Here is a 114,097-nt window from a genome sequence, read left to right on the forward strand (position 1 = left end):
GTCTTCAGCTTCTCGACCAGCGTCTTCACGTCCGGCACCTTCACACCGGCGGAGCGCCTGGGCGGCTCGGCGACTTTCAGCGTCTTCAGACGCGGCGTGACATCGACGCCGAGGTCTTCGGGCTTGACCGTTTCCAGCGGCTTTTTCTTCGCCTTCATGATGTTCGGCAGCGTCACGTAGCGCGGCTCGTTCAGGCGCAGATCGGTCGTGACCACGGCGGGCAGCGTCAGCGACAGCGTTTCCGCGCCGCCGTCCACTTCACGCGACACCGTCGCCTTGCCGTCCGCCACGACAAGCTTCGACGCGAACGTCGCCTGCGGCAGATTGGCAAGCGCGGCGAGCATCTGGCCGGTCTGGTTGGAGTCGTCGTCGATCGCCTGCTTGCCGAGGATCACCAGTTGCGGCTGCTCCTTGTCGATGAGCGCCTTGAGCAGCTTCGCGACGGCGAGCGGCTGCAGGTCTTCACCAGATTCGATCAGGATCGCGCGATCCGCGCCGATCGCGAGCGCGGTGCGCAGCGTTTCCTGCGCCTGCGCAACACCGGCCGACACGGCGATCACTTCGGTCGCGACGCCCGCTTCCTTCAGACGCACCGCTTCTTCAACCGCGATTTCGTCGAACGGGTTCATCGACATTTTCACGTTCGCGATATCGACGCCCGTACCGTCCGATTTCACGCGGACCTTCACGTTGTAGTCGACCACTCGCTTGACTGCTACAAGAACTCTCACGACACTCTCCTTCCCACACCGATAGGGCCGGGCCCTACCGCTTTGAATGACACATTACGTCCGTCGATCGATCAGAACTGGTCTTCGCGCAGCGCCAGCGCGCCTTCGCCATCGCGAGCACCGCGAACCGCCGCTTCGAGCGCGATTGCACGAGGCAGCACCTGCGTCGCGTAGCTATGCGCGGTCGCGATCTTCGCGTCATGGAAGGACGGATCTTCGTCGCGCTTGTCGGCCGCCAGCACGAGCGACCGTGCGACTTGCCAACCCGCGAGCACGATACCCGCGAGCATCAGATAGGACACACTGCCGGCGAACACCGCATTCGGATCGCTTTTGACGTTCTCGACCACGTAGCGCACCGCGCTGTACAACGCCTCGCGGCCGGCGGACAGATGACGATGCATCGCCTGAAAAGCCGCGCTCGAACCATACGAGGGGTGCGCTTGCACCGCGGCCAGGGTCGCGTCGATCTGCGCGAGCAGCATCCCGGCCACCTCGCCGTTGTCGCGCATGGTCTTGCGGCCGACGAGGTCGTTGGCCTGGATCGCCGTCGTGCCTTCGTAGATCGGCAGAATGCGCGCATCGCGGTAGTACTGCGCGGCGCCGGTTTCCTCGATGAAGCCCATGCCGCCGTGCACCTGCACGCCGAGACTCGTCACCTCCAGCGACATCTCCGTGCTCCAGCCCTTCACGATCGGCACCAGGTATTCGTAGATCGCCTGATGATTCGCGCGCGTCGCGCCGTCCGGATGACGATGCGCGAGATCGCAATGCGACGCCGACACATAGGCCAGAGCGCGTGCGCCTTCGGTCAGCGCGCGCATCGTCGAGAGCATGCGCCGCACGTCGGGATGCTGGATGATGGCGACCGACTGCTTCGCGGAGCCATCCACGGGACGGCTCTGCACGCGCTCCTTCGCATACGCGACGGCCTGCTGGTACGCGCGATCCGAGATCGCCACGCCCTGTACCCCCACGGCGAAGCGCGCGGCGTTCATCATGATGAACATGTACTCCAGACCGCGGTTCTCCTCGCCGACGAGCTGCCCGATCGCGCCGCCGTGATCGCCGAACTGCAGCACGGCGGTCGGGCTCGCCTTGATGCCGAGCTTGTGTTCGATCGATACGCAGTGAACGTCGTTGCGCTCGCCGAGCGAGCCGTCTTCGTTGACGAGGACCTTCGGCACGACGAACAGCGAAATGCCTCTCACGCCTTCAGGCGCGCCCGGCGTGCGTGCGAGCACCAGATGCACGATGTTTTCCGTCATGTCGTGCTCGCCCCAGGTGATGAAAATCTTCGTGCCGAAGATCCGGTACGAGCCGTCGCCCTGCGGCTCGGCGCGGCTGCGCACGAGCGAGAGGTCGGAGCCGGCTTGCGGCTCGGTCAGATTCATCGTGCCGGTCCAAACACCTGCGATCATCTTAGGCACGTAGCGCTGCTTCAGCTCCTCGCTACCTGCCGTCAGCAGCGCTTCGATCGCGCCGTCGGTCAGGAGCGGGCACAGCCCCAGCGACAGGTTGGCGGCGTTGAGCATTTCGATGCAGGGCGTCGACAGCAGCTTGGGCAGATCCTGACCGCCGTATTCAGTCGGATGTTGCAAACCCTGCCAGCCGCCTTCGCTGAACTGGCGAAACGCGTCCTTGAAACCGGCCGTGGCGGTCACCACGCCGTCCTTCCAGGTGCTCGGGCTGCGGTCGCCGTCGACGTTCAGCGGCGCGAGCACGCCTTCGTGCAGCCGCGCGGCCTCTTCGAGCACCGCGCGAGCGGTGTCGGCGGTTGCGTCCTCGCAGCCGGGCAAGCCCGCCAGTTGGTCGATTCCGGCCAGTTCCGTGAGTGCAAACAACATCTCTTTGAGAGGCGCGACGTAGCTCATTACCATTCTTCCGATCAGATAGTCCGTAGGGAAAGTCACCCGTCTGGCACCGATGCGGCCGGGGTAACGTATGGCTGAATCGTAGCGTCGGACAGGCCCTGCCCGGTTGTCCAAACCGGACGATCTATTGACATCTCTGGCCACGTCGGAGGGAGTAAGCGCCCCGTGGGAACTGCGTCGGCGGGTGTTGCCGACGCATCGATATGACGCGATCAGCCACCCCGGCGATAGGCCGCCGGGGTGCTGCCGGTCCAGTGACGGAACGCTCTGTGGAATGCGGTGGGGTCGCCGAAGCCGACGTCGCCCGCGATGATGGCGATGGGCTCGTGCGTGCCCGTCAGGCGCTGGATCGCGATGTCGCGGCGCAATTCGTCCTTGAGCACCTGGAACGCCGTGCCCTCGGCGGCAAGGTGACGGCACAGCGTTCTGACCGAGCAGTGCAGGGCTTCCGCCGCCTCTTCGATGGACGGGACGTCGGGCAACCGGGACGCGAGATGTTCCCGCACGCGATGACTGAACAGCTGCTCGTTGAACGAAACGAAGATCCAGTCTTCCGGCGCGCGAGCGAGAAACCTGCGCAGGTTCGCCTTGCGCTGACGCACGGGCAGGTCGAAATAGCTACTGCTGAACTGCATCGAGGTCTGATTGCAGTCGAACTTCGCCGGTCCGGGAAACAGATAAAGATACTCGAGCGCGTGAGCGGGACGGGGAAAGGCGAACTGCACCTGCAACAACGCAATCCGTTGACCGATCAGCCAGGACGCGATCCCATGCGCGAGCTTCAGCATCAGTTCCTGGCCCAGCATGCCGGGTAGCGCTCCCGTGCTTCCCGGACGCAGCGCCAGGCTCGTGACGAGGTCGCCGCGGCGCGACTCGAAGCGGAAGTCGTCCAGCACGAGATGGAAGAACTGGCCGAACCGGTGCATCGCGGATTCGAGATTCGGCGCATCCAGCAGGCTCAGGCAGAGAAACTTGAGCGCGCCGCTGCGCAGCGGGCGCGAGAAAACGCCGGGCATCTCATCGTCGAGTTCGATCGCGAGCGAGCGGTAGAGCGTGGAGAACTGTTCCTCGGTGACGCGCGCTCCAGGCTGGTCCAGAAGCGCGCGCGGAATGTTCGCGCCCGACAGATGCCGGTCGACGATATCCGGCCGCGTCCCGACGCTGCCGAGGAACCCGTTGACGAGCGAGATCGGTACGGTTGCGCCAGGAGCTTGCATGAGAAGGTTCCGCGAGGCGAAGAGGCATCAGCATAGCGCCTCCCGCCGCATCGTGGCGAGGGTTCAGCGAATCGCTCCGCGAGTGCCGCGTTCGGGGCCCGGTGGTTCCGGTAGCTTGCCGCCTATTGCGCCGATGCGTGCGAGCGCAGATATGGCACGTAGCCGTTCTGAATCTTCAGGATCTTCTCGGCGCACTCGTCATAGTCGTCGCCCTTCGCGTTGTCGGGCCCATACATGCCGCGGCACTGCGCGAACAGCGACAGCGTCGCGCCGCCCGTGCTCTTGTTCGCGCGGGTCGCTGAGAAAGCGGCTTTGCCCGAATCGTCGGGCACGTCGGTATCGATCGCGACCGCGTCCGCGCGGATCACGTGCGTGTCGGAATGCTGCTCGATATAGCGTTTCGTCGCCGCCCACGCGGCATCGCAATTCGCCGGTGTGCAGTCGATCACCGCGTCGCGTTGCGCGGCGCGAAGGTTCGGCTCGCTATGAAGGATCTCCTGCTGGGCGCGCTGCGCCTGCTTTTCCGGGGACGAGCAGGCGGCGAGTGCGCATGCGACGAGTGCGAAAGCAGCGATCTTTTTCATGAGTAGACTTCGGAGGCCATGGTCGAGCGCGATTATAGCGGTGCGGGGAAAGCGATTGCGTATTCACGACTCACATGCTGGGTTGGTAACTTCGGTTGGCGTCATCGCCCATAGGTGTTCGCCACCAGCAATTCCTCCGCATTGCCCGGCGGTCGCAGCCCATCCGTCCGAGCCGCGAAGTAGCGCTGCGTCAGATCGGCCGCGGACACGTGCCGCGCGTCGTCAAAGCCCGCTTCGCGCCCCATGGCGATCATCTGCTGCGGCATGAAGAAGCTGATGAACGGTGTACCGCTCGCACGCGCGCCCTTCTCTGCCATTTCGAGTCCGGGGCGCACGTCCGGGTCCGCCATCTCCAGCGGCAACAGGAACGTCATCGCGAACGTCGAGCCGCGCGCCAGCCCGGCCACTTCGCGCAGCGTCGCCGCATTCGCCTCTTTCGTCAGATACATGCTGACGCCGGTCGACACGACGACGGCCGGCCTGCTTTCGTCGAAGCCTTCGGCGACGAGACGCTGCCGCCAGCTATCGCCCGCTTCGAAGTCGACCGGCACGAAACGCAGCCAGTCCGGCAGGCCGAAACCAAGCTCGCCGAGCCGCTGACGCTTCCACGTTTGCGGTCCCGGCGGGTCGACCTCGAACACGGTGAGCCGCGACGCAATGTCGGGCCGGCGTTGCGCGAAGCTGTCGAGACCGGCGCCCAGAATCACGTATTGATCCACACCGCGCCCGGTCTGCTCGACGACCAGATCCTCGATAAAGCGTGCGCGCGCGACAATCGACGCGCGAAACGGCCGCGTGAACCGCGGATCCATATCGCCACGGCTGCGCCAGTCTTCGGCGGGTGCCAGCAACTGCAAGCCGACTTCGTCTTCGAGCACGTGCGGCGGCGCGTCGGCCTGCACGTGCAGCGCACGCCATAACGCGACGCGCGCGGCGGTACTGTCGGGTGCGATGTGTCGTGGATCGCTCATGGTATTTGCCCGCTTGGGTTGATGTGCCAATGCCACCGCTGCTCAATGGAAAAACGGCAGCGCGAGAAACAGTTTGATGACGATCGCGTTGACGATGTCCATGAAAAACGCGCCCGTCAAGGGCACGATCAGGAACGCGAGATGAGAATGGCCGAAGCGGTTCGTGATCGCCTGCATGTTCGCGATCGCGGTCGGCGTGGCGCCAAGTCCGAGGCCGCATTGCGCCGCGCACAACACGACCGCGTCGTAGTTGCGGCCCATCGCGGGGAACGTGATGAATACCACGTAGAGCGCCATCAGCAGCGTCTGTGCCGCGAGGATCGAGATGATCGGCACCGCGAGCGCGGCAAGCCCCCATAGGTCGAGCCGCATCAGCGCCATCGCGAGAAAGAGCGCGAGCGCGACGTTGCCGACAAGCGCGACCGCGTGCTGGTCGATCCGCACACGCGCGAGCGCGAGCACGTTGTTCAGGATCACGCCGATGAACAGCGTGCAGACGAACGTCGGCAATTCGAACGCGGTGTCCGCGATCCGGTCGGCAAACATTTCGCCGCCCGCGAGGCAGATCGAGATCAGCGCGAGCGTCGTGATGATCGCGGCGGGCGTGGTGGCCTGCTGCGCCTTCGGTTCTTCGAAGACCAGCGTTTCGTCCTCTAGCTGTTTGACGCGCAGCAACTCGTCGGCGCTGATCCGCCGCATCAGCAGCCGCGCGACCGGACCGCCGAGCACGCCGCCCATCACGAGTCCAAACGTCGCGCAGCCGATCGCGATCTCGGTCGCCGACTCCAGTCCGTGACGCTCGGTAAAGATCTGGCTCCACGCGGCGCCAGTACCGTGGCCGCCCGACAACGTGACCGAGCCGCCGAGAATCCCAAGCAGCGGATCGACGCCGAGGGCGAACGCGAGCAGCAAGCCGACCACGTTCTGCAGGATCAGCAGCCCGCAGACCAGCGCGAGAAAGCGGATCAACACCGGGCCGCCCGCCTTCAAACTTGATAGCTGCGCATTCAGACCGATCGTCGAGAAGAACGCGAGCATCAGCGGCGCCTGCATCGTCGAATCGAACCTGACCTGCACGTGGGTGGTGAGGCGCGTGATCAGCACGCAGATCGCGACGATGAGCCCGCCTGCCACCGGCGCCGGAATCGAATAGGTCCTTAGCACGCCGATCCACTGCACGAGCTTTTCGCCGAGCAGCAGCACGAGCGACGTCGCGACCAGCGTGGCATATACGCCAATAGTCATGAATGGCCTCCGAGCGGGAGCGTGACAACGTTTTCTGTTTTCCCGGCGCGACGCCGCGGCGCATCGGAATGCGGCAAGGCTTTGTCGTCATCCGGAGCGCGCGCGAACCTGCGACATCTTAGCCAATCCGTCCAGGCAAAGTATGATTTTCCTTGACGAAATGCAATCGGCCCATGACGTCGCGCCGCTGCCTGGCGACGAAGTCGTCGGTTTCCTAAAATTGTGGGATTTTTTGCCAAATCTCTGGATTTTTTTCGTCATGGGGACCCTACTCTCGAACCATTATGGAGTGGGACCGCGACGCAGACCTCTATCCACCGTATCTGCGTTCGCGAATCCGGCGTGGGTTGGGCGTGGGGTCGCGCACTGCATACAGACCTTGGCGTAACATTCAGAACGCCGTTGCGCTTCGACCTTAAAACCGCCATCAGCCCGAACAACAGGATTCCCGTCATCGTCGATCCACAGGGCCCGGACGGGCGGCCCATCAGCGTATTCGAGTCTGGCGCGGTCCTGCTCTATCTTGGAGAGAAGACCGGCAAATTCCTCCCGGCAAGCCTGCGCGACCGGGTGCCGGCGATTGAATGGCTGATGTGGCAGATGGGTGGATTCGGTCCGATGCCCGGGCAGGTGCATCACTTCGCCGCGCTCGCTTCAGAAGTCGACAAACGCTATGGACTGAAGCGCTTCTCCGATGAAACGCGCCGGCTCTATTCGGTGCTGGACAAAAGGCTCGCAAACCATGTGTACGTTGCCGGCGAGCTTTCTGTCGCGGACTTCGCGATCCTCGGCTGGGCGTGGCGACACGAGCGGCACAAAGTCGATCTTGCCGACTACCCGAACGTGAAGCGATGGTACGAGGCCTTGTTCGAGCGCCTCGCGGTGAGACGGGGCTTCGAGATCAAGCTTGACGGAAGTTGAGCTGTGAGCGCTGCATGAGTGCAGCGCCACCTGCAGTCTTGCCAGTTGTGTTCCTGGACCGCAGTCCGCTAACCGAATGTCCCTTTTGCCCCCTCTAACTCGCCACTCCCGCGCAATCTCAGACCGCCGTTACAGCATCTCCAGCGCGAGCGCGATACCCTGACCACCGCCGATGCATAGCGTGACGATGCCGCGCTTCAGGCCGTCGCGGCGCATCGAATGGACCAGACGCGTGGTCAGGACCGCGCCCGTTGCTCCGATCGGATGACCGTGCGCGATCGCGCCGCCTTCGACATTGACGATGTCGTGCGCGAGTCCGAGCTGCTGGGCAACCGCGAGTGGCACGGCGGCGAATGCCTCGTTGATCTCGATGCGTTCGACATCGGTGAGCTTCCAGCCCGCTCGCTCCAACGCCATATGCACGGCCGGCACGGGACCGAGACCGAACATGCCGGGCTCGACGGCGGCGATGCCGAAAGCCGCAAGACGCGCACTCGGTTCGATGCCCCTGGCGTCGGCATAACTGCGCTCGGCCACGACCATTGCCGCCGCACCGCTGTTCAGGCCGGGCGCATTGCCCGCCGTGATCGTGCCATCGGGACGGAACGCGGGACGCAGCTTTGCCAGCGTTTCCACGGTCGTTTCCGGACGCGGCTGCTCGTCGCGCGTGAACTGGATGCTGCCCTTGCGCCCTTCTATTTCGACGGCGACGAGTTCGGCATCGAATGCGCCGCGTTCCTGCGCAGCCGCGAACCGCTGCTGCGAACGCGCCGCCCACTCGTCCTGGGCGCGCCGCGTCAGGTCGGCTTTCGTCACCAGATCTTCCGTGTGCCAGCCCGAGTGCTCACCCGAGAATGCATCTACAAGACCATCGCGTAGCATGCTGTCGTGCATTTGCGCATTACCCATGCGGCTGCCCCACCGTGCCGTGTCCAGCAGATACGGCGCGCGCTCCATGCTTTCCATGCCGCCGGCAACCGCCACCTCACCGTAGCCAAGCGCGATTTCCTGAGCCGCCGAGACGATCGCCTGCGCGCCCGAGCCGCAGACACGGTTGACGGTGAGCGCGGGTACCGATACGGGCACGCCGCCGCCGATGGCGGCCTGTCGTGCCGGATTCATCCTGTTGCCGGCCTGGACGACGTTGCCCATTACAACGGACGACAGCGCTTTCGGATCGAGCGCGGCGCGCCGCAACGTTTCCCTCACAGCGAGCGCGCCGAGTGCAGTTGCGGGGACGTCCTTCAACGATCCGCCGAATGCGCCGATCGGCGTGCGAACGGCATGGGCAATGACAACTTCACGGGTATTCATCGCTATTCCTTTGAATGATGTGCTGCACGGATGTGCCTCCGTCGGAGGCAAGTGGAGTTTCGGTAGTCGAAATTCGCGGCGAGCCAGCCGACTCCGCCGCCGATGAGGAAGTCGTCGCGTCCTGTCGATTTCACGAGCACCGATCCACGATCAATGATCGACCGCCTTCATGGGCAAGAGACCCGTCTGGCCATAGAACTCCTGCATGGCGAAAGCTTCGCGCTCCCGCTGGGCGCCCGCGCCGCGATCCAGCATCGAGAAGATCCATATGCCCGCGAACGCAAGCGGCACTGAAATCACCGCCGGGTTGTCGAGCGGCACGAGCGCATGCGCCTGATGCAGCACGTCGACCCATACCGACCTGGAAAACAGCGTCAGAAACACCGCGGACACGAGTCCGAGGCCGCCGCCCACGACAGCACCGCGAGTCGTCATGCCGCGCCAGAAAATAGACCATACCAGCACCGGAAAATCCGCGCTGGCCGCGACCGCGGCGACCAGACCGACGAGAAACGCCACGTTGACATGCTCGAAGAGAATGCCGAATCCGATCGCGACGACGCTCAGCATCAACGTTGCCGCGCGCAAACGGCCGGCGATCGGGAAGTGCGCGCGGACGCGATCGCCATGGCCCTGAGGCGCGAGAAGATCGCCGTTTCGACCGCGCATCCGTTCGCCGCGTCGGCGCACGTACCGCACGCGATCCGGCTCGCGCTCGGCTCGGTCAGCTTGACGACGCTCGAGCAGTCGCTGCAAACGGTCGCGCGGGTCATTGCCGACCAGACCTACCGATCGAAGCCTGCGCTGGGCCGCCCCCATCATCCCGGCGCGGCCCAGCGCGCATTGCGACGTATCGCCTGTGGCGGTTGTCCAAACGATCGAGCGAACGCATCGCGCATGCGGCGCGGGTCGGAAAATCCGGCCTGCTCGGCGATCTGTTCAACCGTATGGCGGCTCCTTTCCAGCATGAGTCGCGCGGCTTCGAGACGCAGTCTCTCGACGGCCTTGGCGGGCGATTGCCCCGTCTCCGCCCGGAACGCGCGGCTGAACTGACGCGGGCTGAGCCGCGCCACTTCGGCCAGTTGTTCCACCAGCAGCGGTTGCGCGAGATTCTTCCGCGCGTACGTCAGCGCGGACTGAATGCGATCCGATTTCGCATCGAGTTCCAGCAACGCCGAATGCTGGGACTGACCACCGGCGCGTCGATGAGAAACGACGAGCGTTTGCGCGACCGATCTCGCAACGTCCACCCCCAGATCGGCCTCGACCAGCGCCAACGCGAGATCGATTCCCGCCGTCATGCCCGCCGACGTCCAGATCGAACCGTCGACCGCATAAATCCGGTCTTCCTCCACACGGATGCGCGGAAACTGCTTCCGCAGCGCGGACGCATAGACCCAGTGCGTGGTGGCGCGCTTGCCGTCGAGAAGGCCCGCTTCGGCCAGCACGAAGGCGCCCGTGCAAATAGCGGCGACGCGCCGGGCCGTCGCCGCGCTGTGACGTGCGTAGGCGAGCAGCTCATGGGACGGCCGCGCCGCGCCCGGATCGCCGCCCGTGAAAAGGACCGTGTCGAACGTTCGCTCTTCGAAGGGTTCGGTCATCACCGTGGGACCACCGATCGGTCTGACCGGCGCACCATGTTCCGACAGCGTGAGTACTTCGTAGAACGATTCACCGAATTTCTGATTGGCAAACGAAAACACCGGCTGCGCGGCGAGCGACATGGCGTGAAACCCGTCGAACACGACGAACGCGACTGACGGCACGGCGATTCCTTTGAGTGGTGTCCTGAAACCGTAGTTTCTACGTCCTTTGCGATCTCGGCGGCCGCCCATATAAATGCGCTATGGATGCGCGAATTTGATTGAACGCGAATAAGCGGCCCTCGACGATCCTTCCGCACCAGCGGTTCGTCCGCGACGATCCGCAACGCTCAGCAGTCGGTGCTCGCTGTCGACGTCATCGCGCTGACGGACGCGTTAAAGATCCAGCACGCGATTCTCGGCGGCTTCGACTGGGGAGCGCGCACGGCAAATATCGTCGCGGCGCTGTGGCCGCAACGGTGCACGGCGCTGGTGTCGGTGAGCGGGTATCTGATCGGCAGCCAGGGCGTCGGCACCCGGCCGTTGGCGCCGAAGGCGGAGCTCGCGTGGTGGTATCAGTTCTACTTCGCCACCGAGCGCGGCAGGAAGGGCTATGAAGCGAACCGGAATGACTTTGCGAAGCTGATCTGGCAACTCGCGTCGCCGAAATGGAGCTTCGACAATGCAACGTTCGAGCGCTCGGCGAGCGCGTTCGACAACCCGGACCACGTTGCCGTCGTGATCGACAATTACCGTTGGCGTCTAGGTCTGTCGAATGGGGAGCCCCAATACGAGGCGCTGGAGAAGCGTCTCGCGGCAGCGCCTGTCATCAATGTGCCGACGATCGCGCTGGAAGGCGACGCGAACGGCGCCCCTCATCCGGATCCCGCGTCGTATGCGAAGAAATTCGTCGGCAGATACACGCAACGTACGATCGGAAGCGGGATCGGTCACAATTTGCCGCAAGAAGCACCGCAGGCGTTTGCGGAGGCGATAATCGAAGTGGCGCGCTACTAGCGTCGAAGCCAATGTGCATGTTCGCGCACCTCAGTATGCGGCGCACGAACATGCACTCGATCGAACTCATTTTCCCAGGGACTTGCACCCGGCGACGCCGAGCGAGCATGAACAAGCAAAGCCCATTCGCCGCAAGGATGTCTACCGCCGGATAAAGCCGCAGCCACGCTCCATTTCGCCACCGCATGAAGCCAATGGCTCCCAGGGCGCGCTGCGTGGCGGGTGAGTCGTGCAGGGCAAGCAGATCTGCACCGCTTCCTGGTCGTTGTCGGCGTCAAGCGCGCGGGCCAATCCAACCGCAGCCCGCATGATTTTCGCCCGCCTCCTTTCGAAGTGCCGACATGCCTGATATGCACTAAATCAGTTGAGCGGCGAGTCGCACGACCCGATGGAACTGCATTCCGACGCGCCGCTAACCGCCTTCTTGCACGTTACGGCTGGCCACAGCCCGGCTTGGCGGGTGCCGGCATTCCTTTTTCAGTGAGGAGTTGACCATGGCAAAGCAGACGATCGCTGAATATCTGGCAAAAACGCTCGAGGCCGCAGGGGTCGAGCGCATCTGGGGCGTGACGGGCGACAGTCTGAATGGACTGGCGTTTAGCCTGAGCCGACTCGGCTCGATCCGCTGGATGCACACACGTCATGAGGAGAGTGCCGCTTTTGCGGCCGGTGCCGATGCTGCATCGACAGGGCGGCTCGCCGTGTGCGCGGGCAGCTGCGGTCCGGGCAATCTTCACCTGATTAATGGACTGTTCGACTGTCATCGCAATCACCAGCCCGTGCTCGCGATTGCAGCGCATATTCCGTCGACGGAAATCGGCCTCGGCTACTTTCAGGAGACACATCCTCAGGAGTTGTTCAGGGAATGCAGCTATTTCGCCGAGTTGGTGTCGAACGCGCAGCAGTTTCCTCGCGTCCTCGCGCGCGCAATGCACACTGCCGTCGAGCAGCGCGGAGTCGCCGTCATCGTGTTACCGGGCGACGTAGCGTTGAGCGATGGGCCCGTGGAAACCGCGAGTTGGACCGAATCGGCTCCGCCGTCCATCGTTCCGGCAGATAACGACCTCGACCGACTGGCGGATCTTCTCAACACGTCCGCGGCTGTGACGTTGCTCTGCGGCAGCGGCACGCAAGGCGCCCATGACGAAGTCGTAGCATTGGCGGACACGCTGGCTGCGCCCGTGGTTCACGCTTTGCGCGGCAAGCAGTTTGTCGAATGGGACAATCCTTTCGACGTGGGCATGACGGGCCTGATTGGTTTCAGCTCGGGCTATCACGCGATGCAATCATGCGACACGCTGCTCATGTTGGGCACGGATTTTCCGTATCGCCCGTTTTATCCGAGCAACGCAAAGGTTGTCCAGATCGATTGGAAGGGCTCGCAACTCGGCCATCGTGCGCCGCTTGCACTTGGACTGGTGGGAACGGTCAAGGATACGATCAAGGCAGTACTGCCGCGTTTGCCCAGAAAGACCGATCGTGGGTTTCTCGACAACGCGCGCAAGCACTACGCTTCGGCAAGAAAAGGGCTGGACGACCTCGCTGTCGCGTCCGCTCCAGGCAGGCCAATTCATCCGCAATACCTGACCAGGCTCATCGACGAAGCGGCCGACGAAGATGCCATTTTTACCGCGGATGTCGGCACGCCGACACTCTGGGCGGCCCGCTATCTGACGATGAACGGCAAGCGGCAGTTGCATGGCTCGTTCAATCACGGATCGATGGCGAATGCCATGCCGCAGGCGCTCGGCGCGCAGGGCGCGAATCCCGGGCGCCAGGTCGTCTCGCTTTCCGGCGACGGCGGATTGTCGATGCTACTCGGCGATCTTCTATCGGCGCGACAATTGGATCTGCCGATCAAGGTTGTCGTGTTCAACAACAGTCTGCTTGGCTTCGTTTCGATGGAGTTGAAGGCTGCCGGATTCGTGGATACCAACGTGGATCTGAGCAAGACCGATTTTGCGGCGATTGCGAAAGGCGCCGAGATTTTCAGTATCAGGGTTGAGGAGTCGGAAAGTCTTCCGGACGCGCTGAAAGCCGCTTTTTCACATTCGGGGCCGGCGCTCGTCGATGTGGTGACATCGAAGTACGAACTTGCGATGCCGCCCAAGGTCGAGCTCGCGCATGCGAAGGGGTTTAGCCTGTTCATGCTGCGCGCGATCCTCAGCGGGCGAGGCGATGAAATCATCGAGCTTGCCAAAACGAACTTGCGCTAGTGCATGCGCACCGCCGAAAGCACGCCGCGGAGATGACCGATCAGAGTGGTCGACCGTTTTTACGGGCAGGTCGAAGGCGCTGCGCGGCGATTCAACAGAATAGGCCAGTTTTGGTCCCTTCCTCGATCGCGCGAATGGCAGCCGACGCGGGACCAACGGCCTCGCGGCATCAGCTAGCGAGGGTCTCTTCACGGTCGACATGAACCTGACTCATCCGGCAGCACGCGGCGGCTGGCGCTGCCGTACAGCGCCTCTTCACAGGCGAAGTCGGCCAGATTGAACCAGTGCTGCACGAAGTGGATCCGCAGCATGCGCTCAAGACCAATAGGCGGGAGGCCATTGCCGCGCTTCGGATAATGCGGCTCGATCACCGCGCACAGTTGCGCCCATGGCACGATCGCGTTCATGGTGTCGAGAAACTCGTCGCGCCGCGTGCGTTTGCGGTGCGTCTCGAAACCCGTTCCTTGATCGGCTGCCATCGCCAGCGTCTGCTGCTTCATCCTGTTTCGCCTTCCTCGTTCGATCCGATCTCTGACGCTTGACGTACCGGTTCGGTGGACTTAATTGGCGTTGCCCTACACGGGTCCGGCTTGGGTAGTCCCACATAGCATCTCTGCCTTGGCCAACGGACGGACAGCAGCGCGAGGAAGTTCTCGTGCTGCTCGCAGTTACGATGAAGCGTCTGGATGGGCGGGCACCGTGAATTGAAAGATCGCGCCGCGCGGCACGTTCGCGCTTGCCCACAATCGGCCGCCGTGTGCCTCGACGATCGAACGGCAGATCGGCAGCCCCATCCCCAACCCGGTCGACTTGGTGGTGTAGAAAGGAGCGAAAAGGCGCTCGGCACTGTCCGCGGCAAAGCCAGGCCCCGAATCGAGCACCGTCACGAGTACACAGCCCGAGTCGGCTCTTGCCGTGCTGATGCGCAATTCCCGCACGCCATCGCTGACACCGCTCATAACCTCCATCGCGTTGATGAGCAAGTTAAGGAGGACTTGTTGCAACTGGACCCGATCTCCTTCAACTAGCGGTAACCGGTCCGCGAGATGCGTCTGCACCGAGGCGCCGTGCTTCCACACTTCGCCACGGGTGAGCTCAATCACCTCGCGGATTGCCTCGTTGATGTCCACCGGTTCCTTCCGTGGCGGCGTCTTCCTGATCAGTTCATGGATGCGGCCGATTACGTTCCCCGCTCGGTTACCGTCGTCGACGATCCGGCCGAGCGCCTGCCGGGCCTTCTCGACTTCAGGAGGCTGGCCGGCGAGCCATCGCAGCGCCGCCTGGGCGTTGGTGACCGTCGCGGCGATCGGCTGGTTGACTTCATGAGCGATCGAGGCCGTGAGTTGGCCCATGGTTGCGACACGATTCGCGTGCGCCAGCTCCCTTTGCACCTCCTGGTAACGCCGATCGCTCTCGTGGGCTTCGGTTTCGGCACGCTTGCGCTCGGTCAGATCCACGACGAATGCCACACCTTCCGTCCCGCTTGCGTCAAACGTGGCCAAACCGACCAGAACGGGCACACGGCTACCGTCCCTCCTGATGTACTCCTTCTCGTAAGGCTGGGCGCGCCCCGTCTGCCCGGCCTCCGCCAGGGCCCGTTCGCTGCGCGGGAGCCATTCCTGCGGCGTCAGATCCCTCCAGCCTACGCGACCTGAGCCTATATCTTCACGCTCGTATCCCACCATGCGCAGAAATGCGTCATTGGCCTCGAGAATCTCACCATCGAAATTCCAGACGATGATCCCGATGATGTTGGCATCCACGAGGCGCCGGATCTTCGACTCGCGTTCGAGCAGTGTTTGTTCGGTGCGTTTGCGCTCGGTGATATCCATTACCGCGCCCACGAAACGGAAGCGATCCGGATCACGGCCGCTCACGCCATGCGCCACAGTTCGCACGTGCTTGATAGAACCATCAGCCATCAGCAGACGATGCTCGGCCGCAAATACAATCCTTTCGCTTGCGGCGCGGTCAATGATTCGCTGCAGACGGACACGATCGTCCGGATGCGTCCGGTCGATGATGGCCTGCACGGTGGGCTTGATGGCAGCGTCGAGCTCGAATATTCGATAAGTCTCATCTGACCAATAGATCTCGCCGCTCGATAGGTTCCAGCCAAAACTCCCTGTGTGGCTTAGTCGTTGGGCTTCCGCCAGATACATCTCGCTCCGGCGTAGCGCCTGCTCGACACTTTTGCGTTCGGCTCGCTCACTTGCTTCGCGCAGCGCGCGCCGCACTGCGGGCACGAGCCTCGACAGCCGCGTCTTCAGAACGAAATCGGTAGCGCCACTCTTCAGCGCCTCTACCGCCAGTTCTTCGCCAAGCGTGCCGGAAACCAGGACAAAGGGCACCTCGGGACGTTCGCGCAGAGTGAACTCCAATGCCGAGAGGCCGTCGAACGCCGGAAGTTTGTAATCCGCGAGAATCAGGTCGATTCCAACGGTTCTCAACGCAGCCTCGAAGTCCACACGCGATTGCACGCGAACGATTTCGCAGCAGAGATGATCGGCTTGAAGGAGCTCTTGAATGAGTTCGGCGTCATTCGCGTTATCTTCCAGCAACACAATGCGAAGCCCCGACATTATTGCCCCTTCCTCATGCTGCCTGGCGGCGGCTCATTGACGACTGCCCAGAAGACGCCCAGCTTCTTGATGGCCTTTACAAATTCATGAAAGTCGATCGGCTTTACTACATATGCGTTTACCCCGAGTTTGTAGCTTCGTATCATATCTTTCTCTTCGTGCGACGATGTGAGCATCACGACGGGAATGAGCTTCAAACGTTCGTCCGACTTCACTGTGTCCAAGACTTCCAAGCCATCGACCTTGGGGAGTTTCAGATCCAGTAACATGACTGAAGGGTTCTCGTTGGAGCGATCGACAAATTCCTCCCTGCAATAGAGGTAATCCAAGGCTTGCTTTCCGTCTCGGGTAACCACTACCTCGTTTGCCAACTTACAGTCTGACAGCGCGGTCAGCGTGAGTTCGACGTCTCTCGGGTCATCCTCGACGAGCAGAATGCGTCCTAGTTGGTCCATGGTGTCCTCGCAGTCTTTGCCGTTGCACCGTGTGCTTTAGGCAGTGAGAAATAGAAAGTCGCGCCTTGATCCACCCCCCCCTCTGCACGGACCTTGCCTCCGTGGCGGACGATGATGCGTTGAACGATAGCTAGTCCGATGCCAGTACCTTCAAACTGCTCCGGGAGATGCAGACGTTGAAAAATGCCGAACAGCTTATGCGCATACCGCATGTCAAAGCCTGCACCATTATCTTTCACGAACACCTCTACCACGTCTTTATTCGGGTCCACGCAACCGATCTCGATTTCGGCCCGCGTTCGCATGCGTGTGAATTTGACCGCATTGGCGACGAGGTTGGCGATAACCAGTCGGAGCATGGGACGATCCCCGTAGCAGACCGGAAGAGGGTTGATTGTCCATACAATGTCTCGCCCGCTCGTTTCTTGCCCGATCTCCGCAACGACCTCCTTGACGAGCTGATCGAGGCTCACCGGCGTCTTTGTGGTCTCCACCTGTCCGACCCTGGAAAAGGCCAGCAAATCGTCGATCAGGTTACTCATTCTTTTTGCCGCGTCGACAATCGTTTGTATGTAGCGACGACTTTTATCATCGAGCGAAGAGGCCGCCTGTTTTTGTAGTAGCTCGGAGTATCCGATCACATGGCGAAGTGGCGCGCGTAGATCGTGCGAGACGGAATAGGCGAAGGATTGCAGTTCCTTGTTACTCGTTTCAAGCTGCTCAGCCCGCGCGGTCACTTCCTGATTGAGCCTGTGAATCTCGCTTTCTTTATGCTGACTCTGTTGCAATTCGACTCGAAGGCGATCGCTGGTGTGACGAAGCTCAGTTTCGATTCGCCGTCGAGCAGCGACGAAACCGGCAAAGATCAAGGCCCATGCCGTGAAAACTAAAAAACGCGGAAAATCTTTGCTTTGAAGACCGATGGTGTACAGCGGCTCAGAAAGAAAATAATCGTAGGATGCCACCGATAGCACGACTGCCAACACGGAAGGTCCTACCCCTCCGTACCAGCAAGCAACGCCGATGGCGAAGTTAAAAGGGGACCCATAGATGTCGTGGACCCCGAAAAACCGGAACACGAGCGCCAGCCCAAGTGCACCCCCAACGCAGACGACGGATAAGCCGTAGCGCAGAATCGGTGAGCGACTTTGCAAGTCCAGGTGCAAGTGCGCCAAGCTTCGCCTCGTTGCCAATGGTGCGGATCCCCTGAACTAAAAATTATAGTCGTCCCAGTTCCGATCGTTGAGCAGGCGGGGACGGTCAACGCGGATGTTGGCGAACCGGCTCATGCTTGTGCCCGTTGTCCGCCTCGATCATCGCGATGGTGCGGGTGTGGTCCACCAACGATTCGTCTGCCAAATAGACCGCCAGAAGTCTTCCGTTAAACCGCTCAACACCGCTCGACAAACATGGATAAGCAAATCGGCGAATGGCAGCTCAGGGGTTCAGTAGCTGCCGCAGATGGGGTGCCGGGTTCAATGGGTCGGAACTACCCATTCGGCTCTCTGGAGAAGCGGTCATTGGCAGGCTCCAGCCCGACTTCGGCGCCGAAGAGGCGTGGCAGGCAGGAAGCCTTCCACCGTGAGGGTACGGACGCCGCGCGTCAAGACGGGCTGCAGACCACCGCGGTCAGCAACAACGGAATCACCATGCGCACGGTAGCGTTGCTGCCAGCATCGCGCACGCGCGATTCGACCGCGTCGCTGGGAGCGGACACCACAGCGCCGTACAGGGGGCCCGCAAATGCATTGCCGCGGCCCTTCTTGAACGTCCCGTCGTCCTGCTCGTACCCAAGCACGGCGTAGACACGAAAGCCGAAGGCCGTTATGTCGCTGCCTTGCGTTGGCCGAAACGCGTTGACCGAATTCGCCTCAACGTGCATCGGATTCGGGTCGATGTACTGGTTGTTGATCAGTTGCCCGATAAACGCGTGTGGACTCGCCCTGCAGTCGAATTGCCCATCAAGCGCGTACGCGTGCGCCGCGACTGGGCAGAAGCCTGCGCCCGAGACCAGCAGTATGACGAGTACTTTTAGAAGACGGATTGCCATGGTGAACTTGCTCGAACCGCGGGGGGTCGACATGCAAAACACGAGCCAGCCTGTAGTCTCGCAGATTTCCGCCGTCCGCGTGTGCGTGTTATGAGCGAACGATGCAGTTGGGGTAGGAGTCGGCTGCAGCGGCTCGGCTCCGACCATGTCTGACGAATGGCCGGTGTTCGCATGCGTACGCCGCCGTGATTGGCCTCGCACGAGCGTCTGAGGTTATGTGCCATCCCTGACATGCAGCGCGCCCATTGCGCTCCGGTCGCGCCGCGGCCCGCGACGCCGAATCCCGCGCCGGTCATCCCGACCGCGAGATGGACCTTCCTGTTTCCCCATCGGCACGCAAGCGCACGGACGTCCTTGGCGGGCACGCCGGTTTCGCCCTCCTGCCACTCGGGCGTCTTGGGAACGCCGTCGGTTTCGCCCAGAAGATAGGCCCTCCACTCGTCGAACCCGGTCGTGCGGATGGCGATGTAATCCTCGTCGTACAGGCCCTCCACGGCCCACACATACATGATGGCGGTGGCGAGAGCAGCATCGGTTTGCGGTCGGACCGGAATCCAGCGCCCACCCAGCAACTGCGCGGCGGGGTTGCAGTGCGGGTCGATATGAACGAACTCAATGCCGAGTTCCTTGGCCCACAGGCGCCGCGGAGTCCCCTCGAATCCCGCGTAGGCCCCGTTGGTACTTTCGGTGTCCAAAGCGACCGCACCGCGCCGAACAGCGTGGCCTCGGACGCCGTACCCTTAGCTTTGAGTTCTATGACAGGGAAAGCCTGCGCTATACAAAAAGTAATCAACCCTGCAAGGGTCACAGCGCAGATCCAGTCAAGCGGCAGCCCGGTGCCATGCATCCCTTTCAGGCTCGCACCGCAGCGCGAACAGCTGGCAACCTGCCCTTTCAGACGCGAAGGTTTGCGAAATAGCAGATCGCATTCCTGGCAGGCAATCAGTTTCTGAAGCTCCATACGGACCGACCAGGATGAATTTTCTCGTGTCATTCGACGCGGCTGAAATGCCGGCTCATTTATGTTGTGGGTGCCTAACTAGCGCCTGGCACCACAGCTACTCTCGATGGATGGCGAGCCGGTCAAGCGCCGCTAATCCCGAACTCATCGAGGGACGATCATTCTCTTGACGCGGCTACCGGCTGCCCGGCCGGCAGTTCGCCCATCGACTGGAACAGCGCCGCAGTATCGCTCATACGCTGGCTTGCTGCGCGAATCGAGTTGAGCTGTGCACTTAGAAACCGCTGCTCGCTGGCATACTCTGCCGTTGACGGCAGCGAACCCATGCGGCGGCGCGACGCGGTATCGTCGAACCCCGCCTGCGCTGCCTGTGCCGCTGCTTCAGTCGATGCGAGTGTCTGTGCGTCGTTATCCAGCGCGGCAAGCGAATCCGCGACATTCTGGAACGCCGACAGAACGGTGGACTTGTAGTTCAGCACGGCCGCATCGTAAGCATCGATCGACGCCTTGCGGTGTGCGAGCAGCGCGCCGCCATGGAAAATCGGTTGCGTCAGGCTCGCACCAATGGCCCAGAGTCCGCCCGCTCCTGAGAGCACCGCCGGCCAGCTAAAGCCGCCGCGGCCCATCGAGCCCGTCAGTGACAGGCTCGGAAAGAGCTGCGCGGTCGCAGCGCCGACATCGGCGGCGGCGGCCTTCAGGGCGGCGTCGGCTGCCTGAACGTCGGGGCGCGAACGCAGCAGGACCGACGGCACCTCGACAGGCACGTGTTCGGGCAACACCAGGCTGTCGAGATCGGGAACGGCCGGGGCGTTGTCCGGCGTGCGGCCCATCAGCACCGCGAGCGCATGGATGGCTGTGGCGCGCTGCTGGCGTAATGCAGGAAGACTCGCCGCAGCCGAAGCCGCATCCTGCGTCGATGCGAGCGCCTGCGCACGGGAAACTGACCCGAGTGCGTACCGATGCTGGTCCTCGTTCGCGACCGTCCTGGCCACGGCGACGAGCCGTTCGGTGAGCGCGATCTGGCGATCGAGTGCCGCCACGCTGATCGTCGTACCGACGATGTTTGCCGCGAGCGCGCGCCGCGCCGCCTCCAGTTGATACGCCTGCACGTCTACGCGAGCGGCGCTGGCCGCGTTCGCCGAACGCGTCGCACCGAACAGGTCAAAGGTGTAGGACGCGAGAACCTGTCCGGCAAAAAAGTTATAGCGAACCTCGCTGGGGCCAATGCCGGGCACAAGCGGTGTACGCCCGCGATCGACTTGTGCGGCAGCATCGATTGAAGGCAGCGTCGATGCGCCGACCTGGGCGCGCAGTTCCTGCTGCGCGGCTGCGAGCGTCCGCTGCGCAGCCCCGAGCGTGGGGCTGTTGCGCAAGCCTTCCTCGACCAGTGCATTCAGCGCGTCCGACCGGTAAAGCTGCCACCATTGCGGAACGCCCACTGCGCCGATATCGAACTGCTGCGCCACGCCGCCCGCTGCGACGGTCTTCGCCGGCTGTGCCTCGGCACCGTAGTGCGCAGGCGAAGGCATCGCCGGGGGCGCGCCGCTGGGACCGAACGAGCAGGCCGTCAATGCGAGTGCCGCTGTCACGGCAAGAACGGATGTTCTATACACGAGGCTCATGCTCAAATCTCCGTATGCTCGTCCACGACCGGTTGCATTCCGCGCTCGTCGTGCCGGACCCTGAAGCACGCCGCGTACAGCGCGGGCAGGAAGAACACGGTCAGTACTGTGGCGATCGTGATACCGCCCATCAGTGCGGTCGCCATCGGACCGAAGAAGCCCGAGCGCAGCAGCGGAATCAGCGCGAGGACGGCGGCGGCCGCCGTCAGCATGATCGGCCTGAAACGCCTTATGGTTGCGCCGATAATCGCGTCGAAGCGCGCATGCCCTGCCGCGATATCCTGATCGATCTGGTCGACCAGAATCACGGAGTTGCGCATGATGATGCCGAACATCGCAATCACGCCCAGCAGCGCGACGAAGCCGAAAGGCTTGCCGAACAGCAGCAGCGCGGCCACGACGCCAATCAGGCCGAGCGGCGCCGTCAGCACGACGATGAAGGTCCGCGCGAAGTTCTTGAGCTGGATCATCAGCAACAGCAGCACGGCGATGATCATCAACGGCATTTCGGCATTGATCGACGTCTGGCCCTTCACGCTTTCTTCGACCGCGCCGCCCACCTGAATGCGATAGCCGACCGGCAGCTTGGCGGTTTCCGCCGCGAGCGCACGTTCGATGTCGTGGGTCACGTCCATCCCCTGCGCGTCGCCGCGCACGTCCGCCTGCACCGTGATGGTCGGCTGACGGTCGCGTTGCCAGATGACGCCGTACTCTTGCGTATCGCGCACGTGTCCGAGCGAACCGAGCGGCACCGGGCCGTGGGGCGTCGGAATCGCGAGGCTCATAAGCTGCGCCGGATTGACACGTTCGCTCTTTGGCGCACGCAGATCGACGTTGATCAGCTTGTCGCGCTCGCGGTACTGCGTCACCGTGTAGCCCGATAGCGTCATCGCGAGGAAGTTCGACACGTCCTCCGAGGTGACACCAAGCTGGCGCGCCCTGTTTTGATCGATCTCGAACGAGATCGAGCGCTCCGCCGGCTCGTCCCAGTTGAACTGGACGTTGCGCGTGCGGGGATCGGCGCGGACCTTGTCCGACACTTCTTGAGCAAGCGATCGCACGGTCGCGATATCGTCGCCGCTCACGCGGAACTGGATCGGGAACCCGACAGGCGGACCATTCTCGAGCCGGGAGACACGCGTGCGCATGCCGGAGAAGTCCTTCTCGAGCATGCCGTCGAGCCAACGCATCAGTTCCTCGCGCTTCTCAACGCTTTTAGCCGCAATCACGAACTGCGCGAAATTCGGCTGTTGAAGCTGCTGGTCGAGCGTCAGGTAAAAACGCGGCGCGCCGGTGCCGACGAAGTCGACGAAGTGGTCGATCCCGGCTTTGCCGTCGAGCACCTTTTCAAGGCGCTTCGCTTCACGCAGCGTCGCTTCGAACGAGGCGCCTTCCGGCAACCGCAGATCGACCAGCAGTTCCGGCCGTTCCGAGTTCGGGAAGAACTGCTGCGGCACGCGCGTGAAGGCCAGCATGGAAATCGCGAAAAGCACGACGGTGACGCCGAGCACGACCCATCGACGCTCGACGCACCACGCAACCCATCCCGACAGGTGCCGGTAGAAGCCGGTGTTGCCGATTTCATGCGGATCATGGTGTGCACCGCCGGGTTGAGGCTTGCGTTCCGGCAGCAGGTGATAACCCAGCAACGGCACCAGCACGACGGCCGCGAACCACGAAACGATCAGCGCGATGGCCGACACTTCGAAGATCGAACGCGTGTATTCGCCCGTGCTCGATTTGGCGAGCGCAATCGGCAGGAAGCCGCATACGGTGACGAGCGTGCCCGTCAGCATCGGGAATGCCGTGCTGGTATACGCGAACGCTGCCGAGCGCGCCCGGCTCCAGCCTTGCTCCAGCTTCACCGCCATCATTTCGACGGCGATGATCGCGTCGTCGACGAGCAGACCCAGCGCGAGCACGAGTGTGCCGAGCGAGACCTTGTCCAGGCCGATATTGAAGATGTGCATGCACAGCGCGGTTGCCGCCAGCACGATCGGAATCGTGATCACGACGACCATGCCGGTGCGCAGACCGAGCGAGACGAGGCTCACGACCAGCACGATCGCCACCGCTTCGCCAACCGATTTCACGAACTCATCCACCGATTGCTTGACCGCGTGCGGCATGCTCAAAACCGGAGCGAGTTTCAGACCCGCCGGCAGCGTGGCCTGCAGTTCGGCGGCTTTTGCATCGAGCGCCTTGCCGAGGTCGATCACGTCGCCGCCCTTTTGCATCGTCACGCCGATGCCGAGCACCGCCTGGCCGCCGACGCGCATCTGGGTCACCGGTGGATCGTCATAACCGCGTGTGATCTTCGCGATGTCGCCCAGCCGGAACGTGCGCTTGTTGATGGTGATCATCATGTCCGCGAGTGCCTGCACGTCCTTGAACGCGCCGCTCGGACGCACGAACACGCGGTCGTCCGCGGTCGTGATGGTGCCGACGGGCGCCACGGCATTCTGTGCGTCGATCGCCTGAGCGAGCTGTTGCGGCGTGATCGAAAGCCGCGTGAGCTGCGCATTCGATATCTCGACGAAGATGTGCTGATCGGGGTCGCCAAAATAGTCGACCTTCGCCACACCGGGTATGCGCAGCAGGACTGTGCGCAGCTTGTCAGCGTAGTCGTGCAGTTGCGCCGGCGAAAAGCCGTCGCCTTCGAGCGCATAGATGTTGGTGTAGACGTCGCCGAATTCATCGTTGAAAAACGGGCCGACGGTGCCCTTCGGCAGCGTCGCGGCAATGTCGCCGACCTTCTTGCGCACCTGATACCAGGTTTCCGGCACTTCCTTGACGGGCGCGGAGTCCTTCATGGCGAAGAAGATCATCGACTCGCCGGGGCGCGAGTAGCTCTTGATGTAGTCGATATACGGCGCCGCTTGCAGCTGGCGGCCGATCCGGTCCGTGATCTGTTCCTGCACCTCGCGCGCAGTCGCACCAGGCCAGTAGGTCTTGATCACCATCGTCCGGAAGGTGAACGGCGGATCTTCCGACTGCGCGAGTTGCGTATAACCGATCACGCCGAAAAGCGTGGCGAGCCCGATCAGAAAGATCACGAGCTGCTGATGACGTAGCGCCCAGGCGGAAAGATTGAAGCCGCCTTCGCCAGATTTGTCTGCCCCGGAAGACGGGACGGGCGCGCTGTTGCCTGCGGATTCACTGTCGCGCGCCCTCATGACGGGAAGTCCTCGGGATGAAGCGGGGGCACCACCTGCACATGCTGGCCCGCGCTCACGGCGTGTGCGCCCTGGAGCATGACGCGGTCGCCGTCGCGTAGGCCCGATCTGATCGAGACGGTGCGCTCGTCATATCGCTGGATAGTGACCGGGCGCAGTTCGAGTGTGTCGCTGCCGGCGCGCACCACCCAGACAGCGGGGTGCTCACCCTCGTGAAAGAGCGCCGTCACAGGCAGCGTAAAAATCTGCCCCACGGGCGCGTCGCCGACGACATCGAACCCCACAATCGCCGTCATGCCGAGGCGCACGTCGCGGCTCGGGGCGGCCAGCGTCAGCTTGACGCGCCAGGTGCGGCTTTCTCGATCGGCAGCAGCCGATACCTCGCGCACGCGCGCCTCGAAGGTCTTGCCGGGTAGCGCCGGCAGCGTTACGCGCGCCATGCTGCCGACTGTCAGCGAGCTCAGCGTGCGCTCGGGCGCGTCGCAGACGATGTCTACGTCGCCCGTCCAGTCGAGGTGATAGATCGATTGGGTTCCCTGAACGTTCTGGCCCGTGTCGGCGTCCTCCGAGGCAATCACGCCGTCGTGGTCCGCTGTCAGCGTCGCATAGCGCAGATTGTCCGAGGCGAGCGCCATCTGGGCGAGCGCCGAGTCGCGCTGGGCGAGCGCGGAGGCGTAGGCGTCCTGCGTCTGTTCAAGTTGCGCCGGCGCGATCAGGTTCGCCTGCGCCTGCGCCTGATCGCGGTCGAGCTGCTGCTTCGCGTAGACAAGTCGATGTTCGGCGGCATCGAGCTGGGCTCGTGCGTTGGCCAGGTTATTGCGCAGGTCGGTCGGGTCGAGCAGTGCAACAACCTGTCCCGCCTTGACGGCATCGCCGAGATGAACCCGCCGTTCGATGATTTTGCCGCCCACCCGGAACGAAAGCACCGTCGAGTAGCGCGCCTGCACCTGAGCCGGCAGCGACGCACCTACCGCGCGCCCGTCGGCGTGAACGGCCAGGGCGACCACGGGCTTCGGCTCAGGAGCGGCGGCTTCGCGCGACTGGCATGCCGACAGCAGGATTGCGCTGCAAGCCGCGACCATCACGTGCGTCCGCTTGGGCGATCGTATGAACGAAGATAAAAAGATACGTGCAATTTTAGGCGCGACAGGAACGGAATGTTTCACGATGTTCACAAGGCAGAGGATTGATCCAGGTAAAAAATTTCCCGATGCTGTAGACCCGCCATGCAATGAAGCACGGTTCGCCGTCAGCATGGGTTCGCAAACAATCTCTATCAATACGCTGGACTCCTACGTATTGCCATGGCATGCCGGTGACATGTGCCCTCCCGATGGGACGCGCGCACTCAGCGTCTGATTCGCGCGCTTACATGCACACTTGCCTCACGGGTCTTTTGCTCTCTACGCCGGCATCGACAAAACTACCGATAAATCGCCTGCGCCAGCGCGCAGGGCCCGGTCGAGTTCCTCCTCGGCTATCAGCTGCCGGTGCAGCACCGCCTCTCTTAGCATGCTGTATCTGGAATGCGCGCCGGGTATGCGAGCACTCTTGCCGCCAATATAGGGATTTGCCGCAGTCGCCATCGCGCGACGACACTCGGGCATCTCCCGGATCTGTTCGGAATTGGCCGCGATCTCCCTGATGCAATGCTCGGCCAGCGTCTTGCATGGATGCACCTGAACCGATTCAGCCGCGAATGTGACCGCGACGTCGCTCGCCAAAATCCGGAGTGCCATCTGACGGACGACATCGGAAATCACCGCGTTCGGTCTGCCAGGCGTGACAAAGGAGTCGGTCCGCATCCACGCGAGATCGATTTCGGGCACGTCGAATAGTGCCCGGATGGATATCAGATGGAGGTCACTGCACGCGTTTGAAAGCTCGACGGCGATGTCGGTAAAAATGCCGGAAATCCGCAAATACGCGGCACACTCCTGGGTTCTTTCAATCGGAGTTGACGCCATAGGCAAACCGAGCGCGGTCATTGCGTTTACTGCATCAACCGCTTCAACTTCAACCGCTTCGACTTCATATCCGGAATGGGCCGTAGCGCCCGCGTCAATCGTCGCGCGAAGATAGATTTCACGAAGCTGCGCGGATGACTCTCGCAACCTGACCATCTGTTCGTCCAGCCTAAGCGCATGCGTCAAAAACTTGAAACCCAGCGTGGTGTGAACTGCATCGTATAACTGGGTGGTTCGGTCGAGTTGCAGCAAATCGCGGAATTCCTGCGCCTTTCTGACGAAGGCGGACCGCAACGCATCGCACCCGTCACATAGGTGTTCAATCGCAGCGCAGATCGAGATCCTAAGTACGGTCGAATAGACATTGCCGCCTCCGGGACACATGCGCGCACCTGGATCCAGATGAACATAGTCGCCGCGCGGACGACCCAGAATTTCAAGAGCGCGGTTGCATATCACCTCGTTGGCGTTCATGTCGTTCTCAGTGTCAGCGCGGCCCTGAGTCACGTCGACGAAGCACTGGTCATACAAGCGTCCTTTCTGCGCCTCCACGCAAGAGGCGACGATTGCGTCACCAAGTGGGGGTTCAAGTAGACGCAACTCGGCATTCACTTCTGCGACAGCCTGCTTGGCTGCCGCCAGCGCATTCAGCCGGTCTGGGTATGCGCCTACCGGCTTCCCCGATATGGGACAGTGCTCGAGGGCGCCGGGCGTGTGAATGCCATATCGCGCTTCCTCGGGTATTTCCCGCTCGCCCAGCGAATCGTATTCGACCCGGAAACCTGGTCTGCCGATCTCCATATTCACTCCTGCCAAGGATGAGTGCTTGCATAACACACGCAATAGCCAATAGCGGCCGCTCTGCTTATCAAAGGCAGAGCTGGTTCGGACGGGGTTCGTCGGTATGCATTCCGGTCGAACGAGGCGAGAAGTTATGTTCGCGGTAGGCATTGGTGCCTACATGGAGCCCGTTACGCAAAATGTTTGACATGTCACTTCCTTAGCAGCCGTTGGTGAGACCACGATCTCGTGAAGCCGGTGTATAGCCGCATGTTGATTTCCGGCGCCCAATGCGGGTAATTTCTGACGGCTAATCGGAGTGCACCGACTCGGCGCAGAAACGGGCCGAGGAAATACCCCGGTTTCGCAGTCGATGACTATCGCGAAGCCAAGGCGCGCGGACGCTAAAGCGCCATTGGGGTCGATAGGGCAACGCAAAAAAGACTCATCGCGCACAGGAACGAGAAAACTTTAGCGGCATGGCGAGCGCCGAGTAGCGCTGCAATGCCTGGGCCAACAACACCGGTCTTGTCGACACCGCCGAGGTGAACGCAGCGTCACCGATGTTCAACAGGAAGTCAGATACTGTCTGGATGAGCGGTCGCCAGGAGACGACATGCGTCGCAGCGGTGACAGCGAATCCGGTATTTCGCCGTTTGACGTCCCGACGCCAAGGATGTGCTTGCGCAAACTGCAATGCCTTCACTCGTGCTCGTTCGTCAACCATAAATTACTTCTCCAGGAGGGTGTGACGGGATCTCCATTATCAGTATGCGTATCGAGGTCTGGCTCGCACGCTACCGTGCATCCGAGCCGCGCGAATGCCACTGGACGATCACGTTTCGGACGCCGCCGGATGAATCAGACTCCGTCGATCGCCCCTGTGCAAAGGCGCTGTCCACATTTCCCACGATAGACGCTAGCGACCCAGGAAGATATCGTACCGTCGGTTATCGCGCGTCTACCTGCCCGTCCAAAGCCTATACGGCGGTATAGCGCAGGCGGCGACAGGGATAAGACCAATCCGCTCAGGTGTAGGGTCCGATACCGTCGTTCAGCAGCGTGCGGAAAGCCGGCGTGTACCCATGCGTGTTGTTCCGGTGGCCGCGATAAAGCGATTCGTTTTTTTCGCCATCTCATCGCTCGCGCCTGCACCGCAGCAGCTATCGTTTTACCGAGATATCGGTGACGAGCCAAACGTTTGTCGCGTCCGTCGAGGTATCAACATATACCGTCACCAATACACTGGAGCGAAGCGGCCGCGACTGCCTCCTGGAAGTGCGCGACGACGGTCGTGGCGAAAACGGACGTCGGTTTTCCTCGCAAACGACGGAATCTGGTCGCGACGCACGCTTCACTATCCTGTGGCTGATCAATCAGCATGCCACCGGCCGCTACGACTCGCGAACCCTCGCATCAGACGAACCCGTACCGCTTACCGAGAGCGGCGAGAAGATCTGGCCACTGATCGACGCTGGCGCCGTCGTGAATCTCCTCAAGTTCGCACAGCAGATCGACAATGCCCGGATCGTAGGCATCGACGTTGGATGCATACAGCGCCTGCAGTAGCTTGCCGTCCCGGGCGTGCCGATAGTACGAAATGCCGATCCCTTCGATGTCCGGGTGATAAAACTCGTCGCTAACGAGCGATCCGACTGCGCACTCGCGGTCGTTGTCGCCGCGCAGCCGGCATGAGCCGTTCTCGTCCTCCGAGACGGCCCCCTGGTTAAGCAGATGAGCGCTGACGCGCTCGTATATCTTTCTTGCGCACTGCATCGCGACACCTGCGACCCTCAAGCAGCGGCTTTCAGAAACGTGGCCGACAGGGCAAATTGTCGAGCAATTGATGCCAGCCGCTCACTCCATTCCCATGTGCCAAATACATCGTGGACGTTCTGCAGACAACTAAGCAATTCGACAGTCACCGGATCGGACACATCGATGCGCGAGCGAAGCAGCGCGCGCTTGAGCGCCGCGACACCGATATCCATATAAGCCGGCACGTCCTTTGGCGGTTTTGCGACGTAGCGGATGGGCACGCCTTCCATTGCCGTCATATAGTCGCGCGGCTTAATGAAGCTGCCGACCGGACAGCTGCCGCAGTAGCCTCGATAGGCGCCGCCGCCGCGAGGCAGCAGGGAGGCTCGCGCCTGGCCGAATAAATGCTCTACAGCGTCGTTGAAAATCTCCTGACGTGTCAGGAAGCTCCGGCTTTTCATGTCCACCTCTTTGCGTCTTTCGCATCGGTCAGTCGTTGACAACGGGCAGCCTGCGCTCTAAGTATCAAACGTCGCCGCCGGGGCAAAGGGGCTGCTGCGAATACAAGCGACGCGAAGTTTTGACGAAACCTCGATTTGGCTCGAAGCTGCCTGCGCTAGTCAGACCGGAGGCCGTTGTAGGCGCAAAGCGCGGCTGCATCGGGCATGGGTTTACGGTACAGCCGCGACCGAAATTGGGCTATCACACGGAAGGAAGGAACGCCTCTACGTTGGGATGCACCGGCACAGTGCTCAGTGTTGCGTGAACATACGGGCGTATAGGCTCTGCCTCCGAGATTTCGATAACGATTGCGTACGCGACGCGAGTGGGCGACTGTGGGGCCGTAGCCGAATGCTGCTCGAGCAGCTCTTCCGGGTCACCGCGCCAAAGCGGGGGCTCTACGCCGCGATATGGTGAGCGTGATCGTTGCCCGCGAGCGCCGGATACCATCGCTCGAAGCATGAGACACCGGCGTGGGGCTGTGCGACGGAGAGCTGGAACACCTTTTTGAATCGTTTTATACGACGAAAGCGGGAGGCAAGGGCATGGGCCTTGCCATTTGCAGGTCCATTGCCGAGAGTCATGGCGAGCGCATCGACGCAGGCGCCGAACAAGCCTGGCAGTGCGGTGTTTCGCTTCGCCATCCCTGTCGAACGGCACGATTGTCCGCGTGCAGCAACTCAGCGCGCCTAAGACCGCAGGTTTAAAGCCCGCGGCGGCAGAGGCGGTTTGCGGCTGCGTTTCTGCTGCCGGGGCGTGCAGCGGCCAACAGCAGCTGTTTTCCGGTATCTCCTGCTTTTGTGCGGCCCCCGCGTCAAGCGGGGCCGGGTGGCTACGCTTGCCAAGGCGCGCAGAGGTAAATCTGCAGCACGCCTCTGGCATCGACGACATAGTAAGCTCCGAACAGAGGGTGTATCCCTCGCCCCATGCCGCGGTTCATGTTCTAGCCGCTTCGTGCGACGCATTGCAGACGTAGATGCAAGGGTAGCGGGCCGCTTGGGCGGCGGCAAACCTCCATTCGGACATTTACCCTACTCCCGTTTTACCGTGTCATACTTGAAACGCGTCTTACGGGCGCAAAACGGCGCGGATGCGTCTCTGTCAAGCGGGCGAAATGTCTCGTCAGTCCGCCGCATTCTGGCGTGTTGAGGACTCGTTTATGGCTACCGATCGGCATGTACCGTCGTCTACGGGTGGAATCCGCGGCTCGACAGTCTTCGTCGTCGACGACGAAGAGTCCATCCGCCTCGCGCTGTGCGATCTACTGGAGTCCGTCGGGTATTCCGTCGAGACGTTCTGTTCCGTGCAGGAATTCGTGACGTTTCGCAAACCCGCCGGCCCGAGCTGTCTCATCCTCGATGTCAGGCTCAAAGGCGAAAGCGGTCTGGCGTTCCAGCAGGCGATGGCACGCGAGGGACTGCAAATGCCGGTTCTCTTCATGACGGGGCACGGCGACATGGAAATGTCGGTGCGAGCAATGAGAGCCGGTGCATTCCATTTTTTCCCGAAGCCGTTTCGTGACCAGGATATGCTCGACGCGATTTCCGAGGCAATTTCGAAAGACTCGCAACGCCTCGAAAAGGAACACAGCCTCGCGGCTGTACGCGCCGCGTATGCCTCGCTGACGCCGCGCGAACGCGAGATCCTGGCGCTGGTGGTCAGCGGAATGCTGAACAAGCAGATCGCCGCGCAACTCAACCTGAGCGAAATCACGGTGAAAATCCATCGCGGCCAGTTGATGAAAAAAATGGGCGCGCGCTCACTCCCGGATCTCGTCTTCAAGGCCGCCGCACTCGAAATTGGGCGGCAACAAACAAAGCCGCGCCCTTAGGCTCGCGCCAGCCGCCATTGACGGAAAGAGGTCCGAAAACGCTGTTTTGAGCGCCCCTGCCTAAATCCCGACGTTGCCGAGTGCTCGCTTCAGGAGCGCCGCATCCACGGGCTTGTCGAGCAGCGTGATGGCTGTGCTGGACTGCACCTGCGCTCGCAACGCGTCGCTGGGAAACGCGCTCACGAAGATCGTCGGCGGCGCGGCGCCCAGTGCGACAAGACGGTCAAGCAACTCGAGTCCTGACATGCCGGGCATGCGGACGTCGGAAAGCAGGACTCCGTTTTCGGTGCGAAGGTGCGACGCCCGCGCCGCCAGATAGTCCGAAGGCAGCGAGTAAGTTTCGGTCGAATAGCCAAGCGATTGCACCAGGCTTTCGAGCGCCAGGCGGGATGATTCGTCGTCGTCGACAATCCAGACGATTCCGGAAACGGAAGCCCGCGGCTGTCGTTGCGAGGGGCTTCGGGAGGACATAAGGTCGCTTGCCAATGATTGCTTATTCAATCTAGACCCTGGAGCGTCGACTTGTCCATCATACCGGCGTATGTCTGACTATCCCTTCCGGAATGATGAGACGCAGTGCGTCGGCCACCGCATCGAGACTTGCCGGGCGCGCCCTCGCTCAAGGTTTCATCCTACGAACGCCCTCCAAGGAACCTTGAGTACGCCTCTCGTGGCTAATCTTACCGCCGCGGTGCTGCCTCGGAATGTTGCCCCCGAACCTCTTCTGACTGTCCCCATATCTTTTCCTTACGGTTGCTAGAGTCTTCTGCAGAGCGAGACGCGCAGTCCGGCAAGTTCCATTACCGATTATCGCGACTGAACTGCTCCACGGCGGCCCGCGTCGACGTTGTCTTCAAACGCAAAAACCTACGCTTCGGATCTTTCAGACCGACGGTAAGCCGAGCCATACCGACGTATGAGCTCGACAAACAACGGTGGGCGAAAGTCCAAACGCTCGCAGAATGGATTCAATACCACCCGGCCGTCTATCTTGGCAATCATAGGCGGTGCTGCTTACAAGTCGACTCCCTTTAAAGGCACGACAGGTTCCGCCCCCGCCTATCGGTGAGCGTTGACCTGCAAGTCGTTGTGTGCGTCGACAGGCTCAGATGCGTTACGTGTTGGAGACACACGTTTTCGTCTCGGCATGCCCGTCAAAGGTTAACCATGTTTAGCAAACGCACAGGTCATCGCTGTTTTCCGCGGGCGGAAACAAAGGTGTCCAACGGCAACAGCATCGGCCGACCGGCCGGGCTCGCAGTCACCATTTCGGCGCTTGCTGTCTGCTGGTGGGAATTGATCGAGATAACTTTGGACTTCGCATTGACCGACAGCGACGCGGCACTCGGCGCGACAGTAGGCACAAGACTGATCGTGGTGGTGTCTGGACTCGCGGTCGTAGGCGACGCCCCCTTCGCGCGGCCCGTTTTCTGTTTTCTGTGCGCGATGAGCGTGCTTGCAGTCGGTCCGGCCATCCCACTTGAGCTCATAGACTCGCTCCTGGTACCAGCCGTCTCGTTCATCGACTGCGTAACGAAAACATTGTTTCTCGCTTGCGCGTTCTCCTCGTCTGGCAGGAATGGTCGTGACAAGCGCAACCACAGTCACGTTTTTGAAGTAGCCGTACTGCCGCCACGCGACTGACGCGCCGACAACGTTTTTCCCCCAACCTTCATTTTGAGGTGACTTTCATGTCCAACTGTTTGCATAACTGGATCTACGTCGGCGCAAACGCTTACGACGAATACACCTATGTCCCATGGCTTAAGCGGAACGTCTACCGGAGAACCGTCGACCTTTGCAGAGTTTGCATCCAATAGTAGTCAATACATTTCTATCCGACTTCCTTCATTTCACCGGTAGCACTCGACGTCAAGTCGGCCTTTCTGAGGTCCGAGTGCTCGTCTTGTTCAGTTTGCGCAGGAGTGTTTAGTTCCCAATAAACGACCTGGTGGGACCTAAAGTGGACGAGATATTGAGTCGTAGCCCGAAGAGCAAACAACCGAACTTTCCTGTCGAAACGACGCGGCACCTGGTCGAGCAGACCTTATAACGGGGAGCTTCGGTATCGCTGATTGCCCGCCCGAACAGCACAAATCTGCTATTCAGGTGGCGACGCCCGCATCTTCAAGGCATATTCGACACACCACGTCCTGAGCATGGGGCTGCAGCCTCAAATCCCGAGACCGGTGCGCCGGTACTACTGCCGTTGAGCATTGTGGCCGAAGTGTAGACGTCTGAGCGCCCGGTCAATGTCCGCGGGAAGTGTTTTGCGGGGCGGTTTCTGCGTCGTGGCCATCGTGTCCGGCATCGGCGTCGGGCCGCAGAATTTACCGGAGCGCCTTATTGCGACACAGCATCGCCAAGGGGCAGATGAAAGACGCAGGCAAACCAAGCCATCGGTATGGCGGACGATTGTCGGCAAGCGCGAACCCGCCCCGCGGAGCCATGTGCTTCGATGATCGAACGGGAGATCGACAGCCCCATCCCCAAGCCGGTGGATTTCGTCGTGTAGAAGGGGGCGAAAAGGCGCTCCGCGCTTTCCGGGGAAAAGCGAGTTCTGGCGGATGAGCATCGAAATCGGTCTTGCCTATCATGTCGTGAGGCTCCGCCAACCCATTCGCAGCGGCAACGGCGCGATTGACTGCGATGAAACGGCCGTTTGCGTCCTCAACCCACGCAAGGTCCGGTATGTTGTCCAGGATTGCCGCCATGCGTGCATTCGCGTTTCCCAGCTCGATCGCGTGCTGCCGCAGCCTCTCGCGCATTGCGTTGAGGGCATCCACCAGCTGATCGAGCTCGTCGCCTTCGACCCGCAAACGCCGCAAGCGCAACGGCGGCAGTTCGGCGCCCGGCGTGACGCTGGCCGCCGATGCGGCGATGTCCAGCAGATGTCGAGTCGCCAGGTGGTCCACGATGAACAGGATGAAGAACGCGACCAGGAATGTCTTGGCGGCGTTGCTCAGGAGGATGACGACGGCCTGAGCGGCCAGGTCGCGATAGATGTCCGGACCCGGAGTAACCCGGTTTTCAGGGCCAGCTCTTTGATTGCATGATGAAAGGCAAGACCCGGCGCCGATAGCAGGCGTTCGCCCGACTGGACGCAGCATGCGAGTGGTGCCATTGACGTTTCGCTGACCTTACCTCACCCCAAACATACCCGTTCTAACGCCTGCACCGAAAGCCGGCCGTCCAGCGACTACGCAGTCTGCGCTTATTTCAGACGGTACCGGATTGATTGGCTTATGAAGTTCAATCTATGGAGAACGCAAACCCCTCTATCACGGTCAGCGATTCCTCGCCGTCGTGGCCAGTTGCGCGGCGCGTTGGTACTATCGACTCCAGTTAAGCCTGCGCGACATCGAGGAGTTGCGGTTCTGTTGCAATAGCAGAGGCCGGTATGCTGCGGGACCCCGTTTTGCCAGGGTTATCCCCCTTCATTGCCGGCCTGCGATAAGCATCATCGTTGCGTCACGTGTGTGGCAGATTTGTCTTCATGACTGGCGGCCTTTGCGCCGGACAGCGCCAGCGACTCGGCTATCCCGGCATCGGCAGATGGTCCGCGGTCGTCAATGCACTGCACAAGTGGTGATACGCCACCGCGCGGGGTCCTTGCGGCGATCCGCAAGTCCGCTGCCCCAGCGCGACGATGACTTGCGGCGGCTTGGGCTGTATCTTGTTTGGATGGCACTCCGAGCGGCATTTGGGTACGCCTCCAATTGGGTCGATCGACCCCGAGCGGACCGTTAGGGAGCAGCATGAGGGCGTTGATTCTGGCATGCGTATGCATACCGTCGGTTATCGCGGCGCAGGGTTTGTTGACTCCCCCCGTGTCCACCGCCTCTTCCGCCACGGTCACCGCGATTGTCGCCGCCGCGAGTAACTACCTGGCCGAAGCGAAGCGTGTGGTCGATGCCGCGGCGCAACCCGCTCCACCCTGGAACGGGCCGCGCAACGGGCCGCGCGCGCAACCCGGGAAACGCGTCGCCATCGTCGCCGAAGATTTGCGCAACGGCGGCATCGTCGGCGTGGTCGACGGTGTGCTGGAGGCGGCCAAGGTCATCGGCTGGAGCGTACAGATATTCGACTCCGGCGGCTCGCCGGACCTGCGGCTGAAGATGCTTGCGAATGCGCTGGCAAGTCGTCCAGACGGTCTGATCATCGTCGGAGGCGACGCACGCGCGCTGCTGCCCGGGCTGCGGCCGTTTGCCGAGCGGAGCATTCCGATCGTCGGCTGGCATGTCGCGGCCCGGGCCGGACCGGTGCCTGGCACGCCCGTGGCGATGAACGTAGCGACGGATCCGCTCGAGGTCGCGCGCGTGACCGCGCTGGCGGCCATCGTGCAGTCCGGCGGGCATGCGGGAGTCGTCATCTTCACCGACTCCAATTTCCGGATTGCGCAAGGCAAGGCGGATGAAATGGCTGCCGTCGTGCGCTCGTGCAGCGGCTGCACCTTGCTCGATGTGCGCGACGTGCCGATCTCGCGCAGCCAGGAACTGATGCCGGGCGTGACACGCGCCTTGCTCGCGCGGTATGGCAAGCGCTGGACGTATGCGCTGGCCGTCAACGACATCTACTTCGACTACGCCGCCCCGGTGCTGACCCAGGCCGGAATGCCGAACGCCGCGATGGCCATGCTGTCGGCTGGCGACGGCAGCGAGTCCGCCTTCCTGCGTATCCGGACGGGCACGTTCCAGACGGGCACTGTGGCCGAACCCCTGAATCTGCACGGCTGGCAGTTGGTCGACGAGATGAACCGGCTCTTCGCCGGCGGAGGCGTCACGGGTTACGTGTTTCCGGTGCATCTCGTGACGGCGGACAACATCGCCGCGGACGGCGGCGATCGTCTGATCTACGACCCCGCCAACGGCTACCGCGATATTTATCGCCGCATCTGGCAACGCCCATGAAACTACCGCTCCCCCAGTCGCTCACCGCGCAGTTTGCGCTCGTCGCTTCGTGCCTGGCCGCCCTGGTGGTCGCGGTCGGTGTCACGACCATTTACTCGTTGGCCGGTTCGGCCCACGCGATCCGCCAGTTGGCCGAAGAGCGGCTGGCGCGCCAGGAAGATGCACACGACCTGGCGCAGCGCACGCTGATGATCGAACGCCTGGCATTGCAGTTGTCCAGTGACGATACGGTGGACGCTGTGCGCGAGACGCATCGGCATGTCATCGAACAGCTGGCCTCCTTTGACCGCCTGGTAGACCGTCTGGCATCCGCGGCGAGCGACGCCGTCACTGTCGATGCGCTGGCGCTGCATCGGTCCAGCCAGCGCTTCCGCAACACGGTCAACATCGAGGCGCAGGTGCGCGAAACCGCGCTGCGCGCCGCAGCCGCGCCGGCGTCCGCGCCGCGGCCCGGCGCGTCATTGGCCAGCCTGGACGACGATCTGCGCCGCCAGGCCGACGCCTTGGCGGCCGCGGCGCGCCAGCAGTCGGATTATTTCACGCGCGACTACCGCAAAGCGGTCCAGTCTCTGGCCGAAGACTCGGACCGCACGCGCAGGTGGGTCATCGGCGAAGTTGCGGTGAGCCTGCTGCTTGCCTGGCTGATCGCCCGCGCATTCCTCGGTCGCCACGTCGTGGCACGGCTGCGCCGAGTCAGCCACTTCCTGCGGCACGGTGACGTCGACAGCGTGCAAGCCGGCGTCCCTGTTCACGGCGGCGACGAGATCGCCGATATGGCGCGCGCAGTCGAGCAGTTCCTCGAAGACCGGCGCCAGCGCAGCCGGGCCGAGGACGCGCTGAAGGAGCTCAACGCCGAACTGGAGACCCGCGTCACGCAGCGCACGGCCGAACTCAGCACGGCGCTTGCGGGCCAGACGGCCGAGATCGCCGAACGACAGCGCGCCGAAGAGACAGCGCGAGCGAGTGAACATTTCCTGGACAGCATCATCGAAAACATCCCGGATGTAGTCTTCGTCAAGGATGCAGTGACCCTGCAGTTCGTGCGCTTTAACAAGGCAGGAGAGCAACTGCTCGGCTACCGGCGCGAGGAACTCATCGGCAAATCCGTCCATGACCTGTTTCCGGTCCAGGAGGCCGATTTCTTTGCGCTGAAGGATCGTGCCGTGCTGGAGTCGCGGCGGATGGTCGAGGTGCCGGAGGAACGGGTTCTAACGCGTAATGGGCCGCGCCTTGTACACACGATGAAGATCCCGATCTTCGATGCGCGCGGCGAGCCGCAGTTCCTGCTCGGCATCTCACGCGACATCACGGAGCAAAAGCGCGCGGAAGCCGAGCTACGGGAGAGCGAGCGGCGCTACCGCGAAGTTCAGACGGCGCTGGCGCACGCGAATCGCGTGACGACGATGGAGCACCTCGCGGCCTCGATCAGCCATGAAATCAAGCAGCCGGTCGCGGCGACCGTCGCCAATGCTCAGGCCGGGCTGCTTTGGTTAGGTGCCAATCCGCCGGTTCTCGAGCAAGCCCGGCAAGCGTTCGATCGAATCATCAAGGACGCGAAGCGCGCCAGCGAGGTCACGAACCGGGTTCACGGTCTCGTCCGGAACGTCCCGCCGTTCAAGCAAAGCCTGCAGATGAACGAGGTGATCCATGAGGTCATTGCCCTCACGTCCAGTGAGGTTGCGAAAAACGGCGTATCCACGCGGATGCAGCTTGCGAAGGACTTGCCGCCCGTTGAAGGCGATCGCGTCGAACTCCAACAGGTCATGCTGAACCTCATCATCAACGCCGTGGAGGCGATGAGCGTCGTTGAAGACGGCCGGCGGGAACTGATCATCAGCACCGCCAACGACAAATCGGGCCGCGTCCTCGTTTCCGTGCGCGATTCGGGACCGGGGTTCGCGGTCGACAACGTGGAGCGTCTCTTTGAGCCGTTTTACACGACGAAGGCTGGCGGCATGGGGATGGGGCTCTCGATTTGTCGTTCGATTATAGAAGCGCACGGAGGACGTCTGTCGGCGAGCTCGAACGAGCCCCGCGGCGCCGTGTTTCAGTTCACCCTGGCCGTGTCACCATGCCCGTCCGGTGTCACGACGGGTGCAGACGTTCGTTCACGCGGTGCCATCGACTGAAATGGGTGTGCGCCGTGAAAGGGCGGCGCTTTCTAGCGGGTGCAAGCGCCGCCCGACAACCGCTCCCGCCGGAAGCAAACGGCGCAGCTATGGAGGCAACGAAGTCCTTCGCGACCATCACCCACAGCATGCGGGCATGCTTGTTGGCAATGGCGGTCAGCGTTTTGTGATAGCCGTTGCGTTCATGGAGCTGCCTGATCCACCGTTGCCGGCTAGAGGCTGATCTCGTGCATATGAACCGGGTCAGTATGTTGGGAGAGCTGGCCGCCTCCCTGTCTCACGAGCTAAAACAGCCCATTGCCGCGATAGTCACCTCTGCCAGCTCGTGCTTGGGGTGGCTCCAGCGGGATGAGCCCAATGTGGAAAGGACGTGCGAGAACATCACAAGGATCATCGAGGACATGGGATTAACCATCTGCCGTTCGATTGTGGAGTCGCACGCAGGACGGCTGGAAGCCGCTCCAAACGATCCGCGCGGTGCCATCTTCCGCTTTTCGTTGCCGGCTGAGCGCGTGGGTGCCTCAGCTTCCTGAAGGCGGTGTGATTATGCAAGGGCCGGAATTCATGCTAGCCGCTGCCCACCAGCTCTCCACCTGGCTTCCGACCAACTACTTTCCATAATCGACAACTTTGCATAATCGGCCTTTGCAGCCGTTCGTCCATGCGGCGAGTCAATCCGACTTTTGACCCGGATTGTGGTTGTCCGGCATGACGCTGTCCGACTGCGAGCTAGCCTTTTTCACTCCATGCCAGCGTCCTGTTATTTACTAAACTATATCGAAGTCACCACTCTGAATATATTGGACTTTACCCCGCATCGCCAGATACTGCTCCTAACGTCCATGACAACAGGCAGGAATCAATTTATCCGATGACCACATTCCCCACTCTCGACGCGTGGCTCACGCACCTCGAATCCGCGCATACGGTCGGCATCGACTTGGGTTCGCAGCGGATCAGCCAGGTGCGCGACGCACTGCAAGTTTCCTTTGACTGTCCGGTGATTACGGTTGGCGGCACCAACGGCAAGAGTTCGACCTGCGCGATCCTCGAAGCGATCCTGCTGCGCGCGGGTTACCGGGTTGGCTGCCATACCTCCCCACATTTGCTGGCGTTCAATGAGCGAGCGCGAGTGAACGGCGCGATCACGAGCGACGCCGACCTGCTGCCGCATTTTGAGGCGGTCGAAGCGGCGCGCTTGAGCCTCTCTGAACCGGTTTTGCTGACGTACTTCGAATTCACGACGCTGGCGATCATGCATCTGTTCGCCTCGCGCAGGCTGGACGCGGTCATTTTCGAGGTAGGTCTCGGCGGGCGTCTCGACGCCGTCAATATCCTCGACACCGACTGTGCGATCATCACGAGCATCGACATCGATCACACCGAGTACCTCGGCGACACGCGCGAGAAGATCGGCTTCGAGAAGGCCGGCATCTTCCGCGCGACCAAGCCGGCGATCTGCGCCGACCCGGTGCCGCCGCAGACGCTGATCGATCACGCCGGGCAGATTGGCGCCGATCTGTGGCTATTCGGGCGCGATTTCCGCTACGAAGGGCAGGCGGGCAGCGAGCGTCAGCAATGGAGCTATGTCGGCCGCACGCTGCGGCGCTCGGCGCTGGCGTACCCGGCGCTGCGCGGCGCGAACCAGCTGATCAATACGTCGGCCGCGCTCGCGGCCCTCGAGACACTGCGGGACCGTCTGCCGGTCTCCGCGCAGGACATCCGCCTCGGTCTGGCGAACGTCGAACTCCCGGGCCGTTTCCAGGTGCTGCCGGGCAAGCCGTCGATCGTGCTCGACGTCGGCCATAACCCGCACGCAGCCGCGGTGCTCAAGCAGAACCTCGGCAACATGGGCTATTTCCCGTACACGTATGCGGTATTTGGCTCGATGCAGGACAAGGACATCGCTGGCGTGATCAAGCACATGAAGGCCGAAGTCGACCACTGGTGCGTGACCGATCTGCCGACGCCGCGCGCGGCCTCCGCTCAGACCGTGGAGGCTGCGCTGCGCGAGGCTGGTTTGACCGACGGCGCCGACAGCAGCGTCACGCGCTTCGCGTCACCGGCAGACGCCTATCAAGACGCGCTAAAACGAGCGTCGGAGAATGATCGGATCGTGGTTTTCGGCAGTTTTTATACGGTAGCCGGCGTGATGGCGTATCGTAAATCGCAGCAACACTGAACAGGCGGCAGGCATGAGCATCATCGACATCTCTGAAGTAAAACCCGGCTCGAGCCCCGGGGCAGGCATTCGGCCCGCGCAATCCCGATCTGATCCAGCGGGTGTCGCTTGCCACGCTGCGTGAAAACAGCATGATCGGTGAGGATTTTTCGCCGGGCGATCTCGTCGAATTCAACGCACCGGGTGGCGAACGCTACGCGGGCGTACTGAAGGAAGTCAACGAAACGTCCGCCCTGTTCGATTTTAATCACCCGCTCGCCGGCCAGGCGCTGGCGTTCGAAGTGAAAATCATCGGGATTTTGTAATCGTTAGCATGACGGATACGACTCTCGCCGAAGCCGGGATCCGGCTGGCGCTGCCAGGCCGTCGATCCTGACTCGCAGGCCTCACCGTTGCACTTTGCGCCAGTCCTTTGCCATCCGCCGGGCGACCGCCAGAAAGCGGCGCACCACTTGCGAAGGATCGTGGCGCCGCCACGCAAGACTGATCGGCGCCTTGGGCGCATCGCCGGCAATCGGCAGATAGACCACTTCGTCAGTCCGGATCTGGCTGGTCGAGCGCGGCACGATCGAAACGCCGAAGCCGGCTCCTACCATCGGCACGATCGAGGTAATTTGTGGCGCCTCCTGGCCAAGTCTCGGAATGAAACCGGCACGCTGACAGGCGCCCGTGACCGCGTCGTAAAGCCCCGCGCCGATCGAACGCGGGAACAGGATGAAGGTCTCCGCTGCGAGTGCGGACAGCGATACCGCCGCGCCGGACTGCGCCAGCGGATGGGTATGCGGTAGAGCCACGACCATATCCTCTTTGACCAGCAACTCCACCTCCAGCGCGTCGGCGCTCATGATCGGCGGCCGGATGAACGCCACGTCGACGCGGCCTTCGAGCAGGCCATCCACCAACGATGGCGTATTGCTCTGCTCCGGCGACACCGTGACGTCCGGATGCTGGCCGCGGTATTCGCGAATGATGGCCGGCACCAGCGACTGGAAGTAAGTGGCTCCCGCAAACCCCACTCGCAGGTGTCCCAACTCGCCTCGGGAGAGGCGCTGCACGTCCGCGCACGTGCGATCGACCTGAGCAAGGATCTGACGCGCGTTGTCGAACAACAGCTCGCCTGCCTCGGTCAGTTCGACGCCTCGCGACAGACGGCGGAATAGCTGTGCGCCGATATCGCGCTCGAGTCGCTGGATCTGCAGGCTCAACGGTGGCTGCCCGATACCGAGTCGCTCCGCGGCCCGCGTGAAGTGCCGTTCCTCGGCCACTACAACGAAATAGCGTAGATGTCGAAGCTCCATGCCAGCATCCATCCTGTTATGTACTGAAAGATATCGAAGTCACCGTGCTTGATATATTGGACTTTATCCCAGATCGCCAGATACTGCTCGCATCATCCCCGACAACCGGTAAGCATGGCGAAGCTATCCGATGCGTCGTCAGGGCGCGAATGGACTACAACAGAAGACCAGATCGGAATATGGACATTGAACCAGCGACAAGGCATTCGAACGTAGCGATCCTGTTGACGTTGTTCGGCCCGGAGCAGACAACTTGACATCCGGACCGCGCCGCACTCCGCGTCGAGGTGCTCTGACCTGTTGCTCAAATCAGATAGTCCGACCTCAACGGCTCCATCAACTTCGGGTTGTCCGAGTAATCGACCGGGATCGCAACGACGGCGGGGCCATCGACAGACATCGCCTTGTGCAAGGTCAAGCGCAGTTCGTCAGCCGACTCAACCGCGAAACCCGCCGCTCCGAACGATTGCGCGTAGGCCTTGAAGTCGATCGGCCCAAATTCGACGCCCGAACGCCGCTTGTACTTCTGGACCTCCTGAATCCCGACCATGTTGTACATGTTATCGACCCAGATCACATGGACGAGGTTGGCTTTGAGGCGCACGGCGGTCTCCAGTTCCATGCTGGACTGCATGAAGCTCCCGTCGCCCGACACCGAGATGACCTTTTCGCCCGGACGTACGAGCGATGCCGCGATCGCCCACGGCAGCGCCACGCCCATCGTCTGCTGACCATTCGTAATCAGCAGCTGCCGCGCACGGAAACTGTGCAGGTACCGCGCAATCCAGATGTGGAAGCTGCCCATATCGACACACATCGTCGTATCGTCGCCTACGACGTTCTGCAATTCATGGACGATGCGCAATGGGTGGACCGGCGAGCCTCCCAATGCCGCGGACCACTTGGCCAACGCCAGGCGTGCACTGGTATGTGTTACGAGAATGGCGTTTGTTTCCGGCGAGCGGCTCAAGGTACCCGCTTCCGGGGCAAGCACGTCGAGCGTCTTCGCAATGCTACCGACGAGTTCTACGGCGGGCCGATAGTATCGATCGACATCGGCCGGCACCACATCGATGTGAATCAGCGTGCGCCGCGCATTCTTGTTCCACTTGGGCGGCTCGTATTCAACGGGGTTGTAACCGACCGTCACTACGACATCGGCCTGATCGAGCAACCGATCGCCGGGCTGGTTGTTCCACAGACCGACGCGTCCGGCGAAATTCGCGAATTGCGGCGAGCCCAGGGCCCCCGCTGCCTGAAAGGTGCCAACGACGGCCACGCCCGTTTTCTCGATAAAACTGCGGACCGCCGCTGCATTCTCCGGGGTGCTGGCGAGCATGCCGAGCAGCAGGACGGGGTTTCGCGCCTCCCCGAGCAGTTCGGCAGCCGCGCGGATGCTGTCCGCCGCTGCGGGCCCCAGTTCGGGAGAAGGAAGATGGGTCAATGCATCGCCTGTGGCCGGGGCGTTGACGAGGTCCATCGGCAGGCTGACGAATGCTGCACCCGGACGGGGACGCTCGGCAGCCCGAAACGCATTGCACAGCACCTCCGAAATGGTTGATGACGTGACCACTTCCGCGCTGAACTTCGTAATCGGCTTGAACAGGCTCACGGTATCCATCGTCTGGTGGACCTGCTTGAGCCGGTCGTCAAGCGGCACCGCGCCACCGATCGCCACCATCGCGTCGCCTTCCGAATTCGCCGTCGCAAGACCCGTGGTGAGATTCGAGACGCCTGGGCCAGAGGTGACGAGCGCAACGCCCGCCTTGCCCGTCAGCCGGCCCACGGCCGCCGCCATGAAGGCCGCATTCGCCTCGTGCCGGACCACCACAGTCTCGATCGACGAGTCGACCAATGAATCGAACACACGATCGACCTTGGCACCGGGAATGCCAAACACATGCTTCACGCCTTGTGTTTCGAGGTTGCGGACCACCAGATCAGCGCCACATTTCCACGACGTTTCGACGTCGCTTTCACTCTTCAACATGTTCAACTCCAGTAATTTTCAACAGTTCATGAAGCAGCGCCTGTGTCGACCGGCTGATTCATCAGCCGGTCATTCAACCTTCAGCGGCCTCGATCGCCTTGCTCATTTCCTCCGAGTGCAACGTGGCTTGCTGAAAGCTCTCGGTCTGCGGAAGATCGATGCGCAGCTTCGAGATCTTCGCGATCTCGAGCTTGCCTTCGAGCAGGCGATAGTCGAGGACATGGCCACCGCCGCGTCGATCGTCGGTGATGTAGTGGACGTGAAAGCCCGCCACGTTGATGCCCTGCACGTACGGGGGGCAACGAAATCCGATCAGCGTGCCCGCTGTTTTTTCAAACTTGAAGACCGGCTGCCGCTCGATTGCCTGAAGCATGGGCCGGTATGGTTTGGTCTGGCGTGGCACCGTGCGCGTCTCGACGCGCTCGAAACGGCCGTCGATACGAAAAGCGCAAAAAAGATTCGGCGACCCGACCAGTTTATCGATGATGTCCTGCACTTCGAGCTTGTCAAGCGCGGTCATGAGTTCCCCACTGATCGTAGGGCGAAAGTGCGTCATCACCGCGAACGGCGTCTTCTGGTCCATCGCTGCGACACGCGCGCTTCCATCCTCACGCAACTGGTGAACTTCGCTGTCGAACGCGACGAGCTCCCCATCGAGGTCATTGAACGTGCCGAGACCGAAGTCGCCGTGTTCGAGCAGTTCAGCGATCGTCACGCTTCCGTCATACACGCCGTCGATGAGCGCACTCATCAACGAGGTTTGATAAATCTCACTCAGTTCGAGATCAGCTTCCTTTTCTCGTAGGTGTGCAAATGATTGTGAAATCTCATGGACACAAGAACACGCGACTGCGGCTTCCATAACTCCGGTTTCCTGAAATGCGGTTGATATGGACACAGTATGGTGCGCCGCGATGCGGGCGTCTAATACAGAAAGCAGTCTGCTTTAAGACGAGATAGATATGGAATTTCGCTACCTCAAGTATTTCGTGGTCGTTGCCGAAGAACGGCATTTCACTCGCGCCGCGGAGCGGCTTGGGATGGCGCAGCCCGTGGACAAACCGGCACATCCGCGTCGGCTTCGCAAGCTCAGTCGTCTTTCATCCCGTCATTCCCGAAATCGTTCGCGCATATCGTGAATTGCACCCTGATGTGAGACTGTCGCCATCCGAGAGCAATGTCGCGGCGTTGATTGACGATCTGCTGGCCGAACGCATTGACCTGGCGATCATTCGCCAAACTTCGCAGGACTCGGAACGCGTGAAGATCGAGGCGCTCTTCGATGAAGAGATGCTGCTGGTACTGCCACCGCAACACCGGTTGGCCGCGTCTGCAAGCATCAGCCTGCGCTCGATTGCCGAGGAGAGGTTGATCATGTTCCCCCGGGAAATTGCGCCCGTTCTGTACGACGAAGTGATATCCGCGTGCCAACGCGCCGGCTTCAGCCCGCTGCTCGGGCAGGAGTCCACCCAGGTCGCATCCGCCGTCAGCATGGTTGCGGCGGGCTTCGGCGTCTCGATCGTCCCCCACTCGATCCGCCAGCTGTTGGCGACCGGGGTGACCTACCGTGCGATCCAGGGAGCTCAGCCCAAGGCACAAATCGTCATTGCGTATCGGTCGACCGAGTTTTCTAAAGTCGTTCGCGATTTCCTGGAGCTCGCGAGGCGCCTGAGCAGGAGCCGTCCCGCGCACCCACTCGAAACTCACTTCCTGGATGCCATGAGGTATCCAAACGTATGAGCGCGCTATGCCAGCGGAGGATCGCAGCGACCGTTCGTAGAATGGCTTTCCTCAAGTCGTCCATGTATCTTGATTCCATGGACTTTGCGATTTCATTCGAGGGGCGCCATGTCAAACGTTCTGCATAACTGGATTCATATCGGTAGCAACGCGTACGACGAGTACACGTTCGTCCCCTGGCTGAACAAGAACGTGTATCGCCGGACTGTTGACCTTAGCCACATCTGTATCCATTGAGGGCCACGATGAGCACGAACGCAAGAGATTTACTCGAGCTGCGCCGAGATGATCCAACGTCGGCAGAACTGCGGAAGATGGCCGCGAACATCATCGCTGTCGGCGTCGCAGATCGACGCGAGGGCTGCTGACATGAACGCGCTCGAACGGTGGCGCTCCCGACCTCTGTGTCCTGGATCGCTGCGATGAATGCGGCGAGATGAAGGAAGACGTCCAGAAGCGCGTGAACTATTGGCCAATATTACTGCCGTCTGCTGTGGAAGTGCTTCACCGAAATGACCGGCGAATACAGCGGATCTTCGGCTCTATCACGAGTCAGCGATGGCCGGAATGATCCTGACTTCGCGCCTGTTCGCATCGGGCATTCCCAGGATCATGCGGGTCACTCCTTCGGTGATCTTCGTGTGGGCATTGCATTTGGACGCTGAAATTTAATAAAGCGTTCTTCTTCTACCAGTTGAGACGCGCCCTTGCCGGGCGAGCCTCATCGTCAACCATCTGGTAAATAAAATGTCTGTCGAAGCTTTAAATCTGGCGCGCGGCCAGTTTGCGATGACCGCAATTTTCCACATACTCTGGCCAATCCTGACGATCAGCCTCGCCGCATTTTTGCTCGTTGTTGAATTCCTGTGGATCAGGACGAGTGATCTGGTCTGGTACCGTCACGCGCGCTTCTGGAGCAAGCTCCTGATCCTCAATTTCGCTGTCGGCGTTGTAAGTGGTATCCCAATGGAGTTTCAGTTCGGCACCAACTGGGGACCGTTTCGCAGTACACCGGGCAGTTCTTCGGCAATATCCTGGGCTTTGAGGGCGCGATGGCCTTCATGCTTGAGGCCGGTTTTATCGGCATCATGATGCTCGGCTGGGGGCGTGTTCCCAAGGGGATGCACCTGTTCGCCACCGCGATGGTGGCGCTAGGCTCATCGATTTCCGCGTTCTGGATCATGGTCGCGAATTCGTGGCTGCAAACACCGGCGGGCGTCGCTGTGGTGGATGGCAAACTCGTGGTGACCGACTACGTAAAAGCGATCTTCAACCCCGATATGCCCTGGGGTGTTTCCCATATGTGGTTCGCCGCGCTGGAAACCGGTCTGGTCGTGGTCGCCGGCATCTCGGCCTACTATCTGCTCAAGCGCCGCCATCCGGAGTTTTTCGTCCGCTCGTTCAAGCTCGCGCTGCTGATCCTTTGCTTCGTCGCTCCCGTACAGATCTGGCTGGGGGACTCCAGCGGCGGCGACGTCTTCGCAACCCAGCCAGCCAAGGGTGCGGCGATCGAAGGCCACTGGCGAACCAACGCACCGGGCACTGGTGCAAGCTGGTCGCTGATTGCATGGCCTGACGCTGCCAGGCAGGCCAATGACTGGTCGCTCGAGATTCCCGGCATGCTCAGCATCCTCGGTACCCACAGTCTTCACGGTCAGGTGAAGGGACTCAGGGACATTCCGGTCGCCGACCAGCCGCCGATGATCCCGCTGCTCTACTACGCATTCCGGGCGATGGCCGGTATCGGCTTCCTGTTCATGGTGCTCGCCTTCTGGACCCTCTACGCAATCCGTCGAGCGCGCGGTCGCGTGGACGCACTCGTCGCACAGCGCAAGCTGCTCCTCGCCTGGGTGTTGGCCATTCCGCTGCCGTACATCGCGGTGGAATGCGGTTGGATTGTCCGCGAAGTGGGTCGTCAACCGTGGGTTGTATATGGGCTCATGCGCACGTAGCACGCAGCCTCGGCCATCTCCCCGACGGCGATCACCGGCAGCATGGTGATGTTCGCAACCTTCTATGTGATCCTGATCGTTTCGTTTTTCATCTTCGCACGTCGCTGGTTGAAGAACGGCCCGGATCTGACGCTGATGCCGCCGGCTGAGCCGATCCGCACCGTCGGTTCGCATGCCATCGACTACTAGCCATAGCATGCACCCTTACCGCACAGTCTGAAACCTATAGGCAAGCAAAATGAATCCCTCATCAACTCAGAACCTTCTGAGCCATGCGTGGTTTGGTCTTATTGGCCTGATGCTCGTGCTCTATGTCGTGACCGACGGTTTCGATCTCGGTGTCGGCGTGCTTACCCTGTTCCGGCGTCGGGCCAACGACCGAGACCTCATGATTCAGTCCATTGGCCACGTATGGGATGCCAACGAGACCTGGTTGGTGGTGTTAGGGGGTGCGCTGTTCGGCGCCTTCCCTTCCGCGTATGCAATGATCCTTTCGGATCTTTATGTTCCCGTGATGATGCTTATCGCAAGCCTCATCATGCGGGGCGCGGCAATCGAATTCCGGCATGCAGCGCATACCAGCAAGGCGGCCTGGGACCGAGTGTTTGGTATTGGTAGCCTGCTCGCCGCAGTCGCGCAAGGCATCATCCTTGGGAGGATCATTACCGGGTTCATTCCCGGCAGCGCGAGCTTCGGCTTGATCGCGGTGACCGCAATCGGTGTTGTATCGGGTTACTGCCTGCTCGGTGCGACATGGCTCATAAAGAAGACCACTGGCAGGATCGCAAGCGCGGCGCGTGGGTATTCGGTGATCACCCTCTTCACGACCGTCATCGCGGCAATCGCAGTTTCGCTCGGCACGTTGAAGGTGAGCCCAATCGGCATCACCCGCTGGCAGGATCATGGCGTATTGCATGTGTTGATTGCTCTCGCCATTCTGGCGGCGCTGGCGTCCGTGTATGTTCTGTATTCGGTCTTCATGCGCGGAGAACATGGCCCGTTCGCGGGCTCGACGATCCTGTTCGTCGTGTCGTTCGCAGGTCTGGCTATCAGCTTGTTCCCCTACCTTGTTCCGGGTCAACTGACGGTTGCGTCCGCAGCCTCAGACAGCTCCACGTTGACGTTCATGCTCTTCGGTATTGGAATGCTGTTCCCGGTCATGATCGGCTACAACCTGTACCAGTACTACCTTTTCCGGGGCAAGGTTGTCCCGGTCAAGCATTAAGCTACTCCGTCGAGCCCGAAAGAAAGCGAGAACGTCAGCTCCGTCAGATCGGATTGGATATGGAATTTCGCTACCTCAGGTATTTCGTGGTCGTTGCCGAAGAACGGCATTTCACTCGCGCCGCGGAGCGGCTTGGGATGGCGCAGCCCCCGCTAAGTCAACAGATACGCAAGCTGGAGCGTGAAATCGGCGCACAGTTGTTCCGGCGCCTGACGCGCGGCGTCGAACTGACGGATGCCGGCCGCGTCCTCTACGAGGACGCAAGGCGCATCCTCGATCAGGTCGAGCAGGCGAGAAGCCGCGTACAGAGCGCAGCCCGTGGACAAACCGGTCACATCCGCGTCGGCTTCGCAAGCTCAGTCGTCTTTCATCCCGTCATTCCCGAAATCGTTCGCGCATATCGTGAATTGCACCCTGACGTGAGACTGTCGCCATCCGAGAGCAATGTCGCGGCGTTGATTGACGATCTGCTGGCCGAACGCATTGACCTGGCGATCATTCGCCAAACTTCGCAGGACTCGGAACGCGTGAAGATCGAGGCGCTCTTCGATGAAGAGATGCTGCTGGTACTGCCACCGCAACACCGGTTGGCCGCGTCTGCAAGCATCAGCCTGCGCTCGATTGCCGAGGAGAGGTTGATCATGTTCCCCCGGGAAATTGCGCCCGTTCTGTACGACGAAGTGATATCCGCGTGCCAACGCGCCGGCTTCAGCCCGCTGCTCGGGCAGGAGTCCACCCAGGTCGCATCCGCCGTCAGCATGGTTGCGGCGGGCTTCGGCGTCTCGATCGTCCCCCACTCGATCCGCCAGCTGTTGGCGACCGGGGTGACCTACCGTGCGATCCAGGGAGCTCAGCCCAAGGCGCAAATCGTCATTGCGTATCGGTCGACCGAGTTTTCTAAAGTCGTTCGCGATTTCCTGGAGCTCGCGAGGCGCCTGAGCAGGAGCCGTCCCGCACCTTGTTTGAACCGAATCGTGGCCTGAGGATGACAGCGTCTTATTCACTAAACCATATCGAAATAACCACCTTCAATATATTGGACGCTAGCCCGCACCGCGACATACTGTCGTCAACGTCAGTCGGCTACAGGCAAGCATCACGGCTCAGACTACCGTAGTGGAACCATTCTCAAGGCGCCTCCGCTGGATTCCAAAGGACTAACATCATGACTTCTTTTTTGCCGCAAACTTCTACCAATCTATCTGCCGGTCGCACGGTCGAGAATCTGCGAGGTGCAGCGCTGCTGCACAATCCGCATGCCAATAAATCCACCGCTTTCAACTCCGCCGAGCGCGAACACTTGGGGCTGGTTGGCCTGTTACCCGAAAAGATTGAAACCGAGGATGCACAGATTCAGCGAGCCCTGAAGCAGATCGAATTGAAGACCAGCGATCTTGAACGCTACATCTATCTCTCATCACTGCTCGACACCAACGAGACGCTGTATTACCGGGTATTGATGTCGGATCCAGCGCGCTTTATTCCATTGGTCTATACGCCGACTGTCGGTGAGGCCTGCGAGAACTTCGGCCACATCCTCCGCCGCCCGCGTGGCATGTATTTGCCCATTAGTCGCAAAGGTCAGCTCAAGGAGATCCTGCGCAACTGGCCGGAAAAGGATGTGCGCTTCATCGTCGTTACTGACGGCGAACGCATTCTGGGCCTGGGGGATCTCGGCGTGAATGGCATGGGAATCCCTATCGGCAAGCTGGCGTTGTACACCAGTTGCGCTGGCGTGCCTCCTCAGGTCACGCTGCCGATTACTCTTGACGTGGGAACCAACAACGAAAATCTGCTGGCAGATGGGCTCTATCTTGGGCTGCGTCAGCGCCGGGTCACTGGCGCCGAGTACGACGAGTTCATCGAAGAATTTGTCATGGCGGTTCAGGAAGTATTCCCGCGTGCCTGCATCCAGTTCGAGGACTTTGCGTTTACCCATGCTGAACCGATCCTGACACGTTATCGCGATCGCGTTTGCTGCTTCAACGACGACATCCAGGGTACCGCGGGGGTCGCACTTGCCGGCATTCTGGCTGCGCTGCGCGTAACAGGCGGAACGCTTGCGAACCAGCGCTTTCTGTTTCTTGGCGGCGGAACTGCAGGAAGCGGGATTGCCAGCCTGCTGGCCAAGGCCATGATGGAAGCCGGCGTGTCACAGGAGGACGCCTTCGGCGCATGCTGGCTCTACGACAAGACGGGGTTGATCCATGCCGGGCGCACCGATCTGGCCGAGTTCCAGATGCCATTTGCTCACGACCATGAGCCGATCGGCGACTTCATCACCGCAATCGAAACACTGCGCCCAACGGCCATCATCGGTGTAAGTACGGCGGCCAAAGCGTTCAGCCAACCCGTGATCGAGGCGATGGCACGCATCAACGAACGCCCGATCATTTTCCCTTACTCCAACCCGACCTCACGTTCGGAATGCACTGCGGAGGAAGCCTACACCTGGTCTGAAGGGCGTGCCGTGTTCGCCAGCGGCAGCCCGTTCGCCCCAGTGCAGTACAACGGGCAGACCTTCGTCCCCGGACAGGGCAACAACGTCTACATCTTTCCGGCGCTTGGCATGGCCATCTACGCCACAGAGGCCCGACGCGTGACCGACCAGATGCTGATTACCGCCGCCCGCGCGCTCGCCGGCCAGGTCACGCAGGACGATCTGGACGCGGGACTGATCTACCCACCGCAGTCGCGTATTTTCCAAACCTCGTTGGTAGTCGCGCGCGAGGTCGCAAGGTTCATTTTTGACCAGGGGCTTGCGGGCGTACCCCTGCCCGATGATCTCGACGCCTACATCGACGGGAAAGTTTACCAACCCTCCTATCAGTTGGCTTAGCCGTACGCAGATCATGCATTGACGGTTTATGTGACGGTGTCCGCGCTACTCCATCTATCTGTTCGGTCGTTTGGTAGTTAAACGGCATCCATGGATGCCGTAGCGCAAGATGGGCCCGTCACGACCGGCCTCACTCGAATACGTCCGCTGCATTGCGGGTTGGTGCAACTACAACTGGAGGTCCCCATGGACGAAGCCGTAAACAAGCCGAGACCGGAATTCCGGAATATCGGTATCGGTCAAATACTGACGGCATACCGTCTCCCGCTGGCGGGGCGCGTGTCGATCCTGCATCGCGTGAGCGGCGCGCTGCTTTTCGTGTCCCTTCCGTTCCTGCTTTACCTGTTTGATCGGAGCCTGACTTCCGAACTCAGTTTCGAAGTCTTCAAGGGTGTCCTTTCCAACGTGATCGTGAAGGTCATCACGCTCGTGCTGGCGTGGGCTTTTCTCCTCCACTTCTGCGCCGGCATCCGCTACCTCGTGATGGACACGCACCGTGCGGTCTCGAAGCAAGGTGGCAAGCAGACGGCGTCCGTCGTGGTGGTCGTCTCGTCTGTCCTGACGATTGCTTTCGCGCTCAAACTGTTCGGAGCTTTCTAAACATGGCAACCCATAACCAAATCGGGCCGAAGCGTCTCGTCGTCGGCGCTCATTACGGTCTGCGCGACTGGCTCGCGCAACGCGTCACCGCCTGCGTGATGGCGGTCTACACCGTCATCCTGCTCGTGTGGTTCTTCGGCGCGCAGGACTTCTCGTATGAAGGCTGGGCGTCGATCTTCGCGACGCAATGGATGAAGCTCGCCACGTTCGTCACGCTGTTGTCGCTGTTCTATCACGCATGGGTGGGGATACGTGACATCTGGATGGACTACGTGAAGCCGGTCGGCGTGCGGCTTACCCTTCAAGTTTTGTCGATCGTCTGGCTGGTCGCGTGCGCGGCTTTCGCCGCACAGATTCTCTGGGGAGTGTAAAGAATGGCTGCAATCAGGAATTCTCTGCCGCGTCGCCGTTTCGACGTGGTCATCGTCGGCGCGGGCGGCTCGGGGATGCGCGCTTCGCTGCAGCTCGCACGCGCGGGTCTGTCGGTTTGCGTGCTGTCCAAAGTGTTCCCGACGCGTTCGCATACGGTCGCCGCGCAAGGTGGCATCGGCGCGTCGCTCGGCAACATGAGCGAAGACAAGTGGGAATGGCACTTCTACGACACGATCAAGGGCTCCGACTGGCTCGGCGACCAGGACGCGATCGAGTTCATGTGCCGCGAAGCACCGAATGCCGTCTACGAACTGGAACACATGGGCATGCCTTTCGACCGCAATGCGGACGGCACGATCTATCAGCGCCCGTTCGGCGGCCACACCGCGAACCACGGCGAAAAGCCGGTGCAACGCGCCTGCGCGGCGGCTGACCGTACCGGTCACGCTCTGCTGCATACGCTGTACCAGCAGAACGTCGCCGCGAAGACGCAGTTCTTCGTCGAATGGATGGCGCTCGACCTGATCCGTGACGCCGACGGCGACGTGCTCGGCGTGACCGCACTGGAGATGGAAACCGGCGACGTCTACATCCTCGAAGGCAAGACCACGCTGTTCGCCACGGGCGGCGCGGGCCGGATCTTCGCGGCATCGACCAACGCGTTCATCAACACCGGTGATGGCCTTGGCATGGCCGCGCGTTCGGGCATCGCGCTGCAGGACATGGAATTCTGGCAATTCCACCCGACCGGCGTGGCCGGCGCGGGCGTGCTGATCACCGAAGGCGTGCGTGGCGAAGGCGGCATTCTGCGTAACTCGGACGGTGACCGCTTCATGGAGCGCTACGCACCGACACTGAAGGACCTGGCGCCGCGCGACTTCGTGTCGCGTTCGATGGGACAGGAGATCATTGAAGGGCGTGGCGTGGGTCCGAACAAGGATCACATCCTGCTCGACCTGTCGCACATCGGCGCCGAGACGATCATGAAGCGTCTGCCGTCGATCCGCGAAATCGCGCAACGGTTCGCGAATGTCGACTGCATCAAGGAACCCATCCCGGTCGTGCCGACCATCCACTATCAGATGGGCGGCATTCCTACGAACGTTCATGGCCAGGTGGTCGGCACGTCGCAGGGTTACAAGGATCCGGTCAACGGCTTCTACGCTGTGGGCGAATGCTCGTGCGTGTCGGTGCACGGCGCGAACCGCCTGGGCACGAACTCGCTGCTCGACCTCGTGGTGTTCGGCCGCGCGGCCGGCAACCATATCGTCAAGCACGTGAAGGAAATCAAGGAGCACAAGCCGCTGCCGCCGGATGCCGCTGATTTCGCGCTATCGCGTCTGGACAAGCTGGAAAAGTCGTCGTCGGGCGAATACACGCAAGTGATCGCGGGCGACATCCGCTCGTCGATGCAGAAGCACGCTGGTGTGTTCCGCACCTCGAAGCTGATGACTGAAGGTGTCGAGCAGATCAAGGCACTGGTCGAGCGCGTGAAGCATGTGCATCTGAAGGACAAGTCGAAGGTGTTCAACACCGCGCGCGTCGAAGCGCTTGAACTCGCCAACATGATCGAAGTGGCGCGCGCCACGATGGTGTCGGCCGAAGCGCGTAAGGAAAGCCGCGGTGCGCATGCGCCGAGCGAGTACCCGCAGCGCGACGACGAGAACTGGCTGCGCCACACGCTGTGGTTCAGCGAAGGCGATCGCCTCGACTACAAGCCGGTTCAAATGCAACCGCTGACCGTCGCAACGGTTCCGCCGAAGCCACGAACCTTCTAGGCGACACTCCCGGACTTAAAGGAAACGACCATGGCAAAACGTACCTTCGAACTCTTCCGCTACGACCCGGATAAGGACGCAGCACCGCGCATGCAAACGTACGAGATCGAGATCGACTCGCACGAACGCATGCTACTCGACGCGATCGTCAAACTGAAAGCTGTCGATGAAACGCTGGCGTTCCGCCGCTCGTGCCGCGAGGGCGTGTGCGGTTCGGACGCGATGAACATCAACGGCAAGAACGGTCTGGCGTGCCTGACGAACATGAACGACCTGCCGCAGAAGATCGTGCTGCGTCCGCTGCCGGGGCTGCCCGTCATTCGCGACCTGATCGTCGATATGACGCACTTCTTCAACCAGTATCAGTCGATCAAGCCGTATCTGATCAACGATACGCCGCCGCCGGAGAAGGAGCGCCTGCAGTCGCCAGAAGAACGCGACGAGCTCGACGGCCTGTACGAATGCATCTTGTGCGCGAGCTGCTCGACGTCGTGCCCGAGCTTCTGGTGGAACCCGGACAAGTTCGTCGGTCCGGCAGGCCTGCTGCAAGCCTATCGCTTCATCGCCGACAGCCGCGACCAGGCGACGGGCGAACGTCTCGACAATCTGGAAGACCCGTACCGTCTGTTCCGTTGCCATACGATCATGAACTGCGTCGACGTGTGCCCAAAGGGCCTCAATCCGACGAAGGCGATCGGCAAGATCAAGGAACTGATGGTGCGCCGAAAGGTTTGACATGAACGAGACCCCACACCAGTCCGACCCGCTGCGCCGCGCGCGACTTCGCTGGCGCGCCCGGCGCGGCCTGCTGGAAAACGATCTGATCTTTGAACGTTTTTTCGGCCGCTATGAGCAAACTCTCAACGATGCCGACGTCGGAGCACTCACACGTCTGCTCGAGCTGAGTGACAACGACCTGATGGACTTGCTGCTCGCGCGCAAGGAACCGGAGGGCGACCTTGCCGACCCGGACGTCGTTCGACTGCTCGCGTTGCTGCGCTCGGCTTGAGTGCGTCGATGTTGCATCAGGCGAGCCCACTGGTGGCGGAGCCGATGTAGCGCCACTTGGGCAGTTTAAGCCACGCTTTAAATGAAGGAAAGCTTACGATGGACAACTTTCGCACGGAGGCCGACAGCCTCGGAGAAGTCAGTGTTCCCGCCGACAGCCTGTGGGGCGCCCAGACGCAGCGTTCAATCGAACATTTCAGCATCGGGCGCGAGCTGATGCCACGGGAAATGATTACCGCCTATGCCTTTCTCAAGAAGGCGGCGGCCAACGCAAATCACGCCGGAAAGCGTCTCGACGACCAGGCCCATACACTGATTATCCAGGTCTGCGACGAGATCCTGGCCGGCCAGCATCACGACATGTTCCCTTTGCACGTCTGGATGACGGGCAGCGGTACGCAGTTCAACATGAACGTCAACGAGGTGATCTCCAATCGCTGTTGCCAGCTCGCGGGCACACCGCTCGGCAGCAAGAAGCCGGTTCACCCGAACGATCACGTCAACATGTCGCAATCGTCGAACGACTCCTTTCCTGCCGCGATGTACATTGCCGCCGCGCTCAACACGACGCAACGCCTGATTCCCGCCGTCGCGGCATTGCATGGCGCGATCGCGGCCAAGGCTCACGAATGGGACGACATCGTCAAGATCGGCCGTACCCATATGCAGGATGCAACCCCGCTCACGCTCGGCCAGGAGTGGTCGGGCTATGCCGGCATGCTTGCAGACAATCTCAAACGCATCGATGCTGCGCTTGAGGGCGTGTATTGCCTCGCGCTGGGCGGTACCGCGGTCGGAACCGGGATCAATGCAGCACCGGGCTTCGCAGAAGCAGCCGCCGCCGAAATTGCAAGGCTGACGGGACTGCCGTTTGTCAGCGCGCCGAACAAGTTCACGGTGCAAGGCGCCCACGATGCGCTGGTGCAGCTTTCCGGCACGTTCCGTACGCTCGCAGGGTCGCTCTACAAGATCGGTAACGATATTCGCCTGATGTCGTGTGGCCCGCGCGCAGGATTCGCGGAACTGCTGATCCCCGAGAACGAGCCTGGCTCGTCGATCATGCCCGGCAAGGTCAACCCCACCCAGGTGGAGGCGCTGACGATGCTCGCCGTGCAGGTCATGGCGAACGACGTGGCGGTCGGCTTTGGCGGCGCCGGCGGATTTCTGGAGATGAACGTCTATAAGCCACTGATGATCTTCAATCTGGCTCAGTCGATTACGCTCGTGACCGACGGCTGCACGAATTTCCGGCGCTTCCTGGTCGAGGGTACCAGGCCGAACGTCAAGAAGATCAAGGAATACGTCGATCGCTCGTTGATGCTGGTCACCGCGCTGGTGCCGGTAATCGGCTACGACCGCGCTTCAGCGATCGCTCACCATGCGGCGGAGCATGACCTGACGTTGAAGGCCGCCGCACTGGAACTCGGTTTCGTCGACGAACAGACGTTTGACCGCGTCGTCGACCCGGCCAAAATGGTCAGGCCATATGTCGCCACCGTAGGTTGAGGCCGCGAGCTTCGAACAGTATCGCTTGCCCACGCCTTCCGTTCCGGACGGCGAATTGCAAATACGGAGAGTCTACGCATGCATCGTTTCATCGTCGTAGGGGGAGGCGCGGGGGGGCTGGAGCTCGCGACGCGCCTTGGCGATCGCTATGGCAAGCGCAAGCGGAACAGGGAGCCGCGCGCGCTCGTCACGCTCGTCGATCGTTATCCCACGCATATCTGGAAACCGCTGCTGCATGAGGTCGCGGCCGGCAGCATGGATCCCTTCACGCAGGAACTCGCCTACGCGGCGCAGGCGTGCTGGCACGGCTTCGAGTTCCAGCAGGGCGAGCTCGTCGGTCTTGACCGCGCGGCGAAACGCGTCACGCTCGCCCCCGTGCTGGATGATGATGGCGCGGATCTGCTGCCGCTGCGCGAACTCGAGTACGACACGCTCGTCATTGCCATCGGCAGCTCCACGCATTTTTTCGGCGTGCAAGGCGCCGAGGAGCATTCGTTCGCGCTCGATACGGTCTGGCAGGCCGAGCGTTTCCCCAAGCGTCTCGTTGCCGCCTGCATGCGCGCCGAGCACCAGCACCAGGAGACCGTCGAGAGCGGGCCGGTTGTGTCGCCGCCAGGCGAACCGCGCCTCCAGGTGGCCATCGTCGGCGCCGGCGCGACGGGCGTCGAGCTCGCCGCCCAGCTACGCAACACGGCGCAGGTGCTTTCGGCGTACGGCCTGCACAAGCTCGATCCGAGTCGGGACATCGGCATTGTCGTGATCGAGTCGGGGCCGCGCATTCTGTCCGCGTTGCCGGAGCGTGTGTCTAGCGCAACCTCGGGACTGCTGGGAAAGCTCGATGTGAAGCTCATGACGGGCGAACGGGTGGCGGAGGTCGCGCCCGGTCTCGTGCGGACGGCGGGGGGCAAGACCGTGCGCGCCGATTTGACCGTCTGGGCGGCCGGAATCAAGGCGCCGGCCGTGCTCGCGAAGCTCGACGGGCTGCCCGTAACGACCCTCGGCCAACTGGCCGTGCGGCGTACGCTGCAGACGCACACCGATGACGATATCTTTGCGCTTGGCGACTGCGCGGCCTGTCCGTGCTCCGGTAACGAAGGCAATGACCGCAACGTGCCGCCGCGTGCCCAGGCCGCGCATCAGCAGGCGAGCTTTCTGGTGCGTGCGCTGGGCTACCGCCTGGACGGCCGACAACTGCCGGAGTTTGCCTATCGCGATTCCGGTTCGCTCGTCTCGCTCGGCCATTTCAGTGCGGTCGGCAACCTGATGGGCGGGCTCGTCGGCGGCAGTATGCTCGTCGAAGGATTGCTCGCGCGTTTCATGTACATGTCGCTCTATCGGCTGCATATTGCCGGGTTGCACGGCTATCCGCGCATGGCGCTCGATACCGTCGCGCACTGGCTGAGGCGCGCCACGCTGCCGCGCGTCAAGCTTCATTAGTGTTCTGTGGCAACAACATGTACCGATTAACGCACGTGACGTTGATCGGTGCAGAGACCTGGCCGGTCGCAGGGTTAATGATGACGAGGTTCGGATTTGCATCCTCATTCTGCATCGCCATAATTCTTCACGATGTTGCCGTCCAGCGAGTACTCAACGATCTCGCTCCTCGCGCCATTCGAGCCATCCGGTGCGCCGGTGTTTGCATAGCCAGTCCTCCGGAACCTGTCGCGAAGACGCTCAGGCTGAAGCCCGGTGTGACCTCTGGCTTCGCCGAACTCCCGACCCTCATTCACCAAATGATATTGAGATCACTATAACGCGTGCATTGCATGTATGCCGGTGGAAACCGATACTGCTTGCAGCGCTGTCTGACGCAGTAGTGGCCGATCAAGCCTTAGGTCGTCAGGCGCGCCAAAGAGCCCTGATAGCAAAGACCCGCATCGACAGGATGCTGGCCCCGTCAGAAGAAGAGTTGTTCATCGACGCACAATTGCCACCTATATGTTCAACGGTCTAATCAATATCCGGATGCTGTCGCGTGGCGCCATACTGCTTTCGCCGATATTCATCGCGGGACTCGTGACAGGCGATCCAATGTGGTTTCGCGCTGAGATCGTCACGCTGTCCGTCTTCATTGCCGCGGAACGCTCGTGCCTTGCACCGGTCGGCGTGCTGCTGCATGCGCTCGCAATAGGGTTGGGCGTTCTGGTCTTGACCCTGTCGCTTGGAAGACCGGCGACGTTCGTGATGGCGTCCGTCCTGCTCGCCATCGTTTGCGCGGGCATCACTGCTGCGGGGTCCTCCATGCGCTGGACCGGCAGCTTCACTTTCATTCCTGCGCTCTATATTGGCTTTGCAACGGCGGACAATGCCAATGGACATCGATTAGGGCAGCTCGGTCTGGAGGTGCTCCCGTATCTCCTTTGCTCAGCGATTCCCGTCATCCTCGCTTCGAGCGCTTCCCGGCTTTCGAAGCAGTTAGCGGGCGGATCGGCCGGCCGTGGTTGGCTCGCGCTTCGGCAGGTGACTGAAGCGCCGGCGCCTGGATGTTTCGAAGGGATTCTCGCCGCTGCCCTCGCTGTTGGCGTGGCGGCATCGCTTGTCGAATGGCAAGGCATTCACTACGGGCAATGGCTGGTTTGGTCGGCGGCCAGCGTTGTCACGGGCGATCTCGCGACGGCGCGCGCCAAATGGAACGACCGGATGATCGGTGCAATCGTCGGCGTTCCCGCAGGGATGCTGGTGGGAGTCTTCATGCCCCACGCGCCGGTGTTCTTCGATGTACTGACAGCCGCTACCGTGTTGACGCTCGTCGCTTTCGACCGGTATGTCATTGCGTTCGGTACGAGATGCGCGCTGCATGCGGTCGCGATCATTGTCGCGGGGCACGCCGTTTTCTTAGCCGACTACCGGGCGATAGACGTCGTCGCCGGTAGCGTAATCGGCATCGTCTTCGTCTTGGGGACCCATCTGATTGCCGGCTCGCTCAAAGGCAACCGCACCGAGGGCGGGCTCAGGCCCCGACGTATCGAGTGATATTCAACGGAACCCATCCTTTCATCAATTCTGGCGTTCCTGTAACGCGCACCTACGATTGCAGCCGCGGTTGAAGACTTCTTATTCCTGGGGGAAAGCGTGCAAGACCTTGCTGAGGGAGAACGCTTCGGGGTGGACGCTGAATATCACGCCGCCTGATCTGTGTTTTTAACGTCGTGAGCCGCAAAAAGACTCCTGAGCGCCTCAGCTTCCAACCATTCTCATGGCCTTCATCGTCCTGGCAACCCAGGTATATTCATGACGCGCTTGAGGTTGTGGGCCAATACCGACGTATGCCTCCGGCAAACAACTGTGGGCACAAGTTCAAACGCTCGAAGAATGGATTTGATACCAACTTTTCTCCTATCCTGGCAAGCATGGACGGCGCTGCTCCGAAGCCTCGTTTGCCTAAAGTCTTGAACGGCCCTGCTCTATTCGGAAGCGATGCGTCCAAGCGGTGCGCACCCGCTACGGCGCGCAGTCCGTGAGTCGTGTTGCGCACACAGTCATATTCGTCGGAGCGAATGATGTCGCGGACATATCTTACTCACCAGCAGATTTTTGATCTGGCCATCGTGCACCTTATCAGTCAGAGTCGCGCGTCACTGCTGCCGCGCGGTGGCGGCGCTTACCGCGGCCAATGCGGCGGCTGCCCGGTTGGTGCGCTCGTGCGCCTGAGCGACTACCGGACGTCGATGGAGGGGATACCTGTTCGCTTCGTTCTAGCCGAAGCCACGCAGATTCCCGCCTACATGGACGCCGGCGTTGCCGCACTAAAGCGTGCACTGCTGCGAGCCAGGGTGAACATCTCTTGCCGCGAGACGGTCGAGCTCCTGAGTTGCCTGCAGAACGTGCATGACATCTTTGGCATTTGGGAGTGGAACGACCGCTTGCATTCGATAGCAAGGCAGTTCGGACTGTCGGCGCAGAGCTTGCAGCGCGCTGCTTGATATCAGCGACTGCAAGGCCGGACAGGACGGCTCCATATCGAATGCACTGGCGGTGTCGGGTGTAGACGCATGTCGCCCACGAGTCGCCGCACTGTTATGGCACGCCTGAGATCTACACGATGCCGAGAAGCTCGCCGACCGGCAAGTTCAACTGCCGAACGGTAACTTGGCTTCCTGTGCGGCTGCAAGCATCGACAGGGTGATCTTGCGCGCCTCCAGTTTACTTTGCATGATACGAGCGCGCAGCAACAGGCACGCCTCGGCAAGCTTTCCAGGATCAAAGATCTCATGCGTAGTAATCGACGGATCGACCGGCTGCGCGCCGAGCGGGAACGCCTCACTATCCGCAGCCTTCGCACAGAACAGCGGCACCGATATCAGGCCAACCTGCTCGAACTGACGCGCGATGCTTTCTTTACGTGGGACATGAGCGGGAAGGTCCTCTACTGGAGCCGTGGCGCCGAAGCACTGTACGGCTTCGACCGGGCAGCGGCCATAGGCAAGGTCGTGCACACATTGCTCAACACGCAATTCGTCGTACCGCTCGAGCAGATCGTTGACCGGCTTCATCAGCACGATAGCTGGGAAGGCCAGTTCGCCAGGCGTCGCGCCGACGGCGCCCCGCGCATCGTGAGTTGCCGTCTCACTTTGCAGCGGGATGCGGCCGGGCGCGCTTCCATGGTCCTCGAGACCAACAATGACATCACCGAGCGCGTACGGCTCGAGGACGCGCTGGAGCAGGCGCGGTCCGACCTGGTTCGAATGAATCCGGTGCTCGTCCTGGGCGAGTTGACGGCGTCGATCGCGCATATGGCTTGACCCCCACGCGGTCAAGGGTTTCCCCCAAACACTTCTACTGCCGAATCCATCGTACGCAAGCCGCGGACACGCTATCCACGCCGCGCGGCCAAAATTGCAGCAGGCATCGTTCGCTGCGGCAAAAAACGATGTGCGCGGTTCAGAGAGTCGCCGCGTCGTGCACCACGCAGGCCAGGATCATCGCTTCCGCATTGATGGGCGTTGGGCGTGAGATCGGCTTGTAGACGGCGTCGCCGGGATTGATCGCTTGCCCGCTCATCGCGCAGAAGCCCGGCATGCGGGCGCGCGCCATGCGCCAGGCCTGGTCGCCGAAACAGCCGCGCGTCGCATCGCGCCAGGCAATCGTGGCCGTCGACGACGTCGGCCGGTCGATCAGCGTCACTGCGGCGGCAAAGCATCCATCGGCACAGTGCGCCTTCTGACGGCGCTGCTCGGCCCCTTCCACAGCGGCCAACCGGCGCGAAGGCGTCCCCAGCAGACAGATGGTCTGCTCCCACGGATCCATCACGTTTGCGTTTGCCAGCATGTCGAAACTCCTTGCGAAAGCGATCGGGTTAGCATTGCTTCTGGACTTTGGGACGCGGCGAAGGGCAGCGCGCCGTTCTCCTCCCGCGACGGGCATGCTGGCGACTTATCCACCATTCACAGTCCGCGTCTCGTCAGTCGGTAACAGCGGCTGGCCGCGGCCTTCGTGATGCCAAGCATGCATCGGCCAGGCGCGAAGGTTGTTCTGCATCGTCTGCTGCGCGCCATTGCGCGCGCCAGGTCGGGCCGTGCGGGCCGCGCCTGGCCGCGGGCATAGAGATATGGTCTGAAGCACTCTTGCGATGCGAACGACATATTTCTCTCCATATGTTGCAAGCCAGTCCGGTTTTTATGCTCAACCGCTCGTGCGACTCTTCCGACGTCGATTCCAGCATACGGATGCCCGCAGGCGGCTGCAAAGCTGCGTTTGGACATTCACCTCATACCTGGGGATATGCCGTGTCATACTTCCTGGCGTCTCGTTGCCTGGATCGGCCGCGACGCGTCCCGATCGGGCAAGCGAAGTGTCTGAACCTTTGGGCGCGCTCTTCAAGGAATTTGTTATGGCTACCGATGGGCATGCGCCGCCGTCCACGAGCGGAATCCCCGGCTCCACAGTTTTCGTTGTGGACGACGAAGAGTCCATGCGTCTGGCGTTGCGTGACTTGCTGGAATCAGGGGGGTATTGCGTCGAGCCGTTCGGTTCCGTCCGCGAATTCCTGGAGTTTCGCAAACCCGGCGGTCCTAGCTGTCTCATCCTCGATGTCAGGCTGAAAGGCGAGAGCGGGCTGGCCTTCCAGCAGTCGATGGCGCGCGAGGCATTACATATGCCGGTGCTTTTTATGACCGGTCACGGGGACATGGAAATGTCGGTGCGTGCAATGAAAGCCGGCGCGTTCCATTTTTTCCCGAAGCCTTTCCGCGATCAGGACATGCTCGACGCGATCTCCGAGGCAATATCGAAAGACGCGCAGCGCCTCGAAAAGGAACTCCGCCTGAATGTTCTACGCGAGGCCTATCAGTCGCTCACGCCGCGCGAGCGCGACATCCTGGCGCTAGTCGTCAGCGGAATGCTGAACAAGCAGATTGCCGTCCAGCTCAACGTAAGCGAAATCACCGTCAAGATACATCGCGGTCAGTTGATGAAGAAGATGGGCGCGCACTCACTCGCGGACCTCGTGTTCAAGGCCGCCGCACTCGACATCGGCCCCCAGCAGGGAGGTCCGCGCCCCTGAGCGCTATCTGGAGACCGTGACAGAAGAGTTCGGCACAGCTCCGGCCTTGCGCGTCACCATTCAGATGCGGATATTGGCGAGCTCGCGCTTCAAGGCTACCGCGTCCACCGGTTTGTCGAGGAGCGCGACAGCCAGGCTCGCCTGCCCCCGCAAATGCAACCGTCGCTGGGGAACGCGCTCACAAAGATTGTCGGCGGCGCCGCGCCCAGCGCGACAAGACGATCGAGCAACTCCAGGCCCGACATCCCGGGCATGCGGATGTCGGAAATCAGAACTCCGTTCTGAGTGCGCAGGTGAGAGGTGCGCGCCGCCAGGTAGTCGGTCGCCAGCGGAAAAACCTGCGTCGAATAGCCAATCGACTGCACAAGGCTTTCGATTGCGAGGCGCGACGATTCATCGTCGTCGATGATCCAGACCGTCCCAAAAGACGGGAGTCGGCAGCTGCTGTCTGGATGGACTTCGTGAGGGCAAGCATCGACCTGTCCATGTACCGGCGTATGTTCCGCTATCCCTTCCGGAATGTATAGCCCGAAGCTCGGCACGACATTGCGGCTTGTGGTGCGCGCCATCGCTCGAAACGCTGCCCATGTCCGTTCGAGGTTGTAGCCGCCCTATGCCGGGCGGCCCGCGTCGTCCTCAATCCCGAAACGCCACCGTTGCTGACCAACAAGCAGTCATGTCGTGGACATGCCATCGGGCCGTATGACGCCACCCCACGTCTGTAGCGACTGGGAAAGAACCCTGCACCTGCGGCACCTCTCCTCGAGACCGCCGGTAGCGCGAGCAATACCGGCGTATAGCTGCGGCAAACAACGGTTGGCAGAAGTCGAAACATTCGGAGAATGGATTCGATACCAATCTTCGTCCTATCTTGGCAACCATAGGCGGTGCGGCTGGAACAGTGACTACTTCGAAGTTATGACAGGTCCCCCGTCCCGTCTGTCGGAAGCAATGCGTCGCAAGCTGTTCACGCGTCGACAGCAATTCGCAAATTGCTTTCGAACGCGCATTCTCGTCTCAGCATGCCCGCGCGAAGGTTGAACCATGCTCAGCAAACATACAGGTCATCGCTTTTCTCCGCAGGCGGAACCGCACGCGAGCGCCTGCAGTCAGCCGACCGGGCGCGCGGTGATCATTGCAGCGCTCGTCGTCTGCTGGTGGGCACTGATCGAGACAGCTCTGGACTTCGCAATGACAGACGGCGACACCGCGCTCGCCACGACGATAGGCACACGGTTGATCGTGACCGTGTCCGGGCTCGCGGTCGTACTCGAAGCACGAATCGCACGTCCCTTTTTCTGCTTTCTCTGCGCGATGAGCATACTGGCGGTCGCACCGACGATTGCCCTCCAGTTCAACGACTCGCTGCTCCAACCGGCCGTGTCTTTCATCGGCTGCGCAACAAAAGCGCTCTTTCTCACCTGCGCCTTTGTGTCCGCGGAGAGAAGCCATGGCCGCGGCCACCGCACCGGTAATCACGCGTGCCCCACTATCCGTGCTGTCACCGCGCATCCCAAGCGTAGACAACACTTTTCGCCAGACTTCATGCCAAGGTGACTGCCATGGCCAACTCCTTACACCACTGGATCTACATCGGCGCAAACGCATATGACGAATATACGTTTGTCCCTTGGCTTAACCGCAACGTTTACCGGAGAACGGTCGACCTGTGTCGAGTCTGCATCCAGTAACTGCTTATCTGTTTTCTCTCCGGCTGTCTGATCTCACTAGCTGCACATGGTTCGGAGATCGTCGTGCCGCATGTCCGGCCGCCTGTCTTTGCCATGTTGCGACGGAAACTGCTGTTCATCTGTTCAAGCAGTCCTCCACCCACCGTGGATCGGTACCGCCGCGGCGCCAGGTCGCAGGCTGCAGAAGCGGCGATGGCTTCTTTGGCCGGTAGCCTGGAGTTTCCCGCTTGGCTTCATTGAGATCCTGGCAGGCTGGTTTACTGCTGAGGTTGGCCGGCAACCGTGGGCCGTATGGGGCGTTCTGCGTACCGCGAACGCATTGACGCCCGGCCTCTCCGCGCACTTTGCAGCTGCGACGCTGACGCTTTATGTTGCGGTCTACGGGTTTATCTTCTGCTTCGGCATCTACTACATCCTTCGGATCGTGATGAGCGGTGTGACGACAGGTGAGGTGATCGGCTTCTGACTAGGGGAACAATCATGCTTGAATGGCTCTGGTTACTAGCATTCATCTTCGCGCTTGTCGCCTATGTCTCACTTGACGGCTTCGATCTCGGGGTCGGCGTATTGAGCGGGTTCGCAAAAAAACGGGCGTTGAGAGACCAGATGCTCGCGTCCATCGCGCCGGTATGGGACGGCAATGGGACGTGGCTCGTTATTGCCGGCACGACCCTGTTCGGCGCGTTTCCAGCCGTGTATTCCATCATGCTACCGGCGCTGTATGGTCCTCTGGCCGGCATGCTCACTGGCCTGATCATGCGCGGCGTGGCGATCGAGTTCAGTCACAAAGCAGAACGATCGCGATGGGTCTGGGATGTGATGCTGTTTGCGGGTTCGCTACTTGCGGCGTTCATGCAGGGCGTCTCTGTCGGAACGTACGCTCAGGGTATTCCTGTTATGAACCTGCGATACACAGGCAGTGGTTTGGAGTGGTGCGATGCGTTCCCGTTGTGGTGCGGTGTGGCGCTCAGCCTTGGATATGCCACGCTCGGCGCGGGTTGGCTCGTGCTCAAGGGTGACCGCACGTTGCAGGAGTTCGGCCGCGCTGCGGCGCGTCGGCTCATGCCGCTTGTTATCGTCGCGGCCACTTCGGTGGTCGTGCTGACGCTTGTAATGCACGGCGGTGTGCGCGCACGGTGGTTTGCTCACCCGGTGCTTTTCTTCTTGCCAGTACTCGCATTGCTGGCTTTCTGTGCGGCGGGTTGGGCTGCGCGGGATGGCTCACCGAAGCTTCCTTATCTTTACACAGCAGCAAGCTTCGTACTGCTGCTTCTCGCTTTGGTGGGGTCCTACCTGCCCTACATCATTCCTTTTCAGGTCACGTTGTCTGATGCCGCTGCGCCGCCGGCGTCGCAGGCATTCATGTTCTGGGGCGCAGGGCTCTTCGTGCTACCGCTCATCGTGCTGTACACGTGTGTCGCGAATTCGGTGTTCCGGGGCGAGGTCTCGAAAGACCAGGCCTATCACTGACGTGCCCGCTCCCCACTCAACTTGTTCAAGGGCTGACCATGAAAGTCGCACTCTTCATTCCCTGTTTCATTGACGCGTTCTTTCCTGATGTGGGCATTGCGACACTGCAATTGCTGGAACGCCTCGGCTGCGACGTCGACTATCCACTGGATCAGACGTGCTGCGGGCAGCCGATGGGCAACAGCGGCTGCGAGAAGGAAGCCGTCGCCACCGAAAACCTCTTCGTGCGCAACTTCGCCGGCTACGACTACATCGTCGCGCCCAGCGGCAGTTGCGTGCACCACGTGCGTGACCATTTGAGCGCGGCAGACCAGACGCCCGATGCGCTGGCAGTGCGGTCCAACACCTACGAACTGGTGGAGTTCCTGCACGACGTGCTGCAGGTACGAGAGTTCCCGTGGGCCGAATTTCCGCACAAGGTCGGCCTGCACAACAGTTGCGGCACGCTGCGTTCGCTGCGCACCGCGAAGATGTCAGAGATCGATGAGCCGTTTTTCTCGAAGCCATTGACCCTGCTCAGGGGTGTCAGGGGCATCGAGTTCATCCAGCCTGACCGTCCCGACGAGTGCTGCGGGTTCGGCGGCACGTTCTGCGTGTCGGAGGAGCCGGTGTCGGCGCGCATGGGCGCCGACAAGGTCCGCGATCACAAGCGCAATGGCGCCGAGTACATCGTGTCGGCCGATTCGTCGTGCCTCATGCACCAGAAAGGTTGCTCGGACCGTCTCGAGCTGGGCCTGAAGTTCATCCATATCGCGCAGATTCTCAATGGAGCACAAGCATGACAGGTGTTGACCATGTCGGCTTTTCGGAGAAGTTCATCGCTGACGAAAAGCACATCCAGTTCCACGACAAACGCCTGTGGGAGCTGCGCACCGGACGCGACGCAGAGGTGCATGGCATCGCCGAGTGGGAGGAGTTGCGCTCGCTCGCCTCGGGGATCAAGGAGCATACGCTCACGCACCTCGCGGACTATCTGGAGCAGTTCGAGCGTAATGCGACGGCCAACGGCGTGACTGTGCACTGGGCCAAAGATGCCGAAGAGCACAACCGCATCGTCTACGAGATCCTGAGTCAGCGTCACGCGAGGCTGCTCGTCAAGAGCAAGTCGATGCTGACCGAAGAGTGCGAGATGCGCCCGTACCTTGAGGAGCGCGGCATCACCGTCGTGGAAACGGATCTGGGTGAACAAATCCAGCAGTTCGATGACGAGCTTCCCTCGCATATCGTGGTCCCGGCCGTGCACAAGCTCGCCACGGACGTAGCGAAGATCTTCTCGGAGAAGATTGGCACCGACCCGAACGAGAGCAACATCCCTAAGCTTGCCGAAGCGCAGAGAAAAGCCACGCGTCCGCTTATCCTCAACGCCGATGCGGGCATGACCGGCTGCAACTTCGCGGTTGCGGAAACGGGCGGCATTACCGTCTGTACCAACGAGGGCACCGCAGACCTGAGCGCGAACGTGCCGCCGCTGCATATAGCGTCGATCGGCATCGAGAAGCTGATTCCGAAGCTCGAACATCTCGGCGTCTTTATCCGCATGCTCTCGCGCAACGCCATCGGCTCGCCGATCACCCAGTACACGTCGCACTTTCGCGGTCCACGCAAGGATAGCGAAATGCATTTCGTGCTGGTCGACAACGGCCGTTCAGAACGGCTCGGCATGGACGACTTCTGGTATTCGCTCAAGTGCATCCGCTGCGGAGCGTGCATGAACACATGCCCTGTCTACCGGCGCAGCAGCGGCCTGAGCTATGGCGGTGTCTATTCGGGTCCGATCGGCGCGATCATCAATCCGACTTTCAACCTGAAGAAGTACAGCTCGTTGCCCTTTGCCTCGACGATGAACGGCAGCTGCACGAGCGTGTGCCCCGTCAGGATCAACATACACGAGCAGATCTACAAGTGGCGGCAGATCGTCGCCGAGCAGCACGAGCTTCCGTTCGTCAAGCAGGAGGCCATGAAGGTGGCCGGCCAGGTGCTGTCGCACCCGGCGCTGTACCGGGCGGCCGTCAAGACAGCCGGGACGGCCGTTTCCGTGTTGCCGCGCGCCGTGCTCTACAACCCGCTTAATGCGTGGGGCAGGCACCGTGAGGTGCCTGATGCGCCCAAGGAAACATTTCGCGATTGGTATCTCAAGAGGAGCAGTAAATGAGCAGCCGCAATATGATTTTGTCCCGTTTGCGCGAGGTCTCACCCGTGCCACGCTGCTTGCCGGAGGTGCCGATGTTCGATAGCGCATTGCCACCGGTGGTGAAGAGCTTCCGCAAATCGCTCGACCGGCTTGGCGGCGTCTGGTGCCTACTGCCGGAGGATACCAGCCTCGAGCAATTTGTCCGCTCGCGTTTCCGCGATGCCACGGTGTTCTGTTCAGCGACGCCCGAGTTCACGGGCACGCGTGACATCGCGTTGGTTGACGATCCCCGTGCGCTCAATGACGTGGATGTCGGGATCGTGCGCCCGGCATTTGCGGTCGCCGAGACAGGGTCCATCTGGCTGAGCGAAGCGCAATACAACGTCAATGCACTCGGCTACCTGTCGCAGCATCTGATCGCGTTGCTGGATCCCGCGGATATCGTGGGCAATCTGCATCAGGCGTATCACCGCAAGGAGTTCTTCGAGGCCAACTACGCGGTGCTGATGAGCGGCCCGTCGGCGACCGCGGACATCGAGGGCGTACTGGTTCGCGGTGCGCAGGGTATCCGGTCGCTGACGGTCATACCGGTCGCGAGGCCGGCTACCGCGCGCTAGGGCCGGAGACCTCCACGAACGGTTTAGCCGCCAGCCGCAACGCGATGATACGGTTCCTGGGCCATGGACGGCATCGCCTGCCCTGTCCGAGGCCTTCAAGGCCGGCCTCAGTTGCTGGTGGACGACGGCATTGCGATGAACCACGGCATCACGTCGAGCGATTCGGATAGCGGCGAAACCGCGCTCGGCGGGGGCGAGTTTATCGACCGCTATGTGTTCCCGGACGGCGAGTTGCCCACGTCGGCCTCGGGCTCGAAGCGATGCAGCGCGGCGGGCTCGAAGCGGTTGACGTCGAAAGCCTGCGCCGTCACTATGCGCACACGCTGGATCTTTGGGCGGAAAATTTCGAGGCGCGCGCGGACGAAGCCCATTGGAATCGCTCTCCCTTGCAACACGGGCCTGAGAGGGGATAGAAAAGTCCGTAACTTTAGGAATTTGAAGGAAGTCTGCTACGCTGCGCGCTTCACCACCCTCGCATTGAAACGATGGAAAGCCCTTTCAACGATCGCGGCGTGTCGGTCACGCGCAACGCCCTCTCATCCGCAGGTCAGGTCTTCCCGCTGCGCGATATCGTCGACGTGCAGGTCGTGACCGTGCAGAAGAACAAGGTCGTGCCGCTCGTGATCTCGGTGGCCGGGCTGATCGGCGCAATCGTCGGGGGCGTGCTCCACTCGGCGTCGGGACTCGTATGCGGGGTGATGCTGATCGTGGTCGGTTGGCTTACCTGGGTGACCCAGGACATCACGCATCGGCTGATGGTCAAGACGGCCGACGGCGAGCGCGAAGCGCTGATGAGTACGGATCGCGAGTTCGTCGAACGCGTCGGCGAGGCAGTGCATCGGGCGAAGGCCGCGGCTGCCGCGCCGAAGGCTTGACGCGGGGCGACGATCGAACATGACGAAGCCGTGCGCGACGGATCAGCACCAGCCTCGCACGGCTTTCGATCTGCTTGCCCGCAAGCAACGACTACGTTGCCGTCATCTCGCGCTCAGTCGAGACTGAGCGGACTCACGCGCCAGATATTGCGCGCATACTCGCCGATCGTTCGATCCGACGAGAACTGCCCCATCCCCGCGACGTTCTCGATCGCGCTTTCGGCCCACGCGTGCTTGTCGACGAAACGCGCATCCACTTCGTTCTGCGCCTTCGCGAACGCGTCGAAATCGGCGAGCACCATATAGTGATCGCCCCAGTCGACCAGCGTGTGAAAGATATCCGAGAAGCGCAGCGGATCGTCCGGCGAAAAGAAGCCCGTGCGAATCTGATCGAGCGCGGTGCGCAGTGCTTCGTTTTCCTCGTAAATCTGCCGCGGCCGATAGCCGCTTGCGCGCAAGTCGTCCACCTCGTCGGCGGAGTGACCGAAGATGAAGATGTTCTCGCGCCCCACCGCGTCGCAGATCTCGATGTTCGCGCCGTCCATCGTGCCGATCGTCAATGCGCCATTGAGCGCGAGCTTCATGTTGCCGGTGCCCGACGCCTCGGTGCCGGCCATCGAGATCTGCTCCGACAGATCGGCCGCCGGAATGATCAGCTCGGCCACGCTGACGCCGTAGTTCGGCACGAACACGACCTTCAGCCTGTCGCCGATCAGCGGATCATGATTGACCTTCTCGCTGACGTCGCCGATCAGCTTGATGATCGTCTTGGCCATCCGGTACGCGGACGCGGCTTTGCCCGCGAACAGCACGACGCGCGGCACCCAGTCGCGCTCCGGATTCGCGCGAATCTCGTTGTAGCGTACGATCACGTGCAGCAAGTTCAGCAACTGGCGCTTGTATTCGTGAATGCGCTTGACCTGCAGATCGAACAGCGCGTCCGGATCGAAGTGCAGCTTCGTGTGATGCGCGAGCCGGTGCACGAGCCGCAGCTTGCTCTGTCGTTTGGCCTCGCGGAACGCTTCGACGAACTCGTCGTCCTTGCGCAGATTACGCAGCTGCTCGAGCTCGAACAGATTGCTGCGCCAGTGTGTGCCGATGCGCGCGTCGATCAGCGACGACAGCGACGGACTCGCCTGCGCGAGCCAGCGGCGCGGCGTGATGCCGTTGGTCACGTTGGTGAAGCGGTCCGGATAGATGCGCGCGAAGTCGGCGAAGATGTCGCGCGTCATCAGCTGCGAATGCAGCTTCGACACGCCGTTCACCTTGTGACTCGCGACAATCGCCAGATACGCCATGCGCACGCGCCGCTGCCCATATTCGTCGACGAGCGAAATGCGGCGGATCATCTCGGCGTCGTGGCCCGAGTGCTCGCTGACGTGCTTCAGAAACTGCGCGTTGATTTCGAAGATGATCTCGAGATGCCGCGGCAGCAGGCGTGACAACATTTCGACATCCCATGTTTCGAGCGCCTCGGGCATCAGCGTGTGATTCGTGTACGAGAAGATCTGCGTCAAGTGTTTCCACGCCTTGTCCCACGGCACATGATGCTCGTCGACGAGCAGGCGCATCAGCTCGGGAATCGCGAGCACCGGGTGCGTGTCGTTCAGATGCACCGCGACCTTCTCCGAGAAGCGTCCGAACGTGCTGTGCGTGCGCTGATAGCGGCGGATCAGATCCTGCATCGTCGCCGACACGAAGAAGTACTCCTGGCGCAGCCGCAACTCGCGGCCGGCCGGCGTCGAATCGTCCGGATAGAGCAGCCGCGACACGTTCTCCGACATGTTCTTGGTGTCGACCGCGTTGCGGTAGTCGCCACGATTGAATGCGCCGAGGTCGAGTTCCTCGGTCGCGCGCGCGGACCATAGGCGCAGCGTGTTGGTCGCGTCGGTCGCGTAGCCGGGGATCACGGTGTCGTACGCGGTCGCGTTCACATGCTCGGTGTCGATCCATTCGGTCTTGTCGCCACGCTGCACGGTGCGGCCGCCGAAGTGCACCATGTACTTGATTTCGGGTCGCGGAAATTCCCATGGGTTGCCGGCGCGCAGCCAATAGTCGGGCGCCTCGACCTGCTCGCCGTTGACGATTTCCTGACGAAACATGCCGTACTGGTAACGGATGCCGTAGCCGAAGCCCGGAATGCCGAGCGTCGCCATCGAGTCGAGAAAGCACGCCGCGAGCCGGCCGAGACCGCCGTTGCCGAGCGCTGCGTCGGGTTCGAGATCGATCAGCGCGTCCATGTCGACGCCGAGGCTCGCGAGCGCCTCTTTCATCTGATCGTGAATGCCGAGCGCGAGTAGCGCGTTGGTAAAGGTCCTGCCGATCAGAAACTCCATCGACAGGTAGTAGACCCGCTTCACGTCCTGCTCGTATTGCAGGCGGGTGGTCTTCATCCAGCGTGCGACGAGCCGGTCGCGCACGGCCAGCGCGGCCGCGTGCAGCCAGTCGTGCGGGTGAGCGGTGACAGCGTCCTTGCCGACGCCGTACATCATGCGATTCGAAATTGAGCGCCGTAGCGCGTCGACGGTACTGTTGAGCTGGTCGAATTCCAGATCGACGGCTGTCATCGAAGCCTCCGGGAAGGTCAACATGGCAAACGCGAACCGCACGGGAGACGGACGGGAGGCGCGTGCCTGTCGGAGCGGTTTAAAAAAACAGAGTAGGACATTTTAGGGATCGCGCATACTGGCGCGCGAGCGGACGGAGGCGCATACGGCGTGCCCGGCGAACTCGCCCGCTGCCGCGCGACCGAGCCGCGGCGGGCGCCCCGACGCGGTGCAAACCGCGTGGCAGCGGCACTCGGGGTGGGCATCGGCGCGCGTGAGTCGGGTCACGAAAGCGGGTTGGGAAGGCATACGCCCGAAGCATCTGCGAGCCGCACATCGATTATTTTTCCGATGCGTGACGAGCGGATGAAGCCCCGAATAGCCTGATTTTGTGATCGAATCGGGCGGCCCGTTCTGCCGGGCGGTTTTGTCGTATGTGTGTTGGATTTGACGCGGGGCGTGTACCGATTCGGAGATGGCGGCGGGATTGGCGGTTAGTTGCGTTTCATTGAGATCAAAGCGCCTCATCTTCTAGCCGCCTCCCGGTCCCTGCCCGCCTCCCTGCACGATCGTGCCGTCTCTGCAACAATCGCGACGTTGCGCCGCACAAGCCGCCACGCCGATCCCCCGTGGACCGACAGCGCGCACCTCACCCACGACGAAACCGCCGCCCGAGCGCGTCGCCTCTCCGGAAGCGACCGACACCGGCATGCCCAACCCCACGAGCCACACCTTGTCCGATAAGCTCAACCCCGCCGTCGGCGTCCCCACGCCGACTCTCCCCGCCGACGGCCCGATGTCGGCCGCCAACCGCCGCGCGATGGCCGCGATCATGCTCGCCGTCGCGCTCGCCACGCTGGATACCGCGATCGCCAACACCGCGCTGCCCGCGATCGCCGGCGACCTGCACGCGGCGCCGGCCGCGTCGGTCTGGATCATCAACGCATATCAGCTCGCGATGGTCGCGACGCTGCTGCCGCTCGCCGCGCTCGGCGATATCGTCGGACATCGGCGCATCTATATCGGCGGCATCGCGCTGTTCACGCTGAGTTCGCTCGGCTGCGCGATGGCGCCGACGCTGCCGCTGCTCGCCGCCGCGCGCATCGTGCAGGGCTTGGGCGCCAGCGCGATCATGAGCGTCAACACCGCGCTGATCCGCTATCTGTACCCGCCGCATCGGCTCGGTCGCGGGCTTGGCACCAATGCGCTGATCGTCGGCGTGTCGTTCGCGGTCGGGCCGACGGTGGCGTCGTTGATTCTGTCGGTCGCGACCTGGCCGTGGCTGTTCGCGGTCAACGTGCCGCTCGGCGTACTCGCGCTGAGCTTCGCGATGCCGGCGCTGCCGCATACCGCGCAGAGCCGGCACCCGCTCGATCCGGTGGCGGCGCTGCTCAACGTGGTCACGTTCGCCGCGCTGATCTTCGCGCTCGGCGAGGCGGCGCAACGCGCGTCGCTGCAGATCGTGCTCAGCGCCGCGGCGCTCGCCGGCGTGTTCGGGCTGCTGCTGATCCGCCGCGAGGCGGGCCACCCCGCGCCGATGCTGCCTGTCGATCTGTTCAAGCGGCCGGTGTTCGCGCTGTCGGCGGTGACGGCCGTGTGCTCGTTCGCCGCGCAGGGCCTCGCGTTCGTGTCGCTGCCGTTCTATTTCGAGGACGTGCTGCTGCGCAGCCAGGTCGAAACCGGCTTCCTGATGACGCCGTGGCCCGTCGTGGTCGCGCTCGCCGCGCCGCTCGCGGGCGGCCTGTCGGACCGCTACCCGCCGGGGCTGCTCGGCGCGATCGGGCTCGCGGTGCTGTCGGCGGGGATGGCCTCGCTGGCGATGCTGCCCGCCCATCCGCACGTGCTCGACATCGGCATCCGTATGGCGATCTGCGGCGCGGGTTTCGGCTTTTTCCAGTCGCCGAACCTGAAGGCGCTGATGGCGAGCGCGCCGCCGGAGCGCAGCGGCGGCGCGAGCGGCATCGTGGCGACCGCGCGGCTGCTCGGACAGGCGACCGGCGCGGCGCTGGTCGCGCTCTGCTTCGGCATTGCCGGCCGCCAGCATGGGCCGACGCTCGCGCTCGGCCTCGGCGCGTTCTTCGCCGGCGCGGCCAGCCTGGCGAGCGGCTTGCGGCTGCTCGCGCCGTCGCATCGCGCGGGCGTGCAGGCGAAGGCGGCGGTCAAGTGAGATATGCGCCGGACGGCGCGTGAGGCGGGGATGAAGCCTGAATGAAGCGCGCCTCGAACGAGCGCGCACGAGTTGGAGCCAGTGCGGGAAGACGAGGCGGCAACCACGCGAGCCGCCTCGCTTACGACCCATGCGGCGCGATCAACGTGCCGCGAAATACCCCTTCACCGCGGCAATGAACGTGTCGATATCGTCGCGCGACACATCCATGTGCGTGACGAAGCGCGACGCATACAGCATCTGCGTGAGGATGCCGCGCTCCTTGAGCCACGCCTCGAGCGGCGCGCAATGCTGCTGCGGAAACTGCGCGAACACCATGTTCGTCGCGACCGACTGCACCTTCACCTGCTCGATCGTCTCCAGCCCCGCCGCCAGATGCGCGGCATTTGCGTGGTCGTCGGCGAGCCGCTCGACGTTGTGATCGAGCGCGTACAGGCACGCCGCCGCGAGCACGCCAGCCTGGCGCATGCCGCCGCCGAGCACCTTGCGCCAGCGATGCGCGACGTCGATCAGCGCGCGGCTGCCGACCAGCACCGAGCCGACCGGCGCGCCCAGTCCCTTCGAAAAACAGATCGACACCGAATCGAACGGCTCGGCGAGCGCCGCGACCGGCTTGCCCGCCGCGACCGCCGCGTTGAACACGCGCGCGCCGTCGAGGTGGGTCGCGAGGCCGCGCTCGCGCGCGAGCCGCGTCGCATCGGCGACGTACTGCGCCGGCAGCACCTTGCCGCCGATCGTGTTTTCCAGCGCGAGCAACCGCGTGCGCGCGAAGTGATCGTCGATCGGCTTGATTGCGGCGGCGATCTTGTCGAGCGGGATCGAGCCGTCGGCGGCGTTTTCGAGCGGTTGGGGCTGGATGCTGCCGAGCACGGCCGCGCCGCCGCCCTCGTATTTATAGGTGTGCGCGAGCTGGCCGACGATGTATTCGTCGCCGCGCGCGCAGTGCGCCATCAACGCGGCGAGGTTGCTTTGCGTGCCGCTCGGGAAGAACAGCCCCGCTTCCTTGCCGGTGCGCTCGGCCAGCGTGGCCTGCAGACGCAGGACGGTGGGGTCGTCGCCCCACACGTCGTCGCCGACTTCGGCCGCCGACATCGCCGCGAGCATCGGCGGAGTCGGACGGGTAACGGTATCGCTGCGTAAATCGATCATTGTGTGTCCCTGTGCGTCCATGAATGACAGCCTACGGCAACCGGCCGCCCGTGCATTCCGGAAGGAACGCGCGCGCCGGCAAACGAGCCATACAGTGTATTCAATTCAGACGACGCTGAAAATCGGCGCATCCCCGAGAAGCGCGCCGATCCGGCTGCGATGAGCCAACAGTCGCGACGGGGACGCTCAGCCGCCAGGCTTCGGCAACCACTGGAGCGGATCGACCGGCTGGCCGTTCTCGCGCACTTCGAACTGGATCGACGCGACGCCGCGGCTATCGACACCGACCTCGCCGATCGTCTGCCCTTGCGCCACCGCATCGCCTTCCTTGACGAGTAGCTGGCTGTTCTGGCCGTACGCGGTGATCAGCGAATCGTTGTGCTTGATGATGATGAGCGGGCCGTAGGCTTCGATGCCGGTGCCCGCGTAAACCACGCGGCCGGTCGCCGCGGCCTTGACCGGATCACCGGGTTGGCCGCCGATCACGATGCCGTTGGATTTGCCCGGCGCGAACGCGCGCAGGATCGGTCCGCGCAATGGCCATTGCAGCACGCCCTGCTGTGGCACGGCGGCAGGGGCCGGCGCACCGGGTACGGCGCCCGGCGGCACGTTCGCCGTCGCGCCCGGCGCGGCTGGCGCACCCGGCGCCACCGCGACCGGCGGCGTGACCACGCTGCCCGAGGCCATCGGCGGTGAAACGCGCAGCACCTGGCCGGGCGCGACCGCCGCGTTGACCGGCAAGCCGTTCCAGGCCGCGATTTCCTGCGGCCTTCGCCCATAGGCCGAAGCGATGCCGGACAGCGTATCGCCCGGATTGACGCGATAGTAGCCGGCGGGCACCGGGACGGTCGCGAGGCTGGTCGTGCTCGACGGCGCGTTGCTGTAGAACGGCGTGCTTTCCCACGGCATCGTCGTGCAGCCGGCGATCGCCACGCCGAGCGCCGCCGCCATCAGCAGGCGGATCGCCGTCGGTTGCCATTGTCGTGTCATCTGATTTTCCTCGACGTGTGTCTCAATCCAATTCAATCGACGCCGTAGCAATTGCCGTGCCGTCACGCTTGCACACGGTCACGGCTGTCCGCTGCCGCCTGGATATTGTGCGCGACCGCCACACGCGGGCCGCGCTAGCGCGCGCCGTCAAACTGCCGTGTTCTTCAGACGCTGCCCTGCTTTTCGACGACGAGCACGCGTGCCGCGCCGAGCGGATGCGCGACATGCTCGGTGCCGACCGACGCATGGAACACGTCGCCGGTTTCGAGCACTGTCGTGCGTTCGACGCCGTCTTCGCGATAGCGCATTTCGACGCGGCCGTCGAGCACGGCGAATACCTCCTCGCCGTCGTTCACGTGCCACTTGTACGGCTGGTCGGTCCAATGCAGACGCGTGGTGACGCCGTTCATGTTCGCGATGTCGAGCGCGCCCCAGGCACGCGACGCGGTGAAGCTTCTGCTGCGGATGATCTTCATGGTCGATGAGCAATTGGCAAGCGCGCAAGCCCGGCGGACGACGCCGTGCGCCCACGGCGTCGGTGCTCGCGCGGCTGGCCCTATTATAGGTCGCGTGGCCCGCGCGTCTGGGCGAGCAAGCCGCCACGGTCGTTCCGTCCGATCATTGCAGGCGATCGACCATCGCCTATACTCAGTCAAGCCGCGCGGAGCAGCTCACGACAACGTTGGGATTCTGGGAGGAATCGAGGATGAACAAAGCCACCTTTCTGGCCGTGCAACTCAACGTCGACGATGTGGCGGCGTCTGCCGGCCTCGTCGAACTGCTGAACACGCATCTGATCTTCGCCGCCGACGTCGCCGAGGCCGCCGATGCGCTCGTGCAACTGGCGAGCATCGCGGGACTGTCGAGCGGGGTCGAGGCGAGCGTCGAGCTGCCTGCGGTGGCGCTCGAACGGCTGCGCGAGGCGCTCGACAACCTGAGCGACTACGACGAATCGTGGCTGCTCGCGCTGGAGCCGAGCCGCGCGCTGTTCGATGACATCGGCCGGCGGCAGCGAACGCTGCATTGACGGGAACCGTCGCAGCACGGCGCCGTAAACGACAAAACGCCATCCGATCGAACTGGATGGCGTTTTTTCTTGCCCGCCGCGTTCGCGCTATTCCACGAAGCGGCGTCTACAGCGCACTACAACTACCCACTACATCTGCGGACTTCTACTGCGATCAGTTGCCGAAGTACACCGAGTCACGGTTGGCCTTCGCCGGGATGACAGCGTGGCCAGCTTGCGACGTGCCGGCAGCCGGAGCGCCGTAGCCGCTGGTGTCTGCGGAGTTGGCCGCGATGGCCGTGCCGCGTTGCGCATCGACGCGTGCTTGCGCTGCCTGGATGTCGGCCGGGTAGTTCACGTCGCTGGCGCTCGGGTTGTAGCCGGCCTTTTCGAGTTGAATCAGTTCAGCGCGAACCTGAGCACGGGTCGCCGGCTGACTCGCTTGAGCGAACGACGCGACCGGAACAACGAGGGCGGCGGCGATAGCAACAGCGGAAATCAGGGTCTTCATGATTAACCTCCAAAGGACTTGTTGTGTGGTGCGCTTCGGGTTTCTGCTTATCCCTCAGCGATTGAAAACAAGTTTAGAGGTGTCTCGATCTAGGGCAAACCCTTAAACCAGTGAAACTCTATTGCTGCCGTCGCAATAATCATTTGGGCATTCTTTGAGTCCGCGTTTAACCCGCAAGACATTTGGTAATAATGCGGCGTTTCCTTGCCGATCCAAACGGAGCAACGGCCCCGCGCGCCCTGTCACCATGGCGCGCCGGGCCGTTTTTTCAACCGCTCAGCTCCACTGCGCGTGGAAGCTGCCCGGCTTGTCGATGCGTTCGAACGTATGCGCGCCGAAGAAGTCGCGCTGCGCTTGCACGAGGTTCGCGGGCAGACGCTCCGAGCGGTAGGCGTCGAAATACGCGATCGCCGACGCGAATGCCGGCACCGGCACACCCGCGTTGACCGCGGCCACCACGACTTCGCGCAGCGCCGCCTGGTAGTTCTTCGCGATGTCGCGGAAGTACGGGTCGAGCAGCAGGTTCGCGAGCGCCTTGTCCTTCGAATAGGCGTCGGTGATCTTCTGCAGGAAGCGCGCGCGGATGATGCAGCCCGCGCGGAAAATCTTCGCGATCGTCCCGTAGTCGAGATCCCAGTTGTACTCTTCCGACGCGGCGCGCAACTGCGCGAAGCCCTGCGCGTACGAGATCACCTTGCTGAAGTACAACGCGCGACGCACCGATTCGATGAACGCGTCCTTCGCGCCTTCGAGCGGCCTCGCCTGCGGACCTTCCAGCACCTTGCTCGCGGCCACGCGCTGCGTCTTCAGCGACGACAGCACGCGCGCGAACACCGCCTCGGTGATCAGCGGCAACGGCGCGCCGAGGTCGAGCGCGTTCTGGCTGGTCCACTTGCCGGTGCCCTTCTGCGCGGCACGGTCGAGAATCACGTCGACGAGGTCCTTGCCGGTTTCGTCGTCCTTCTTGCCGAAGATCTTCGACGTGATTTCGATCAGATAGCTGTCGAGCTCGCCCTGGTTCCACTCGGTGTAGACCTTGCCGAGTTCCTCGTTCGACAATCCGACGACCTGCTTCAACACCGCGTAGCTTTCGGCGATCAGCTGCATGTCGCCGTACTCGATGCCGTTGTGCACCATCTTCACGAAGTGGCCCGCGCCGTCCGGTCCCATGTACGCGACGCACGGCTCGCCGTCCGGCGCCTTCGCGGCGATCTCGGTGAGGATCGGCGCGACGAGGTCGTACGCGTCGCGCGGACCGCCCGGCATGATCGACGGGCCTTTCAGCGCGCCTTCCTCGCCGCCCGACACGCCGGTGCCGATGAAATGCAGACCCGCCTTCGCGAGTTCCTGGTTGCGGCGGATCGTGTCGGTGAAAGGCGTGTTGCCGCCGTCGATCAGGATGTCGCCTTTTTCGAGCAGCGGCTTGAGCGAGGCAATGGTCGCGTCGGTCGGCTCGCCGGCCTTGACCATCATCAGAATGCGGCGCGGCTTTTCGAGCGAGTCGACGAACTCTTCCAGCGTGAAAGCCGGCACCAGTTTGCGGTCCGGAAATTCGGCGATGAGTTCGTCGGTTTTCGCGCGGCTACGGTTGTAGACCGACACCGCGTGGCCGCGGCTCTCGATGTTGAGCGCCAGATTGCGGCCCATGACCGCCAGCCCCACCACGCCGATTGCCTGTTTGCCCATTTGAATTCTCCAGAGTCCAAAAAAATGTCGTGGCGCCGCGCCATCAGAACGGCGGCGCGGCGTCGAGGGTAAAAGGATAAAAGAAATGCGCGCTTGCCGCTTGGGAGGGGGCAAGCACGCCAGTTGCTCGTGCTCATGTCGTGCTCATGTTTGCGCGTGACGACAGGTATTGTGCGCGCGTCGGCGTTTGCGCGGCGGGTTCGGTTTGGGATCGGACCGAGGTTTGGCGCAAGGCGTGGACGAATGCCCGGCCCGTCGGTGCACCCGCTACCCTGCCCGCTTCGTGAACACCAGGCTGAAGTTGTTCGCGGGCATCGCGACCACCCGTTCGCAGGTGAGCCCCGCCGTGTCGCCGAGCGCGACGACCGCTTCCATATCGCGCACGCCCCATTCGGGATCGCGGCTCTTCAACCATTGATCGAACGCTGCGTTGCTCGGCGCCGTGTGCGCGCCGCCGCGCCGGTAAGGACCGTATAGATAGAGCACGCCGCCGTCGACGAGGCGCCGCCCCGCGCCGTCGCAAAGTGCCTGCGCCGCGCTCCACGGCGAGATGTGGATCATGTTGATGCAGACGACGGCGTCGAGCGCATCGACGCCCCAGTCCGGCTGATGCACGTCGAGCGCAAGCGGCGCGCGCACGTTCGCGAGCCCCGCGTGCGCGGTCCACGCCGCAATCGACTCGCGCGCCTCCTCATCGGCATCGCTCGGCTGCCAGTCGAGACCGGGCAGCGCGCCGGCGAAGCAGATCGCGTGCTCACCGGTGCCGCTCGCGATTTCGAGCACGCGGCCGCTCGCCGGCAGGGCCTCGCGCAGCACGGCGAGGATCGGTTCGCGATTGCGTTCGGCGGATGGCGAATGTTGCCGGGAGTCGGTCATGGTCGGCTCTGGGTGTTCCTCAGGTTTTGACGGTGATCCACGGGATCTACTCATTCTCAATCGCCAGCCAGCAGACCGGCGAGCGCGCTCAAGGTATCGCCGCACGGCGCGGCCACCTTCAGCGACAGCAGCGGATCGGCGCGCGTGCGGCCGAGGTTGATCGCCGCGATCGGCTTGCCCTGGCGCTGCGCCCACACGCAGAAGCGGTAGCCGGAATACACCATCAGCGACGAGCCGGCCACGAGCACGGCGTCGGCCGCATCGAGCGCATGCGACGCCGCTTCGACGCGCGCCTTCGGCACGTTCTCGCCGAAGAACACCACCGACGGCTTCAGCAACCCGCCGCAGTTCACGCATGCCGGCACGCGAAAACCGCCGAGATCGTGCCACTCGAGATGCGCGTCGCCATCGGCGGCGGCTTCGGCCGTGACGTCGAGCAGAGCGGGGTTGTCGGCTTCGAGCGTCTGCTGGATCGCCGCGCGCGAGTGCTGCATGCCGCAGTCGAGACAACTGACGCCGTCGATGCCGCCATGCAGCTCGATCACGTCGCGGCTACCCGCGCGCTGATGCAAGCCGTCGACGTTCTGCGTGACCAGCGTCGGCACGTGACCGGCCGCTTCGAGCCGCGCGAGCGCGACATGCGCGGCATTCGGCTGCGCGCGCGCGACGAGCGGCCAGCCGACCATGCTGCGCGCCCAGTAGCGCTGACGCATCGCCGGCGTGCCAAGGAACTCCTGCAGCGTGATCGGCGGCGAGCGCTTCCATGCGCCGTTGTCGTCCCGGTAGCCGGGGATGCCGGAGTCAGTGCTGATGCCCGCGCCGGTCAGCACGAACAGGCGCGGATGACGCTGCACGAAGCGATGCAGATCGTCGAGCGTGTGCGGATCGGTGAGAGATTCGGTCGGCGTGAGCTGAAGGTCGGTCATAACGGGGACGGTGGACGATCGTGCGCGAATTCGTGCGCGAATCAGCGGCGAGGGCTCGGTTTGCCGCGCGTGGGTGTCGAGCGACGCGCGTCGGCTTGCGGTTTCGACTTCGCGCCCTGCGTGTCCGGTCGCCGTGCTGGCCGCGCCTTCTGCGCCTGCCGCTTGTGCCACGCAGCCAGCGCGAGCTCGTAGCGCTCCAGCGCTTCATCGTAGAGATCGAACACACACTGCGTGCAACCGCTATGACAGCAGTCGTCGAGATCGGGCCGCACGGGCGGCTGCGGCGGCGGGTCGTCGCTGGGCGTGGCGCGGGGCACGGCGGCTTGCTTTGCGTGGAAAGACGGCGGAGCGCCCAGTATAAGTTGAACGCGCGCGCCCCGCTCCCCGCCCCGGCGTTGTGAGCCGGTGCTGCGCGCCGCTCAGCCGCGCCCGACGAACGGCATCTTGCTCGCCATGATCGTCATGAACTGCACGTTCGCCGACAGCGGCAGGCTCGCCATATGCAGCACCGCGTCGGCGACGTGCTGCACGTCCATCAGCGGCTCGACCGCGATCTCGCCGTTCGCTTGCGGCACGCCGCGCGCCATTCGCGCGGCCATCTCGGTCCCTGCGTTGCCGATGTCGATCTGACCGCACACGATGTCGTATTTGCGGCCGTCGAGCGACACCGCTTTCGTGAGTCCGGTAATCGCGTGTTTGGTCGCCGTGTACGCGGCGCTGTTCGGGCGCGGCGCATGCGCGGAGATCGAGCCGTTGTTGATGATGCGGCCACCGCGCGGATTCTGCGTCTTCATCACGCCGAACGCCGCGCGCGTGCACAGGAACACGCCGTTCAGATTGGTATCGACGATGGAACGCCATTCGTCGATGCTCACTTCGTCGAGATCGACGGGCGAGCCGTTGCGTCCCGCGTTGTTGAACAGCAGGTCGAGCCGGCCGAAGCGCGCGCGGATCGTGTCGAAAAGCGCGGCGACGCTGTCGGCGTCGGTCACGTCGCACGCAACCGCGAGCGCGTCGCCGCGCAGCGCCCGCGCTTCCTGCGCGACCGCATCGAGCGCGGCCTGGCGGCGGCCGGCGAGCACCACGCTATAGCCGTGCTGCGCGAGCGTCAGTGCGCACGCGCGGCCGATGCCGCTGCCCGCGCCCGTCACCAGCGCCACTTTTCCGTTTCCTGTTTCCGACATTGCGCATCTCCTGTCGTATTGGGTAGCGACGCGAGCTTGTTGCGGCGATCGGTCCGATCGCCATCGACACGCGCGACTCTGTTCGCCCCGCACCATACAACAGCGAATCGGCGATCGCAAACCGCCCGACGTCTTTCAGCGCGCTTTCACCGGATACGTGGCCGCCGAACGCGGCACGTCGACGAGCGCAACAGTGGTATCGTTCGCGGTTGCGCATCGCGCAAGATTCACGGCCTTCCCGGGACGGAGGAAGGCGTACTGGAAGCACGTTCGATGAATGAATGCCCGAACCCGCCGCGCCGCTGGCCGCGTAGCCGCAACTCCGCACTGCTGAACGGCACGATCGGCTGGCACGTGATCGTGCTGATCGGCGTGGCTGTCGCACCGGCCGCGTGGCCATGGTGGCTCGCCACGATCGTCGCGAACCACGCGCTGTTCACGATCGCCGGACTATTGCCGCGCACCACCCTGCTCGGGCCCAACTGGACCCGCCTGCCCGCGAACCCGCGCAACGCGGATGCAATCGCGCTGACCATCGACGACGGTCCCGATCCCGTCGTCACGCCGCAAGTGCTCGATCTGCTCGACGCGTTCGACGTGCGCGCGACGTTCTTCTGCATCGGCGCGAAGGTCGAGCGCTATCCGCAACTCGCGCGCGAGATCGTCGCGCGTGGGCATGGGCTCGAAAATCACTCGCAGGTGCACGTGCATACGTTTTCGGTCACGTTTCCGCGCGCGTTGACGCGCGAGATCGCCGCCGCGCAACGCACGCTCGAAACCGTCAGCGGCGCGCGGCCGATGTTTTTCCGCGCGCCCGCCGGCCTGCGCAACCTCTTCCTGGAGCCGGTGCTGCGCAAGCTCGACCTGCGTCTCGCGGCCTGGACACGGCGCGGCTACGATACGCGCGAGCGTGACCCTCACGTGGTTGCGCGGCGGCTGCTCGATGGTCTCGCCGCGCGCGACATCCTGTTGCTGCACGATGGCAACGCCGCGCTGACGATCGAAGGCCAGCCGCTGATTCTCGCGGTGCTGCCGAGCGTGATCGAAGCGGCGCGCGAGCGCCATCTGCGTTTCGTCACGCTGCGCGAAGCGCGCGCCGATGCGTGACGGTGCGCGTGAAGTGACACCACGCGCACGCAGCGCTACACACGGAAATCCGCCGCCATGTCCTCGTCGGTGCGCGCTTCGAGCTTGCCGTCGCGGCACGCTTTGATGAACACGTCGTGGTCGCGCTCGACCTGATCCGCGTAGGCGCTCGCGTAGCCGCTCAGCGCTTCGCCGAACTGATCGCCGCGGCCGATGTACGCGCTGATCTCGATCGCCTGGCCGCTCGCCTTCGCATGCGCGCGCGCCATGATCCAGCCGCATAGCCGCGCATAGCCGTCGAGCAGATCGCTGTCGAACAGCTCGATATTCGCGGACAGCTTCATGTCGCGCAGCTGGCGGAAATAGAAATGCCGCCCGAGCGGCCCGGTCCCCCAGCCGAGGAAGACGTCGCTCGCGGCCTGCAGCAGCCGCTGTCCTTGCACGACGCGCTCGCCCTGATGCTTGACCGCCGGCGACCTGTAGAACTGCGCGATGACCGACGGCCGCGCCTGCTTCAATTGCAGGAACAACGGCTTGCCCATGTGATCGACGAGCAGCACGACCAGACAACGCGTGCCGACGCTGCCGACGCCGACCGCCTTGAACACGACGTCGTGCCTCGTGAACTGATCCAGCAGTTCGCGCCGATCGTGCGACATCGTCTTGCGGTACTCGTCCCACACTTGCTCGACCATCTTGTCGACGTTGCCGGTCCGGTAGGTTTCGGTTTCCTCGGCCGTCAACAGCGTGTTCGCACCGTGCACGTGAAACAGCGCGGGCGGCGCATCGTGGATGGTCCAACGATTGCCGTCGAACGAGGCCATTTTTTCGAGCAGGCTTTCATGCGTGCGGCTCGCGGCCTTCTCCATGCCGCGCCGCACCGCGCGCCGACGCTCGGGCGTCAGTGCGATCTCGGCCATGCGGTCGAACGTGATGCGGTCGTACCACAGGTCGAGCGCGCCGAACTGCGCATATTGCGCGACACGATCGCGATACGAGCCGACCGCGGTCATCACCAGACTCTCGGCGGTGCCGCGGCTCAGGCGCATCTGGCGCGCGGCCACGACGAGGCTCGCGCACAGGCGTTTCAGGTCCCATTCGAACGGGCCGATCGAGACTTCGTCGAAGTCGCTCAGGTCGAAGACCAGTTGCCGCTCGGGCGTTGCGAAGCCGCCGAAATTCATCAGATGGCCGTCGCCGCAGATCGGCATGGTGAGGCCGGTGTCGTGCACCTTGCTCAGATCGTGCGCCTGCAGAATCGCGCTGCCTCGAAAGAACGAGAACGGCGAGGCAGCCATGCGCCCATAGCGCAGCGGCACCAGATTCTCGACGCGCTCCGCGCTGCTCTGTTTCAGCAGCTCGATCGGATCGCGGTGCAACTCGCCGACCGCCCGGTGACTCGAGCGTTTCGAATGCTCGCGCGCGGCGCGGCCGCGCGCTTCCCGTTCGGCAATGGTGCTGGCTTTCATGCTTTCTCTCCGTTTTGCGAGTCTTGAGCCGGCGCTGACAGAGACTGCTTGCCGCGCACGGCGTCGTTAACATCGAGGGCTGCAGCCGCGATCATAACGGGTCGAAACACACGATGAATCGCCGCCAGTGAGCGCGGCGCTTGCAGCCGTGGCGGCGAGCTTGCAACCCGCATTGCAACCCGCTTTGCAACCCGCTTGACAGCCAGCCAGTAGCTCGCGTAGTACGCCGTAGTATTTTGCCAACGCCGGCGCGCGCGGGCGCGAAAGCCCATGCAGCCGCGCGCGCACCGCGCGTAGAATCGAGCGCATGCGCCCTACCCTCGCTCCGCAGCGCGAGCCCGAGCTGCCGCTGCATACGCCCAGTGTGTCGTCGCTGACGTTGGCGGCGGTCATTGCGCTGATCGCGTGGATGGCGATCCTCGCGCAAGCCGACCTCACGATCGATCGCTCGCTCGCGCGCGGGCTCACCGTGTTCGACGCGCTCGCGCGCATGAGCAGCTACCTGACCAATCTGACGGTGCTCGCCAGTGCGCTCTGCTTCACCTGCATCGTGCTGTGGAAGCATCGCTCGCCGCTCGTGCGCTTTTTCCGGCAGCCCACGGTCGTGACCGCGGTGGTCGCGTACATCGTGTTCGTCGGCCTCGCGTACAACCTGCTGTTGCGCGGACTGTGGCCGCTGTCGCCCTACCGGCGCCTGCTCAACGAGTCGCTGCACAGCGTGCTGCCGATGCTCGCCGCGCTCTACTGGGTGCTGTTCGTGCCGCGTTTTCATCTGCGGTTGCGCCACGCTCCGCTGTGGCTCGTCTATCCGCTCGCCTATCTCGGCATCACGTTCTGGCGCGGCAGCCTGTCCGATTTTTATCCGTATCCGTTCATCGACGTCGAAACGCTCGGGCTGCGCCAGGTGCTCGTCAATGCCGCGCTGCTGTTCGGCGGTTTTCTGATGCTGCTGGCCGTGTTCGTCGGCATCAATTTCGGGCGTCGACGATGATGTTCGAGCACGTCCCGTTTGGCCGGATGCATGGCGTCCCGTCGCCGGGCGCACTTCTTGCGCGCCTTTCGTCACTGACGCAGGCTCACGCCGCACTGGCACGGCTTGCGCGGCGCCCTTGTGCGAGCGCGTTGCAATTGCAGCGGGTCCGCACGTAAATATGACAACAGGAGCGATGCATATGGATACGAATTCAGCGGCAGGCGCGGTAAAGGAAGTCGCGGGCAAGGTGCAAAGCGCGGTCGGCGATGCCGTCGGCGACACCAGCGCGCAGGTGGCGGGCAAGGCGCGCGAATTGAGCGGCAAGGCGCAGCAGTTATGCGCGAATACGACGAGCCTCGTGCGCGATACGACGGCCGAAAACCCGTTCACGACGCTGGCCGTGGTTGCTCTCGCCGGGTTCGTGATGGGCGCGCTGTGGTCGCGCGGCGGTCGCGACTACGACTGAAGCAGGCACGGCGCCGGATCATAGGCGCCGATCAACAGGGCGCAGCAGTCGCACCAAAGCGGGCGATCCGCCGCAAGCGGATCGCCCGCCGCTTCACTAGCCGCTCTTCTTCTTGCGGCCGGCGCCCATTTCCAGTTCGATCCACGTCGGCGCGTGGTCGCTGGCATGCGGTTCGCCGCGCACCCAACGGTCGACGCCCGCATCGCGCAGGCGCGGCGCGAGGTCGGCGCTCAGCAGCAGATGATCGATGCGCAGCCCCGAATTCGTATCCCAATGACGGCGGAAATAATCCCAGAACGTGTACACGCGTTCGTCGCCGAAATGCGTGCGCAGCGCATCGGTCCAGCCTTGCGCGAGCAGCCTGCGATAACGCTCGCGGCTCTCCGGCTGCAGCAGCGCGTCCTTTAGCCACGAGCGCGGGTTGTAGATGTCTTCGTCGGTCGGCACGACATTGAAGTCCCCAGCGATCACGACCGGGTGGCCGCTCTGGTAGAGCTGCGCCGCATGCGCGATCAGATGATCGAACCACGCGAGCTTGTAGTCGAACTTGGGGCCGGGCTGCGGATTGCCGTTCGGCAGGTACAAACACACGATCAGCACGCCGCCGACCGCGGCCTCGATGTAACGGCTATGCGTGTCGTCTTCGAAACCGGGCAGACCGCGCCGACGTTCGAGCGGTGCGTCGCCTTTGGCCAGAATCGCCACACCGTTCCATGCGCTCTGGCCTTGCCACACGGCGCCATAACCGGCATCGCGCAATGCGTCGACTGGAAATGCGCTATCCACCGCCTTCAGTTCCTGCAGGCACACGACGTCCGGCGCCTCGCGCTCGAGCCAGTGCAATAGCGCCGCCTGCCGCGAGCGGATACCGTTGATGTTGAACGTCGCAATGCGCAGCTTCGCCATGATCATCCCTCCCTCGCCTATTGCTCCGCGACGTCGCGATACTCGGTCGCCCGCGAACACGCGGCAATCAGGGTGTTATCCCCGATCGGTTTTGCTCATAGCATCGACTCCATTTTGGCCCGGTTGGCCAGTTCCAAATTTATCACCCGCAAAGCGGACATTTTCCATCCAGTTCGAACCTGTCGACATCCGCAGCGAAGCTACCCGTAAGTCTGATGAATGGGACTGAAAGTCCGATGATAATTAGACGGTAAGACCATGTGTATTGCATTATAATTTTGTGCACCCACGAGCCGCCGGCACGACGACCGGCTCAGGCCTGCCGGGTTGCTCGCCTGTTTTTTTACTGACTGACTCAAAATCGTTTCAATGGAAGCTGCAATGAACGCTGCCCCTTCATGCCCGCAATGCGCAATGGAAAACACTTACCCTGACGGCACGCTGTACGTGTGCGCGGACTGCGGTCACGAATGGTCGGCGAACGCTGGCGCCGACGCGAGCGATGAACCGGCGGGCAGCGTCGTCAAGGATGCGAACGGCAACGTGCTGTCGGACGGTGATTCGGTCGTGCTGATCAAGGATTTGCGCGTCAAGGGCTCGTCGATCACGCTGAAGATGGGCACCAAGGTGAAAAGCATCCGGATCGTCGGTGGCGATCACGAAATCGACTGCAAGACAGACGCCGGCAGCTTCATGCTCAAGGCCTGCTTTCTGAAGAAGGTCTGACGGGCCGTTCCCCGTTGGCGGCCCTGCCCGGAAGCGCGGTCCGCAGTGCATGATTCAATCGACTGTCTGGCTACCCGAGAATGGCTGAGGATCGAACCTCGTACGACGCGTTCGTCAAATTCATGTCCACGCCGATCAGTAATGAGCAACCGTTTGTGCTGGAGACGCAGCACGCGGTGTCGCTACACTTCGATCACTTCGCCACTCAGAGCTTCATGTCGCTCAGGAATCCGGAGAAGCTCACCCTCGGCTATACACGTGCGATGATGGGATTTCTGCTGCTGCAGCCAGCTCCCACGCACATCTGCATGATCGGACTAGGCGGGGGATCGCTGGCGAAGTATTGCTATCGGCATCTGCCAGAGGTCACGATCGACGCAGTCGAGATCAGCCCCGAGGTGATCGCGCTGCGTGACGTGTTCAGGATTCCGGCGGACGACGCGCGGTTCAAGGTGGTTTGCGCCGATGGCGCGGACTACTTGACGAAGGATCACATCCGCACGGACGTGATCCTGCTTGATGCGTTTGTTGCGCAAGGGATGGCGAGCCGGTGTGCGGACATCGCGTTCTTCGCCGCCTGTCGCGAGCGTTTAACCGAGACGGGCGTCCTCGTCATCAACTTGACGGACGATGATCCGGCCATACCGCGGCACCTCGAGCGGCTGAAATCGGTATTTGGCGTTTCCTATGCGATCGTTCGGTGCGGCGACGACAGCAACTTCGTCGCGTTTGCCTGGAAAAGCGGGCGTCGTTTGCCGCCCAGACAAGTCCTGTTCGAGCGCGCCCTCTCGTTTGACTTTGCAGGCGAACTCAAGCTGTCCATCACTGCTCGCCACCTGAAAGCGGGAGAGCGCCTCGATCCGAAGCGGCTGATCTGGCATGCGCAAGGGCAAGGGCAAGGGCAAGGGCACTGGGAAATCGGCGGTTGACCGGCACCACGCCCCGACCTGGGCGTCACTTTCCCCGCTTGGCGAGTGGACTCTTGGTCTTGTAGGTCACGCCGTGACGCTCGAGATACTCGCGGATCAGTTGGCGGACGACTTGTGACGGCGTCAGATCTTGCGCCGAGCAGAGCATTTCAAATGCTTCTTTCTTGGCGGGGTCGATCAGGACGGTCAGGCGTGCGGTTTTCGTTTCCATTACGAGGACGGGTCGGCGAATATGCTAACCAAATTATAATGCATTTGCTTTCGACGAGGATTCACCCCGCCTCCTATGAGGTCAGTGCCTGCGCTCGAACCGATAGAGATAGGCCAGCACATCGTCGGCGACGGGCACGATCGCGAGTGTGACGAGCACGCCGGCGAGCGGCACGGTCGACACGTAGCCCACATGCTTGAAACCGATTGCGCCGATCAGGCCGCCCACGAAAAACGACGCGAGCATCGTGCCGTGGATCGTCAGCTTCGCGCGGTTTGCGATGACCGCGTGCGCGTCGTCAATGAGCGCCGATCGATTCCAGTAAAAAAGCTTACCCAACTCAATTCCGAGGTCCGTGACGATGCCGGTCATGTGTGTGGTACGGATCTCCGCGCCCGACAGCTTGGTGATCATCGCATTCTGCAGCCCCATGATGAAGCACAGCAGGATCACGGTCACGGGGACGAAGAACGCTTCGCGTAGCGCGAGGTGGCTGCCGAGCAGACCGAACAGGAGCAGCAGCGCGGCCTCGACCGCCAATGGCAGCACGTACTGGCTTTGCAGGCCGCGGCGGCGCCCCCAGTTGACGAGCACGGCCGAGCACCCCGCTCCGACGACAAACGATGCCAGCGAACCGATGCCAGCCAACACGAGCCGGATGTCCCCGAGCGCCGTCTGGTCCGCGATCGCCGACACGATGCCGCTCATATGGGACGTGTATTGCTTGACCGCGAGGAAGCCGCCGGCATTGGTGGCGCCGGCCACGAAGGCAAGAGAAAACCCGAGCTGACGGTTCGCGGTCGTGCTGCGGTGTTTTCCCGTCAGGCTTCGAAAGTACTGCGCAGGCATAGGATCTTCACTCAATCGCTCGGAACAACAGCAAAGACGCGGCGGATAGACGCTTCGCGCACCGCATGCAGGCGAGTTCCGCACAGGGCCGCCGATTCGCTCGAACATGTGGTTCACATGATAACGCTATTATCATATCCTGTTATCCGGATTGGTTTTCTGATGTCATAATGCGGTTCGAGTGAGCCCGGCAAGCCGGAGCTCATTCCATGCTCCTCGTCCCAATCCGAGCGTACTGGAGAAATTCCGGATGGCACCCTTCACGGTCGTCCATTTCGTCCTGCTGGTCGTGGCCGCCTGGCTTGCGACCGGCACGCTGGGTCTCGGAGTTCTGCATCGCACGCGATTCGTTGCACACGGGCTGTTTCCGCTCGGCGCGCTGGGAGGGCTCCTGCTGGGCGCGGCGGGACTCGCCGGCATCTTTTCCGAACCGACCACCGCGGTGCTGCCGATCGGACTGCCCGGGTTGCCGTTCCATCTGCGCGTCGATGGGTTATCCGGCTATTTCCTGTTCGTGCTTGGTGTCGTCAGCGCGGGGATCGACGCCTTCTCCGCCGGTTATTTCCGTAAGGGCGAAGGGTCCGCGCCGGGACTCATCTGCTTCGAATACCACGTTTGCATCGCGAGCATCGCGCTCGTGCTCATCGCCGACGATGCGTATGTGTTCATGGTCGCCTGGGAAACGCTGACGCTGTCCGCGACGTTCCTCGTGATGACCAACCATCGGATCGGCGAGATCCGCCGCGCAGCCTACCTGTATTTCCTGATCTCCCACGTCGGCGCGCTCGCGCTGCTGCTTTGCTTCGGCATCCTGCAGGCGCGCACCGGTGACTACACGTTTGCCAATCTGCGCGCGCAGTCGCCCGACGCGTTGTGGGCATCGCTCGCGTTCCTGTTCGCGCTGGTTGGATTCGGTGCCAAGGCGGGCGTGTTCCCGTTGCACGTGTGGCTGCCGGACGCCCATCCCGCGGCGCCGTCCCCCGTATCGGCGCTGCTCAGTGGATTCGTGCTGAAGGTCGGCCTGTATGGCCTGATCCGGACCGTGTTCGACCTGCTGCACGTGCAGCTCGCCTGGTGGGGTGTGCTGCTGCTCGTGCTGGGTATCGGCACCGCGCTGCTCGGCGTGGTGTTCAGTACGATCCAGGTCGATATGAAGCGCCTGCTCGCGTATTCGTCGATCGACAACGTCGGCCTGATGATCGTCTCGCTCGGGCTCGCGGTGCTGTTTCGCGCGTATGGGATGACGGCCCTGTCCGCGCTTGCGCTGAGCGCGATGCTCTACCAGATCGTCGCGCATGCGGCCTTCAAGAGCCTGCTGTTCCTCGGCACCGGGGCCGTGCTGCACGCCACTGGGGAGCGCAATCTCGGCAAGCTTGGCGGCCTGATCCGTGTCATGCCGTGGACCGCCTGGGCCGTGCTCACTGGCGTCGCAGCCAGCGCTGGCTTGCCTCCCATGAGTGGTTTCGTCGCGGAGTGGCTCCTGCTGCAAAGCTTCCTGTTCACGCCGGGTCTGCAGAATTCCGTGCTGGCGATGACGGTGCCGATTGCGGCCGCACTCGTCGCGATGACGGCAGCTCTCGCCGGTTACACGATGGTCAAGTTCTACGGCATCGTCTTCCTCGGGCAGCCGAGAGAAGCGAAACTGAGTCGCGCACACGACGCAAATACCTGGGAACGGCTCGCGTTCTGCTGGTTCGCGGCGGCCGGTGTACTGCTCGGACTGATGCCTACGCAGTTCGTCAAGGTGCTGGACCGGGTCACGCGCGTGCTCGTCGGTGCCGGGATCGGCGCGGAAAATCATGGCTGGTTGATCTTCGTGCCGGTGTCGACCGCGCGGGCGAGTTACATGCCCGTCGTGTTCATGCTGTTTTTCGTCGCCTGCTGCGGCCTTGCGTGGGTGCTGGTACGGCGCTTCTACCACGGTCGGCTGCGACGGGCCGCGCCGTGGAGTTGCGGCTTCCCGTTTACGACCGCGCGGATGCAGGATACGGCGGAAGGCTTCGGGCAGCCGATCCGGGAGATCTTCGCGCCGCTGCTGCGCATCGAGCGGCAACTGCCGACGCCGTTCGACGCACAGCCGGCCTACCGGGTCTCGGTCGCTGACCGCACGTGGTCGATTCTCTACGACCGTATCGCGGCACTCACGCAATGCGCGGCGGAATGGGCGGGGCGGCTGCAGACGGGCAAGATTGCCGCGTACCTGACCTACAGCTTCGCCGTGCTGATCCTGCTCCTGATGCTGGTGAGACGATGGTGACCGTATCCGGCGTGCTATCGCAAACCCTCGAGATCGTCCTGGCGCTTGCCGCGGCGCCACTGCTCACGGGTTGGGTCAATCAGTGCCGCGCGTGGCTGCAGAACCGGCGCGCGCCCAGCATCTGGCAACCGTACCGGATGCTCCACAAGCTGTTCAACAAGGAACCAGTCGTCGCTTATGGCGCGAGTCTGGTGTTCCGTGGCGCACCCTATGTCGTGTGGGCGGCGATGACGCTCGCCTGTGCAATCGTGCCGACGCTGTCGACCGAATTGCCGCTGTCTCCCGCCGCGGATGCGATCGCGCTCGTCGGCCTGTTTGCGTTCGCGCGCGTCGCGCTGTCGCTCGCGGCGATGGATATCGGCACGGCGTTCGGCACGCTCGGCGCGCGCCGCGAGATGCTGGTCGGTTTCCTCGCGGAACCGGCCTTGCTGATGGTGCTGCTGTCGGCCTCGCTGATCACGCAGTCGACCCTGCTCACGAGCATCGTCGCGACGCTCGGACACAGCGAGCTGACGATCTATCCGAGCCTGGCGTTCGCCGGCATAGCGTTCACGCTGGTGTCGCTCGCCGAGAATGCGCGGCTGCCCGTCGACAACCCGACCACCCACCTCGAGCTGACGATGATCCACGAGGCGCTGATCCTCGAATATTCCGGGCGGCACCTCGCGCTGATGGAATGGGCGGCCAGCCTCAAACTGTTCGCCTACTCGTGCATCGGCATTGCGCTGTTCATGCCGTGGGGGATCGCCGCGGCGGGTAATCCGCTCGCGCTGCTGCTCGCGGTGCCGGCACTCTTCGTCAAGCTGATGGCGGGCGGCGCCGCGTTGGCCGTGGTCGAGACCGCCAACGCGAAGATGCGGATTTTCCGGGTCCCGGAGTTCCTCGCGACCGCCTTCCTGCTCGCGGTGATCGGCATGCTCGTTCACCTGCTACTGGGAGCATGAATGCACACCTACGCGACGCAACTGATCAATTTCCTCGCGGCGGTGCTGCTGATGCTGTCGTTCGCGATGCTGAGTCAGCGTCGGATCCTGTCGCTGATCCACCTCTATACGCTACAGGGTGTCGCGCTGGTTCTGGCCAACCTGATCCTCGGTTTCGTGACCGGTGATGCGCATCTGTACGTGTCGGCCGGACTGACGCTCGTGCTGAAGGTCGGCGTGATTCCGTGGCTCCTGTATCGCCTCGTGCGCAAGCTCGACATCCAGGCCGACGTCGAGCCGCTCATCAACATTCCGACGACGCTGCTGATCGGCATCGTGCTCGTGATCGTCGCGTTCAACGTCGCGTCGCCGATCAGCCAGCTCGCGACGTCGGCCGCGCGCGGCACGCTCGGGATCGCGCTTGCGTGTGTGCTGCTGTCGTTCATGGCGATGATCACGCGCGCGAAGGCGATTCCCCAGGTGATCGGCTTCCTGTCGATGGAGAACGGGCTGTTCTTCGCCGCAACGGCCGCCACCAATGGCATGCCGATGATCGTGGAACTCGGTATCGGACTCGATGTGCTGGTCGGGATTCTGATTCTGGGCGTCTTCATGTTCCAGATTCGCGAGCAGTTCGACAGTCTGGACATCCGTCACCTCGAGACACTCAAAGATGAATGACGCCCACGTCGTACTCGCCGTGCTCGGCATTCCGCTCGTGGCGGCCGCCTCTCTTGCGGCCGTGCGACCCGCTCATGTCGCGCGCAACCTGAACGCCGGCTTCAGCGCCGTGACGTTCGCGGCGACGCTCGTGCTCGCCGCGCGTACCGTCGAGCATGGACCGTCGTTCGCGTTCGAACGCGCATTCTTCGTCGATCCCTTCAACGTGTACCTCGTCGCGCTGACTGCGTTCGTCGGCTGGACGACGTCGCTGTTCTCGCGGCCGTACATGCAGGTCGAAGAGGCGCGCGGCCGGATGACGGCGACGCGCATGCGCCTCTATCACAGCATGTACCAGTTGTTCATGTTCGCGATGCTGCTCGCGCTGCTGACCAATAACCTTGGCGTGCTGTGGGTCGCGATGGAAGGCGCCACGCTCGCGACCGTGCTGCTCGTCAGCGTCTATCGGACCGCCGCGAGCCTCGAAGCCGCCTGGAAGTACTTCATCCTGTGCGGTGTCGGCATCGCGCAGGCATTGTTCGGCACGATCCTGCTGTACCTCGCCGCGAGCCGGCAACTGACCGACGGCGATGCGCTGCTGTGGACGAGCCTTGCCGCCGTCAAGACGCACCTCGACCCGTCCATCGTGTCGATCGCCTTCGTGTTCCTGCTGGTCGGCTACGGCACGAAAGTCGGACTCGTGCCAATGCACAACTGGCTGCCGGACGCGCACGCCGAAGGCCCGACACCGATTTCAGCGGTGCTGTCCGGGCTGCTGCTGAACGTCGCGCTGTACGCAGTACTGCGCTGCAAGGTGCTGGCGGACGGTGCGCTTGGCAACGGCCTGCCGGGGCGATTGCTGGTCGGGTTCGGGCTCGTGTCGGTGCTGGTCGCCTCGTTCTCGCTGTTTCGGCAGAAGGACGTCAAGCGGCTGTTCTCGTATTCGTCGATCGAGCATATGGGATTGATGACGTTCGCGTTCGGCCTCGGCGGCCCGGTCGCGACGTTCGCCGGTCTGCTGCATATGACCGTCCATTCCCTCGTCAAGTCGGCAATCTTCTTTGCGGTTGGCCACGCGACACAGAAGGCCGGTACGCAGGCGATCGAAGGCATTCGCGGGCTGCTGCAGGTCAGCCCGACGGTCGGCTGGGGCATGCTGCTCGGCGCGCTCGCGATTCTCGGCCTGCCGCCGTTCGGTGTGTTTGCAAGCGAATTCCTGATCCTGACGACCGCGATGAACACGATACCGTGGACGGCGCCGTTGTTGCTGCTCGGCCTCGCCGTCGCATTCGCGGCGATCTTCGCGCGCGTGCAGCAAATGGTGTTCGGTGAAACGACGACGGCCAAACCGCTCGAGCATCGCCCCGCGCCGCTGCCGGTATTCGTGCATCTGGGTTTGGGGCTGATGCTTGGGCTTTATGTGCCACCCTACCTGGCGACGTGGTATCGCCAGGCCGCAACGATGTTGTCGGGGTGACGGATGCGACTCGAATCGATGCAAATTGCCGCCACCCGCCTCACGCACCGTGCGGGCCAGATTCCAGCGCACGTGGTGAGCGCCGATGAATCAGTGTGGCTCGAGCTGGCGCGAACCGCGAGATCCGAGCAGCGGCGCCTCGTTGCAATGTGGGGCAGCGAAGCCGTCGAAGACGGTTTCTCGGTGAATGCCGCGTACGAATGCGATGACGGCATATTGTGGGTACGCCTCGCGATCGGGCGGAAGCAGGATGCCGGTGGAAGTTATCCCGATTTCGCCACCGTTTTCCCGTGCGCGACTCGCATGCAACGGGCGATCTTCGATCTGCTCGGCCTGCGGGCGCGTGGCGCCCAGGACACGCGGCCGTGGCTCAATCACGGCAACTGGCCCGAAGATTATTTCCCGCTTCAACGGCAGGCGACGGGTGTCGAAGACTTTGATTCGAGCGAGGCGGACTACCCATTCGTGCAGGTTGCGGGCGATGGCGTACACGAGATCGCGGTCGGGCCGATTCATGCCGGCATCATCGAACCGGGGCATTTCCGGTTCTCGGTCGTCGGCGAGAAGGTGTTGCGCCTTGAAGAACGTCTCGGCTATGTCCACCGTGGCGTCGAGCGTCTGTTCGAACGTACTCCTGCATCGCGCGGTCATCGGGTTGCCGCCAGGATTGCGGGCGACTCGACCGTCGCGTTCTCGTGGGCCTTTTGCATGGCGCTCGAGCAAGCCGGCGGCACGCTACTGTCGAAGCGCGCACTGTATCTGCGAGCGCTTCTGCTGGAACGCGAGCGCGTGGCCAACCACCTCGGCGACCTCGGCGCGCTGGGCAACGACGCCGGGTTCGGCTTCGGACTCGCGCAGTTCTCGCGGCTCAAGGAGGACTGGATACGGATGAACGCCAGTACATTCGGACATCGGTACCTGATGGATCGGATCGTGCCGGGTGGCGTATCGATCGACGTTCGCCCCGACGACGCGGCGGTGCTGGCGGAGCAATGCGAACGCATCGAACGCGAGGTCCACGTGATGCGCAAAGTCTACGATGACCAGTCCGGGCTGCAGGATCGATTCCTCGGCACGGGCCGATTGACCCCCGCTGTCGTCGAGCATTTTGGCGTACGTGGCATGGCCGCCCGCGCCAGCGGTCGAACCTTCGACGTTCGCGCCAACTTGCGGCCTGCTCCATATGACGACATCGCCGTCAAGGCGGTCAGTGATGCGCGCGGTGACGTTGCCGCGCGCGTCGCGGTGCGCTTCGCCGAAATCGATGAATCCCTGCGCCTGATCCGCACGCTGCTGTCCAATCTTCCGGATGGTCCGGTGGTCGTCGCCACGACGCCTGCAACGGCGCCCGCGCAAGGCATAGGCTGGGTGGAAGGTTGGCGGGGGGACGTATTCGTCGCCCTCGATCTCGCCCCCGGCGACGTCATCGCCCGATGCCATTGTCACGATCCGTCGTGGCAGAACTGGCCGGCGCTCGAGCACGCGATCATCGGCAACATCGTTCCCGATTTCCCGCTGATCAACAAGTCGTTCAACCTGAACTACGCGGGGCACGATCTCTGATGTGGCAACTGATCCGGCAATTCGCGCGCACCGATTTTCCCGGCGAACCCGCACCGGCGGCAGAACACGCGTGGCATCACGAGGAGCGACGCATTCGCGAGGATATTCTCGATCTGCTCGGGCGGGCGCTGTGCATCCGGCAGATCGACGCGGGTTCATGCAACGGTTGCGAACTGGAGATCCACGCGCTGAACAACCCGTACTACAACATCGAAGGACTTGGAATCAAATTCGTCGCGAGTCCGCGGCATGCCGACCTGCTGCTCGTGACCGGGCCGGTGACGCTGAATATGCGAGCGGCCATGCTCGCCGCGTACGACGCGACGCCCGCCCCGAAACTCGTCGTTGCCGCAGGCGAATGCGCGTGCACGGGCGGCATTTTTGCCGACAGTTACGCGGTGTGCGGCCCTGTTTCGTCGATCTTGCCGGTCGACGTAACGATCCCCGGATGTCCGCCGCCGCCGATCGATTTGCTGCGAGGCATCCTCGCAGCCTGCCGGGCGCGTTGAGCCCGGAGGTCGATTTCGCATTTTCCCCGTTGCAACGTGCAACTTTTGCCCGTGTTTGCGTGGCTCCAGCCGGGCTCCATCGCGGTCATTGCGCATATTGGCCTGCCTTTATTGCGCAGATCGGCTTTGCGCTTGCAGCGAGTTTTTAATACCGTGTTAGCTGCAACGGCATTCAAATTGCTGCGCAATAGTTTTGTTTCAACGCGATGCGTTGGACATCGACGCGTCGTCGGCCTGCATTGACCTTTCAGTGGAGTCAACAGTCGTCATGACCACGCCTACAGAATGTCAGCATTGCGGGGACGCCCCCGCATCGGAGTCCACCGCCGAGCCCACCACCACGCCTTCCCAACCGTCACGACGTCGCTTCCTGCAATCGGCGGCGGCCGCCGCGACGATCGGTGCGGCGCCGCATCTGCGCGCGCAAACGCAAGCGCCGGCGCCCGCCTCACCCGCGCCGCCAGGCAACCCCGTGGTGCCGCCGCGCCCCGTCACGTTGACCGTCAACGGCCGCGCGTACACACTGCAGCTCGAACCGCGCGTGACGCTGCTCGACGCGTTGCGCGAATACGCGGGTCTGATGGGCACGAAGAAAGGCTGCGACCGCGGTCAATGCGGCGCCTGCACGGTGCTCGTCGACGGCCGCCGCATCAACTCGTGTCTGACGCTCGCGGTCATGCACGAAGGCGAGAACATCACGACCGTCGAAGGACTCGCGAGCAACGGCGCGTTGAGTCCGGTGCAGGCCGCGTTCATCGAACACGATGCGTTCCAGTGCGGCTACTGTACGCCCGGGCAGTTGTGCTCGGCGACCGCCCTGCTCAGCGAATTCCGCAACGGCACGGCGAGCACCGTGACCGCCGACGTGCGCGCGCGTCCCGCCGCGCTCACCGACGACGAAATCCGCGAACGCATGAGCGGCAACATCTGCCGCTGCGGGGCGTACGTGAACATCGTCGCCGCGGTCCGCGCCGCGCACGACAACGCCAGACGGAGACCGACATGGATGCGATCTCCTACGAACGTGCCGGCGACGTCGCCAGCGCGGTGCGCGCCGCGCAACAGCCGGGCGCGGTATTCATCGGCGGCGGCACGAATCTGCTCGATCTGATGAAGGGCGGCATCGCGCGGCCGGTGCGGCTCATCGATATCACGCACATCGGCGGCCTCGACTCGGTGACGACGCTGCCCGGCGGCGGCATCCGCATCGGCGCGCTGGTGCGCAACAGCGACGCGGCCAATCACGCGCTGGTGCGCGAGCAGTACCCGCTGCTGTCGCAAGCGCTGCTCGCGGGCGCGTCGGCGCAGTTGCGCAACATGGCGACGGTCGGCGGCAATCTGCTGCAACGCACCCGCTGCGGCTACTTCTACGACACCGCGTTCACGCAGTGCAACAAGCGCCTGCCCGGCAGCGGCTGCGCGGCGCTCGACGGCCATAACCGCGCGCATGCGATCCTCGGCGCGAGCCCGCAATGCATTGCGGTCAACCCGTCGGATATGAGCGTCGCGCTGGCCGCGCTCGATGCGCTGGTGCGCGTGAGCGGCCCCAGCGGCGAGCGCACGATCGCGTTCGCCGATTTCCATCGGCTGCCGGGCGACCGGCCCGATGTCGATACCACCTTGCAGCCCGGCGAGCTGATCACCGCGGTCGATCTGCCGCCGCCGCTGTTCAGCGCGCATTCGCACTATCTGAAGGTGCGTGACCGCGCCAGCTACGCGTTCGCGCTCGTATCGGTCGCGGCCGCGTTGCAGATGGACGGCGAGCGTGTTCAGAGCGCGCGCATCGCGCTCGGCGGCGTCGCGCACAAACCATGGCGCGCGAACGTGGCCGAGCAGATGCTGAGCGGCCAGCCGCTCAGCCAGGCCACGCTGAAGAACGCCGCCGCGGCCGCGTTGAGCGGCGCGCAGCCGCGCCACGACAACGCCTTCAAGGTGCAGCTCGCGCAGCGCGCGATCGTGCGTGCGGTCAATCAGGCAGCCGGCAACGCGGGAGGTATCGCATGAATCTGATCGGACAACCGCTCGATCGCGTCGACGGACTGCTGAAGGTGACCGGCGACGCGCGTTATGCAGCCGAATTCCCCGGGGCGCGCCTCGCGCACGCGGTGCTCGTGACGAGCACGATCGCGGCCGGCACGATCGCGTCGATCGATGCGAGCCGCGCCGAGGCCGTGCCCGGCGTGCTGCTCGTGATGACCTACCAGAACGCGCCGCGCCTGCCGAATGGCGGCCGGCCCGCGCTCGCGCCGCCGGCCGGCCGGCATCTGTCGCTTCTGCAGGATAACGAAGTGCACTACAGCAACGAGCCGGTCGCGGTGGTCGTCGCCGATACGCTCGAACATGCGGCCGATGCCGCTCGCCAGCTGCGCATCGCCTATCAGCCGGGCGCCGCGGCGCTCGACTTCGAGCAGGCGAAGGCGCACGCGCATGCGCCGGACAAGCCGCAGGGCCGCCAGACCGACACGCAGCGCGGCAGCTTCGAAGACGGCATGCAAAGCGGCGACGTGCATATCGAAGCGACCTATACGACGCCGATCGAGCACCACAACCCGATGGAGCCCCACGCGACGATGGCGCAATGGGACGGCCCGCAGCTGACGGTCTACGACTCGACGCAGGGCGTGAGCGGCGCCGCGCAGGTGCTCGCGAAGACGTTCGCCATCCCTGTGTCCGACGTGCGCGTGATCTCGCCGCTGATCGGCGGCGGCTTCGGCTGCAAGGGCTCGTCGTGGTCGCACGTGTCGCTGTGCGCGATGGCCGCGCGGCAAACCGGGCGGCCCGTGCGGCTCGCGCTCGAACGCCCGCAGATGTTCGGCCCGGTCGGCGCGCGGCCGCGCACCGAGCAGCACTTCGTGATCGCCGCGCGGCATGACGGCACGCTGAGCGCGATGCGTCACGACAGCATCTCGAACACGTCGATGATCGAAGACTGGACCGAGACCTGCTGCATGGTCACGCGCATGCTGTACGCGGTGCCCAACCAGATAACGACGCACCGGCTCGTGCAACTCAATGTCGGCACGCCGACCTTCATGCGCGCACCCGGAGAAACCACCGGCTCGTTCGCGCTCGAATCGGCGATGGACGAACTCGCCGTCGCGCTGAAGATGGACCCGCTCGCGCTGCGCCTGAAGAACTACGCGGACAGCGATCCGCAGGAGCACAAGCCGTGGTCGGGCAAGTCGCTGCGCGAGTGCTATCAGGTCGGCGCCGAGAAGTTCGGCTGGTCGCGCCGCCCGCACGCGCCACGTTCGAGACGCGACGGCAACACGCTGATCGGCATGGGTATGGCGACCGCGACCTATCCGGCCAACCGCAGCGAGGCGTCGGCGCTTGCGCAGATTCTGCCGGACGGCACCGCGGTGGTCGCATCGGGCACGCAGGACATCGGCACCGGCACCTATACGGTGATGACCCAGGTCGCCGCCGATGCGCTCGGCTTCGCGCCCGAGCAAATCCACTTCGCGCTCGGCGATTCGTCGCTGCCGCGCGCGCCGGGCTCGGGCGGTTCGCAGTCGGCGGCGAGCGTATCGCCTGCGGTGCGCGACGCGGCGAGCCAGGCGCGCAGCCAGCTGATCGCGCTGGCGCTTGCCGATGCGGCGTCGCCCGTGCATGGCCTGCCGCTCGATGACGTCACCGTCGCAAGCGGCTGGGTCGTGAGCCGCTCGCAACCGGGCAAGCGCGATCCGGCCGCGGCGATCATCGCGCGCGCGGGCGGCAAGCCGATCGAGGCGAGCGCGACCGTGAAGCCCGGCGCCGAGAAGCAGAAGTACTCGTTCCACTCGTTCGGCGCGGTGTTCGTCGAGGTCCACGTCGATGCCGAGCTCGGCACGATCCGCGTGCCGCGCGTGGTCGCGGTGTACGACGTCGGCCGCGTGCTGAACCAGAAGACCGCGCGCAGCCAGATGATGGGCGGCATCGTATGGGGCATCGGCGCGGCGCTGCAGGAGGAAAGCACGCTCGATGCGCGCTTCGGACGCTTCACGAACGCGAACCTCGCCGAGTATCACGTGCCGGTGAATGCCGATATCGGCACGCTCGACATCACCTTCATCGACCGGCCCGATCCTTATATCAACTCGCTCGGCGTGCGCGGTATCGGCGAGATCGGCATCACGGCCGTGGTGGCCGCGATCGCGAACGCGGTGTACAACGCGACCGGCGCGCGGGTGCGCGATCTGCCGATCACGCTGGACAAGGTGGTGCGGACCTGAACCGGCGGCAGTGCCGGAATTGGAGTGAAAGCGAAAGCGGCGGGCGGCTTGCATCGGGCTTGCCTTGCCGCTTGCTTCGCGCCCCGTTGCATCGCACAATCGGGGGCATTCCTGTCTACCGGTATCCGCCGATGGCCTACGCCTCGCTCGCCACTGGTGTGTTGCTCGCCGCCGGTTTCGGCTCGCGCTTCGATCCGCACGGGCTGCACAACAAACTGCTCGCACGTATGCCCGACGGCAAGCCGGTTGCGCATGAAGCCGCGCATCGGCTGCTGCGGGTCGTGACGCGGGTGCTCGCTGTCGTGCGGCCGGGCTCCGACGCGCTCGCCCGCGCGCTGAACGATGCCGGCTGTGATGTCGTGTTTGCGGCGAGCGCCGAGCGCGGCATGGGCGCGAGCCTCGCCGCCGGCATCGAAGCGAGCGACGACGCCGAGGGCTGGATCGTCGCGCTCGCCGATATGCCGCGCATTGCGGTTCCGACGATCGAAGCGGTAGCCCGCGCGCTCGACAACGGCGCGCCGCTCGTCGCGCCGTTCTACGACGGCCAGCGCGGCCATCCGGTCGGCTTCGGCAGCGAGCATCGCGACGCGCTACTCGCGCTGGACGGCGACACCGGCGCGAAAGCGCTGCTCAGGTCACACGCGCTGACGCGCATCGACGTCGACGATCCCGGCATTCTGCGCGACGTGGACACGCCGGACGATTTGCGCACGCTCTAGCCGCCAACATCAGCCTCGCCGAGACTGGCTGCCCGCAGCCGGTCGACATCGAGAATCTTGCCGGACAAGGAAAGGAACACTGATACGGCATGAAGCCCCTGGATTTGACGCGTTTCGATCTCAACCTGCTAGTTGTACTTGAGGCACTTTGGACCGAAAGGCACGTCGGCCGCGCCGCCGAACGACTGCATTTGTCCCAGTCCGCCACCAGCCACGCCTTGTCGAGGCTGCGTACTGCCTTTGCTGATCAGCTGTTCATTCGTCACCCCCGCGGGATCGAGCCGACGCCGCTGGCCATCGAATTAATGCCGCGAGTGGCGGCGGTGCTCGAGTCGGTCAGGCTCGTCGCCAGTCCACGTGGCCCGTTCGATCCAGCTCGCGTGCAAGCGATGCTCTCGGTGGCGGCCACTGATCACGCCATATTGACCGTCATCGCCCCGGTTCTGGCCGGGATCCAGGCCGCTGCGCCGGGTGTCGTGCTGAGGCTCAGGCCGGCCGATAGCGAATCCGCGCTGCGCATGTTGGACGCCGGCGATCTCGACATCGTGCTAGGGTCCGGCTCCTTTGCCCAGATCCCGCAGCGTTTCGATTGTCAGCTTGTCCACAAGGAGCGTTTCATCGGCATTGCGCGCAAGGGGCACCCGGCTCTGGTCAAGCGAGGCAAGAAACTGCACATGGAACTGGATGACTTCGCTCGGCTGCCGCACATTCTGGTCTCGCCGCGCGGCGATACGCGAGGCGCTGTCGACGATGCGCTGGAGGCCGTCGGTCGTACCCGCAAGGTGAGCGCGACCTGCCCCAGCTTTCTGGCTGCTCCTTTCATGGTCGGCGCTTCGCAATCGATTGCGGTTATCGCCGAGCGGGTCGCACTCCGGATGCAGGATCCCGCGCAACTGAGTCTTTTCGAGCTCCCCTTGGCGTTACCGAGCTGGGAGGTGCTTGTGATTCGAGCCCGAGGGCGCGCCAACGAACCCGCCGTTCAGTGGATTACCAACATGATGATCGCCCACTGAACATCGGCAGGGGCTTGCCGCGGTTGCAGCGACATGGAGGCCATGAATCTCGTGCATCGACATGCTGTGTAAATGCCATTGGATCGAATACCTCGGGCCACATAGAGTTCGGTTGTCGATTATTCAACCGCTCGGAGTACCCCATGAGAACAGACCCCACCCTGGTCATGATCCCTTGCTTCGCAGGAGCTCCGTGGCAGCTCAACCAGTTGACCTGCTTGCAGGGTCGCCCGATGCGTACACTTCGTTTGCCGGATGACGTGTGCGAGCTGGAAACGTTGGCTGACTTCATCGCTGACCAGGTGAAGGACCTCGAGAGCTATGTGTTGGTTGGCGATTCGTATGGCGCGGTCTGCTCGATCGCGGTTGCGACGCGGCAGCCGAAGGGCCTGAAAGGCCTCGTGCTCTCTGGTGGTTTTGCCAGGAGCCCGATCGCTTCGCCCTTGCTCAAGACGCTGGCGGCGCTTGCACCGTTCTTCCCCGGGCTCTTTTATCGACAGCTAACTCTTTCATTCCACGCAGCGCAGTTGGCTTCGTCGTTTGACGCGGAGGGAGAGATACCCTGGTCAACCAGAAAGAGCCGCGATTTCTTCATCAGGGAGACGTCGCATAAGGCCTACGTCAATCGCATCCGCTCGATCGAGAAGACGGACTATACGGCCTTGCTGAAGAAGATCGACGTCCCCACGCTGATCCTGACTCCCGAGGAAGACAGGCTGATCGGCAAAGAAGCCGCGGGGGTCCTGCTGAACGGCATCAAGGGTTCGCAGGAAGTCGTCATGCCGCGCACCGGTCACATGTTCAGGTTTTCGCACCCAGGCGCCTACTCTCTCGAGATCAGAAAGTTTCTGGAGCGAGCGTCGCTATAAGGACTCGTGTTCGGAGAATTCGCGAAGTACACAAAAAACGTGCGCTTCAAGGGCCCCTGACGGCGGCGCGCGACGAGCCGGAAAGCCACGACCGTCACTGGATGGACGGATCGAAAGTTCGATCCGCGGTCTTTCAGGCACGCGCTTTGCGCCCCGCAAGTTTCGCGCGCAAGCCGCGCCAATTGCGCCTAAGCTGAGGTGACGTCACGTTTTTTGCGCACGCGGCGCCTTGACGACCGGCAGCTCGATGCCTCATCCGTCACGCCTCGAATCCCCACACGCAAGCCCATGAGCGAAACCACTCCACGCCTTTTCATCGTCTCGCCCCATTTCGACGACGCCGTCTTCAGTTGCGGCGCCTTGCTCGCCGCCCATCCCGATGCCGCTGTCTGCACCGTGTTCGCCGCGCCGCCCGAACACGACATGCACACGGAGTGGGACGAAAAAGCGGGCTTCGCGAACGCCCATGAAGCGGTCCGTGAACGCACGATCGAAGACAACCGCGCGCTCGAAGTGCTCGACGCGATCCCGCTGCGCATGCCGTTTCGCGACAGCCAGTACGCCGACTCGCCGTCGATCAGCCAGATGGCCGCGGCGCTGGAGGAAACGATTTACCGCACGACCGTGAACACGCTGCTGATGCCGCTTGGCCTGCATCACGACGATCACGCGCGGGTATTCGAAGCGTGCTGCGAGATCCTGCCGCGGCTCACGCATCTGGACTGGTTCGGTTACGAAGAAGCGATTCACCGGCTCACGCCGGGCGCGGTGCAGGCGCGGCTCGCCGATCTCGCGCAGCGCGGCATCGTCGCGACGCCGGCAACGCCGAGCGCGGGCCACACGATCGACATGCAGCGCCGCGCGCATCTGAAACGCGAAGCGGTCAACGCGTACGCGAGCCAGTTGCGGGCGTTCGGCGCCGGCAATTACGACGACGTGTTCGCGACCGAGCGCTACTGGCAGCTCAGCGTCGGCCGCAAACGCGCGAAGAAATAGCAAAAAGGAGCGAGCAGGAAGCGCGGCGAGCGCCTACGCTTGAAGACAGATAGCCGACGCGGCGGCACACATCGGCGGTATCAAGCCGCTTGCGCCGGACCCGCGCATTTCAACCGCAAGGGTGACGCAATGAGCGACGACATGCACACCAGCCCGATTCCCGACCCGAACGCCGATCCGAACCGCGACCCGGAAGCCGACCCGCTCGTGCCGCCGTCGCCGGGGCATCATGTCGAGGAGCCGCAGCGGCCTGACGGGCCGCCGGACAAGGATCCGGTGTAAGGGAGCCGCGAGCGGCGCGGTCGCGGCGCGCCGCTCGGCGCAGCGTCAGCGCATCAAGTCGCTGAAGCCCTGCAGCAGGCGGTCGATATCGGCCGCGTGAATGTTGCCCATCGTCGAGATGCGGAACAGCTCCGCCGACAGCCCGCCCTGCCCCGCATAGATCACGAAGCCGCGCGCCTTCAGCGCGTCGTGCAGTTGCGGATACGCGATACCGTTGGGCAAGCGGTACGCGCGCAACACCACCGACGACTGCCCGGGCGGCAACACACTGTCGATGCCGCGCGCCGCCAGCCCGGCGCGCACCTGCTCGGCAAGCGCCGCATAGCGCGCGTGACGCGCGCGCCAGCCGCCTTCGTCGGCGAGCTCACGCAGCGCCTCGACCAGCGCGTAATACGCGTGCACCGACGGCGTAAACGGCGTGTTGCGCTGATCCTGCAAACGCGCGAGCCGCGCGAGATCGAGGTAGTAGGTGCGGCTCGCCGCGCGCGCGAGCGCCGCGCGCCGCACCAGCACGAACGACGCGCCCGGCACGCCATGCAGGCACTTGTTGGCGGTCGCGGCGAGCGCGTCGAGGCTCGCGTCCGCGAAATCGATCGTTTCGGCGCCGAAGCTGCTGACACCGTCCACCAGCAGACGCAGGCCGCGCTCGCGACACACGGCGCCGAGCGTCGCGATGTCGTTCAGACGGCCCGTGGTCGTTTCATGATGAATCACCGCGACGTGCGTGAACGACTTGTCGGCGTCGAGCCGTTCGGCGATCTTCGCCAGATTGGGCGCGTCCATCCAGTCGTGCTTCAGCGCTTCGTGCGCGATGCCGTATTGCGCGGCGATCTGCGCGATACGCTCGCCGTACACACCGTTTTCGACGACCAGCAGTTTGCCGTTGTGCGGCACCAGCGCGGCCGTCATGCTTTCGACGGCGGCCGTGCCGGAGCCGGTCATCAGTACTGCCTGCCATTCGTTCGGGTCGAGCCCGTACACGTCGACCAGACGCGTGCGCGCCTCTTCCTGGAGATCGAAAAACTCGCTCTCGCGATGGCACAGATCCGTCTGCAACAGGCTGTTGCGGACACGTTCGGTGAGCGTCACCGGGCCGGGGTTGAGCAGCAGCATGGGCGCTCCTGTTGGCGTTGGGTTCAGATCGCGCCGATGTGGCGCATCAGGCGCGTCTTCACATCGGGCGGCGTAATGGTCGGGCGCGGCAGGCCGTCGGGCGTGCCGCGGCGGATCGTCAGGCGCGCGAAGCGCGGCCCGTCGAGCGGTGGCGCCGCGAACAGCTCGTCGATGATCGCAGGATCGTCGCTCTCGAGCGCCGACGCGTAACCGCACGCGGCCGCCACGCCCGCGAACGACACCTGCGACGATACCGTCGCCTGACCGCCGGTCGAGTCGTGCGCGCCGTTATCGAGCAGCACGTGCATGAGGTTCGACGGGCCGTACGCGCCGAGCGTCGCGAACACGCCCATGCGCATCAGTGCGGCGCCGTCGCCGTCGAGCGCGACCACGCGCAGATCGGGGCGCGCGAGCGCGAGGCCGAGCGCGAACGGCGTCACGCAGCCCATCGAGCCGACCATGTATAGCTGGTTCGCGCGATCGTCGATCGCATAGAGTTCGCGGCCGCAAAAGCCGGTCGACGCGAGCACCACCGTGGAGTCGAGCGGCGTATGCGCGATCACCTTTTGCAGCGCGTCGTGGCGCGTCGCGAGTTCGTTCGCGGCGCTGTCGCGAAACCGCGCGCGAGGCTCGACCGGCGTGCGCCGCCTGGGCGCGCCGCCGTCCCTCAGTTCATACGGCGCAACGCTGCCCTTCTGCATCACGAGCGCGTACGGACGGCCGGTTGCGTCCATGTGCGCGATCGCGCGATCGAGCGCCGGACCGATCGCGTCGGCCTCGGTCGGGAACGTCTCCCACGGAATTTCCATCGTGTCGAGCATCGCCGGCGTGATCGGGCCCATCAGCGCGTGCTGCGGCTCGTCGGCGACGCCGGGCTGGCCGCGCCACGTGACGATCAGCAGTTGCGGCAGGCGGAAGGTCCACGTCAGCGACGTCAGCGGGCTTACCGCGTTGCCGAGCCCGGAGTTCTGCATCATCGTGATGCCGCGCCGGCCGTTTTTCGCGCCGAGCGTAACGCCGGCGATCAGCGCGACCGCGTCGCCCTCGTTGGCCGCCGACACGTAGTGCAGCGATTCGTCCTGCAGCACGTAGTTGATGAACGGCGTCAGATACGAGCACGGCACGCCCGCGTACCAGTCGAAACCGCGCTCGCGCGCCGCCTCGACGAACTGTGCTGCTTCGATCATTGCGCGCCTCCGTGTGCATCGTTCGTCGTCGCCCCGCCGCCGACGGCCGTCGCGAACGGCGCCTGCGCGTGCGCGAAGTCGCCCGCGAGGCGGAAATCGTCGAGATCGTTGACGCCGCGCCAGTGGCCGTGCACGTATTGCACCTCGATCGACTCGCCCGCTTCGATCAACGCGTTCAGCAGCGCGGGCATGTCGAGCGACGCGAAATCGTCGCGCGTGCGCAACTCGCGCATGACCGCCCGCAGGCGCTCGCGACCCGCGCCGCGCACGTTCAGCAGACCCACCCAGCGGCCATGCGGCACTGGGGCGACGCCCGCCGCCGACGACTGCTCCCGCCCGCTCGCGACATGCCGCAGCACGATCTTGTTGCCGAACAGACCGCGGTCGTCGGCGGCCGAGCACCACGCGAAATCGCGCACGCTCGCGTTCTCCGCATCGGTCAGCGACGAATCGACGACCACGCTGAACGCGGCCTCGCTTTCCACCAGATCGCGCAGGATGTAGCTGCGAAACAGCAGGTCGCCGTACGAAATGACCGTGTCGCCGGTCAGGTGGTCGAGTCCGCACGCGAGCGAGGCAAGCTCGCCGGTCTGCGCGTGCTGCTCGTTGACCACGAGGCGGATGCCCGCGGTATCGATCGCGTCGGCGCGATAGCCGCCGACCACGGTGATGTCGTTGACGCCCTGCTTCTTGAACGCGTCGACAAGCCAGCGCAGCAGCGGTTTGCCGGCGATCGGCAGCATCACCTTCGGACGGTCCCCGGTCACCGCTTCAAGGCCTTTGCCGCGGCTCGCGGCGAGCACGACGGCCGAGCCGGCCGCGCGGCCGCTCGACAGATAGCGGTCTTCGGCTTCCGAATATTCGTCGGCGTTCTGCAAACGGAAGATTTCGTTGACGGCCGCGATGCTGTCCTCGACGTTGACGAGCGTCTCGCTCGAATGGATTTCCTTCGCGACGGCCTGCATCGCCGAGGTCGACGCGCGGATCAGATGGTTCGCCCAGATCACGGTGCTGATGCCCGCTTCGCGGAACACCTCGGTCGGCGTGCTGTAGTACTTGGTCGGCACGATCACGAGCGGCGCGCGCCCGGCCCATTCGCGCGCGAATTCGAGAATCTCGTCGGGGCGCGACAGCTTGCTGTGAATCAGGATCGCATCGGCACCAGCTTGGGCGTACGCTTGCGCGCGCCGCAGCGCTTCGTCCATGCCCCAGCCCGCGATCAGCGCCTCGACGCGTGCGACGATCGAGAAATGCTCGTCGTTCTGCGAGTCCTTGCCCGCCTTGATCTTGCCGCAGAATTCGTCGATATCGGCAAGCGGCTGCGCCTCGCCGTTGATGAAGCTGTTGGTCTTCGGAAACTGCTTGTCCTCGATGCACACGCCGGCGATGCCGCGCTGTTCGAGCTTGCGCACGAGGCGGCGCACGTTGTTGAAGTTGCCGTAGCCGGTGTCGCCGTCGAGCAGGATCGGCAGATCGCTCGCGTCGGCCATGAATTCGAGCGTATCGACCACCTGCGTCCAGCTCGCCTCGTTGTTGTCGCGCACGCCGAACTGCGCGGAGATCGCGAGGCCCGAGCCCCAGATCGCCTTGAACCCAGCTTCGCGAACGATGCGCGCGGACAGGCCGTTATGCGCCTCCATCATGAATTCGAGTTCGCTGCTGACGAGCATCTGGCGCAGGCGCGCGCTGCGGGACTGGGAAACGAAAGCGGGATCGCGTGCATTCACTCTTCGGGACTCCTGGTGGCGGGCTTATTGGCGTTCTTCGATGCCAGGCTGGCAATCGGAAAAGGGCGACTATAGCGGAATTTTTTATGACGAGTCTTTGAAGGTCTCAGCGGTCTTTCGTGGTTGCGCTTAAGTGGAAAAATGTGTTGTTTTTTGCATGTGTGATCATTTAACGGGATTTTTGGATTTGATTGGCGTTTTGTGGGATGTTGGTGCGAGCCTTCCTGGATTGGGCTCAGCAGGTTTTACGCAGACCAGCGCCGGCATTTTTTCATGTCGATTTTCTCGTGCATTTTTCAATCGCTTCGATTTACCGATAATCGTCTGTTAATTCAGATTCGCGAATGATGCACAAAAGTCTTTTTCGAATTGCACGTATGAACGCCGCTTAAAACGATCAATAAATTCGCCTATTAATCGGACGAATAGCGATGTCGAACAGCGGGTTTTCCCTGCCTCGATCAATGCCATTTCGCGCCGTAAACACAGCGAGCGGCATCCGACCGCAATTCAATGGACCTTACTGGCCAAAACGCCTATTCCCATCGCTATGACTCTGAACCGAAAACTGGCGTCCATGATCGCCGTTCTGTGGGTCGGCCTGATCCTGATCGGCGCGTTCGGCGCGTGGCAGAACCGCGCATCGATGATCTCGGACCGACGCGAGCAATTGCGCTCGTTGATCGAAGAGGCAAACCACGTCGTCGGCCACTACTACTCGCTCGCCCAGCAGCATGCGCTGTCCGAGGACGACGCGAAAAAGCAGGCGCTCGCGACGCTCGGCGCGATGCGCTACGGCAAGGACGGCTATTTGTCGATCAACGACTCGCAGCCGGTCATGCTGATGCATCCGATCAAGCCCGAACTGATCGGCAAGAACCTCGCGCAGTTCACCGATCCGGCCGGCAATCATCTGTTCGTCGATATCGTCAACTCGGGCAATCACGACGGCGGCGGCTTCGTCGATTATTTGTGGGCCAAGCCCGGCAGCGAGCAGCCCGTCGCGAAGACCAGCTACTCGATGCACTTCGCGCCGTGGGACTGGTACCTCGTGACCGGCATGTACATGGACGACGTGCAAAGCGCGTTCTACCGCAGCCTGCTGCGCTGGCTCGCGATCACGGTCACGCTCGGTGCGCTCTCAACGGCCGTGATGCTGATCGTGCTGCGCAGCATCCGCCGCTCGCTCGGCGGCGAACTCGAAGTGGCCGTCGAGCACGCACGGTTGATGGCGCAAGGCAACCTCGCGACGCCGGTGCCGATCGAGCCGCACGACAGCGGCAGCCTGCTGCATGCGCTGCGCACGATGCAGGCGGGACTCGTCGACACGGTCTCGCGCGTGCGCCAGGGCACCGAGAACATCAACGTCGGCGCGAACGAAATCGCAGCGGGCAACACCGACCTGTCGCAGCGCACCGAGGAGCAGGCGGCGGCGCTCGTGCAAACCGCGTCGAGCATGGATCAGATGACGGTGAACGTGAAGCAGAACGCGGACAGCGCGACCCAGGCCGCGCAACTCGCGAGCGACGCAGCGAACGTCGCGACGCGCGGCAGCCGCGTGGTCGACGACGTGGTGCGCACGATGGGCGAGATCACCGCGAGCTCGCGGCAGATCGGCGACATCATCGGCGTGATCGACGGCATCGCGTTCCAAACCAATATCCTCGCGCTGAATGCCGCCGTCGAGGCGGCTCGCGCCGGCGAACAGGGTCGTGGCTTCGCGGTGGTCGCGGCCGAAGTGCGCAGCCTCGCGCAGCGCTCGGCGACGGCCGCCAAGGAGATCAAGGCGCTGATCGAAACCTCGACCGATACCGTCGAGACCGGCTCGTCACTGGTCGCCAACGCGGGCGCGACGATGGGCGAGATCGTGCAGTCGGTGCGGCGGGTCAACGAGATCCTTGAAGAAATCAGCCACGCGTCGCGCGAGCAGAGCGCGGGCATCGAACAGGTCAATCGCGCGGTCGGCGAGATGGATCAGGTCACGCAGCAGAATGCGGCACTGGTCGAACAGGCCGCGGCCGCCGCGCATTCGCTGAAGGACCAGGTCGGCGTGTTGCGCGACGCGATTGCGAGTTTCGCGTTGCCGGCTTGAGCTTGCCCCGCCGCGCCCGCAACGGGCGCGAAAAAAGAAGGCGCCCCACAGGCAGGGAGCGCCTATTCAACACGCCGCGTCGGAGTCGACGCATCAATCGAACGAATCAGCCGCGCGGATTTTGCAAGTCCGCGCGGCTTTTCGTTATCAAGCTTCGGCTCGGCTCGCCTTTGCTCCAGCTCGAACACGCCTCCTTTCACACTCCTCGCATTTAAATTACGTTTTATTTACAATCGGCCCGGCGACAGTCCTTGCCGCCAGGCCTCATGGCTTTGGCGGCCTCGTTCAATCGAAAGTACGTGAGGTCCGCTGCCCGCCGCCATGAACCGCCAGAAAAAACCACCGTCGCCCGATCCCTATGCCTTAGCCGCGAAGAACCCGCTGCTCGATGCGCGACTACCCGCGTGGCGCTCGAAGTTCGTCGTGCTGCTCGTGTCCGGCGCGTTCGCGACGCTCGCGCTCCGCGCGTTCTGGGTGCAGGTCGTGAATCAGGACTTCTACGTCGACCAAGGGCAGAAGCGCTATCAGCGCCTGCTCGAACTCGACGCGACGCGCGGCCGGATCGTCGATCGCAATGGTTCGATGCTCGCGGTCAGTCTCGCGACCTACGAAATCTGGGCCACGCCGAAGCTCGTCGACGAAAGCGCGTTCGCGCCGCTGGCAAAGCTGCTCGATCTGCCGCTCGCGGAACTGCGTCGGCGTCTGAACGGCGAGCGCAGCTTCGTGCTGCTCAAGCGCCAGGTCGATGCCGACACTGCCGGGCATCTGTCGCGCCTCGGGCTCGCCGGGATCACGCAGATCGCCGACACCAAACGCTTTTATCCCGAGGGCGAGTCGGCCGCGCACGTGGTCGGCTTCACCGACATCGAGGACAACGGCCAGGAAGGCGTCGAACTCGCCGCCAATGCGCAGTTGCAAGGCGTGCCCGGCCACCGCGAGGTGATCCGCGACCGGCTCGGCCGCGTGATCTCGGAGACGCGGCCGCTCGTGCCCGCGCGCAACGGCGCCACGATCCAGCTGACGATCGACCGGCGCATCCAGCAACTCGCGTACACACAGCTCAAAGCGGCGATCGCGCAGCACCGCGCCGAAGCGGGCAGCGTGGTCGTGCTCGATGCGCGCAACGGCGAGATCCTCGCGCTCGCCAACTACCCGAGCTTCGATCCGAACGACCGCACGCACCTGTCCGGCCGGCAGCTGCGCAACCGCGCGGTGATCGACACGTTCGAACCGGGTTCGACGATCAAGCCGCTGGTCGTCGCACTGTCGATCGACGAAGGCAAGGTGCGGCCGCAGAGCATCATCGATACCGCGCCCGGCTGGTATCGGATCGGCCCGGCCGTGATTCACGACACGTCGAATCATGGCGCGATGACGGTCGCCGAGGCGGTGCAGAAGTCGAGCAATATCGCGCTGGCAAAGCTCGCGCTGAATCTGCCGGCCGAGACGATCTGGACCAAGTATCGGCAATACGGGCTCGGTCTGAAGCCCGAGCTGCCCTTCCCTGGCGTGGCCGCCGGCAAGCTGCGGCCATATAAGCGCTGGCGCCCGATCGAACAGGCCACGATGGCGTATGGCTACGGGCTGTCGGTATCGCTGCTGCAAATCGCGCAGGTCTACACCGCCTATGCGGGCGACGGCGCGCTGAGGCGCGTGAGCCTGCTGC

98 protein-coding genes and 12 pseudogenes (1 of these 110 cut by a window edge) are annotated in these 114,097 nt (G+C 63.0%); 62 read left to right on the plus strand and 48 right to left on the minus strand.

Annotated elements, in window-relative coordinates; all coding sequences use genetic code 11:
* The 6 genes from F6X40_RS15405 to gltS form a co-directional block, all read right to left on the minus strand.
* A partial coding sequence (locus F6X40_RS15405; protein WP_187628410.1) for an electron transfer flavoprotein subunit beta/FixA family protein occupies positions 1-731 on the minus strand: 731 nt, incomplete at its 3' end.
* A 71-nt stretch (positions 732-802) separates the two neighbouring features.
* Positions 803-2,605 carry an acyl-CoA dehydrogenase gene (locus F6X40_RS15410; RefSeq protein ID WP_184072410.1) on the minus strand — a complete coding sequence of 601 codons (1,803 nt, stop codon included), beginning with the start codon at positions 2,603-2,605 and terminating at the stop codon, positions 803-805.
* A 212-nt stretch (positions 2,606-2,817) separates the two neighbouring features.
* Positions 2,818-3,822, minus strand: coding sequence for an AraC family transcriptional regulator (locus tag F6X40_RS15415; protein WP_184037062.1), 1,005 nt, complete (start codon positions 3,820-3,822; stop codon positions 2,818-2,820).
* A gap of 122 nt (positions 3,823-3,944) precedes the next feature.
* Positions 3,945-4,406 (minus strand): hypothetical protein, encoded by a 462-nt coding sequence (locus tag F6X40_RS15420; protein WP_184072414.1) that lies wholly within the window; start codon positions 4,404-4,406, stop codon positions 3,945-3,947.
* 101 nt (positions 4,407-4,507) lie between these two features.
* A complete protein-coding gene (locus F6X40_RS15425; protein ID WP_187619987.1) occupies positions 4,508-5,377 on the minus strand; it encodes a class I SAM-dependent methyltransferase in 870 nt (289 codons plus the stop codon).
* 42 nt (positions 5,378-5,419) lie between these two features.
* Positions 5,420-6,622 carry a sodium/glutamate symporter gene (gene gltS, locus F6X40_RS15430; RefSeq protein WP_187628411.1) on the minus strand — a complete coding sequence of 401 codons (1,203 nt, stop codon included), beginning with the start codon at positions 6,620-6,622 and terminating at the stop codon, positions 5,420-5,422.
* 402 nt (positions 6,623-7,024) lie between these two features.
* Between gltS and F6X40_RS15435 the strand changes: the two genes are divergently transcribed.
* Entirely contained in the window at positions 7,025-7,543 is a 519-nt protein-coding gene (locus F6X40_RS15435) for a glutathione binding-like protein (RefSeq protein WP_262421459.1), read from the plus strand.
* Between the two features lie 129 nt (positions 7,544-7,672).
* Here F6X40_RS15435 and F6X40_RS15440 read toward each other — a convergent pair whose 3' ends face one another.
* A complete protein-coding gene (locus tag F6X40_RS15440; RefSeq protein WP_187628412.1) occupies positions 7,673-8,857 on the minus strand; it encodes a thiolase family protein in 1,185 nt (394 codons plus the stop codon).
* Positions 8,858-9,007: 150 nt separating this feature from the next.
* Positions 9,008-9,493 (minus strand): annotated as a pseudogene (locus F6X40_RS15445) (sodium:solute symporter family transporter); the annotation flags it as partial.
* On the opposite strand from F6X40_RS15445, the pseudogene F6X40_RS42295 reads away from it, so the two are divergent.
* Positions 9,458-9,646: pseudogene (locus F6X40_RS42295) on the plus strand (PLP-dependent aminotransferase family protein); the annotation flags it as partial. The pseudogenes F6X40_RS15445 and F6X40_RS42295 overlap by 36 nt on opposite strands.
* A gap of 29 nt (positions 9,647-9,675) precedes the next feature.
* Here the strand turns inward: F6X40_RS42295 and F6X40_RS15450 are convergent.
* Positions 9,676-10,623 carry a GlxA family transcriptional regulator gene (locus tag F6X40_RS15450; protein ID WP_187628413.1) on the minus strand — a complete coding sequence of 316 codons (948 nt, stop codon included), beginning with the start codon at positions 10,621-10,623 and terminating at the stop codon, positions 9,676-9,678.
* 144 nt (positions 10,624-10,767) lie between these two features.
* Between F6X40_RS15450 and F6X40_RS15455 the strand changes: the two are divergent.
* A pseudogene (locus F6X40_RS15455) lies at positions 10,768-11,457 on the plus strand (alpha/beta fold hydrolase); the annotation flags it as partial.
* Positions 11,458-11,951: 494 nt separating this feature from the next.
* On the plus strand, positions 11,952-13,673 hold the full coding sequence (gene poxB, locus F6X40_RS15460; protein WP_187628414.1) for a ubiquinone-dependent pyruvate dehydrogenase: 1,722 nt from the start codon (positions 11,952-11,954) through the stop codon (positions 13,671-13,673).
* A gap of 230 nt (positions 13,674-13,903) precedes the next feature.
* On the opposite strand, the pseudogene F6X40_RS15465 reads toward poxB, so the two are convergent.
* From F6X40_RS15465 to F6X40_RS15530, 14 genes and pseudogenes are all read right to left on the minus strand, one after another.
* Positions 13,904-14,173 (minus strand): annotated as a pseudogene (locus tag F6X40_RS15465) (transposase); the annotation flags it as partial.
* Positions 14,174-14,341: 168 nt separating this feature from the next.
* Complete coding sequence (locus F6X40_RS43210; RefSeq protein ID WP_187628415.1) at positions 14,342-16,255, minus strand: PAS domain S-box protein; 1,914 nt, start codon at positions 16,253-16,255, stop codon at positions 14,342-14,344.
* Entirely contained in the window at positions 16,255-16,710 is a 456-nt protein-coding gene (locus F6X40_RS15475) for a response regulator (RefSeq protein ID WP_187628416.1), read from the minus strand. Before F6X40_RS15475 ends, F6X40_RS43210 begins: the two co-directional genes overlap by 1 nt.
* The gene (locus F6X40_RS15480; RefSeq protein WP_187628417.1) at positions 16,698-17,885 is read right to left on the minus strand and encodes a PAS domain-containing sensor histidine kinase; all 1,188 of its coding nucleotides are present in this window, start codon (positions 17,883-17,885) and stop codon (positions 16,698-16,700) included. Before F6X40_RS15480 ends, F6X40_RS15475 begins: the two co-directional genes overlap by 13 nt.
* Before the next feature lie 428 nt (positions 17,886-18,313).
* Positions 18,314-18,760: a hypothetical protein gene (locus F6X40_RS15485; RefSeq protein ID WP_187628418.1), complete on the minus strand. Its 447-nt coding sequence runs from the start codon at positions 18,758-18,760 to the stop codon at positions 18,314-18,316.
* Between the two features lie 230 nt (positions 18,761-18,990).
* Positions 18,991-19,452: pseudogene (locus F6X40_RS15490) on the minus strand (pyrogallol hydroxytransferase large subunit); the annotation flags it as partial.
* A gap of 53 nt (positions 19,453-19,505) precedes the next feature.
* Positions 19,506-19,754 (minus strand): annotated as a pseudogene (locus F6X40_RS43215) (hypothetical protein); the annotation flags it as partial.
* A 125-nt stretch (positions 19,755-19,879) separates the two neighbouring features.
* Positions 19,880-21,343, minus strand: coding sequence for an efflux transporter outer membrane subunit (locus tag F6X40_RS15500; protein ID WP_187628419.1), 1,464 nt, complete (start codon positions 21,341-21,343; stop codon positions 19,880-19,882).
* A gap of 2 nt (positions 21,344-21,345) precedes the next feature.
* Positions 21,346-24,519: an efflux RND transporter permease subunit gene (locus F6X40_RS15505; RefSeq protein WP_187628420.1), complete on the minus strand. Its 3,174-nt coding sequence runs from the start codon at positions 24,517-24,519 to the stop codon at positions 21,346-21,348.
* Positions 24,516-25,601: an efflux RND transporter periplasmic adaptor subunit gene (locus tag F6X40_RS15510; protein WP_187620071.1), complete on the minus strand. Its 1,086-nt coding sequence runs from the start codon at positions 25,599-25,601 to the stop codon at positions 24,516-24,518. The genes F6X40_RS15505 and F6X40_RS15510 overlap by 4 nt, the downstream gene beginning before the upstream one ends.
* A 321-nt stretch (positions 25,602-25,922) precedes the next feature.
* A complete protein-coding gene (locus F6X40_RS15515; protein WP_187628421.1) occupies positions 25,923-27,287 on the minus strand; it encodes a lyase family protein in 1,365 nt (454 codons plus the stop codon).
* A gap of 424 nt (positions 27,288-27,711) precedes the next feature.
* Positions 27,712-27,993, minus strand: coding sequence for a hypothetical protein (locus tag F6X40_RS15520; protein WP_187628422.1), 282 nt, complete (start codon positions 27,991-27,993; stop codon positions 27,712-27,714).
* 689 nt (positions 27,994-28,682) lie between these two features.
* Positions 28,683-29,042 (minus strand): hypothetical protein, encoded by a 360-nt coding sequence (locus F6X40_RS15525; RefSeq protein ID WP_187628423.1) that lies wholly within the window; start codon positions 29,040-29,042, stop codon positions 28,683-28,685.
* 17 nt (positions 29,043-29,059) lie between these two features.
* Positions 29,060-29,485: a hypothetical protein gene (locus F6X40_RS15530; protein ID WP_187628424.1), complete on the minus strand. Its 426-nt coding sequence runs from the start codon at positions 29,483-29,485 to the stop codon at positions 29,060-29,062.
* Between the two features lie 513 nt (positions 29,486-29,998).
* On the opposite strand from F6X40_RS15530, the gene F6X40_RS43220 reads away from it, so the two are divergent.
* Both F6X40_RS43220 and F6X40_RS15540 read left to right on the plus strand, forming a co-directional pair.
* On the plus strand, positions 29,999-30,232 hold the full coding sequence (locus tag F6X40_RS43220; RefSeq protein WP_187628425.1) for an ATP-binding protein: 234 nt from the start codon (positions 29,999-30,001) through the stop codon (positions 30,230-30,232).
* A 452-nt stretch (positions 30,233-30,684) separates the two neighbouring features.
* Positions 30,685-31,356: a response regulator transcription factor gene (locus F6X40_RS15540; protein WP_187628426.1), complete on the plus strand. Its 672-nt coding sequence runs from the start codon at positions 30,685-30,687 to the stop codon at positions 31,354-31,356.
* 60 nt (positions 31,357-31,416) lie between these two features.
* On the opposite strand, the gene F6X40_RS15545 is transcribed toward F6X40_RS15540, so the two are convergent.
* Positions 31,417-31,857, minus strand: a complete 441-nt coding sequence (locus F6X40_RS15545) for a response regulator transcription factor (RefSeq protein WP_260330610.1) — start codon at positions 31,855-31,857, stop codon at positions 31,417-31,419.
* Between the two features lie 666 nt (positions 31,858-32,523).
* Between F6X40_RS15545 and F6X40_RS15550 the strand changes: the two genes are divergently transcribed.
* A complete protein-coding gene (locus tag F6X40_RS15550; RefSeq protein WP_187628427.1) occupies positions 32,524-33,000 on the plus strand; it encodes a hypothetical protein in 477 nt (158 codons plus the stop codon).
* A 699-nt stretch (positions 33,001-33,699) separates the two neighbouring features.
* Here the strand turns inward: F6X40_RS15550 and F6X40_RS15555 are convergent.
* Together F6X40_RS15555 and F6X40_RS43515 are read right to left on the minus strand one after the other, a co-directional pair.
* A pseudogene (locus F6X40_RS15555) lies at positions 33,700-33,867 on the minus strand (hypothetical protein); the annotation flags it as partial.
* A 104-nt stretch (positions 33,868-33,971) separates the two neighbouring features.
* Positions 33,972-34,466 (minus strand): annotated as a pseudogene (locus tag F6X40_RS43515) (hypothetical protein); the annotation flags it as partial.
* Positions 34,467-34,611: 145 nt separating this feature from the next.
* Between F6X40_RS43515 and F6X40_RS42320 the strand changes: the two are divergent.
* The 6 genes and pseudogenes from F6X40_RS42320 to F6X40_RS15585 form a co-directional block, all read left to right on the plus strand.
* Positions 34,612-34,734: pseudogene (locus F6X40_RS42320) on the plus strand (IS6 family transposase); the annotation flags it as partial.
* Between the two features lie 380 nt (positions 34,735-35,114).
* The gene (locus F6X40_RS15565) at positions 35,115-36,266 is read left to right on the plus strand and encodes a substrate-binding domain-containing protein (RefSeq protein ID WP_187628494.1); all 1,152 of its coding nucleotides are present in this window, start codon (positions 35,115-35,117) and stop codon (positions 36,264-36,266) included.
* The gene (locus F6X40_RS15570; protein ID WP_187628428.1) at positions 36,263-38,395 is read left to right on the plus strand and encodes an ATP-binding protein; all 2,133 of its coding nucleotides are present in this window, start codon (positions 36,263-36,265) and stop codon (positions 38,393-38,395) included. The genes F6X40_RS15565 and F6X40_RS15570 overlap by 4 nt, the downstream gene beginning before the upstream one ends.
* Positions 38,396-38,643: 248 nt before the next feature.
* On the plus strand, positions 38,644-38,928 hold the full coding sequence (locus F6X40_RS43520) for a histidine kinase dimerization/phospho-acceptor domain-containing protein (RefSeq protein ID WP_410452417.1): 285 nt from the start codon (positions 38,644-38,646) through the stop codon (positions 38,926-38,928).
* A gap of 338 nt (positions 38,929-39,266) precedes the next feature.
* Positions 39,267-40,577 carry a bifunctional tetrahydrofolate synthase/dihydrofolate synthase gene (gene folC, locus F6X40_RS15580; RefSeq protein WP_187628430.1) on the plus strand — a complete coding sequence of 437 codons (1,311 nt, stop codon included), beginning with the start codon at positions 39,267-39,269 and terminating at the stop codon, positions 40,575-40,577.
* A 53-nt stretch (positions 40,578-40,630) separates the two neighbouring features.
* A pseudogene (locus tag F6X40_RS15585) lies at positions 40,631-40,882 on the plus strand (peptidylprolyl isomerase); the annotation flags it as partial.
* Between the two features lie 81 nt (positions 40,883-40,963).
* On the opposite strand, the gene F6X40_RS15590 reads toward F6X40_RS15585, so the two are convergent.
* The 3 genes from F6X40_RS15590 to budA form a co-directional block, all read right to left on the minus strand.
* Positions 40,964-41,875: a LysR substrate-binding domain-containing protein gene (locus F6X40_RS15590; protein ID WP_187628431.1), complete on the minus strand. Its 912-nt coding sequence runs from the start codon at positions 41,873-41,875 to the stop codon at positions 40,964-40,966.
* Positions 41,876-42,179: 304 nt separating this feature from the next.
* Positions 42,180-43,865 (minus strand): acetolactate synthase AlsS, encoded by a 1,686-nt coding sequence (alsS, locus tag F6X40_RS15595; RefSeq protein WP_187628432.1) that lies wholly within the window; start codon positions 43,863-43,865, stop codon positions 42,180-42,182.
* Positions 43,866-43,938: 73 nt separating this feature from the next.
* Positions 43,939-44,727: an acetolactate decarboxylase gene (gene budA, locus F6X40_RS15600; RefSeq protein ID WP_187628433.1), complete on the minus strand. Its 789-nt coding sequence runs from the start codon at positions 44,725-44,727 to the stop codon at positions 43,939-43,941.
* A 100-nt stretch (positions 44,728-44,827) separates the two neighbouring features.
* Between budA and F6X40_RS43225 the strand changes: the two genes are divergently transcribed.
* The 17 genes and pseudogenes from F6X40_RS43225 (at position 44,828) to F6X40_RS43525 (ending at position 61,630) form a co-directional block, all read left to right on the plus strand.
* Positions 44,828-45,004 carry a LysR family transcriptional regulator gene (locus tag F6X40_RS43225; protein WP_222946088.1) on the plus strand — a complete coding sequence of 59 codons (177 nt, stop codon included), beginning with the start codon at positions 44,828-44,830 and terminating at the stop codon, positions 45,002-45,004.
* Positions 44,985-45,605 carry a LysR substrate-binding domain-containing protein gene (locus F6X40_RS42330; RefSeq protein WP_316251814.1) on the plus strand — a complete coding sequence of 207 codons (621 nt, stop codon included), beginning with the start codon at positions 44,985-44,987 and terminating at the stop codon, positions 45,603-45,605. The genes F6X40_RS43225 and F6X40_RS42330 overlap by 20 nt, the downstream gene beginning before the upstream one ends.
* A 108-nt stretch (positions 45,606-45,713) precedes the next feature.
* Positions 45,714-45,842, plus strand: a complete 129-nt coding sequence (locus F6X40_RS42335; RefSeq protein ID WP_262421461.1) for a hypothetical protein — start codon at positions 45,714-45,716, stop codon at positions 45,840-45,842.
* Positions 45,843-46,352: 510 nt separating this feature from the next.
* Positions 46,353-47,746 (plus strand): annotated as a pseudogene (locus F6X40_RS15610) (cytochrome ubiquinol oxidase subunit I).
* Positions 47,747-47,795: 49 nt separating this feature from the next.
* On the plus strand, positions 47,796-48,782 hold the full coding sequence (locus F6X40_RS15615) for a cytochrome d ubiquinol oxidase subunit II (RefSeq protein ID WP_187628434.1): 987 nt from the start codon (positions 47,796-47,798) through the stop codon (positions 48,780-48,782).
* A 59-nt stretch (positions 48,783-48,841) separates the two neighbouring features.
* Positions 48,842-49,765, plus strand: coding sequence for a LysR family transcriptional regulator (locus F6X40_RS15620; protein WP_187628435.1), 924 nt, complete (start codon positions 48,842-48,844; stop codon positions 49,763-49,765).
* Between the two features lie 182 nt (positions 49,766-49,947).
* Entirely contained in the window at positions 49,948-51,621 is a 1,674-nt protein-coding gene (locus tag F6X40_RS15625; protein ID WP_187628436.1) for an NAD-dependent malic enzyme, read from the plus strand.
* Between the two features lie 186 nt (positions 51,622-51,807).
* Positions 51,808-52,221 (plus strand): succinate dehydrogenase, cytochrome b556 subunit, encoded by a 414-nt coding sequence (gene sdhC / locus F6X40_RS15630; RefSeq protein WP_187628437.1) that lies wholly within the window; start codon positions 51,808-51,810, stop codon positions 52,219-52,221.
* 2 nt (positions 52,222-52,223) lie between these two features.
* Positions 52,224-52,592 carry a succinate dehydrogenase, hydrophobic membrane anchor protein gene (gene sdhD / locus F6X40_RS15635; protein ID WP_187628438.1) on the plus strand — a complete coding sequence of 123 codons (369 nt, stop codon included), beginning with the start codon at positions 52,224-52,226 and terminating at the stop codon, positions 52,590-52,592.
* A gap of 3 nt (positions 52,593-52,595) precedes the next feature.
* Positions 52,596-54,371, plus strand: a complete 1,776-nt coding sequence (sdhA, locus tag F6X40_RS15640) for a succinate dehydrogenase flavoprotein subunit (RefSeq protein WP_187628439.1) — start codon at positions 52,596-52,598, stop codon at positions 54,369-54,371.
* 30 nt (positions 54,372-54,401) lie between these two features.
* Entirely contained in the window at positions 54,402-55,106 is a 705-nt protein-coding gene (locus F6X40_RS15645) for a succinate dehydrogenase iron-sulfur subunit (RefSeq protein ID WP_187628440.1), read from the plus strand.
* 1 nt (position 55,107) lies between these two features.
* Positions 55,108-55,380, plus strand: a complete 273-nt coding sequence (locus F6X40_RS15650; RefSeq protein WP_187628441.1) for a succinate dehydrogenase assembly factor 2 — start codon at positions 55,108-55,110, stop codon at positions 55,378-55,380.
* Between the two features lie 98 nt (positions 55,381-55,478).
* Complete coding sequence (gene fumC, locus F6X40_RS15655) at positions 55,479-56,885, plus strand: class II fumarate hydratase (protein WP_187628442.1); 1,407 nt, start codon at positions 55,479-55,481, stop codon at positions 56,883-56,885.
* A gap of 78 nt (positions 56,886-56,963) precedes the next feature.
* Positions 56,964-58,322 carry an NAD(P)/FAD-dependent oxidoreductase gene (locus tag F6X40_RS15660; protein WP_187628443.1) on the plus strand — a complete coding sequence of 453 codons (1,359 nt, stop codon included), beginning with the start codon at positions 56,964-56,966 and terminating at the stop codon, positions 58,320-58,322.
* Between the two features lie 504 nt (positions 58,323-58,826).
* Positions 58,827-59,861 (plus strand): FUSC family protein, encoded by a 1,035-nt coding sequence (locus F6X40_RS15665; protein ID WP_187628444.1) that lies wholly within the window; start codon positions 58,827-58,829, stop codon positions 59,859-59,861.
* Positions 59,862-60,385: 524 nt separating this feature from the next.
* Positions 60,386-60,811: a hypothetical protein gene (locus F6X40_RS15670; RefSeq protein WP_187628445.1), complete on the plus strand. Its 426-nt coding sequence runs from the start codon at positions 60,386-60,388 to the stop codon at positions 60,809-60,811.
* Positions 60,812-61,237: 426 nt separating this feature from the next.
* Positions 61,238-61,630, plus strand: coding sequence for a PAS domain S-box protein (locus F6X40_RS43525; protein WP_410452418.1), 393 nt, complete (start codon positions 61,238-61,240; stop codon positions 61,628-61,630).
* 139 nt (positions 61,631-61,769) lie between these two features.
* On the opposite strand, the gene F6X40_RS15685 is transcribed toward F6X40_RS43525, so the two are convergent.
* Positions 61,770-62,156: a DUF3331 domain-containing protein gene (locus tag F6X40_RS15685; protein WP_187628447.1), complete on the minus strand. Its 387-nt coding sequence runs from the start codon at positions 62,154-62,156 to the stop codon at positions 61,770-61,772.
* Positions 62,157-62,718: 562 nt separating this feature from the next.
* Between F6X40_RS15685 and F6X40_RS15690 the strand changes: the two genes are divergently transcribed.
* Positions 62,719-63,390 carry a response regulator transcription factor gene (locus F6X40_RS15690; protein WP_187628448.1) on the plus strand — a complete coding sequence of 224 codons (672 nt, stop codon included), beginning with the start codon at positions 62,719-62,721 and terminating at the stop codon, positions 63,388-63,390.
* 95 nt (positions 63,391-63,485) lie between these two features.
* Here the strand turns inward: F6X40_RS15690 and F6X40_RS15695 are convergent, their stop codons facing one another.
* Positions 63,486-63,959: a response regulator gene (locus F6X40_RS15695; protein ID WP_262421463.1), complete on the minus strand. Its 474-nt coding sequence runs from the start codon at positions 63,957-63,959 to the stop codon at positions 63,486-63,488.
* A 559-nt stretch (positions 63,960-64,518) separates the two neighbouring features.
* On the opposite strand from F6X40_RS15695, the gene F6X40_RS15700 reads away from it, so the two are divergent.
* From F6X40_RS15700 to F6X40_RS15735, 8 genes and pseudogenes are all read left to right on the plus strand, one after another.
* Positions 64,519-64,947, plus strand: coding sequence for a hypothetical protein (locus F6X40_RS15700; protein WP_187628449.1), 429 nt, complete (start codon positions 64,519-64,521; stop codon positions 64,945-64,947).
* 204 nt (positions 64,948-65,151) lie between these two features.
* A complete protein-coding gene (locus F6X40_RS15705; RefSeq protein WP_262421464.1) occupies positions 65,152-65,547 on the plus strand; it encodes a cytochrome ubiquinol oxidase subunit I in 396 nt (131 codons plus the stop codon).
* 14 nt (positions 65,548-65,561) lie between these two features.
* On the plus strand, positions 65,562-66,551 hold the full coding sequence (cydB, locus tag F6X40_RS15710; protein WP_187628450.1) for a cytochrome d ubiquinol oxidase subunit II: 990 nt from the start codon (positions 65,562-65,564) through the stop codon (positions 66,549-66,551).
* Between the two features lie 38 nt (positions 66,552-66,589).
* The gene (locus F6X40_RS15715) at positions 66,590-67,333 is read left to right on the plus strand and encodes a (Fe-S)-binding protein (RefSeq protein WP_184072466.1); all 744 of its coding nucleotides are present in this window, start codon (positions 66,590-66,592) and stop codon (positions 67,331-67,333) included.
* Positions 67,330-68,703: a lactate utilization protein B gene (locus F6X40_RS15720; protein ID WP_187628451.1), complete on the plus strand. Its 1,374-nt coding sequence runs from the start codon at positions 67,330-67,332 to the stop codon at positions 68,701-68,703. Before F6X40_RS15715 ends, F6X40_RS15720 begins: the two co-directional genes overlap by 4 nt.
* On the plus strand, positions 68,700-69,299 hold the full coding sequence (locus F6X40_RS15725; RefSeq protein ID WP_187628452.1) for a lactate utilization protein C: 600 nt from the start codon (positions 68,700-68,702) through the stop codon (positions 69,297-69,299). The genes F6X40_RS15720 and F6X40_RS15725 overlap by 4 nt, the downstream gene beginning before the upstream one ends.
* A gap of 108 nt (positions 69,300-69,407) precedes the next feature.
* Positions 69,408-69,667: pseudogene (locus tag F6X40_RS15730) on the plus strand (class I SAM-dependent methyltransferase); the annotation flags it as partial.
* Positions 69,668-69,784: 117 nt separating this feature from the next.
* Positions 69,785-70,174: a DUF6232 family protein gene (locus F6X40_RS15735; protein ID WP_184072498.1), complete on the plus strand. Its 390-nt coding sequence runs from the start codon at positions 69,785-69,787 to the stop codon at positions 70,172-70,174.
* A 113-nt stretch (positions 70,175-70,287) separates the two neighbouring features.
* Here the strand turns inward: F6X40_RS15735 and F6X40_RS15740 are convergent, their stop codons facing one another.
* Entirely contained in the window at positions 70,288-72,741 is a 2,454-nt protein-coding gene (locus tag F6X40_RS15740) for a glycogen/starch/alpha-glucan phosphorylase (protein ID WP_187628453.1), read from the minus strand.
* Positions 72,742-73,516: 775 nt separating this feature from the next.
* Here F6X40_RS15740 and F6X40_RS15745 point away from each other — a divergent pair.
* Positions 73,517-74,887 carry an MFS transporter gene (locus tag F6X40_RS15745; RefSeq protein ID WP_184072591.1) on the plus strand — a complete coding sequence of 457 codons (1,371 nt, stop codon included), beginning with the start codon at positions 73,517-73,519 and terminating at the stop codon, positions 74,885-74,887.
* Positions 74,888-75,028: 141 nt separating this feature from the next.
* Here the strand turns inward: F6X40_RS15745 and ltaE are convergent, their stop codons facing one another.
* The 3 genes from ltaE to F6X40_RS15760 all read right to left on the minus strand — a co-directional run bounded on the left by ltaE (position 75,029) and on the right by F6X40_RS15760 (position 77,502).
* Complete coding sequence (ltaE, locus tag F6X40_RS15750) at positions 75,029-76,036, minus strand: low-specificity L-threonine aldolase (RefSeq protein WP_090809383.1); 1,008 nt, start codon at positions 76,034-76,036, stop codon at positions 75,029-75,031.
* A gap of 186 nt (positions 76,037-76,222) precedes the next feature.
* A complete protein-coding gene (locus F6X40_RS15755; protein ID WP_187628454.1) occupies positions 76,223-77,026 on the minus strand; it encodes a peptidoglycan DD-metalloendopeptidase family protein in 804 nt (267 codons plus the stop codon).
* A 164-nt stretch (positions 77,027-77,190) separates the two neighbouring features.
* A complete protein-coding gene (locus tag F6X40_RS15760) occupies positions 77,191-77,502 on the minus strand; it encodes a cupin domain-containing protein (protein ID WP_184037116.1) in 312 nt (103 codons plus the stop codon).
* 230 nt (positions 77,503-77,732) lie between these two features.
* On the opposite strand from F6X40_RS15760, the gene F6X40_RS15765 reads away from it, so the two are divergent.
* Positions 77,733-78,053, plus strand: coding sequence for a hypothetical protein (locus F6X40_RS15765; protein ID WP_184037119.1), 321 nt, complete (start codon positions 77,733-77,735; stop codon positions 78,051-78,053).
* Positions 78,054-78,207: 154 nt separating this feature from the next.
* Here the strand turns inward: F6X40_RS15765 and F6X40_RS15770 are convergent, their stop codons facing one another.
* From F6X40_RS15770 to F6X40_RS15795, 6 genes are all read right to left on the minus strand, one after another.
* Complete coding sequence (locus tag F6X40_RS15770) at positions 78,208-78,543, minus strand: DUF4148 domain-containing protein (protein WP_187628455.1); 336 nt, start codon at positions 78,541-78,543, stop codon at positions 78,208-78,210.
* 276 nt (positions 78,544-78,819) lie between these two features.
* The gene (gene gndA / locus F6X40_RS15775; protein WP_184037125.1) at positions 78,820-80,229 is read right to left on the minus strand and encodes an NADP-dependent phosphogluconate dehydrogenase; all 1,410 of its coding nucleotides are present in this window, start codon (positions 80,227-80,229) and stop codon (positions 78,820-78,822) included.
* 267 nt (positions 80,230-80,496) lie between these two features.
* Entirely contained in the window at positions 80,497-81,105 is a 609-nt protein-coding gene (locus F6X40_RS15780) for a DUF938 domain-containing protein (protein ID WP_187628456.1), read from the minus strand.
* Positions 81,106-81,161: 56 nt separating this feature from the next.
* The gene (locus F6X40_RS15785) at positions 81,162-82,031 is read right to left on the minus strand and encodes an NAD-dependent protein deacetylase (RefSeq protein WP_184072509.1); all 870 of its coding nucleotides are present in this window, start codon (positions 82,029-82,031) and stop codon (positions 81,162-81,164) included.
* A 41-nt stretch (positions 82,032-82,072) separates the two neighbouring features.
* A complete protein-coding gene (locus tag F6X40_RS15790; RefSeq protein ID WP_090809369.1) occupies positions 82,073-82,348 on the minus strand; it encodes an oxidoreductase-like domain-containing protein in 276 nt (91 codons plus the stop codon).
* A gap of 102 nt (positions 82,349-82,450) precedes the next feature.
* The gene (locus tag F6X40_RS15795) at positions 82,451-83,215 is read right to left on the minus strand and encodes an SDR family oxidoreductase (RefSeq protein ID WP_187628457.1); all 765 of its coding nucleotides are present in this window, start codon (positions 83,213-83,215) and stop codon (positions 82,451-82,453) included.
* 273 nt (positions 83,216-83,488) lie between these two features.
* On the opposite strand from F6X40_RS15795, the gene F6X40_RS15800 reads away from it, so the two are divergent.
* On the plus strand, positions 83,489-84,322 hold the full coding sequence (locus F6X40_RS15800) for a polysaccharide deacetylase family protein (protein WP_187628458.1): 834 nt from the start codon (positions 83,489-83,491) through the stop codon (positions 84,320-84,322).
* A gap of 35 nt (positions 84,323-84,357) precedes the next feature.
* On the opposite strand, the gene F6X40_RS15805 is transcribed toward F6X40_RS15800, so the two are convergent.
* A complete protein-coding gene (locus tag F6X40_RS15805) occupies positions 84,358-85,770 on the minus strand; it encodes a DUF2252 domain-containing protein (protein ID WP_187628459.1) in 1,413 nt (470 codons plus the stop codon).
* 307 nt (positions 85,771-86,077) lie between these two features.
* Here F6X40_RS15805 and F6X40_RS15810 point away from each other — a divergent pair, with 307 nt between their 5' ends.
* Entirely contained in the window at positions 86,078-86,761 is a 684-nt protein-coding gene (locus tag F6X40_RS15810; protein ID WP_184072517.1) for a Pr6Pr family membrane protein, read from the plus strand.
* A gap of 181 nt (positions 86,762-86,942) precedes the next feature.
* Entirely contained in the window at positions 86,943-87,209 is a 267-nt protein-coding gene (locus F6X40_RS15815) for a CsbD family protein (protein WP_013091250.1), read from the plus strand.
* A 96-nt stretch (positions 87,210-87,305) separates the two neighbouring features.
* On the opposite strand, the gene xth is transcribed toward F6X40_RS15815, so the two are convergent.
* On the minus strand, positions 87,306-88,115 hold the full coding sequence (xth, locus tag F6X40_RS15820) for an exodeoxyribonuclease III (protein ID WP_187628460.1): 810 nt from the start codon (positions 88,113-88,115) through the stop codon (positions 87,306-87,308).
* Positions 88,116-88,496: 381 nt separating this feature from the next.
* Here xth and F6X40_RS15825 point away from each other — a divergent pair, with 381 nt between their 5' ends.
* Positions 88,497-88,841, plus strand: coding sequence for a zinc ribbon domain-containing protein YjdM (locus F6X40_RS15825; RefSeq protein ID WP_187628461.1), 345 nt, complete (start codon positions 88,497-88,499; stop codon positions 88,839-88,841).
* Between the two features lie 80 nt (positions 88,842-88,921).
* Positions 88,922-89,770: a spermidine synthase gene (locus F6X40_RS15830; protein ID WP_187628462.1), complete on the plus strand. Its 849-nt coding sequence runs from the start codon at positions 88,922-88,924 to the stop codon at positions 89,768-89,770.
* Between the two features lie 25 nt (positions 89,771-89,795).
* Here the strand turns inward: F6X40_RS15830 and F6X40_RS15835 are convergent, their stop codons facing one another.
* Positions 89,796-89,981: a CopG family transcriptional regulator gene (locus F6X40_RS15835; RefSeq protein ID WP_090809355.1), complete on the minus strand. Its 186-nt coding sequence runs from the start codon at positions 89,979-89,981 to the stop codon at positions 89,796-89,798.
* A gap of 81 nt (positions 89,982-90,062) precedes the next feature.
* The gene (locus tag F6X40_RS15840) at positions 90,063-90,830 is read right to left on the minus strand and encodes a YoaK family protein (protein ID WP_187628463.1); all 768 of its coding nucleotides are present in this window, start codon (positions 90,828-90,830) and stop codon (positions 90,063-90,065) included.
* 250 nt (positions 90,831-91,080) lie between these two features.
* Between F6X40_RS15840 and hyfB the strand changes: the two genes are divergently transcribed.
* The 14 genes from hyfB (at position 91,081) to F6X40_RS15910 (ending at position 106,312) form a co-directional block, all read left to right on the plus strand.
* A complete protein-coding gene (gene hyfB, locus F6X40_RS15845; RefSeq protein ID WP_187628464.1) occupies positions 91,081-93,087 on the plus strand; it encodes a hydrogenase 4 subunit B in 2,007 nt (668 codons plus the stop codon).
* On the plus strand, positions 93,081-94,031 hold the full coding sequence (locus F6X40_RS15850) for a respiratory chain complex I subunit 1 family protein (protein ID WP_187628465.1): 951 nt from the start codon (positions 93,081-93,083) through the stop codon (positions 94,029-94,031). The genes hyfB and F6X40_RS15850 overlap by 7 nt, the downstream gene beginning before the upstream one ends.
* A complete protein-coding gene (locus tag F6X40_RS15855) occupies positions 94,032-94,691 on the plus strand; it encodes a formate hydrogenlyase (protein ID WP_184010569.1) in 660 nt (219 codons plus the stop codon).
* The gene (locus F6X40_RS15860; protein WP_187628466.1) at positions 94,684-96,147 is read left to right on the plus strand and encodes a hydrogenase 4 subunit F; all 1,464 of its coding nucleotides are present in this window, start codon (positions 94,684-94,686) and stop codon (positions 96,145-96,147) included. Before F6X40_RS15855 ends, F6X40_RS15860 begins: the two co-directional genes overlap by 8 nt.
* 3 nt (positions 96,148-96,150) lie before the next feature.
* Positions 96,151-97,710, plus strand: coding sequence for an NADH-quinone oxidoreductase subunit C (locus tag F6X40_RS15865; protein ID WP_187628467.1), 1,560 nt, complete (start codon positions 96,151-96,153; stop codon positions 97,708-97,710).
* Complete coding sequence (locus F6X40_RS15870) at positions 97,710-98,219, plus strand: NADH-quinone oxidoreductase subunit B family protein (protein WP_184010575.1); 510 nt, start codon at positions 97,710-97,712, stop codon at positions 98,217-98,219. The genes F6X40_RS15865 and F6X40_RS15870 overlap by 1 nt, the downstream gene beginning before the upstream one ends.
* Before the next feature lie 268 nt (positions 98,220-98,487).
* Positions 98,488-99,330, plus strand: coding sequence for a (2Fe-2S)-binding protein (locus F6X40_RS15875; protein WP_262421465.1), 843 nt, complete (start codon positions 98,488-98,490; stop codon positions 99,328-99,330).
* Positions 99,222-100,223, plus strand: a complete 1,002-nt coding sequence (locus F6X40_RS15880) for an FAD binding domain-containing protein (RefSeq protein WP_187628468.1) — start codon at positions 99,222-99,224, stop codon at positions 100,221-100,223. Before F6X40_RS15875 ends, F6X40_RS15880 begins: the two co-directional genes overlap by 109 nt.
* Positions 100,220-102,433, plus strand: coding sequence for a xanthine dehydrogenase family protein molybdopterin-binding subunit (locus F6X40_RS15885; RefSeq protein WP_187628469.1), 2,214 nt, complete (start codon positions 100,220-100,222; stop codon positions 102,431-102,433). The genes F6X40_RS15880 and F6X40_RS15885 overlap by 4 nt, the downstream gene beginning before the upstream one ends.
* Before the next feature lie 131 nt (positions 102,434-102,564).
* Entirely contained in the window at positions 102,565-103,152 is a 588-nt protein-coding gene (locus tag F6X40_RS15890) for an NTP transferase domain-containing protein (RefSeq protein WP_187628470.1), read from the plus strand.
* Between the two features lie 89 nt (positions 103,153-103,241).
* The gene (locus F6X40_RS15895; protein WP_187628471.1) at positions 103,242-104,165 is read left to right on the plus strand and encodes a LysR family transcriptional regulator; all 924 of its coding nucleotides are present in this window, start codon (positions 103,242-103,244) and stop codon (positions 104,163-104,165) included.
* Between the two features lie 143 nt (positions 104,166-104,308).
* Positions 104,309-105,034 carry an alpha/beta fold hydrolase gene (locus F6X40_RS15900; RefSeq protein WP_187628472.1) on the plus strand — a complete coding sequence of 242 codons (726 nt, stop codon included), beginning with the start codon at positions 104,309-104,311 and terminating at the stop codon, positions 105,032-105,034.
* Between the two features lie 288 nt (positions 105,035-105,322).
* Positions 105,323-106,030, plus strand: a complete 708-nt coding sequence (locus F6X40_RS15905) for a PIG-L family deacetylase (protein ID WP_187628473.1) — start codon at positions 105,323-105,325, stop codon at positions 106,028-106,030.
* Positions 106,031-106,159: 129 nt separating this feature from the next.
* Positions 106,160-106,312: a hypothetical protein gene (locus F6X40_RS15910; protein ID WP_184072533.1), complete on the plus strand. Its 153-nt coding sequence runs from the start codon at positions 106,160-106,162 to the stop codon at positions 106,310-106,312.
* Between the two features lie 45 nt (positions 106,313-106,357).
* On the opposite strand, the gene F6X40_RS15915 is transcribed toward F6X40_RS15910, so the two are convergent.
* Genes F6X40_RS15915 through aepX form a run of 3 tightly spaced genes read right to left on the minus strand, consistent with a single transcriptional unit; the run spans position 106,358 to position 110,339 of the window.
* Positions 106,358-107,425: a 2-aminoethylphosphonate aminotransferase gene (locus F6X40_RS15915; RefSeq protein ID WP_187628474.1), complete on the minus strand. Its 1,068-nt coding sequence runs from the start codon at positions 107,423-107,425 to the stop codon at positions 106,358-106,360.
* Positions 107,426-107,448: 23 nt separating this feature from the next.
* Positions 107,449-108,612, minus strand: coding sequence for a phosphonopyruvate decarboxylase (gene aepY, locus F6X40_RS15920; protein ID WP_187628475.1), 1,164 nt, complete (start codon positions 108,610-108,612; stop codon positions 107,449-107,451).
* A complete protein-coding gene (gene aepX, locus F6X40_RS15925) occupies positions 108,609-110,339 on the minus strand; it encodes a phosphoenolpyruvate mutase (RefSeq protein WP_187628476.1) in 1,731 nt (576 codons plus the stop codon). The genes aepY and aepX overlap by 4 nt, the downstream gene beginning before the upstream one ends.
* Before the next feature lie 550 nt (positions 110,340-110,889).
* On the opposite strand from aepX, the gene F6X40_RS15930 reads away from it, so the two are divergent.
* The gene (locus F6X40_RS15930; protein ID WP_187628477.1) at positions 110,890-112,431 is read left to right on the plus strand and encodes a methyl-accepting chemotaxis protein; all 1,542 of its coding nucleotides are present in this window, start codon (positions 110,890-110,892) and stop codon (positions 112,429-112,431) included.
* A 321-nt stretch (positions 112,432-112,752) separates the two neighbouring features.
* Positions 112,753-114,097: the 5' portion of a peptidoglycan D,D-transpeptidase FtsI family protein gene (locus F6X40_RS15935; protein WP_184072544.1), read on the plus strand. It continues 395 nt past the right edge of the window; the window shows 1,345 of its 1,740 coding nt (coding positions 1-1,345); it begins with the start codon at positions 112,753-112,755; its stop codon lies off the right edge, out of view.

This window comes from Paraburkholderia sp. UCT31, assembly GCF_014397655.1.
In the GTDB taxonomy this organism is placed as follows: Bacteria; Pseudomonadota; Gammaproteobacteria; order Burkholderiales; family Burkholderiaceae; genus Paraburkholderia; species Paraburkholderia tuberum.

What these genes read in the sequence shown, in the direction of transcription:
- F6X40_RS15410 (WP_184072410.1), bottom strand. Translation starts at nt 2,605, where the DNA reads ATGAGCTACGTCGCGCCTCTCAAAGAGATGTTGTTTGCACTCACGGAA.
- F6X40_RS15415 (WP_184037062.1), bottom strand. Translation starts at nt 3,822, where the DNA reads ATGCAAGCTCCTGGCGCAACCGTACCGATCTCGCTCGTCAACGGGTTC.
- F6X40_RS15420 (WP_184072414.1), bottom strand. Translation starts at nt 4,406, where the DNA reads ATGAAAAAGATCGCTGCTTTCGCACTCGTCGCATGCGCACTCGCCGCC.
- F6X40_RS15425 (WP_187619987.1), bottom strand. Translation starts at nt 5,377, where the DNA reads ATGAGCGATCCACGACACATCGCACCCGACAGTACCGCCGCGCGCGTC.
- gltS (WP_187628411.1), bottom strand. Translation starts at nt 6,622, where the DNA reads ATGACTATTGGCGTATATGCCACGCTGGTCGCGACGTCGCTCGTGCTG.
- F6X40_RS15440 (WP_187628412.1), bottom strand. Translation starts at nt 8,857, where the DNA reads ATGAATACCCGTGAAGTTGTCATTGCCCATGCCGTTCGCACGCCGATC.
- poxB (WP_187628414.1), top strand. Translation starts at nt 11,952, where the DNA reads ATGGCAAAGCAGACGATCGCTGAATATCTGGCAAAAACGCTCGAGGCC.
- F6X40_RS43210 (WP_187628415.1), bottom strand. Translation starts at nt 16,255, where the DNA reads ATGTCGGGGCTTCGCATTGTGTTGCTGGAAGATAACGCGAATGACGCC.
- F6X40_RS15475 (WP_187628416.1), bottom strand. Translation starts at nt 16,710, where the DNA reads ATGGACCAACTAGGACGCATTCTGCTCGTCGAGGATGACCCGAGAGAC.
- F6X40_RS15485 (WP_187628418.1), bottom strand. Translation starts at nt 18,760, where the DNA reads ATGGCAATCCGTCTTCTAAAAGTACTCGTCATACTGCTGGTCTCGGGC.
- F6X40_RS15500 (WP_187628419.1), bottom strand. Translation starts at nt 21,343, where the DNA reads ATGAGCCTCGTGTATAGAACATCCGTTCTTGCCGTGACAGCGGCACTC.
- F6X40_RS15505 (WP_187628420.1), bottom strand. Translation starts at nt 24,519, where the DNA reads ATGAGGGCGCGCGACAGTGAATCCGCAGGCAACAGCGCGCCCGTCCCG.
- F6X40_RS15510 (WP_187620071.1), bottom strand. Translation starts at nt 25,601, where the DNA reads ATGGTCGCGGCTTGCAGCGCAATCCTGCTGTCGGCATGCCAGTCGCGC.
- F6X40_RS15515 (WP_187628421.1), bottom strand. Translation starts at nt 27,287, where the DNA reads ATGGAGATCGGCAGACCAGGTTTCCGGGTCGAATACGATTCGCTGGGC.
- F6X40_RS15520 (WP_187628422.1), bottom strand. Translation starts at nt 27,993, where the DNA reads ATGGTTGACGAACGAGCACGAGTGAAGGCATTGCAGTTTGCGCAAGCA.
- F6X40_RS15525 (WP_187628423.1), bottom strand. Translation starts at nt 29,042, where the DNA reads ATGCAGTGCGCAAGAAAGATATACGAGCGCGTCAGCGCTCATCTGCTT.
- F6X40_RS15530 (WP_187628424.1), bottom strand. Translation starts at nt 29,485, where the DNA reads ATGAAAAGCCGGAGCTTCCTGACACGTCAGGAGATTTTCAACGACGCT.
- F6X40_RS15540 (WP_187628426.1), top strand. Translation starts at nt 30,685, where the DNA reads ATGGCTACCGATCGGCATGTACCGTCGTCTACGGGTGGAATCCGCGGC.
- F6X40_RS15550 (WP_187628427.1), top strand. Translation starts at nt 32,524, where the DNA reads ATGTTTAGCAAACGCACAGGTCATCGCTGTTTTCCGCGGGCGGAAACA.
- F6X40_RS15565 (WP_187628494.1), top strand. Translation starts at nt 35,115, where the DNA reads ATGAGGGCGTTGATTCTGGCATGCGTATGCATACCGTCGGTTATCGCG.
- F6X40_RS15570 (WP_187628428.1), top strand. Translation starts at nt 36,263, where the DNA reads ATGAAACTACCGCTCCCCCAGTCGCTCACCGCGCAGTTTGCGCTCGTC.
- F6X40_RS43520 (WP_410452417.1), top strand. Translation starts at nt 38,644, where the DNA reads ATGTTGGGAGAGCTGGCCGCCTCCCTGTCTCACGAGCTAAAACAGCCC.
- folC (WP_187628430.1), top strand. Translation starts at nt 39,267, where the DNA reads ATGACCACATTCCCCACTCTCGACGCGTGGCTCACGCACCTCGAATCC.
- F6X40_RS15590 (WP_187628431.1), bottom strand. Translation starts at nt 41,875, where the DNA reads ATGGAGCTTCGACATCTACGCTATTTCGTTGTAGTGGCCGAGGAACGG.
- alsS (WP_187628432.1), bottom strand. Translation starts at nt 43,865, where the DNA reads ATGTTGAAGAGTGAAAGCGACGTCGAAACGTCGTGGAAATGTGGCGCT.
- budA (WP_187628433.1), bottom strand. Translation starts at nt 44,727, where the DNA reads ATGGAAGCCGCAGTCGCGTGTTCTTGTGTCCATGAGATTTCACAATCA.
- F6X40_RS43225 (WP_222946088.1), top strand. Translation starts at nt 44,828, where the DNA reads ATGGAATTTCGCTACCTCAAGTATTTCGTGGTCGTTGCCGAAGAACGG.
- F6X40_RS42335 (WP_262421461.1), top strand. Translation starts at nt 45,714, where the DNA reads ATGTCAAACGTTCTGCATAACTGGATTCATATCGGTAGCAACGCGTAC.
- F6X40_RS15615 (WP_187628434.1), top strand. Translation starts at nt 47,796, where the DNA reads ATGAATCCCTCATCAACTCAGAACCTTCTGAGCCATGCGTGGTTTGGT.
- F6X40_RS15620 (WP_187628435.1), top strand. Translation starts at nt 48,842, where the DNA reads ATGGAATTTCGCTACCTCAGGTATTTCGTGGTCGTTGCCGAAGAACGG.
- F6X40_RS15625 (WP_187628436.1), top strand. Translation starts at nt 49,948, where the DNA reads ATGACTTCTTTTTTGCCGCAAACTTCTACCAATCTATCTGCCGGTCGC.
- sdhC (WP_187628437.1), top strand. Translation starts at nt 51,808, where the DNA reads ATGGACGAAGCCGTAAACAAGCCGAGACCGGAATTCCGGAATATCGGT.
- sdhD (WP_187628438.1), top strand. Translation starts at nt 52,224, where the DNA reads ATGGCAACCCATAACCAAATCGGGCCGAAGCGTCTCGTCGTCGGCGCT.
- sdhA (WP_187628439.1), top strand. Translation starts at nt 52,596, where the DNA reads ATGGCTGCAATCAGGAATTCTCTGCCGCGTCGCCGTTTCGACGTGGTC.
- F6X40_RS15645 (WP_187628440.1), top strand. Translation starts at nt 54,402, where the DNA reads ATGGCAAAACGTACCTTCGAACTCTTCCGCTACGACCCGGATAAGGAC.
- F6X40_RS15650 (WP_187628441.1), top strand. Translation starts at nt 55,108, where the DNA reads ATGAACGAGACCCCACACCAGTCCGACCCGCTGCGCCGCGCGCGACTT.
- fumC (WP_187628442.1), top strand. Translation starts at nt 55,479, where the DNA reads ATGGACAACTTTCGCACGGAGGCCGACAGCCTCGGAGAAGTCAGTGTT.
- F6X40_RS15660 (WP_187628443.1), top strand. Translation starts at nt 56,964, where the DNA reads ATGCATCGTTTCATCGTCGTAGGGGGAGGCGCGGGGGGGCTGGAGCTC.
- F6X40_RS15665 (WP_187628444.1), top strand. Translation starts at nt 58,827, where the DNA reads ATGTTCAACGGTCTAATCAATATCCGGATGCTGTCGCGTGGCGCCATA.
- F6X40_RS15670 (WP_187628445.1), top strand. Translation starts at nt 60,386, where the DNA reads ATGATGTCGCGGACATATCTTACTCACCAGCAGATTTTTGATCTGGCC.
- F6X40_RS43525 (WP_410452418.1), top strand. Translation starts at nt 61,238, where the DNA reads ATGAGCGGGAAGGTCCTCTACTGGAGCCGTGGCGCCGAAGCACTGTAC.
- F6X40_RS15685 (WP_187628447.1), bottom strand. Translation starts at nt 62,156, where the DNA reads ATGCTGGCAAACGCAAACGTGATGGATCCGTGGGAGCAGACCATCTGT.
- F6X40_RS15690 (WP_187628448.1), top strand. Translation starts at nt 62,719, where the DNA reads ATGGCTACCGATGGGCATGCGCCGCCGTCCACGAGCGGAATCCCCGGC.
- F6X40_RS15695 (WP_262421463.1), bottom strand. Translation starts at nt 63,959, where the DNA reads ATGGCGCGCACCACAAGCCGCAATGTCGTGCCGAGCTTCGGGCTATAC.
- F6X40_RS15705 (WP_262421464.1), top strand. Translation starts at nt 65,152, where the DNA reads ATGTCCGGCCGCCTGTCTTTGCCATGTTGCGACGGAAACTGCTGTTCA.
- cydB (WP_187628450.1), top strand. Translation starts at nt 65,562, where the DNA reads ATGCTTGAATGGCTCTGGTTACTAGCATTCATCTTCGCGCTTGTCGCC.
- F6X40_RS15715 (WP_184072466.1), top strand. Translation starts at nt 66,590, where the DNA reads ATGAAAGTCGCACTCTTCATTCCCTGTTTCATTGACGCGTTCTTTCCT.
- F6X40_RS15720 (WP_187628451.1), top strand. Translation starts at nt 67,330, where the DNA reads ATGACAGGTGTTGACCATGTCGGCTTTTCGGAGAAGTTCATCGCTGAC.
- F6X40_RS15725 (WP_187628452.1), top strand. Translation starts at nt 68,700, where the DNA reads ATGAGCAGCCGCAATATGATTTTGTCCCGTTTGCGCGAGGTCTCACCC.
- F6X40_RS15735 (WP_184072498.1), top strand. Translation starts at nt 69,785, where the DNA reads ATGGAAAGCCCTTTCAACGATCGCGGCGTGTCGGTCACGCGCAACGCC.
- F6X40_RS15740 (WP_187628453.1), bottom strand. Translation starts at nt 72,741, where the DNA reads ATGACAGCCGTCGATCTGGAATTCGACCAGCTCAACAGTACCGTCGAC.
- F6X40_RS15745 (WP_184072591.1), top strand. Translation starts at nt 73,517, where the DNA reads ATGTCGGCCGCCAACCGCCGCGCGATGGCCGCGATCATGCTCGCCGTC.
- ltaE (WP_090809383.1), bottom strand. Translation starts at nt 76,036, where the DNA reads ATGATCGATTTACGCAGCGATACCGTTACCCGTCCGACTCCGCCGATG.
- F6X40_RS15755 (WP_187628454.1), bottom strand. Translation starts at nt 77,026, where the DNA reads ATGACACGACAATGGCAACCGACGGCGATCCGCCTGCTGATGGCGGCG.
- F6X40_RS15760 (WP_184037116.1), bottom strand. Translation starts at nt 77,502, where the DNA reads ATGAAGATCATCCGCAGCAGAAGCTTCACCGCGTCGCGTGCCTGGGGC.
- F6X40_RS15765 (WP_184037119.1), top strand. Translation starts at nt 77,733, where the DNA reads ATGAACAAAGCCACCTTTCTGGCCGTGCAACTCAACGTCGACGATGTG.
- F6X40_RS15770 (WP_187628455.1), bottom strand. Translation starts at nt 78,543, where the DNA reads ATGAAGACCCTGATTTCCGCTGTTGCTATCGCCGCCGCCCTCGTTGTT.
- gndA (WP_184037125.1), bottom strand. Translation starts at nt 80,229, where the DNA reads ATGGGCAAACAGGCAATCGGCGTGGTGGGGCTGGCGGTCATGGGCCGC.
- F6X40_RS15780 (WP_187628456.1), bottom strand. Translation starts at nt 81,105, where the DNA reads ATGACCGACTCCCGGCAACATTCGCCATCCGCCGAACGCAATCGCGAA.
- F6X40_RS15785 (WP_184072509.1), bottom strand. Translation starts at nt 82,031, where the DNA reads ATGACCGACCTTCAGCTCACGCCGACCGAATCTCTCACCGATCCGCAC.
- F6X40_RS15795 (WP_187628457.1), bottom strand. Translation starts at nt 83,215, where the DNA reads ATGTCGGAAACAGGAAACGGAAAAGTGGCGCTGGTGACGGGCGCGGGC.
- F6X40_RS15800 (WP_187628458.1), top strand. Translation starts at nt 83,489, where the DNA reads ATGAATGAATGCCCGAACCCGCCGCGCCGCTGGCCGCGTAGCCGCAAC.
- F6X40_RS15805 (WP_187628459.1), bottom strand. Translation starts at nt 85,770, where the DNA reads ATGAAAGCCAGCACCATTGCCGAACGGGAAGCGCGCGGCCGCGCCGCG.
- F6X40_RS15810 (WP_184072517.1), top strand. Translation starts at nt 86,078, where the DNA reads ATGCGCCCTACCCTCGCTCCGCAGCGCGAGCCCGAGCTGCCGCTGCAT.
- F6X40_RS15815 (WP_013091250.1), top strand. Translation starts at nt 86,943, where the DNA reads ATGGATACGAATTCAGCGGCAGGCGCGGTAAAGGAAGTCGCGGGCAAG.
- xth (WP_187628460.1), bottom strand. Translation starts at nt 88,115, where the DNA reads ATGGCGAAGCTGCGCATTGCGACGTTCAACATCAACGGTATCCGCTCG.
- F6X40_RS15825 (WP_187628461.1), top strand. Translation starts at nt 88,497, where the DNA reads ATGAACGCTGCCCCTTCATGCCCGCAATGCGCAATGGAAAACACTTAC.
- F6X40_RS15830 (WP_187628462.1), top strand. Translation starts at nt 88,922, where the DNA reads ATGGCTGAGGATCGAACCTCGTACGACGCGTTCGTCAAATTCATGTCC.
- F6X40_RS15835 (WP_090809355.1), bottom strand. Translation starts at nt 89,981, where the DNA reads ATGGAAACGAAAACCGCACGCCTGACCGTCCTGATCGACCCCGCCAAG.
- F6X40_RS15840 (WP_187628463.1), bottom strand. Translation starts at nt 90,830, where the DNA reads ATGCCTGCGCAGTACTTTCGAAGCCTGACGGGAAAACACCGCAGCACG.
- hyfB (WP_187628464.1), top strand. Translation starts at nt 91,081, where the DNA reads ATGGCACCCTTCACGGTCGTCCATTTCGTCCTGCTGGTCGTGGCCGCC.
- F6X40_RS15850 (WP_187628465.1), top strand. Translation starts at nt 93,081, where the DNA reads ATGGTGACCGTATCCGGCGTGCTATCGCAAACCCTCGAGATCGTCCTG.
- F6X40_RS15855 (WP_184010569.1), top strand. Translation starts at nt 94,032, where the DNA reads ATGCACACCTACGCGACGCAACTGATCAATTTCCTCGCGGCGGTGCTG.
- F6X40_RS15860 (WP_187628466.1), top strand. Translation starts at nt 94,684, where the DNA reads ATGAATGACGCCCACGTCGTACTCGCCGTGCTCGGCATTCCGCTCGTG.
- F6X40_RS15865 (WP_187628467.1), top strand. Translation starts at nt 96,151, where the DNA reads ATGCGACTCGAATCGATGCAAATTGCCGCCACCCGCCTCACGCACCGT.
- F6X40_RS15870 (WP_184010575.1), top strand. Translation starts at nt 97,710, where the DNA reads ATGTGGCAACTGATCCGGCAATTCGCGCGCACCGATTTTCCCGGCGAA.
- F6X40_RS15875 (WP_262421465.1), top strand. Translation starts at nt 98,488, where the DNA reads ATGACCACGCCTACAGAATGTCAGCATTGCGGGGACGCCCCCGCATCG.
- F6X40_RS15880 (WP_187628468.1), top strand. Translation starts at nt 99,222, where the DNA reads ATGGATGCGATCTCCTACGAACGTGCCGGCGACGTCGCCAGCGCGGTG.
- F6X40_RS15885 (WP_187628469.1), top strand. Translation starts at nt 100,220, where the DNA reads ATGAATCTGATCGGACAACCGCTCGATCGCGTCGACGGACTGCTGAAG.
- F6X40_RS15890 (WP_187628470.1), top strand. Translation starts at nt 102,565, where the DNA reads ATGGCCTACGCCTCGCTCGCCACTGGTGTGTTGCTCGCCGCCGGTTTC.
- F6X40_RS15895 (WP_187628471.1), top strand. Translation starts at nt 103,242, where the DNA reads ATGAAGCCCCTGGATTTGACGCGTTTCGATCTCAACCTGCTAGTTGTA.
- F6X40_RS15900 (WP_187628472.1), top strand. Translation starts at nt 104,309, where the DNA reads ATGAGAACAGACCCCACCCTGGTCATGATCCCTTGCTTCGCAGGAGCT.
- F6X40_RS15905 (WP_187628473.1), top strand. Translation starts at nt 105,323, where the DNA reads ATGAGCGAAACCACTCCACGCCTTTTCATCGTCTCGCCCCATTTCGAC.
- F6X40_RS15910 (WP_184072533.1), top strand. Translation starts at nt 106,160, where the DNA reads ATGAGCGACGACATGCACACCAGCCCGATTCCCGACCCGAACGCCGAT.
- F6X40_RS15915 (WP_187628474.1), bottom strand. Translation starts at nt 107,425, where the DNA reads ATGCTGCTGCTCAACCCCGGCCCGGTGACGCTCACCGAACGTGTCCGC.
- aepY (WP_187628475.1), bottom strand. Translation starts at nt 108,612, where the DNA reads ATGATCGAAGCAGCACAGTTCGTCGAGGCGGCGCGCGAGCGCGGTTTC.
- F6X40_RS15930 (WP_187628477.1), top strand. Translation starts at nt 110,890, where the DNA reads ATGACTCTGAACCGAAAACTGGCGTCCATGATCGCCGTTCTGTGGGTC.